Origin of the sequence: Shewanella nanhaiensis, assembly GCF_019457885.1 — a bacterium.
Classification (GTDB): domain Bacteria; phylum Pseudomonadota; class Gammaproteobacteria; order Enterobacterales; family Shewanellaceae; genus Shewanella; species Shewanella nanhaiensis.
The window spans coordinates 115,344-230,686 of record NZ_JAHZST010000006.1; the positions used below are offsets into that span (position 1 = coordinate 115,344).

Annotated in this window: 95 protein-coding genes and 2 riboswitches (1 of these 97 only partly in view); of the genes, 57 read left to right on the top strand and 38 right to left on the bottom strand. The window is 44.3% G+C overall.

Annotated features, from left to right (window positions below; all coding sequences use genetic code 11):
• Nucleotides 1–981 precede the first annotated feature (981 nt).
• Nucleotides 982–1,359, bottom strand: a complete 378-nt coding sequence (locus K0625_RS10385; RefSeq protein WP_232847027.1) for a TraR/DksA family transcriptional regulator — start codon at nt 1,357–1,359, stop codon at nt 982–984.
• Between the two features lie 147 nt (nt 1,360–1,506).
• On the opposite strand from K0625_RS10385, the gene phnN reads away from it, so the two are divergent.
• The gene (phnN, locus tag K0625_RS10390) at nt 1,507–2,073 is read left to right on the top strand and encodes a ribose 1,5-bisphosphokinase (protein WP_220109628.1); all 567 of its coding nucleotides are present in this window, start codon (nt 1,507–1,509) and stop codon (nt 2,071–2,073) included.
• 69 nt (nt 2,074–2,142) lie between these two features.
• Here the strand turns inward: phnN and K0625_RS10395 are convergent, their stop codons facing one another.
• The 3 genes from K0625_RS10395 to serA form a co-directional block, all read right to left on the bottom strand.
• Entirely contained in the window at nt 2,143–5,382 is a 3,240-nt protein-coding gene (locus tag K0625_RS10395; RefSeq protein WP_220109629.1) for a S41 family peptidase, read from the bottom strand.
• A 204-nt stretch (nt 5,383–5,586) separates the two neighbouring features.
• The gene (gene ygfZ, locus K0625_RS10400; RefSeq protein ID WP_220109630.1) at nt 5,587–6,549 is read right to left on the bottom strand and encodes a tRNA-modifying protein YgfZ; all 963 of its coding nucleotides are present in this window, start codon (nt 6,547–6,549) and stop codon (nt 5,587–5,589) included.
• A gap of 133 nt (nt 6,550–6,682) precedes the next feature.
• Nucleotides 6,683–7,912, bottom strand: coding sequence for a phosphoglycerate dehydrogenase (gene serA, locus K0625_RS10405; RefSeq protein ID WP_012326477.1), 1,230 nt, complete (start codon nt 7,910–7,912; stop codon nt 6,683–6,685).
• A gap of 174 nt (nt 7,913–8,086) precedes the next feature.
• Here serA and K0625_RS10410 point away from each other — a divergent pair, with 174 nt between their 5' ends.
• From K0625_RS10410 to K0625_RS10445, 8 genes are all read left to right on the top strand, one after another.
• Nucleotides 8,087–8,689 (top strand): DUF2238 domain-containing protein, encoded by a 603-nt coding sequence (locus tag K0625_RS10410; RefSeq protein WP_220109631.1) that lies wholly within the window; start codon nt 8,087–8,089, stop codon nt 8,687–8,689.
• Between the two features lie 275 nt (nt 8,690–8,964).
• Nucleotides 8,965–9,630: a helix-turn-helix transcriptional regulator gene (locus tag K0625_RS10415; RefSeq protein WP_012326475.1), complete on the top strand. Its 666-nt coding sequence runs from the start codon at nt 8,965–8,967 to the stop codon at nt 9,628–9,630.
• A 693-nt stretch (nt 9,631–10,323) separates the two neighbouring features.
• Nucleotides 10,324–12,993 (top strand): extracellular exonuclease ExeM, encoded by a 2,670-nt coding sequence (gene exeM, locus K0625_RS10420; RefSeq protein WP_220109632.1) that lies wholly within the window; start codon nt 10,324–10,326, stop codon nt 12,991–12,993.
• A gap of 460 nt (nt 12,994–13,453) precedes the next feature.
• The gene (locus K0625_RS10425) at nt 13,454–14,680 is read left to right on the top strand and encodes a NupC/NupG family nucleoside CNT transporter (protein ID WP_220109633.1); all 1,227 of its coding nucleotides are present in this window, start codon (nt 13,454–13,456) and stop codon (nt 14,678–14,680) included.
• Between the two features lie 61 nt (nt 14,681–14,741).
• Complete coding sequence (deoD, locus tag K0625_RS10430; protein WP_012326472.1) at nt 14,742–15,452, top strand: purine-nucleoside phosphorylase; 711 nt, start codon at nt 14,742–14,744, stop codon at nt 15,450–15,452.
• Nucleotides 15,453–15,836: 384 nt separating this feature from the next.
• Complete coding sequence (locus K0625_RS10435) at nt 15,837–16,274, top strand: PaaI family thioesterase (RefSeq protein ID WP_012326471.1); 438 nt, start codon at nt 15,837–15,839, stop codon at nt 16,272–16,274.
• Nucleotides 16,275–16,445: 171 nt separating this feature from the next.
• Nucleotides 16,446–16,694, top strand: coding sequence for a YgjV family protein (locus tag K0625_RS10440; protein WP_220109634.1), 249 nt, complete (start codon nt 16,446–16,448; stop codon nt 16,692–16,694).
• Nucleotides 16,695–17,217: 523 nt separating this feature from the next.
• Nucleotides 17,218–18,660 (top strand): catalase, encoded by a 1,443-nt coding sequence (locus K0625_RS10445; RefSeq protein ID WP_220109635.1) that lies wholly within the window; start codon nt 17,218–17,220, stop codon nt 18,658–18,660.
• Between the two features lie 153 nt (nt 18,661–18,813).
• On the opposite strand, the gene K0625_RS10450 is transcribed toward K0625_RS10445, so the two are convergent.
• The gene (locus tag K0625_RS10450) at nt 18,814–19,380 is read right to left on the bottom strand and encodes a TMEM165/GDT1 family protein (RefSeq protein WP_220109636.1); all 567 of its coding nucleotides are present in this window, start codon (nt 19,378–19,380) and stop codon (nt 18,814–18,816) included.
• 105 nt (nt 19,381–19,485) lie between these two features.
• Nucleotides 19,486–19,603, bottom strand: a riboswitch (yybP-ykoY riboswitch).
• 230 nt (nt 19,604–19,833) lie between these two features.
• Nucleotides 19,834–19,932: riboswitch (cyclic di-GMP riboswitch) on the top strand.
• A gap of 125 nt (nt 19,933–20,057) precedes the next feature.
• On the opposite strand from K0625_RS10450, the gene gbpA reads away from it, so the two are divergent.
• From gbpA to K0625_RS10465, 3 genes are all read left to right on the top strand, one after another.
• Complete coding sequence (gbpA, locus tag K0625_RS10455) at nt 20,058–21,491, top strand: N-acetylglucosamine-binding protein GbpA (RefSeq protein WP_220109637.1); 1,434 nt, start codon at nt 20,058–20,060, stop codon at nt 21,489–21,491.
• A 458-nt stretch (nt 21,492–21,949) separates the two neighbouring features.
• Nucleotides 21,950–23,125, top strand: a complete 1,176-nt coding sequence (locus tag K0625_RS10460) for an aromatic amino acid transport family protein (protein WP_220109766.1) — start codon at nt 21,950–21,952, stop codon at nt 23,123–23,125.
• A gap of 216 nt (nt 23,126–23,341) precedes the next feature.
• Entirely contained in the window at nt 23,342–25,498 is a 2,157-nt protein-coding gene (locus K0625_RS10465) for a S46 family peptidase (RefSeq protein ID WP_065187890.1), read from the top strand.
• Between the two features lie 154 nt (nt 25,499–25,652).
• Here the strand turns inward: K0625_RS10465 and K0625_RS10470 are convergent, their stop codons facing one another.
• The 6 genes from K0625_RS10470 to K0625_RS10495 form a co-directional block, all read right to left on the bottom strand.
• Entirely contained in the window at nt 25,653–27,101 is a 1,449-nt protein-coding gene (locus K0625_RS10470; protein WP_220109638.1) for a tetratricopeptide repeat protein, read from the bottom strand.
• A gap of 409 nt (nt 27,102–27,510) precedes the next feature.
• A complete protein-coding gene (locus K0625_RS10475) occupies nt 27,511–29,037 on the bottom strand; it encodes an amidohydrolase family protein (RefSeq protein WP_220109639.1) in 1,527 nt (508 codons plus the stop codon).
• Nucleotides 29,038–29,172: 135 nt separating this feature from the next.
• Entirely contained in the window at nt 29,173–30,279 is a 1,107-nt protein-coding gene (locus K0625_RS10480; RefSeq protein WP_220109640.1) for an AraC family transcriptional regulator, read from the bottom strand.
• Between the two features lie 449 nt (nt 30,280–30,728).
• Nucleotides 30,729–31,445: a pseudouridine synthase gene (locus K0625_RS10485; protein WP_220109767.1), complete on the bottom strand. Its 717-nt coding sequence runs from the start codon at nt 31,443–31,445 to the stop codon at nt 30,729–30,731.
• Between the two features lie 108 nt (nt 31,446–31,553).
• Complete coding sequence (locus tag K0625_RS10490; RefSeq protein WP_220109641.1) at nt 31,554–32,240, bottom strand: DUF998 domain-containing protein; 687 nt, start codon at nt 32,238–32,240, stop codon at nt 31,554–31,556.
• Nucleotides 32,241–32,524: 284 nt separating this feature from the next.
• Nucleotides 32,525–33,889, bottom strand: coding sequence for a Na+/H+ antiporter NhaC family protein (locus tag K0625_RS10495; RefSeq protein ID WP_438944497.1), 1,365 nt, complete (start codon nt 33,887–33,889; stop codon nt 32,525–32,527).
• Nucleotides 33,890–34,163: 274 nt separating this feature from the next.
• On the opposite strand from K0625_RS10495, the gene K0625_RS10500 reads away from it, so the two are divergent.
• The 3 genes from K0625_RS10500 to K0625_RS24675 are packed head-to-tail and all read left to right on the top strand — an operon-like array spanning nt 34,164 to nt 35,004.
• Nucleotides 34,164–34,700 carry a DUF3087 domain-containing protein gene (locus tag K0625_RS10500; protein WP_220109642.1) on the top strand — a complete coding sequence of 179 codons (537 nt, stop codon included), beginning with the start codon at nt 34,164–34,166 and terminating at the stop codon, nt 34,698–34,700.
• A 29-nt stretch (nt 34,701–34,729) separates the two neighbouring features.
• Nucleotides 34,730–34,852, top strand: a complete 123-nt coding sequence (locus tag K0625_RS24670) for a hypothetical protein (protein WP_269902799.1) — start codon at nt 34,730–34,732, stop codon at nt 34,850–34,852.
• Between the two features lie 29 nt (nt 34,853–34,881).
• The gene (locus K0625_RS24675) at nt 34,882–35,004 is read left to right on the top strand and encodes a hypothetical protein (protein WP_269902800.1); all 123 of its coding nucleotides are present in this window, start codon (nt 34,882–34,884) and stop codon (nt 35,002–35,004) included.
• A gap of 50 nt (nt 35,005–35,054) precedes the next feature.
• Here K0625_RS24675 and K0625_RS10505 read toward each other — a convergent pair whose 3' ends face one another.
• The 3 genes from K0625_RS10505 to K0625_RS10515 form a co-directional block, all read right to left on the bottom strand.
• Nucleotides 35,055–35,330 carry a ribbon-helix-helix domain-containing protein gene (locus tag K0625_RS10505; protein ID WP_220109643.1) on the bottom strand — a complete coding sequence of 92 codons (276 nt, stop codon included), beginning with the start codon at nt 35,328–35,330 and terminating at the stop codon, nt 35,055–35,057.
• A 146-nt stretch (nt 35,331–35,476) separates the two neighbouring features.
• Nucleotides 35,477–35,779: a putative quinol monooxygenase gene (locus tag K0625_RS10510; protein ID WP_232847028.1), complete on the bottom strand. Its 303-nt coding sequence runs from the start codon at nt 35,777–35,779 to the stop codon at nt 35,477–35,479.
• Between the two features lie 487 nt (nt 35,780–36,266).
• Nucleotides 36,267–39,308, bottom strand: coding sequence for a DUF2339 domain-containing protein (locus tag K0625_RS10515; protein ID WP_220109644.1), 3,042 nt, complete (start codon nt 39,306–39,308; stop codon nt 36,267–36,269).
• A 149-nt stretch (nt 39,309–39,457) separates the two neighbouring features.
• Between K0625_RS10515 and K0625_RS10520 the strand changes: the two genes are divergently transcribed.
• Entirely contained in the window at nt 39,458–40,093 is a 636-nt protein-coding gene (locus K0625_RS10520; RefSeq protein ID WP_220109645.1) for a LysE family translocator, read from the top strand.
• Nucleotides 40,094–40,116: 23 nt separating this feature from the next.
• On the opposite strand, the gene K0625_RS10525 is transcribed toward K0625_RS10520, so the two are convergent.
• Nucleotides 40,117–41,037 carry a LysR family transcriptional regulator gene (locus K0625_RS10525; protein WP_220109646.1) on the bottom strand — a complete coding sequence of 307 codons (921 nt, stop codon included), beginning with the start codon at nt 41,035–41,037 and terminating at the stop codon, nt 40,117–40,119.
• Nucleotides 41,038–41,182: 145 nt separating this feature from the next.
• Here K0625_RS10525 and K0625_RS10530 point away from each other — a divergent pair, with 145 nt between their 5' ends.
• From K0625_RS10530 to K0625_RS10580, 11 genes are all read left to right on the top strand, one after another.
• Nucleotides 41,183–42,640 (top strand): NAD-dependent succinate-semialdehyde dehydrogenase, encoded by a 1,458-nt coding sequence (locus tag K0625_RS10530; RefSeq protein ID WP_220109647.1) that lies wholly within the window; start codon nt 41,183–41,185, stop codon nt 42,638–42,640.
• Nucleotides 42,641–42,686: 46 nt separating this feature from the next.
• The gene (gene gabT / locus K0625_RS10535; protein ID WP_220109648.1) at nt 42,687–43,970 is read left to right on the top strand and encodes a 4-aminobutyrate--2-oxoglutarate transaminase; all 1,284 of its coding nucleotides are present in this window, start codon (nt 42,687–42,689) and stop codon (nt 43,968–43,970) included.
• 139 nt (nt 43,971–44,109) lie between these two features.
• Nucleotides 44,110–44,631 carry a GNAT family N-acetyltransferase gene (locus K0625_RS10540; RefSeq protein WP_220109649.1) on the top strand — a complete coding sequence of 174 codons (522 nt, stop codon included), beginning with the start codon at nt 44,110–44,112 and terminating at the stop codon, nt 44,629–44,631.
• Nucleotides 44,632–44,645: 14 nt separating this feature from the next.
• Entirely contained in the window at nt 44,646–45,134 is a 489-nt protein-coding gene (locus tag K0625_RS10545; RefSeq protein WP_220109650.1) for a GNAT family N-acetyltransferase, read from the top strand.
• Nucleotides 45,135–45,343: 209 nt separating this feature from the next.
• Nucleotides 45,344–46,135, top strand: a complete 792-nt coding sequence (gene lgt, locus K0625_RS10550) for a prolipoprotein diacylglyceryl transferase (RefSeq protein ID WP_220109651.1) — start codon at nt 45,344–45,346, stop codon at nt 46,133–46,135.
• Nucleotides 46,136–46,440: 305 nt separating this feature from the next.
• Nucleotides 46,441–47,466, top strand: a complete 1,026-nt coding sequence (locus K0625_RS10555; RefSeq protein ID WP_220109652.1) for a hypothetical protein — start codon at nt 46,441–46,443, stop codon at nt 47,464–47,466.
• Nucleotides 47,467–47,624: 158 nt separating this feature from the next.
• A complete protein-coding gene (locus tag K0625_RS10560; RefSeq protein ID WP_220109653.1) occupies nt 47,625–48,476 on the top strand; it encodes an isocitrate lyase/PEP mutase family protein in 852 nt (283 codons plus the stop codon).
• A 599-nt stretch (nt 48,477–49,075) separates the two neighbouring features.
• Complete coding sequence (locus K0625_RS10565) at nt 49,076–50,449, top strand: COG3014 family protein (protein WP_012326440.1); 1,374 nt, start codon at nt 49,076–49,078, stop codon at nt 50,447–50,449.
• A 10-nt stretch (nt 50,450–50,459) separates the two neighbouring features.
• Entirely contained in the window at nt 50,460–51,059 is a 600-nt protein-coding gene (lpoB, locus tag K0625_RS10570) for a penicillin-binding protein activator LpoB (RefSeq protein WP_012326439.1), read from the top strand.
• A gap of 82 nt (nt 51,060–51,141) precedes the next feature.
• Entirely contained in the window at nt 51,142–52,554 is a 1,413-nt protein-coding gene (locus K0625_RS10575) for a DUF6844 domain-containing protein (protein WP_220109654.1), read from the top strand.
• A gap of 1 nt (nt 52,555) precedes the next feature.
• Entirely contained in the window at nt 52,556–53,683 is a 1,128-nt protein-coding gene (locus K0625_RS10580; RefSeq protein WP_220109655.1) for a hypothetical protein, read from the top strand.
• A gap of 414 nt (nt 53,684–54,097) precedes the next feature.
• On the opposite strand, the gene nrfD is transcribed toward K0625_RS10580, so the two are convergent.
• From nrfD to K0625_RS10600, 4 genes are all read right to left on the bottom strand, one after another.
• The gene (nrfD, locus tag K0625_RS10585; protein WP_220109656.1) at nt 54,098–55,045 is read right to left on the bottom strand and encodes an NrfD/PsrC family molybdoenzyme membrane anchor subunit; all 948 of its coding nucleotides are present in this window, start codon (nt 55,043–55,045) and stop codon (nt 54,098–54,100) included.
• Nucleotides 55,042–55,614 (bottom strand): 4Fe-4S dicluster domain-containing protein, encoded by a 573-nt coding sequence (locus K0625_RS10590; RefSeq protein WP_065204360.1) that lies wholly within the window; start codon nt 55,612–55,614, stop codon nt 55,042–55,044. The genes nrfD and K0625_RS10590 overlap by 4 nt, the downstream gene beginning before the upstream one ends.
• A gap of 12 nt (nt 55,615–55,626) precedes the next feature.
• A complete protein-coding gene (gene phsA, locus K0625_RS10595; RefSeq protein WP_220109657.1) occupies nt 55,627–57,903 on the bottom strand; it encodes a thiosulfate reductase PhsA in 2,277 nt (758 codons plus the stop codon).
• Nucleotides 57,904–58,215: 312 nt separating this feature from the next.
• A complete protein-coding gene (locus K0625_RS10600) occupies nt 58,216–60,000 on the bottom strand; it encodes a sensor histidine kinase (RefSeq protein ID WP_220109658.1) in 1,785 nt (594 codons plus the stop codon).
• Between the two features lie 197 nt (nt 60,001–60,197).
• On the opposite strand from K0625_RS10600, the gene K0625_RS10605 reads away from it, so the two are divergent.
• On the top strand, nt 60,198–60,827 hold the full coding sequence (locus K0625_RS10605; protein ID WP_220109659.1) for a response regulator transcription factor: 630 nt from the start codon (nt 60,198–60,200) through the stop codon (nt 60,825–60,827).
• A 1,604-nt stretch (nt 60,828–62,431) separates the two neighbouring features.
• On the opposite strand, the gene K0625_RS10610 is transcribed toward K0625_RS10605, so the two are convergent.
• The 6 genes from K0625_RS10610 to K0625_RS10635 form a co-directional block, all read right to left on the bottom strand.
• Nucleotides 62,432–62,926 carry a hypothetical protein gene (locus tag K0625_RS10610; protein ID WP_220109660.1) on the bottom strand — a complete coding sequence of 165 codons (495 nt, stop codon included), beginning with the start codon at nt 62,924–62,926 and terminating at the stop codon, nt 62,432–62,434.
• Between the two features lie 438 nt (nt 62,927–63,364).
• The gene (locus K0625_RS10615) at nt 63,365–64,936 is read right to left on the bottom strand and encodes a sodium/sugar symporter (protein WP_220109661.1); all 1,572 of its coding nucleotides are present in this window, start codon (nt 64,934–64,936) and stop codon (nt 63,365–63,367) included.
• Between the two features lie 38 nt (nt 64,937–64,974).
• Nucleotides 64,975–65,706: a DUF6445 family protein gene (locus K0625_RS10620; protein ID WP_220109662.1), complete on the bottom strand. Its 732-nt coding sequence runs from the start codon at nt 65,704–65,706 to the stop codon at nt 64,975–64,977.
• A gap of 13 nt (nt 65,707–65,719) precedes the next feature.
• The gene (locus K0625_RS10625; RefSeq protein ID WP_220109663.1) at nt 65,720–66,448 is read right to left on the bottom strand and encodes a SapC family protein; all 729 of its coding nucleotides are present in this window, start codon (nt 66,446–66,448) and stop codon (nt 65,720–65,722) included.
• Between the two features lie 36 nt (nt 66,449–66,484).
• Nucleotides 66,485–68,059 carry a tryptophan halogenase family protein gene (locus K0625_RS10630; RefSeq protein WP_220109664.1) on the bottom strand — a complete coding sequence of 525 codons (1,575 nt, stop codon included), beginning with the start codon at nt 68,057–68,059 and terminating at the stop codon, nt 66,485–66,487.
• 76 nt (nt 68,060–68,135) lie between these two features.
• Nucleotides 68,136–70,997, bottom strand: coding sequence for a TonB-dependent receptor (locus K0625_RS10635; RefSeq protein ID WP_220109769.1), 2,862 nt, complete (start codon nt 70,995–70,997; stop codon nt 68,136–68,138).
• Nucleotides 70,998–71,754: 757 nt separating this feature from the next.
• Between K0625_RS10635 and K0625_RS10640 the strand changes: the two genes are divergently transcribed.
• From K0625_RS10640 to K0625_RS10665, 6 genes are all read left to right on the top strand, one after another.
• A complete protein-coding gene (locus K0625_RS10640) occupies nt 71,755–72,321 on the top strand; it encodes an RNA polymerase sigma factor (protein WP_012326424.1) in 567 nt (188 codons plus the stop codon).
• The gene (locus K0625_RS10645; RefSeq protein WP_220109665.1) at nt 72,314–73,378 is read left to right on the top strand and encodes a FecR family protein; all 1,065 of its coding nucleotides are present in this window, start codon (nt 72,314–72,316) and stop codon (nt 73,376–73,378) included. The genes K0625_RS10640 and K0625_RS10645 overlap by 8 nt, the downstream gene beginning before the upstream one ends.
• 190 nt (nt 73,379–73,568) lie before the next feature.
• The gene (gene mak, locus K0625_RS10650; RefSeq protein WP_220109666.1) at nt 73,569–74,468 is read left to right on the top strand and encodes a fructokinase; all 900 of its coding nucleotides are present in this window, start codon (nt 73,569–73,571) and stop codon (nt 74,466–74,468) included.
• 133 nt (nt 74,469–74,601) lie between these two features.
• Nucleotides 74,602–74,811: a hypothetical protein gene (locus K0625_RS10655; protein WP_220109770.1), complete on the top strand. Its 210-nt coding sequence runs from the start codon at nt 74,602–74,604 to the stop codon at nt 74,809–74,811.
• 91 nt (nt 74,812–74,902) lie between these two features.
• On the top strand, nt 74,903–76,921 hold the full coding sequence (locus K0625_RS10660) for a DUF3857 domain-containing transglutaminase family protein (protein WP_220109667.1): 2,019 nt from the start codon (nt 74,903–74,905) through the stop codon (nt 76,919–76,921).
• A gap of 2 nt (nt 76,922–76,923) precedes the next feature.
• Nucleotides 76,924–78,072 carry a hypothetical protein gene (locus tag K0625_RS10665; protein ID WP_220109668.1) on the top strand — a complete coding sequence of 383 codons (1,149 nt, stop codon included), beginning with the start codon at nt 76,924–76,926 and terminating at the stop codon, nt 78,070–78,072.
• Between the two features lie 73 nt (nt 78,073–78,145).
• On the opposite strand, the gene K0625_RS10670 is transcribed toward K0625_RS10665, so the two are convergent.
• Nucleotides 78,146–80,968 (bottom strand): HD domain-containing phosphohydrolase, encoded by a 2,823-nt coding sequence (locus K0625_RS10670; protein WP_220109669.1) that lies wholly within the window; start codon nt 80,966–80,968, stop codon nt 78,146–78,148.
• A 609-nt stretch (nt 80,969–81,577) separates the two neighbouring features.
• Here K0625_RS10670 and K0625_RS10675 point away from each other — a divergent pair.
• Nucleotides 81,578–81,745, top strand: a complete 168-nt coding sequence (locus K0625_RS10675) for a hypothetical protein (protein WP_181950469.1) — start codon at nt 81,578–81,580, stop codon at nt 81,743–81,745.
• 10 nt (nt 81,746–81,755) lie between these two features.
• Nucleotides 81,756–83,198, top strand: coding sequence for a disulfide bond formation protein B (locus tag K0625_RS10680; protein WP_232847029.1), 1,443 nt, complete (start codon nt 81,756–81,758; stop codon nt 83,196–83,198).
• Nucleotides 83,199–83,322: 124 nt separating this feature from the next.
• Here K0625_RS10680 and K0625_RS10685 read toward each other — a convergent pair whose 3' ends face one another.
• Nucleotides 83,323–84,039 (bottom strand): oxidative stress defense protein, encoded by a 717-nt coding sequence (locus K0625_RS10685; protein WP_220109671.1) that lies wholly within the window; start codon nt 84,037–84,039, stop codon nt 83,323–83,325.
• Nucleotides 84,040–84,268: 229 nt separating this feature from the next.
• On the opposite strand from K0625_RS10685, the gene K0625_RS10690 reads away from it, so the two are divergent.
• Complete coding sequence (locus K0625_RS10690) at nt 84,269–86,308, top strand: cation:proton antiporter (protein ID WP_220109672.1); 2,040 nt, start codon at nt 84,269–84,271, stop codon at nt 86,306–86,308.
• Between the two features lie 8 nt (nt 86,309–86,316).
• On the opposite strand, the gene K0625_RS10695 is transcribed toward K0625_RS10690, so the two are convergent.
• Nucleotides 86,317–88,296: a GGDEF domain-containing protein gene (locus K0625_RS10695; protein ID WP_220109673.1), complete on the bottom strand. Its 1,980-nt coding sequence runs from the start codon at nt 88,294–88,296 to the stop codon at nt 86,317–86,319.
• Nucleotides 88,297–88,701: 405 nt separating this feature from the next.
• Between K0625_RS10695 and K0625_RS10700 the strand changes: the two genes are divergently transcribed.
• From K0625_RS10700 to K0625_RS10760, 16 genes are all read left to right on the top strand, one after another.
• Complete coding sequence (locus K0625_RS10700; protein ID WP_220109674.1) at nt 88,702–89,766, top strand: HD-GYP domain-containing protein; 1,065 nt, start codon at nt 88,702–88,704, stop codon at nt 89,764–89,766.
• A gap of 62 nt (nt 89,767–89,828) precedes the next feature.
• On the top strand, nt 89,829–90,320 hold the full coding sequence (locus K0625_RS24680; protein WP_220109675.1) for a type II secretion system protein: 492 nt from the start codon (nt 89,829–89,831) through the stop codon (nt 90,318–90,320).
• 209 nt (nt 90,321–90,529) lie between these two features.
• Nucleotides 90,530–91,051, top strand: a complete 522-nt coding sequence (locus K0625_RS10710; RefSeq protein ID WP_220109676.1) for a prepilin-type N-terminal cleavage/methylation domain-containing protein — start codon at nt 90,530–90,532, stop codon at nt 91,049–91,051.
• A gap of 188 nt (nt 91,052–91,239) precedes the next feature.
• Nucleotides 91,240–92,625 carry a UDP-N-acetylmuramate:L-alanyl-gamma-D-glutamyl-meso-diaminopimelate ligase gene (mpl, locus tag K0625_RS10715; protein WP_220109677.1) on the top strand — a complete coding sequence of 462 codons (1,386 nt, stop codon included), beginning with the start codon at nt 91,240–91,242 and terminating at the stop codon, nt 92,623–92,625.
• Nucleotides 92,626–92,644: 19 nt separating this feature from the next.
• Nucleotides 92,645–93,304 (top strand): flavin prenyltransferase UbiX, encoded by a 660-nt coding sequence (locus K0625_RS10720; RefSeq protein WP_220109678.1) that lies wholly within the window; start codon nt 92,645–92,647, stop codon nt 93,302–93,304.
• A gap of 30 nt (nt 93,305–93,334) precedes the next feature.
• On the top strand, nt 93,335–93,865 hold the full coding sequence (gene hpt, locus K0625_RS10725) for a hypoxanthine phosphoribosyltransferase (RefSeq protein ID WP_012326408.1): 531 nt from the start codon (nt 93,335–93,337) through the stop codon (nt 93,863–93,865).
• Between the two features lie 156 nt (nt 93,866–94,021).
• Nucleotides 94,022–95,002, top strand: a complete 981-nt coding sequence (locus tag K0625_RS10730) for an ABC transporter ATP-binding protein (protein ID WP_220109679.1) — start codon at nt 94,022–94,024, stop codon at nt 95,000–95,002.
• A gap of 2 nt (nt 95,003–95,004) precedes the next feature.
• Nucleotides 95,005–95,775 (top strand): ABC transporter permease, encoded by a 771-nt coding sequence (locus tag K0625_RS10735; protein WP_220109771.1) that lies wholly within the window; start codon nt 95,005–95,007, stop codon nt 95,773–95,775.
• Between the two features lie 514 nt (nt 95,776–96,289).
• Nucleotides 96,290–96,418: a hypothetical protein gene (locus K0625_RS24685; protein WP_012326404.1), complete on the top strand. Its 129-nt coding sequence runs from the start codon at nt 96,290–96,292 to the stop codon at nt 96,416–96,418.
• Between the two features lie 61 nt (nt 96,419–96,479).
• On the top strand, nt 96,480–96,608 hold the full coding sequence (locus K0625_RS24690) for a hypothetical protein (protein ID WP_012326403.1): 129 nt from the start codon (nt 96,480–96,482) through the stop codon (nt 96,606–96,608).
• A 60-nt stretch (nt 96,609–96,668) separates the two neighbouring features.
• Nucleotides 96,669–96,797 (top strand): hypothetical protein, encoded by a 129-nt coding sequence (locus K0625_RS24695; protein WP_012326403.1) that lies wholly within the window; start codon nt 96,669–96,671, stop codon nt 96,795–96,797.
• A 68-nt stretch (nt 96,798–96,865) separates the two neighbouring features.
• Nucleotides 96,866–97,429, top strand: coding sequence for a UCP032817 domain-containing protein (locus K0625_RS10740; protein ID WP_220109680.1), 564 nt, complete (start codon nt 96,866–96,868; stop codon nt 97,427–97,429).
• 42 nt (nt 97,430–97,471) lie between these two features.
• Nucleotides 97,472–97,639, top strand: coding sequence for a hypothetical protein (locus K0625_RS10745; protein WP_220109681.1), 168 nt, complete (start codon nt 97,472–97,474; stop codon nt 97,637–97,639).
• 30 nt (nt 97,640–97,669) lie between these two features.
• A complete protein-coding gene (locus K0625_RS10750; RefSeq protein WP_220109682.1) occupies nt 97,670–98,233 on the top strand; it encodes a UCP032817 domain-containing protein in 564 nt (187 codons plus the stop codon).
• Nucleotides 98,234–98,262: 29 nt separating this feature from the next.
• A complete protein-coding gene (locus tag K0625_RS10755; protein WP_220109683.1) occupies nt 98,263–99,522 on the top strand; it encodes an HlyD family secretion protein in 1,260 nt (419 codons plus the stop codon).
• Complete coding sequence (locus K0625_RS10760) at nt 99,523–101,703, top strand: peptidase domain-containing ABC transporter (RefSeq protein WP_220109684.1); 2,181 nt, start codon at nt 99,523–99,525, stop codon at nt 101,701–101,703.
• A gap of 48 nt (nt 101,704–101,751) precedes the next feature.
• Here the strand turns inward: K0625_RS10760 and K0625_RS10765 are convergent, their stop codons facing one another.
• Nucleotides 101,752–103,554, bottom strand: a complete 1,803-nt coding sequence (locus tag K0625_RS10765; protein ID WP_220109685.1) for a tetratricopeptide repeat protein — start codon at nt 103,552–103,554, stop codon at nt 101,752–101,754.
• 369 nt (nt 103,555–103,923) lie between these two features.
• Between K0625_RS10765 and K0625_RS10770 the strand changes: the two genes are divergently transcribed.
• Nucleotides 103,924–104,115, top strand: a complete 192-nt coding sequence (locus K0625_RS10770) for a hypothetical protein (RefSeq protein WP_220109686.1) — start codon at nt 103,924–103,926, stop codon at nt 104,113–104,115.
• Nucleotides 104,116–104,169: 54 nt separating this feature from the next.
• Here K0625_RS10770 and K0625_RS10775 read toward each other — a convergent pair whose 3' ends face one another.
• The 8 genes from K0625_RS10775 to sfsA form a co-directional block, all read right to left on the bottom strand.
• Nucleotides 104,170–104,688 carry a DUF4124 domain-containing protein gene (locus tag K0625_RS10775; protein WP_220109687.1) on the bottom strand — a complete coding sequence of 173 codons (519 nt, stop codon included), beginning with the start codon at nt 104,686–104,688 and terminating at the stop codon, nt 104,170–104,172.
• 266 nt (nt 104,689–104,954) lie between these two features.
• Nucleotides 104,955–105,800 (bottom strand): pantoate--beta-alanine ligase, encoded by an 846-nt coding sequence (gene panC / locus K0625_RS10780; protein ID WP_220109688.1) that lies wholly within the window; start codon nt 105,798–105,800, stop codon nt 104,955–104,957.
• A 101-nt stretch (nt 105,801–105,901) separates the two neighbouring features.
• Nucleotides 105,902–106,696 (bottom strand): 3-methyl-2-oxobutanoate hydroxymethyltransferase, encoded by a 795-nt coding sequence (gene panB / locus K0625_RS10785; RefSeq protein WP_220109689.1) that lies wholly within the window; start codon nt 106,694–106,696, stop codon nt 105,902–105,904.
• Nucleotides 106,697–106,842: 146 nt separating this feature from the next.
• On the bottom strand, nt 106,843–107,343 hold the full coding sequence (gene folK, locus K0625_RS10790) for a 2-amino-4-hydroxy-6-hydroxymethyldihydropteridine diphosphokinase (protein ID WP_220109690.1): 501 nt from the start codon (nt 107,341–107,343) through the stop codon (nt 106,843–106,845).
• Nucleotides 107,343–108,737 (bottom strand): polynucleotide adenylyltransferase PcnB, encoded by a 1,395-nt coding sequence (gene pcnB, locus K0625_RS10795; RefSeq protein ID WP_220109772.1) that lies wholly within the window; start codon nt 108,735–108,737, stop codon nt 107,343–107,345. Before pcnB ends, folK begins: the two co-directional genes overlap by 1 nt.
• A gap of 146 nt (nt 108,738–108,883) precedes the next feature.
• Nucleotides 108,884–109,783, bottom strand: a complete 900-nt coding sequence (gluQRS, locus tag K0625_RS10800) for a tRNA glutamyl-Q(34) synthetase GluQRS (protein WP_220109691.1) — start codon at nt 109,781–109,783, stop codon at nt 108,884–108,886.
• Nucleotides 109,784–109,979: 196 nt separating this feature from the next.
• On the bottom strand, nt 109,980–110,423 hold the full coding sequence (gene dksA, locus K0625_RS10805) for an RNA polymerase-binding protein DksA (RefSeq protein WP_012326388.1): 444 nt from the start codon (nt 110,421–110,423) through the stop codon (nt 109,980–109,982).
• Nucleotides 110,424–110,582: 159 nt separating this feature from the next.
• Nucleotides 110,583–111,302, bottom strand: coding sequence for a DNA/RNA nuclease SfsA (sfsA, locus tag K0625_RS10810; protein ID WP_220109692.1), 720 nt, complete (start codon nt 111,300–111,302; stop codon nt 110,583–110,585).
• A 210-nt stretch (nt 111,303–111,512) separates the two neighbouring features.
• Here sfsA and pepB point away from each other — a divergent pair, with 210 nt between their 5' ends.
• Both pepB and K0625_RS10820 read left to right on the top strand, forming a co-directional pair.
• The gene (pepB, locus tag K0625_RS10815) at nt 111,513–112,790 is read left to right on the top strand and encodes an aminopeptidase PepB (protein WP_220109693.1); all 1,278 of its coding nucleotides are present in this window, start codon (nt 111,513–111,515) and stop codon (nt 112,788–112,790) included.
• A gap of 314 nt (nt 112,791–113,104) precedes the next feature.
• Complete coding sequence (locus K0625_RS10820) at nt 113,105–114,079, top strand: winged helix-turn-helix domain-containing protein (protein WP_220109694.1); 975 nt, start codon at nt 113,105–113,107, stop codon at nt 114,077–114,079.
• A 212-nt stretch (nt 114,080–114,291) separates the two neighbouring features.
• Here the strand turns inward: K0625_RS10820 and K0625_RS10825 are convergent, their stop codons facing one another.
• Complete coding sequence (locus K0625_RS10825) at nt 114,292–114,891, bottom strand: 2'-5' RNA ligase family protein (protein ID WP_232847031.1); 600 nt, start codon at nt 114,889–114,891, stop codon at nt 114,292–114,294.
• Between the two features lie 135 nt (nt 114,892–115,026).
• Here K0625_RS10825 and hrpB point away from each other — a divergent pair, with 135 nt between their 5' ends.
• Nucleotides 115,027–115,343 carry the 5' portion of an ATP-dependent helicase HrpB gene (hrpB, locus tag K0625_RS10830; RefSeq protein WP_220109695.1) on the top strand. 2,212 nt of this gene lie beyond the right edge of the window, so 317 of the gene's 2,529 nt are visible here — the first part of the coding sequence; its start codon is at nt 115,027–115,029; its stop codon lies beyond the right edge, outside the window.

Consider the following 115,343-nt stretch of genomic DNA (forward strand, 5'->3'; position numbering starts at 1 on the left):
ATAGAGTATATTTTTTGATGTAAATGATTAATTTTAATCTTTGTTTATATCTTATTATTTACTTTATTTTCCTTTCTTGGTATGTGGATTGCCTTTTTTGTTGTTTCCATGTGATTTTTACTGAATTCAAGATCTAAGAGGACCATTTCAAATCACCTAAATACCTCTGCTAGTTAGTTGGTCATTTAGTATCCTTAAGGGGCTATTATTTATAAAGTTTACAATGAGCTCAAACTGCTAGTTAGGCTTTCTTAGTTAAGAGCTTTAGGGAGATTGCAAAACAAGGCCGGAAATGTTCCCTCCATTTCTAGGGGCTTACCACACTGACCCATAGGGATATGGGGAATGTCTTTAAAGTGTCTGGAACGCTTAAGACCTTGTGGGTCAGATGTTTTGGTAGAGCCTCCATGGATGGATTGACGGCGTTTCGCAGAAGTGCCTACACATTCCTCGCCGGATAGGCGTTAAATATGATTGAACTTGTGGTCTAGAGTGAATCATTCAATATCCATTAGGTTAAAGTTGATGGTTTCTCTTAGTTTTAACGATAAGTTGGTGAGGTTCGACTTTAATTCAAACGATGTTTGGGCAATTGAAAAGTTACTAATTGGCCATTCAACAATTGGAAAACACAAACCAAAAAGGAGATATCAGAGAAGTATCTTTATACTAATCAGTATAAAGATGTGATCGCTCAGCGAGAGTTTAGCGCTTCCTGAGGTAAGGTCATTAAATGCTCCTGCATTAATGACATTCACCACATCCGTGTGGTTTGCAACAAGTGAAGAACATAGTTGTTCTACGTTTAAGCTCGTTAACGCAACATCGGGTGTGCTAAAACTCGCCTTTCAGGAGTGTTTTTGGCTGCCTACTTCAGCGTTGAATAAACTCACAAGGGAATAACCATTCCATCATCCATTCGCCTTGAATTAGTTTGCCAAAAAACACTCTGAGTAGATCACTTATCTATACTGATTAGTATTAGCTCTCAGCCTCACTTTGACACCCAATACACATCTCAGCTGTAGGGTGTATCGTCAATCTACCCAAACCAATCGGTTCGCCACATTCAAGGCAAAAGCCATACTCCTCTGTATCGAGGAAGATCTGCTTAATCCGCACTATATGTTGCTGCATCAAGACTTCACTGGCTTGAGCCATCTCCTGCTGCTGAATGGCATCAATCCTACTGACTCTACCAACAGCTTGTTGATCTAATATCACAGGTGCACCACGTGAATGAGCGAGCTCGAGTTGCTGCTCTAGTTCGATAAGCTCCTGTTTCAGCCCAGTTAATAGCTGCTGTTTTTCATTGGGGCTAAGTTCAAGCTGTTTCAAAGTATGCCTTAGTGAATGCATTAATAACTCTCAAGCTAGCGTGATAAGCTGATACTGTAAAGTTCTGAGTAGTTCGCAGTTTTAGTTTTACTGATATGCTATTTTTTGAGCGGTTACTATGGTTTTCAAATTTAATAGCCCGAAGATGATTGGGATATTAGGAGAGATATGGGCAGGTTATTCTATGTGATTGGGCCATCAGGTTCTGGAAAGGACACTTTTATTCAGGCCGTTAGAGAGACGTGGCCTGACTCTATTTTGTATGCTCATCGCTATATTACTCGCTGCGCGACTGCGGGCGGAGAGAACCATATTGAGCTGTCTCAGCGGGAGTTTCTCTACCGTAAGCAGAAGGGGCTTTTTTCGATTGATTGGCAGGCACATCAACATCACTATGCCTTGGGAGCCGAGATCGATACCTGGCTCAATTTAGGTTTAGATGTGGTGCTTAATGGCTCAAGAGAGTACTTAGGTAAGATGCAGGAGAAGTTTGGGGAGAGGCTTTTTCCTGTGCTGATGCAGGTTGATGATGTTACCTTAGCCGAGCGTTTACGTATGCGGGGCAGGGAGAGTGAAGCGCAGATCATCAAGCGGTTGGCTAGAGCACAAGCTCACCCTTTGTCGTTACCCGAGCAGTCTATCACCATAGATAACAGCGGCAGTCTTGAGGCATCGTTAACTCAATTTTCCAACTATTATCAGAAGTTAATAAGAGACTCTATCCCAGCTGAGTAATACTTTTACAAGCATAAAAAAGGCGCTCTCGGCGCCTTTTTTAATCCCTCAATTATCGATAGTCAGCCATTAGCGTCCTAACTCAGTTGGGAATGCCGGTGGCGTATCGTGGCGCACAGGTTTAAAGCTTTTCAGCTGTTGCTGAACCTCTTTAATGGCGCGATCTAGTTGTGGATCTTGCCCCTTATTGACGGCGACAGGATCTAGTTCCACTTCGATATCGGGTGCGACACCTTCGTTTTCAACACGCCACTCATGATCTGGGGTGAAGAAGCGGAAGTTTGGCACTGTTACGCGGCCGCCATCGATAAAGTCACGGTTAGCCGAGATCCCAATTAGACCGCCCCAAGTGGTTTTACCCACTAAGGTGCCTAGCTCTAATCGTTTAAATGCATAAGGTAAAAAGTCTCCTCCAGATCCCGCATCTTGGTCAATCAACATCACTTTAGGACCATAAATAGCGCCTGCTGGCGTGTCATAAACCATATCACCTGAGCGGTACTTCCAACCTGATAGGTACTGACGATTTAATACGTCGATAATATAGTTAGCCGCTTGACCGCCACCGTTACTGCGCTCGTCTAGAATGACCCCTTTGCGGTCAACTTGCGCGAAGAACATGCGGTTAAATGAGGTGTAACCAGCCGTGGTGGTATTGGGCAGGTAGACATAGCCCACCTTGCCATCGGTGGCTTCGGTGACATAGTTGCGATTGTCTTCAACCCAGTGCCAGTGGCGCAGGTCAAACTCTGATTTAATCGGCTCTACCACAAGAGTATGGGCTTTTTTGGCCTTGCCATTTGGGCTCACGGTTAGGCGCACCTGTTTATCGACCTTGCCTACAAACAGTGAGTAGAGGTTGACTGAAGCATCGACGGCTTGCCCATCAACCTCGAGAATGTAGTCGCCAACGCTGACCTTATTACCAGGCACTGCTAATGGTGCTTTAAGGTGTGGGTTCCAGGCTTCTCCTGTGTAGATGTTTTTGATGCGGTACAGGCCGTTTTTGACCTCAAAATCAGCGCCCAACAGCCCGACTTTCATAGTCTCTTCACGGTGAACATCACCGCCGATGATATAGTTATGGCCAACCTGCATCTCAGAGATCATTTCACGCATTAAGTTGTTGAGATCTTCACGGCGACCAACATGTTTAAGCAGTGGTTGGTATTTGTCGTACACTCCCTGCCAATCAAGTCCGTGCATCTTAGGGTCATAGAAGTAATCACGCTCATTGCGCCATGCTTCATCAAAGATCTGTGCCCACTCTTGGGTTGGATTAATGCGTGCTTTAACATCTGCGGTATTGAGTGGAGTGACTTCTACCTTCTCTGCAACTGTGGCGGTAGAGAGTGCATTCCCTTTACCGACCAGCAGTAGCTGTTTACCATCTGCTGAGACTGTGACTGACTCAATCTTGTCGGCGACCTTGTCGACTTTGCGCTCCTCAAAATTGAAACGCTTTAGCTGTGAGCTGCGTAGTGGCTTGCCATCAAGTTCGATACTTGAGCCTATCTGTACCCCCTCAATGAAGTAGAGGTTGTTGTCGTCAGCAGCCGTTAACCCCCAATAGTTACGCTGAGGGACTGGCAGAGCGACAATTCGTTTCGATAGGCCTTTGATATCTATGCTTGGTAATGAGTCATCCGCTTTTTCCTCATCTTTATCTTGGCTGCCACTAACGCTGCGATGGGCCTCATCGGCAAGCTTAGGCATAAGGGGAGACTGACCATCTTGCTGCAATACTGCGGCATATAACCCATAGCGCTGTGGGCGCTCTTGGCTTGATAGGTCTAATCCAAATGCCGTTAAGCCCTTGTTGGTTGAGGAGGCAAAGTAGAGGTATTGGCCATCTGGGCTAAATACTGGCTCTGCGTTGTCACTCATGCCATCGGTGATTTTATGGTGAGACTTATCGTTAATATTGTAGAGATACAGATCGCGTAGATAGTTAGTGTTATTACGGGTATAAGCTAACCATTGGCTGTCTGGGGAGCTCACGACATCATAAGAGGTCATAGCGATGTTCTTCATGACCTTAGTTTTCTTACCTGACTTGAGCTCGATTAACCATAGGGCCATATTGGAGTCACCGAAGACGATATGTTTACCGTCTGGCATCCAGCTAAAAAGGGAGAAATCGGCGGTATGCTTACCTAAATCTAAGGTTTTCTGTATCTCTCCAAATTGATCCGCCAACACCAAGCGGTAATCGCCACCTTTATCTGTGATATAGGCGATCTGCTCACCCAGTGGAGACCACAAGGCATCGCGCTCATTTTGACCCGAGGTGTTGGTGAGGTTGTAGGTACTACCATCTTTCACCGGAACGCTAAAGACTTCGCCACGTGCACTTAACAGCACCTGTTTGCCCGTTGATGAGATCTGACTACTGGAGAGCGAGGGCATCGCATCTTTGAACTGGGTGCGGCGCTGAGGCAAGTCCACTTGTATATCGATACTAAGTTGCTTGCTGTTGCCTGTTAATGTATCGAGTAGAAATATCGCCCCACCTTTTTCAAAAACAATGTCGCTGCCAAATGCGTTGGCATTGGCAACATCCCATTGGTTGAAATGGGTTACTTGCTCGACCTGACCCTGTTTAAAGCTGTAGATATTTTTATGTTTGCTGCGATCTGAGATGAAGTAGATATCTTCGCCCACCCACATAGGTGAACTATCAGAGAAGTTGCCATGGGGAACCTCTACATAGCTGTTTTTATTAAGATCATAGATCCACACTGGTGGTGTCGTGCCACCTCGGTGATTGCGCCAACCATTTTTACCACCATGGGCTAAACGCTCTGGATTGTAGGCGAGTTTTGCTCCGTCGGCATTTATTTTGCCATCAGAGACCACTGCTTCCATCACTTTTGTAGGGAAGCCGCCCTGTATTGCCACACTAAATAGCTGTCCGGTACGGTTGTGTGCAATATCTCGGCGTGAGGTAAACAGCACGCTCTTGCCATCAGCTGACCAGCCTCTGACTTCATCAGTACCTGGGTGCCACGTGAGCCGCTTAGGCTGACCGCCTGTCGCTGGCACTATGTAGACGTCATTATTGCCTTCGTAATCGGCTGTAAAGGCTATCCATTGGCCATCTGGTGACAGGTGAGGGGCGTATTCGTTGGCGGCATGGGAGGTGATGCGTGTGACCTGCTGTCCCTGCTTGTTTGACACATAGATGTCGCCTGCATAAACAAAGGCAATCTTATCTTGGGCGATACTGGGTTCTTGTAGGAGTAAGGTTTCTGCTTGAACGCTGCTAGCCAGAATACACAATGCAGCTAAGGTGAGTTTTGTTTTCATTATTTTTATTCCTGGGTGATGTCGCTCTATCTTTTTAAACGCAATCGCTAACTTTTTTAAAGTGGTCTTTTGATGCCATCAAACCATATGAATGTCAATGAAACTAAAGTGAATAGATGTTTCTGCTGAACTGTTTTAAGCCAATAAAAAAGGCGCTCTAGGCGCCTTTTTTATTGGAATGATGATTAACTCGCAGCTTATAGCTTAAGCTTCATCTTCTAGTGAGTAGGGCAGAGGTTGAATTGTTAAGCTTGAGGCCTCATCGTCGGCAACTCTTAACTTGGCGCTGTTTTCTGTGTCATTAGGTAGGACCGCTGTAAGCAGAACCTGATCTCCTGATTGCACTAGCTCGATAATGGTACCGACCTTTTTAAAGCCATCTTCGATGGCAAGTTCCAATCGACTGTCTAGCGCTAAAGTTTGTGAGCTGGTGCCGGAAAGAATATAGAGGGCGCGCTTATTGCCACCACGGTATTTCATGCGTGCGATGGTTTCTTGGCCCATGTAGCAGCCTTTTTGGAAGCTAATACCGTTAATCGCTTGTACATTACACATCTGCGGCACAAATTGACCTTGATGTGAGGCGCCTAGGTTAGGTAGGCCAGCTTGGATCTCTAATGCTTGCCATGCGCTACTTTCTTGGATTGGCGTATTGATTGAGCTTAATAGTGGCTCAGAAGGGGCTTTCTCTATAACGATAATAAAGCGTTCGCCATCTTTAAGTAGTACGCCGCCAGGGATCTCAGTTAACTCTTGGGTGATCTCGCCAAAGTAGTTATTTACCCACTCCTGTGCTTGCTCGCCAGCTACGCCTAAGATGGTCCAGTCTGCAGATACATCAACAAGGTCAGCCTTGCTGAACACGGCGTATTTAGCCAGTTGTGGTAGATCTGCCGCCAAGGTATCTTTTGGCATCATCATAAAGAGGGCATCTGCAACCGAGAAGGTTCTGAAACTGGCCAGCATCTTCCCTTTAGGATCGCAGTGAGCGCCCCATCTCCATTGGTTGCTCTCAAGTGAGCTGATATCTGTGGTGACCTGCCCGTGAATGAAGCTACGGCCTTGCTCGCCAGTTACACTCATCAATCCCATATGAGATAGGTTAGCAAAGATAAGTGGAGCGGGTTCACTCGGATTCCAAGCGGGCTGAGAAACAGACTGGGTCATATTGTTATCCAAAAAGGGGCTTAAGTGAGTAGGATTGTAACGCCAAATAGGGGCGACGGATATAAATCGGGCGCACAATTTTTACATTGTACGCCCGATATTTTTAGTTTACCGCTGTGTTGTTTGTATAAGCTTAGTGAAGTAGACGAGTACGAATTGTGCCTTCAATGGCCTTCATCTGCTCGAGTGCTTCATCGGCTTGGTCTGAATCGACTTCCATCACAACGTAACCAATTTCAGCCGTTGTTTGCAGATACTGGGCCGCGATATTGATCCCTTTCTCGGCAAACGCTTGGTTAATCTTGATCAACACGCCAGGGCGGTTGTGGTGAATATGCAGCAGACGTGAAGCATCTTTATGCTGGGCCAACGATACCTCAGGGAAGTTCACTGCGGTCATGGTTGAGCCGTTATCAGAGTACTTGGCCAGCTTGCCAGCAACCTCGATACCTATGTTCTCCTGTGCTTCCTGAGTGCTGCCGCCCACATGTGGGGTTAAAATGACGTTGTCCAGACCACGTAGCGGGCTGATAAACTCATCATCGTTAGACTTAGGCTCTACAGGGAATACGTCGATGGCTGCACCAGCTATCTTTTCGGCTTTAAGCGTCGATGCTAAAGCGTCGATGTCGACCACAGTACCGCGAGAGGCGTTAATTAAGATGCTGCCTTTTTTCATGCAAGCCAGCTCAGCTTCACCGATCATCTCTTTGGTTTGTGGCGTCTCAGGAACATGCAGACTGACCACATCGGCAAGAGACATCAGCTCCTGCATCGAGTGGATCTGCTGGGCGTTACCCAGTGGTAGCTTATCTTCGATATCGAAGAAGACGACGCGCATACCTAAGGTCTCGGCTAGGATCCCTAACTGAGTACCAATATGGCCATAACCTATCACACCGAGTGTCTTGCCGCGGGCTTCATAGCTGCCAGTTGCACTCTTAAGCCATCCACCACGATGGGCCATGGCATTACGCTGAGGAATACCACGAAATAGCATGATGATCTCGCCAAGTACCAGCTCTGCCACACTGCGTGTGTTAGAGAAGGGCGCGTTGAATACAGGCACACCGAGTTTCTCAGCATAGTTGAGATCGACCTGATTAGTACCGATACAGAAACAACCAATTCCGACCAGTTTCTCCGCCTGACTTAATACCGCTTCAGTCAATTGAGTCCGTGATCTTAGGCCAACAAAATGCGCATCCTTAATCGATGCTTTGAGTGCCTCTTCTCCAAGAGATGCCTTGTGGTATTCGATGTTGCTGTAACCGGCACGCTTGAATACATCTACCGCTGATTGGTGGACGCCTTCCAAAAGCAGGATCTTGATCTTATCCTTGTCCAGCGAATGTTTCGCCATGATTTAGGTACCCTCTTCAATTATTGGTATTATGTTTTTTAGGTTATTTTTATAGACTGTCTGTTGTCCGGCACCAAATTAGCACTTTTTTTGTTCAGTGTGGAGGGCTAGATGGCTAAAGTTATTATTCTTTCCCTAGAACAATAGAGATAATACATATAAGAGGTTCCAATTTTGAATAAACAGCATATTTGGCTGACTATTTTCCTAATAGTCCTGATTTGGTCAGGTATAAACCCTAAAGATCAATTTACTTGGTTTTTGGAAGTGGCCCCAGCTTTGATCGCCTTGCCTCTGATATTCTTTACCCGAAAACGCTTCCCTCTGACACCTATGCTCTATGCGTTGATCCTGATTCACTGCGTTATCTTAATGGTGGGCGGGCATTACACCTATGCAGAGGTGCCACTATTTGATTGGATAGCCGATGCCTTAGGCAGTGATAGAAATAATTACGATAAGGTGGGGCATTTTGCCCAAGGCTTTATCCCTGCTTTGATCGCCAGAGAGGTATTTATACGCAATCAGGTGGTGAAGCCTGGTGTCTGGTGCAGCTTTATCTGCGTCTGTTTTGCGCTAGCTCTGTCGGCATTTTATGAGCTGATTGAGTGGTGGGTCGCCCTGTTAACCGGTGAAGATGCCGAGGCGTTTTTAGGCACCCAAGGTTATATATGGGATACTCAATCGGATATGGGCATGGCGTTATTGGGCGCGATAGTGGCGCTGTTGGTACTGGTTAAGACTCATGATAAACAGCTTGCAGCGCTGAAGAGTTAGTTGCTTAGCTTGCTTAGGTTTATATCGTATATAAAATAGACTTCTTATAGCTAACTTTATGATTTATATGCTTTGTAAGTGTTTATGGCGTGAGTTGGCGGTTTTTACGCTCTATTTAACCTTGATTTAATAAGTTTTTCACTTGAGGTTACAAGTAATACTATTCAAATCGCTTAAAACGAGCCATCATGTGTAGGAGTCTGTTAGTTGTAGGTTCAGTGAATGAGACGGTTTATGCGTTATATAGGGATTAGCTTTTCAGGGAGGAAAGTTGGATGAGTAAAGTAGATGAGTTGGTCTTTCTTCATCAAGTATCGACACCATGTAACTTGGCTATTTTAGCTGAGTCTATCGGATTGAAGACACGGATTGTTAAGCAGGTCTCTGAGCTTGAACCACTCAGCGATCGTAATAGTTTCTACCTCGTGGGTCAGGAGGGCGCAGCCCTAGACAATAGAGGGATCCCTCTGTTGGCGATTCGACTCGTTTCCCACGTGCCCGTTGCCCTCTACCAAGTTGATAGAAAAAAACTCGACCCAGCCTCTGCACTGCTGCTGGGGATCCGTGGGTTGCTCTACTCAGATCAGCGTATGGATCTGATGCTGACCGGCTTAAGGAAGATGGTGGCGGATGAGCTTTGGTACGATCGTACTTTGATTAGTAAGATGTTCCGTCAACTGGTTGATCGTTTAGAGACCAGTGATGATTACTCCCAAGATGCCGAAGAGATACTGCAGGTATTGACTAAGCGGGAGCGAACCATTATTCAATTGGTTTCCAGTGGTGCTAGAAATAGGGAGATTGCTGATAATTTATGTATCAGCGAACATACCGTTAAAGCGCATATCTCCTCGATTTTCAGAAAGACACACTCTCGTAATCGTGTTGAGTTGCTTAGGTGGGCACAGACTTACGGCGATCATCTGGCACTGTGCTCTTAAAGTTTTAAAATAATAAACGGCGATAACGCCGTTTTTTATTATCTAGTTTCGCTCCAATATCTTATCTCCAATACTTCCTCTATATAAAACAATCAAATTCAGTTTTTTATAAATTAAGCTATCCCTTATTTGGTGGTTTATTCTCCAGCCTCTCAAGTTGGTGTTCTGACTTAAGTTGATGATTCTTTAAGGCTTAAGTTATTTCTGGTTTGACCTGTTCTTATAGCTGATTAATGCTGCTTTTTTTCTTTTTATAACAAATGCTTACTGCTCAAAATGTGACTGATTCATCTTTTTTTTGTCACAAAACTCTGTGACAATTGTCTCGCACGTTAATAAAAATTAGCGGACTTATACCAACCAGGATAAGAAAGTGATCTACTCAGAGTATTTTTTGGCAAACTAATTCAAGGCGAATGGACGATGGAATGGTTATTCCCTTGTGAGTTCATTAAACGTAGAAGTAGGCAGTCAAAAATACTCCTAACAGGCGAGTCTTAGCGCATCCGATGCTGCGTTAACGAGCTTAAACGTAGAACAACTATGTTCTTCACGCGTTTGCAAACCACACGGATGTGGTGAATGTCATTAATGCAGGAGCAATTAAGGACCTTGCCTCAAAAGCGCTAAACATTCGCTGAGCGATCACCTCTTTATTCTGATTGGTATCAAAATAATAATGGGGTTGAAAAAATGGATAATGTTAAAAAATTGTCAGTGCTTGCACTGTCAATAGCCGCTGCTTTGCCTGCTGTAGCCAATGCAGATGTACTTATCAGCGAATATGTTGAAGGTTCCGGTTATAGCAAAGCGGTTGAAATATACAACTCAGGATCGACGGCCGTCGATCTGACTGGTTACTCCCTCGTCTACTACTCAAAGGGCGAAACAGCCCCTAAAAAGATCTTAGATCTCAGCGGTTCTCTTGGGGCTAATGCCATCAAGGTGATCACCAATAATCATAAAGATAACGCTATCGTATTAGACGCTGCTGTAGACTCACAGAGTGCTGCTATCTACTTTAACGGCGATGACAAAGTCGGGATCTTAAAAGGCGACACTTTAGTCGACCTGTTTGGCGAAGTTGGCACAACAGGTGATTGGGCCAAAGATATCACTGCTGAGCGAAATGCCAATGTCACGGCTGCAAGCTCAACTTATGTTGAGAGTGAGTGGACCACAAAGGCCAAGAATACTTTTAGTGGCTTAGGTGCCCGCAGTGGTGACTTTGGTGGCGGAACTGGTCCAGAGCCGGAAGTGCCAGCCTTTACTTGTGTTGGTGAAACTATTACACCTATCTATGAAGTACAGGGCGTAGGCCGTGTGAGTCCACTGATTGAAGAGGGCAAGTTTGAGTCTGCAGAAGAGGTCACGATCAGTGGTGTGGTTACCGCCCGTGGTGAGAGTTTGTTTAAAGGCTTCTACCTGCAGGAGATCAAAGGGGATAACTCGCCTTACACATCAGACGGTGTATTTGTTTACTTAGGCGAAGCAGCGCCTGACGAGATCCAGCCCGGTGTTGAGGTGTGTGTTCAAGGTAAAGTGAAGGACTTTTACGGTCTGACTCAGGTCGATATCAAGGCCGACAAGAAGATGGTTGTGGGTGAGATGGGTGAAGTCCCAGCACCAGAAGCTTTCTATGTTGCCGATGGCGAGTCCTTGGGGGATGCCCTTAATCGCTATGAGGGGATGAACATTGTTTTGGATGCTGGCAGTAACATGAAGGTCACTCGTAGCTTTAGCTATGACTATGCGGGTAGAAGAAACAACATGGTGTTGTCTCATAAAGCACCACTAATGAAGCCAACTCAGGTATTTGCCCCACTCTCTGAAGAGGCCATTGCGCTTCAAGAAGCCAATCGTGGTAATGAGCTGTATGTTGAGTCCGACTATAAAGCGAAGAATGGTGAAGTGCCTTACTTCCCGACGTTTAACGCTGAGACTGGCTACATACGTATTGGTGATCAGCTCACTAATATGACGGGTATGGTTAGCTATAGCTACGGTGCGCCGCGTCTTGTGGTCACTAATGAGATCACAGCCGGTGATTTTATCCGTATTAATGACCGTACTCAGTCACCTGAAGTTGCCACTCAAGGTGATATCCGCGTTGCCAGCTTTAACGTGTTGAACCTGTTTACCAGTGACAGCGATATCGGTGGCCCGCTAAACCCTATGTGTAAAGATCAAGCCGATGCGGATGCCAGCAGAGGCTGTGGCCGTGGTGCTCACTCTCTAGAAGATTACCTGCTTCAGCGGACTAAAATCGTTAATGCGATTAAAGAGATGAACGCAGATGTGATTGGTTTGATGGAGATCGAGAACAATGGCTTTAGTGAGCATAGCTCGATCCAGTACTTGCTCAATGCGATCAATGCTGAGTTGCCAGCAGCCGATGCTTACGCCTTTATTGAGGTGAATGACGCCGATAAGTACAAGGGTGAGTTTATCGGCAGTGATGCGATAACGGTCGGTCTGCTGTACCGCCCAAGTACCGTAAAACCTGCTGGTGATGCGTTTGTCATTGCGACGCCTGAGCAGCACTCTGTTGCGGGCGTTGCCACTCGTGATAACAATGGCACGGTGGAGGAGAGCCCAAGCTATGATAAGTATCAACGTCACAGCTTAGCGCAAACTTTCCAGATCCATGATGAGAAGCTAACTGTGGTAGTGAACCACCTTAAGTCGAAAGGCTCTGGCTGTTTAGAAGATTGGTTAGAGTTCTCTGAGAGTAAAGATCCAGCCGATCTTCAAGGTAAGTGTAATGAGTTCCGCGTTTCTGCAGCCAAGGTTCTGGGTGAGTCACTCAAAGATGTCGAAGGCGGCCTGTTGGTTATCGGTGATATGAATGCCTATGGCATGGAAGATCCGGTTGCCGTACTAACCGACTATGATGCTTCGACAGCTAAGCGTGAGATAGTGACAGCTTCATGGACCACACTCAATGGTGAAGTCTATGAGCGCGAAGGCAGTAAGATTGAGAAGGGGTATGGACTGGTTAATCTGAACACGCAAGCCCATGGACCAGCGACCTTTGGTTACAGCTATAGTGGTGAGCTAGGTAACTTAGATCACGCGTTAGCAAATACACAAGTTGCTGACAAGTTGGTTGGGATAGAGGATTGGAATATCAACTCGGTTGAGTCGGACCTGTTTGAGTATCCGAGTAAGTATTCAGGCGACTTAGCTAAGTCTGAAAATGCCTTTAGCTCCTCTGATCACGATCCTGTGATCATCGCACTTGAATACCCTGCGCCGATTCCACCTAAGCCTGAGCCAACACCTAAAGATGATGGCGGCTCTTTGGGTTATTTAGGACTGGCTCTGTTATCACTGCTGGGATTACGTCGTAGAACACGTTAATTCAGGCAAGGTAGTTACACGCTAACCGTCTTAGGCTGAGCTTAAGGCGGTTTTTTTATGGCTAGCATTCACGTGCAGGGGATAATTAAAAGCGATAAATAGAGGTTTACTCCTCATTTCATGATTAACAGCGACTTTATTGGTGTTGTTTAATTACATTTTTGTGCTTTTTAGATCTATTTGTAGGTCCGTTCAGCAAAATTAATGACAGAATAAATGAGCGCCAAATTGGCGCTAATGTTTGTTTTTATGCCTACTCTTATGGCTTGTGTGTCTTTCTTTTTATTGAAGTGTTGCTCCTGTTTTGAGTTATATGGTGAGTTTTAGCCGCTTAAGGCTATTCGTCGGTTTAATCGCCTAAAAACGATATTTATCTCTCACAAAGTGACTCAGATCCCTTGCAGCTAATTTTTGCCTGTATAAACTGCCGACATCTAAACGTTACCTCGGTAAAAAATGTATGGAAGTTTTCATCAGTTTGTTGGGAATGATCAGCCTGATCGGTTTGGCTGTGCTGATTTCAGAGAAGCGAACCGCCATTAATCTGCGCACGGTACTGGGAGCCCTAGTGTTTCAGATCGCTTTCGGTGCATTTGTGATGTATGTGCCTATGGGGCAATCCATGTTGGATAGCGCCTCTGGCGGTGTGATGCATGTCATAGGTTACGCTAACGAAGGTTTATCATTCCTGTTTGGCGATCTGGCTAAATTTGGTGTTGGCTTCATCTTTGTGATTAACGTGCTATTTGTGGTGGTGTTTGTCAGTGCCCTGATTGCCGTTTTATATTACTTAGGGATCATGCAGTTAATCATCGGCTTGATTGGTGGTGGCCTATCAAAGCTGCTTGGTACCAGCCGCGCCGAGTCTCTGTCTGCGACGGCCAACATCTTTGTTGGTCCTATTGAAGCGCCCTCTATGGTGCGTCCATTTGTAAAGCACATGACCCGCTCTGAGCTCTTTGCTGTGATGACAGGTGGTTTAGCGTCTGTTGCTGGTGGCACCATGATTGGTTATATCCAGATGGGCGTCGACGTTAAATATGTACTGACCGCTGCCTTTATGACTGCTCCTGCGGGTTTACTGTTTGCCAAACTTATCTGGCCTGAGACTGAGCAGCCACAAAACGATATTAAGAAGGTGATGGATGAGCAGGATGACAGACCTGCTAATGTCCTTGACGCTGCAGCGGGTGGAGCGGCGATGGGAATGCAACAGGTTATCTCGGTGTCGGCACTACTGTTAGCTTTCGTTGCCCTGATCGCTATGGTTAACGGCATTATTGGTGGGGTCGGTGGCTGGTTTGGTTATGGCGAGCTAACCATGCAGATGATTTTAGGTTATCTGCTTGCACCATTAGCTTGGATCATGGGTGTGCCTTGGAGTGAAGCGATTCAAGCGGCATCATTTATTGGCCAGAAGATGGTGATTAATGAGTTTGTTGCCTATATCGACTTCCTTAAAGTTGCCGATCAACTCTCTGAAAAGACGCAGATCATTATCAGTTTTACCCTGTGTGGTTTTGCCAATATAGGCTCTCTGGCCATGGTGATTGGCGGCTTAGCGGCGCTTTGTCCTGAGCGCCGTCATGACCTGAGTGCCATCGGTATGAAGGCGCTTATTGCTGCGGCGCTAGCCAACTTAATGAGCGGTACTATCGCTGGCTTACTCTTTAGCCTAGCGGGTTAATCCATCACGTATTTATTGAAAGCGCCGTACTTGATGCGGCGCCTAACTTTTAGGAAAAAAGATGACTCCACATATCAATGCCGAAGCTGGCGCATTTGCAACGACTGTTTTAATGCCAGGCGACCCGCTAAGAGCTAAATATATTGCTGAGAACTTCCTTGAAAATGCCGTCTTGGTGACTGATGTGCGCAATATGTTGGGCTACACAGGCGAATATCAGGGCAAGAAGATCTCTGTGATGGGCTCAGGTATGGGCATTCCCTCTATCTCTATCTACGCGAAAGAGTTGATCACTGAATATGGGGTGAAGAACATCATACGTATCGGCTCTTGTGGTGCGGTGAGTGATAAGATTAAGTTGATGGATGTAGTGATGGCTATGGGTGCTAGCACTGACTCAGCGATTAATCGTACTCGCTTTGAACACACAGATTTCGCCATGATTGCAGACTTTAACCTACTAAGAAAAGCGGCCGATGCGGCGGACAAACTTAAGGTTAACTACCATGTGGGCAACCTCTACTCCTCTGATCTATTCTACAGCTCAGATGAAGCGCGTTACGATCTGATGGAGAAGTACGGCATCTTAGGTGTCGAGATGGAAGCAGCAGGTCTTTATGGCGTGGCTGCTGAGTATGGAGCTAATGCACTGGCGATGATGACAGTGACCGATCATATCAGGCAGGGACTACATTTAACGGCTGAAGAGCGCCAACAAACCCTTAATGAGATGATCAAGTTAACACTTGAAGCTGTAAGCCAAGATCTTTAATTTTCGCTTAATCTAGTCTGGCTAAGCTGCCGCGCAAAAGGCAGCTTATACCGGTTACCCTACGGCTCCTGAGTATTCACCTAACGCCGATCACTTTCAGATGAATCAGCATCAAAAATAAGAGTGCTCGGGAGCCACCCATGATCGCCATATTAATGGCGACACTCAGTTGCTACAGTGAGCGCAAATAGAGTAGACCCTGAAACCAGTTCAGGATGGGGGATACATCGAGTTGTTAGGCTCGTCATGCTGAATTTATTTCAGTATCCAGCTCTTGATTCATGTCTCAATTTTTCTTCCCCTTCAAATGAAACTTAAACACTTGTTTAAACTTTAACCCTGAAGCAGTAGACTGTTGGCATTATTGATCAATAGGGTTGAGTAATGAGTATTTGGTTTAGACCGGTAAGCTTAGAAGATTGCGCCAAGATGGATTCGGGAATGCATGGCAAGGGAACTTTGATGCAGACCATGGGAATTAAGATCTCTGAGATTGGTGATGACTATATGAAAGCCACCATGCCAGCGACCCCAGCAATACATAACCCGCTTGGGATAGTGCACGGTGGCGCGAATGTGGCGTTGGCCGAAACCGTTGCCAGCTACGCAGCTAACTTTGCTGTCGACTTTGAGCAGTATTACTGTGTGGGTCAGGAGATTAATGCCAACCACCTGAAGGCGTCGCGTAATGGGACATTAACGGCGACAGCAAAAGCGGTTCATTTAGGCAAACGCAGTTCGGTATGGGAGGTGCTTATCCATAACAGCGCTGGCGAGCTATGTTGTATCTCGAGAATGACTGCTGCGGTAGTTAAACGTTAGTTTTTTTTGGCTGTGTCAGCTTCATTCGAGGTTAGAGGTTTAGCTGAATACTTGTATTGATAATTAAGTTTTAATTATCAATAGATTGTTGTTAGCAAGTTGATTTCTCTGTTCCGTCGCTGGTTTTTTGGTCATAATGGCTGTTGCTAGCTTAGGTATATTGGAGGGGTTATGGATAGCGCAACCATTTGGGAATGGGTCGGATATCTGGCGTCGGTTGTCGTCGCAATATCTTTGATGATGTCTAATATCAAGAAGTTACGCTGGTGGAACCTGATCGGTGCCGCTCTATTTGTGGCTTATGGTTTAGCGATTGGAGCAATTCCTGTTGCACTTGTGAATTTTTTTATTGTGTTAATCGATGCCTATTATCTGGTTAAGCTCTATAGAGAGGAGGGGACCGTTTTAGATCAAGCGTGATCTGTTATTACGGTTTTAACGAGTTCAGGATGGTTGTTTTCACCTATCCTGAATTCTGCTTTTAGCATCCTTTCATGTACAAAAATTAATTTTAAGTCGTTGATGGTAAAGTTCTTTATTGATTTAGATCAATATGATTAACGACTAGAAGTCATACTCTCCAAGGTCTTGGAGAATTTAATCTCCTTTTTTATCTATGTTTAATCGCAAAATTCTTTTAGTTTAATCTGTTTTAATCGTTTTATTGTTTCAGGTTTTTTTACTACTCTTACTCCATCGACATAGTTACTTATATAACTTGCTAATTGAAACTTTAGGAGTAGTGACCATGACAACTATTTATGACCTGATCGAAACTTGGATTAATGATAAGCGTGAAGGTTCGCTTTCTTGATGTACTGAGTGAAACCGTTTGTTTTCATGCTGATGTATTAATCTAATTGAATTTTAAGTAATTTCAAAAGATTTTTAAGCTGATAACTGACTTAATTATAATGATTGATGTGAGTTCTAGGAGTTTATTATGGATAAGAAATTGACCACTGCGTTTGGCGCACCGGTACCCGACAATCAAAATGTAAAAACTGCGGGTAAGCGCGGTCCTATGCTACTTGAAAACGCTTGGTTTATTGAAAAGCTAGCCCATTTTGACCGCGAAGTGATCCCTGAGCGTCGTATGCATGCTAAAGGTTCTGGTGCATTCGGTCGTTTTACGGTAACTCATGATATTAGTGAATTTACTAAGGCCAAGTTATTTGAATCTGTTGGTAAAGAGACTGAGGTTTTTGTTCGCTTCTCGACGGTAGCTGGTGAGCGTGGTGCTGCCGATGCAGAGCGTGATATCCGCGGTTTTGCGATCAAGTTCTACACCGAGCAAGGTAACTGGGATCTCGTGGGCAATAACACCCCTGTTTTCTTCCTTAAAGATCCACTTAAGTTCCCAGATCTTAACCATGCGGTGAAGCGCGATCCATATACTAATATGCGTAGTGCTAACAACAACTGGGATTTCTGGACTCTGTCGCCTGAGGCGCTGCATCAGATCACTATGACGATGGGCGATCGCGGGATCCCTAAGACTTACCGTCATATGGATGGTTTTGGATCTCATACATACAGCTTTATCAGCAAAGATGATAAGCGCTACTGGGTGAAGTTCCACTTTAAGACGCAGCAAGGTATCCAGAATCTGTCAGATAAAGAAGCGGCTGAGATTATCGCTAATGACCGTGAGAGTCACCAAGCGGATCTATTGAACTCGATCGATAAGGGTGATTTCCCTAAATGGACCCTCTATGTCCAGTTGATGGAGGAGACTGCGGCTGGTGATTGTCCGTTTAATCCGTTCGATCTGACTAAGGTTTGGCCACATAAAGATTATCCACTAATTCAGGTGGGTGAGCTTGAGCTTAACCGTAACCCAGATAACTATTTTGCCGAAGTTGAGCAGGCGGCATTTGCCCCAACAACTATCGTACCTGGTATCGGTTTCTCACCGGATAAGATGTTGCAGGGACGTTTGTTCTCTTACGGTGATACCCAGCGCTATCGTTTAGGGGTTAACCACAGTCATATTCCGGTTAATGCACCTAAATGTCCATTCCACTCCTACCACAGAGATGGACAGATGCGTACCGATGGCAATGCTGGCCGTACCATAGGCTATGAGCCAAACACTCAGGGCCAATGGCAGGAGCAACCAGACTTTAGCGAGCCACCACTACAGATAGATGGTGATGCGGATGCCTATAGCCATAAAGATGATGATCACTACAGTCAAGCTGGTGACCTATTCAGATTGATGGGTAGCGATGAGCAGCAGAGATTGTTTGCTAATACGGCAGCTTCAGTAGGCGGCGCTGATAGACATATTCAGATAAGACACATACAGAACTGTATGAAAGCTGATGTGGCATACGGTGAAGGTCTAGCTAAGGTATTAGGAATTAGCGCTGACGAGTTATAAGTCATTAGTTAACAACTGCTGCGAGTGTCGAGTTAGGAGCTAATAGCTAAAGAGTTACTTATATTAAGGTTACGGGTAAGCATTGAGATTGTATCTCAGCGTTAACTCGTAACCTTTTTTCTTTTCCCTTAGCTCACGCTTTTCTTTGTTTAATTAAAACAGCAGAGTTACTACGCCTAGTAGGGCAAACAGCACGGCACACCCTCTGTGTATCAAGGTCATCGGCAATCTCTCAGCGCTAAAATGACCAGCTATCACTACAGGCACATTGGCGATCATCATGCCTAATGTTGTCCCCATCACGACCATGGCCAGTGCGTCATATTTGGCTGAAAGCACCACGGTCGCTACTTGAGTTTTGTCGCCCATCTCGGCGATAAAAAACAGAATAAAGGTGGCAAGAAAGGGCCCCATCTTATAAAAACGGCTCTGCTCCTCATCCATCTTGTCTGGAACTAATACCCAAAGTGCGATGGCAAAGAATGACCCTGCGACTAAATAACGTCCAAGCTCTGGGCTGATAAAGCTAATTGCCCATTGTCCTACCCAGGCCGCGGCAAAATGGTTGGCTAAGGTTGAGAGAAAAATGCCGAGAATAATGGCGGTTTTTGCGCCGCTTAAATGACTGAATCTGGCCGCTAGAATAAGTGCTAGAAGTTGAGTTTTATCGCCGATTTCGGCAATAGCAACGGTGAGGGTTGATGCGAGTAGAGCTTCCACTTTAATGAATTCCTATTTAGGGGGCAAAAAATCCGAGTACAGCTAACCGGCCCCCTTAAAAATATTGATAACAATATCGGCGGTAACTGCACTCAGGTCTTGCCTAACAATCTCAGCTTAAGTGTGATTGTCGTGAACACCATGGCGATGTGGCCAAGTATGTTGATGTTCACCCAACTAGTTTCTAATGGTAGAAAATCTTTGGTGGCTACTCCCCTGAAGTAGTGGCCTCATTATACTGACTGGAAACCAGAGTGCAATCAGCTTTATTAGGGGGGATAGAAGAGTTTAATTTCTTGGATACACTTGTTAAATATATGGTTTTTATGGGTTTGATTAAGTGTTTGATTTTTAATGGTGATTAAAATTGACAGCGTTATCATTGTTACGTATTTTATGCCTGTTGGTGACGATAAGCAGAAGGTAAATTAGTCTGCCCTTATCTGCCGGCATCCATGTATTTGGCAAACTAGCTGAAAAGTTAGGACGCAAAGCTTCCGGTCTAAGGTGTAGGACTCACTGAGTGCTCATTAAGATAGCGGGGTTGCCACGATAGATATGTCAGGCTGAGATCCTATCTTAGCTATACCTATTGTGATCCGTTCAGTCCAAATACCACGTTTGTTTTTTACCTTGCCTTTTTTATGGGGGACAAGGTATTGAGTGGAGTGTGTTCAATGAGACATCAAAAATCGATTAATCAATCTATTAGCCTCTCTCTTGTTGCGAGTGCAGGTCTGTTAATGAGTTCTGCAGCCTTGGCTCATGGCTATGTAAAGAGCCCTGAGTCTAGAGCTTACGCTTGTAACCAAGGGGGAAATGTTAACTGTGGCGCGGTGCAGTGGGAGCCACAAAGTGTTGAGGGGCCGTCGGGGTTTCCTGAGCTTGGGCCCGTTGATGGCAAGTTGGCCAGTGCTGGACAGGGGGCGTTTGCTCCACTGGATGAGCAGAGTTCGACCCGATGGAGTCGATCGGACATTAGCGCTGGCTGGAATGAGTTTAGCTGGCAGTTTACCGCTAACCATGTGACCCGTAACTGGCGTTATTACCTGACAGAGCAAAACTGGGATCCTAATAAACCACTGAGTCGTAGCAGTTTCGACCTGACCCCTTTTTGTGTGATTGAGGGAGATATGGTCCAGCCGCCTAAATTTGTCACCCATGAGTGTAACGTGCCGGCCAGAGCCAGTGGCTATCAGGTTATTCTGGCGCTGTGGGAGGTAGGCGATACCGCTAACAGCTTCTATAACGTTATCGATGTGAACTTTAATGATGGCAGCACCACGCCAGATACATGGAGTGATGTGGGCAATATTAATCCTGCACTGGATCTAAAAGTGGGTGACAGCGCTATGACTCGGGTATTCACCGCTGAGGGGGAGCAGGCTTCAATGCAAACCAGCATCACCATAGAGAATACCCAGCAAGGGCTGAAAAATAACTGGCCCCATCTGTTAGCAACCGCGGTGAACCGCGAGCAAACTAAGATGAAGGCAGGTCAGAAAAGTGCTACCGGTGAGATAGTCCCTGTCTATGGTAAGAATGAGATTTTTGCTAAAGATGGCAGTGGCATCAACCGAGTTGAAGTGGGCTTTGATATTGCGCCTGAACCAGGAAACAGCGTGGAGGTGAGCTCATTAGCAGATAGCTATGAGATAAATGAGGGGAAAGCCTTGGTGAGTTTCGATATCACCACCAATACCGATATGCAGGTTAGCGTGCAGCTTAGTAGCCATAATGGTCAGGCATCTGGTTTTCAGAGTCAGCAGGTAAACTCCACCACAGCGTCATTTGAGATAGATGTGATTGAGCCTGTGGTGGGTCATTACCATATGTTGGTCAAGGCTGAGCCCACTCAAGGGGAGGTGATAGTGCAGAACCATGATCTTTTCCTGACTGAAGCGGCAGCTCCTGGTGATGCCGATTATGTGTTTCCTCAAGGCATTGTGGATTATCAGGCGGGCACCACAGTGTTTCAACCTAAAAATGGCAAGACCTACCAATGTAAGCCTTTCCCATACAGTGGCTACTGTATTCAATGGTCAGAAACTGCTACGGGTTTTGAGCCAGGTGTCGGCTCAGATTGGGGGCTAGCTTGGATTGAGCTTTAATTCCGAGCTCGTTATCAGTTAGATACGTGATCGCAGGTTATCTCGTATAATCTGCGATTTATGTTTAATTCAAGAGGTGATATTTAACTTTCTGTTTATAAATCGTTGTAATTTTGAGCGTCAACCCTGTTTGTTCATAAGTGGCTTGCCGACTGGGTTTGGCTCTGTTACTGTCCCTCTCAGTCATTTTTAGAGAGTTGAGATGTAATGCAATCTGTATATCTGTTTTTCCCTCGATTTATTCAGCCTCAATGGCGTTGTCGATAGGGTAAAACAACTATTAACTAGTCATTGAGGCCAATTGCGATCACTAAGGTCAGTAGACCTGATTCGATTGGGGGCTGTTAATAATGATGAAATATCTTGCTAATACCACTCCTTCCAAGTCGTTCTAAATCAGACCTACCAAAAATCTAGAATAAAAATATATCTAACAGGACAAATTTGTGAATTTAAAAATGCTTGGCTCAATTGCCATTGTCGCCGGAACTGCGATTGGCGCAGGAATGTTAGCACTGCCTCTGGCGACCGCAGCACTGGGGATCATCCCAGCTATTCTGCTACTGGTCGTTATATGGGGAGTTTCAGCTTACACCTCTTTGTTGATGCTTGAGGTGAATCTACGCACTGGCGTAGGCGATAATCTACATGCCATTACAGGTAAGATTTTAGGCAAGCGAGGTCAGCTTATACAGGGAGCGTCCTTCTTAAGTTTGCTGTTTGCCCTTACGGCAGCCTACCTGACAGGTGGCTCCTCCTTGCTGGTATTAAAAGCTGAGGCGATGTTTGGCATAGCTCTGGATAATCAGCTTGCGGTGGTGATATTTACCCTGACCTTAGGCCTGCTAGCCGCATTCGGTGTGGCTTGGGTCGACAAGGTTTCTCGTATTCTGTTTTCATTGATGATCGCCTTGCTGGTTATTACCGTTGGCTTCTTACTGCCTGAAGTTAGCCCATCACAGATGGCGATTGCGGCCATTGAAGAGGGTAAGGTTGATCTCTGGATGGCGGCTATCCCTGTCGTTTTCACCTCTTTTGGTTTCCATGTGTGTATCGCAACTTTAGTACGTTACTTAGAGGGTGATGCATTAACGCTGCGCAAAGTACTTTTGATTGGCTCAACGTTACCGCTGCTGTGCTATGTGCTCTGGTTGTTAGTGACGTTAGGCACTGTGGGAGGAGAGCAGATCCATAGCTTTGGTGGCTCACTGCCAGCACTTATCACATCGCTGCAGGATATCGCCTCTCAACCTTGGGTAAGTAAGTGTATTTCGCTGTTTGCTGACTTTGCTTTAGTGACCTCCTTTATCGGTGTGACCTTAAGTCTGTATGATTTTATCAGTGAGCTGACACGAGCTAAGAGTACCATTATGGGCCGAGTTCAAACTTGGTTAATCACCTTCGTTCCACCTGTGTTATGTGCGCTTTATATTCCTGAAGGCTTTGTTGCGGTACTCGGTTTCGCGGCCGTACCTCTGGTATTTATCATCATCTTCTTGCCGATTGTGATGGTTCTAAAACAGCGCAAAGAGGTGACTGAAGGTTATCAAGTCTGCGGTGGTAAGCCAGCGCTGACGCTAGTGGGCTTGCTGGGGGCGGTGATTATTGCAGCTCAACTGATGGTGGCGCTCTAAGAGATTGTACAAACTCCTTTACTCTGGTTTTTATTTCGCTTTGTAAGGGATTTAGTCAAAGGGGTTGTAACCCACTTTGCCTATGATAAAGTCGAGCTCGAATATGCAAATATTGAGCTCGACTTTTTTATGCCTTAGCAGTGCTTGAAAGTAGTGATTTTAAAAAGACTTAAATAAGTTTTACCCCACAAATAATTAAAAAATGGATTTAACAAAATGAAGAAATGGCTTCTCACCGTCGCTGTTGCAGCCTCATTTGGCGCACAGGCTGATGAAGGTATGTGGCAACCCTACCAGCTGCCAGCAATGGCTGACGAACTTAAAGCGAAAGGGTTGGAGATAGATGCAAAATCTATCTCTAAGTTAACTGAGTTCCCGATGAATGCAGTGATCAGCCTAGGGGGCTGTACAGCATCATTTGTCTCTCCTAAAGGCCTTGCAGTGACTAACCATCACTGTGCTTATGGCTCAATTCAATACAATTCAACGCCAGAGAAAAACCTGCTTAAGGATGGCTTCTTAGCTAAGTCCTATGGTGAAGAGTTACAGGCGACACCGGGTTCACGTATCTATGTGACCGAAGCGGTAACCAATGTGACTGACAAGGTTAAAAAGGGCTTAGATAGCAAGGTAGGTAATGATTACTACCTAGGTATCGAGCAGAAAGAAAAAGCGTTAGTGGCCGAGTGTGAAGCCGAAGATGGCTATCGCTGTAAGGTCTATAGCTTCCATGGTGGCCTTGAGTATTACCTAGTGAAGCAGCTAGAGATCCGCGACGTGCGCCTTGTGTATAACCCAGCGGCAAGCGTAGGTAAGTATGGCGGTGATATCGATAACTGGATGTGGCCCCGTCATACGGGGGATTTCTCCTTCTACCGTGGTTACGTCTCTAAAGATGGCAAGCCTGCCGACTTTAGCAAAGACAATGTGCCCTATGAGCCTAAGAGTTTCCTTAAGGTTTCAGCAAAAGGTGTGAGCGACGGTGATTTTGTGATGGTGGCAGGTTACCCTGGCCGCACTAACCGTTACCGCACAGCCAATGAGGTGGAGAACACATTTGAGTGGGCCTACCCTGAAGGTAAAATGCTCCGTGAGCGCTTTATTGAGATCATCAAAGAGACAGCGCCTGAGGGTAGCGACGAGCGCATTAAGTATGAGAGCTTAATTGCTGGCTTAGCTAACTATGCTAAGAACTTCACCTCTATGATTGAGTTCTACGGTAAGTCGACCATGCTCGATGACCGTAAAGGCCGTGAGACAGATCTAGCCACTTGGATCAAGCAAGATAAGAAGCGCCAACAGCAGTATGGTAAAACCTTAGCTGAGCTAGATAAGCTGATTGCCGAAGGTCAGGAGAATCAAGCTCGTGACACTATCTTAGGCTATATCCGTTACACCACTATGGTGCCAACAGCGCGTAAACTCTACCGTTTAGCCAATGAGAAGCAACTTGATGATATGGCTCGTGAGCCAGGTTATCAGGAGCGTGACATGATAAGCTTCAAATCGCGTATGGAGCGTATCGATCGTCGCTATGCCGCCAGTGTCGATAAAGCTGTCTTGTTAGATATGTTAAAGCGTTATGCGGTACTGCCAGCAAGCGAGCGTATTCCTGCACTTGATAAGGTGTTTGGCATCGGCAAGATGTTAGATGCTAAGCAGCTCTCTAAAACGTTAGATACCATGTACGCTAACACTCAGTTGGGTGACATGGAGACTCGTCTGGCATGGATGGACAAGTCAGTTGCTGACTTTAAAGCATCAAATGATCCTTTCATTCAGTTTGCGGTTGCCATGTATGACACCGACATGAAAGCAGAGAAGAAGGATAAAGAGTTAGCGGGTAAGTTGATGAAGGTGCGTCCTCAATATATGGATGCGATTATCGCCTTTAATACTGAGCAAGGTAAGCCTGTTTATGCCGATGCTAACTCAAGCCTTCGTGTCACTGTGGGTCATGTGAAAGGTTACTCACCTGAAGATGGTCTGCGCGCGCTACCTTTCACCCGTCTTGAAGGTATCTTAGCTAAAGACACAGGTGTTTCTCCATTTGATGCACCTGCTAAGCAGCTTGAGTTGATTAAGCAGAAGCAGTATGGCGATTTCTACATGAAGTCTATCGATTCTGTGCCAGTTAACTTCCTGTCGACCTTAGATACCACAGGTGGTAACTCAGGCTCTCCGACCCTAAACGGCCGCGCTGAACTGGTTGGCCTACTGTTCGACGGCGTCTATGAGAGCATTATCGGAGATTGGGGTTACGATCCTGAGACTAACCGCTCTATCCAAGTCGATAGCCGCTACATGCTTTGGGTAATGAAGTATTTGGACAATGCAGATAACTTGTTAGCCGAAATGGAGATCGTTCACTAGCTTTAGGTTAGGTAGTCGAGCTAGGAGTTGTTAGTTTCGAGCTAGGAGCTGCTAGCGACGAGATACAGGTCTAGAAGGGCGCTTAAGTGAAAACTTAGCGCCTTTTTTACTTTGCTTAAACCAATTTATTGTATTTGTAGAAGAGTGGTTTTGCTTAATGTAGTTGATTGAGATTTTCATGAATTGCTTTGTGTAAATTTTCAGAAACTAAAATTGTATTAGGATGCTTTTCCCCCAACTTATTTAAGAATATTTGGTAGGACTGAGTTAAGTGTTCAATAACTTTGTCAAATTTTTTAACCTTATTGTAAACATTGGCTATATTATTGTGTTTTTGGGCTATTGAAATATGCTCTTCTCCATAGCTAGCAATATTAGAATTCAAAGCCTTTTTATAGTAATTGATAGAATCTTCATACATTTCAAGTGAACAATATATATCAGCTAAAGTTGCCCAGTCTCTAGCAATAGCAGGGTGTTTTTCATCAAAATTTTTCATGTCTGAAGTTAATGCTAGCTTAGTGAGTTTTAGTGCAGGCTCAAATTGTGAGCAGGAGTTAAGGATTACGGCAATATTATTTCTTGTTGATGCGACATCTGGGTGGCTTTCTCCTAAGATATTTATATCTGACTCAAGTGCTAACTGGTAAAACTGTAAAGCATTTATGTCGTCACTGATCTCTGTGTAAGTAGCACCTAAATTATGATAGCTGTTAGATATTTCAGGATGTTGCTCACCAAGGAGTTTTAAGCGAGTTTTCAATGATGTCTTTAGCTGCTCTATAGCATGTTCATAATGACCTAAATGACAATTGACTAACCCTATATTGTTTCTTGTTGCTGCAGTATCTAGACTAAATTCGCCTAATATTTCAAGTTGGATTGATAATGCTATGTTAAGTTGTTCTATTGCATCGCAAAACCTATTAGTTTGCCTGTAAATTTCACCTAAAATATTGTGAGTTGCAGCTATTAGTAGATCTGTTTTATCATCTTTACTATCGATAATATCTAACGCTATTAAACAGTGTTTTTCCGCTTCTTCAAATTGAGCTAATGCTAGGTATGATGCACTTAAATTTATTTGGTTTTGAGCTTTATCTTGTTTCTTTGTAAGGGGAAAGTCTTTTTCTAGTTTTAGGTAAAATTTGATTGATTCATTGAAGTTACCTTTTGCATACTCTGTCATACCTAAGGCGTTTAGGGACTTTATGTATTCAGCCTTATCTTCAAAAGATACAGATTCTTCATTCGACTTATTGAAGTATTCAATAGCAGCGTCATATTCAGCAACTGAGTAGAAAGACCAACCCAATTTATATAGTTCTATCGTAGATAACTTTCCTTTCCCATCAAGTTGAAAAATTGTTTCCCAGTAATAGATGACTGATTCATACTCTTCACACTCAAAGTTGATCTTAGATAGCTCTTTCAATATGAATATTTCTGTAACCTTATGTTTATCAAAATAAATGGCTGATAGGGACAGCTGATATAACTTGTGAGCAGGTTGGAGGTAGTTAACTTTAAAACAGAGTTTACCTAAAATTGTCAGTGGGAAAATCAACGCTCTGTTGAAAAAATACAACAGGGAATAAAACATAAATATCCTTATTTTTCATTGTTATACGTTGTTCTTTTAAAACTTTTCTAGCTATTTGACATTTTTGAGTTACTTTTCATACTTCTCTTTGTCAATAATCGTTATTTATTATTAGCATGATATTGTATTGGATTATATATATTTTTGTAATATAAAAGTGTTGCATAAAAATAGGGCGATTAACATAGCCAGCTTTCTGCTGACCAGTATGAAGTCGATAAGGAGGTTAGTAAGAAATAACTAAGACACCCACAATTAATATACAATTCTTGTAAAGAGGTGTTATGTCATCAAAAGACAGGACAAGCATAACTTATAGACGACAATTAACTATGCCTGCCCCCATTTATTCCCCCCACAAAAATTCTTTAGAGAAGGGGCTAATAGCTAGCGCTACATATATCTGCACCTACAGATACTTGTCAATATTGACCTTTCGACTATTATTGTTGGCTTGCTTAACGGCTTCTAGCATCGCATCTAGTTTAGCACGACCAAACACTCGACCGTTAAGTATTACAGTATCGATAGAACGGGTATTCTCAATATTTACTAATGGATTCTTATTGAGTAGAACTAGATCAGCACGCTTACCAGCTTCAACAATTCCAGCATTACTGTTCATTAGCTCGGCTGGATTTCTTGTAGCTGTAGCGAGTGTTTGAGCAGGGCTCATACCACCTAAGTTAAGTGAGCGTATTTCTTTGTGTAAGGCAAAACCTGGCACAACTAAGAACCCGCCAGAATCAGAACCCGCGACTATCTTAACCTCACGTTCGATCATAGATTTTAATAGAATATGATGAGCTTTCTCTCTTGCTGTCCAGTAAATATCATATTCTTTGTAATCCTTCGTTGAAGGAGCACTAACTGCTTCAAATTGATTGGATCCCGGCAACCATCCCACCTTATAACCTGGAATCAATTTGGTACCCTCTACAAGAGCTGGGTTTACGTATTCAACGGGAACGCTTTTTAATTTTGATTCTAGATCACTGAATTGGTCGTGTATATTTTCCATGTACAACAATACAGAGTTCACAGTTATGTCTTTTGCAAGTATGTCATCGATAATTTCATCACTGCGAGCTTCAACGTGGGCATAGAAAGCATCGCTACCGTTTTTGTTAATTGAACCAAACTCACGGATCAATACTGTGACAATTTCCTCGATGTGAGCCAGTTCACGTTGCTGAGTTATTTTAAGCTCTGATAATTCGAAGGTCAGCGGAAAATGCCCAACGGTTGGGGTTCCTTGCTCTGCAGCTAGTTTATTGACTGCTCGGTAGCTAGGCATATCAAGATGATAGGTTTTAATTGCATCATAGCCTTGCTCAATAAACTCTTTGACCATCTCCTCTGCTTGCTCAACATTTCGAGCGGTTTTATGAAAGGTAAAAAATTCAAATAAAGTACCTTCGATGAAATCTTTGGTATTAAGTGGTGGCGAGGAAACAAACATTCTTGGCCCAACACGACCTTGTTCGATTTCATCGCGTAATTGTAGGTTCTCTTCAAATCCGCCTAAATCTCGGATATGAGTAACGCCGTTAGCAACGTATAACAGCAGGTCATTGGGGCTCTTGTGAATGTGAATATGTGAATCTACTAAACCGGGGATAACATACTTGCCATTGCCATCTATAACCTCCGCGTTAGTGGGTACAGTACCATTAGCAATCACTGAGAGGATCTTGCCATCATCCACTATAACTGTACGATTAGGTAGCATGGTTTGGCCGTCAGGCGAGAGTACATTGGTATTGGTGATTGCTGTCAGCTTCAATGGCGTGGCAAAAGCTGTGTGGTCAACTAATTCAGTGTCAAAGCCATAAGTTGAATTAATTGCACTTTTATACCATATAAGAAAAGTGATTGTGACTAAGATTAGAAAAGCAAAAATTACTAGAAACCATTTAGATATTGTTTTTAACATTGAGTAACTCCATCAGTTTTTGATGGTGCAATTTCAACAGGCTAGCAGGTTTTAAGCGTCCAATTTTATATAATTATACGTCCAAGATTATAGTTCTGGGGCTTTTCAGGCCTAATATGCTTATTTATTGGTTTCTTAAGTTATCTGTTGCCGGTAAACACTTGGCGTTTTGCCCGTAAGCTTTTTAAAGGTGGCATTAAAGCTACTTTTTGATGAAAAACCTGCTTCCAGTGCTAGATCAATCAAGTTGCGATCGCTTTTTTGTTCGAGTTGCTGACAAACATCCGCGACTCGATACTCATTGATAAACAGGTTAAAGTTTTTACCACCTTGCTGATTTAATGTCTCTGATAAATGATGCACACTAACCCCCACCTGATTAGCAAGATTTGAAAGAGTGAGCTCGCTATTACGGTACAGAGCCTGTTCTTTTACTTGTTTTTGTATCAAAGAAAGTAGATTTGATCGCATTTCTTGATCTAACAATCCGTCGGACGATTGATTTATATCAGTCGAACTTGACTGAGCCAGTTCCTGTTTTAGCTGCTTAACGTGAAATAAGCTGGGATTACGCAGTTGCACAAAGGCAATAAAGTAGACCATAAGAACTAACAAAATATACGAAAGCGTATTGATACTATGAATGCGGCTAATAAAGTTGAAAAATATACTCAAAGCCCAAAATGAAACGATAAATATAATTAGGCACCATAACCACTTAAAAATATCAGGATTATAGGAAGATAAGGTTTGTTTAGCTTTAATTTGATAGAAGTGAACCATTTTAATCGATAATGCGGTATAGATTATTATTTGACCAAAGATAATCATCTTGGTGATCATCTTTATAAGAAGCGCATTATCTGGCAGCCTAACAAATTCAAGCGCTTTTTCGGCCGGAAACAGAATGTCATAATTAATCAGATAGCAAATTGCTAATGGTAAAAAATGGAGTATATCTATGCGCTTTAGCGGTAAGCCAGTTATTGCTGTTCGACAATATAGATAAGTCAGGCCTCCATAACAAGCGGGTAAAAAGACTAAGAAACCAATCAACCAAGTGAATAAACTATTTTCAGCTTCAACGATGAGTGGAAGTACGAAGGTTGTTGCTATAAACAGACATTGTATACCTAACAGCTTACTGGCGTAATTGACCCGCTTATCACTAAAAAGTAGCGTGAATAGCAAAAAGCCCTGAATCCCACCAATAGCCAGTATGACAATTTGAATCTGAGACATATTTATTTTTGTTATAAGCTAAAATTTCGTAGAGTGTAAGTCTACCGATTAAGTAGGATGATGTCGATTTGTAAGACTTTTAGACACTCACCTTAGCGGTTTGAAGTGAATACGACAAACGCTGAGTGACAATTCAGATAAAAGTTAGCACAAAGAAAATGTATTCAGCCTTCATTCCAAGGCTAGCAAGTTTTGGGGCAAAAATAAGTTACGAAACCCAACCAAGTAAAGCTAAATCGAAGAGACAAATGAACAGGTGTAGATGCAGCTGCGAGTTTCGGTTTCAAGGATGAAACCGTAAAGCGGCCATGGATGGCTTCATCGCGTCTCGCAGAAGTAACTACACATTCCCCGCTGGGAAACGATAGATAACCATGAAGGTACAACCTTCAACAACTCAGCCAATATACATTTAGCCAGAAGTTAACACTAATAAATGTATTCAGCCTTCATTCCAAGGCTGATTTAAGATTGATGAGTTCTGAAGATGTCAGTTGTCTCATCTCTCCCTCTTCGAGATCGCCAAGGGCTAAACTTTGGATCTTAACCCGCTTAAGGTCAATCACCTTAAACCCTAACGCCTGTGACATACGGCGGATCTGCCGGTTTAGCCCTTGTGTCAGGGTTATCTCAAATTGGTCTTTAGCTAACCGTGTCAGCGTGCAGGGTAGGGTGGTGACATCTCGGTAGCTGACTCCTTGGGCCATTGCTTGCAGGAAGTTATCGTCAAAATCTCTGTCGACCCTGACATGGTAAATTTTGCTGTGGCCAAAATCTGGGTGCATCAGTGTTTGAGTTAGTTCGCCATCATTGGTCAGCAGCAGAAGACCGCGAGAATCTTTGTCTAAGCGACCTACGGGGTAGAGCCTTGGTGTTGAAGGCAGCAGATGCAATAGACTGCTAGGATCGTCGATTAACAGGCGTGAGTCGGTGCCTACCGCCTTGTGAAATACCCAATACTCTTTCTCTTCTACAGCTGAGATAGGTGCGCCATCGAAGGTTAACCGTTCACTACTCTGCATCCCTTGGGGCGTTTCAATGAGCGTCACCGTGTCGATATGATTTGCTATGCGCCCCTCTATGGTGATTAAGCCGTCGCGTATATAGCGAGTTGCGGCTCTGCGGGAGCACAGTCCGGTTTGAGCTAAGTATTTTGCTAGACGCATTTGAGTGGGGTTGTGTTCCATCTATGCCGATGTGGTTGGAAAGCTTGCCACTAGTTTACCACTTTTTTCAATGAGCCTTACGTGCTTACAGCTATAAGTGTAGCAAGGCTACATGTCAGGAGTGTAGTTCTCATTAGAGAGCTTTCGGACCGTAAATGCTAAGACAACGCACCAGATCATGGTGATACTGGTCTGAAACCACATGTTTAGTGAGACCCAGCAAAACTCGCCTTGGTCGTGTAGGCAGGGGGTAAAGTCTAAGGTCTGCCAATCTAATTGATAGATAAGTCCAGTTGTACTAATAAACCCAGATACGCTGATGACAAACAGAGACGTTGAGCATAGCCCCTTGTGATTGAAACGCAGGCTGATGGTGAGCAGGTACAGGACAAAGGTGCCCATAAGAAAGCTGGTAGAGACGATGCGGTGTTCATCGAGGTAGTTAATCGGAAACACGCCGATAAGGATTATCGACATCCCAACCCAGAAGCCTGCGATGGCGATATAGTGGCTGTAGTAGCCAAGTTTGAGCCGAAATAAGCCATACATTGAGAGTAAGATACAGGAACCTGCGATGACCAATGAGAGGTTGTAAATATAGGCGAGAGGGGAGTGGATATAGTCGCCTAAAAAATCGGCTCGTCTGAAAAATACTTTAGTGCCGATATGTTGATATTCGGCCCATACCGAGATTGAGATCCCGATGGCGGAGGTGAAAGCACCAGCCAAAATCATCAAGACGACGAGTCGGTGAAGATCATAACGGGGCGAATGAGTATCGAGTTCTTGGGCCATCGAGTTCACTTTGTTAGGGATTAAAAAGCGTGCAGTAACTGCTGCTTTATCTGTACCTACTGATATAGGTTGAGGCTATTGCCTCCAATGAGATATCCCTATCACTGTAATACACAAGATGCCCTAAATACTTTAGTACTACAATAGGACGATAGTGGTATCGAATACAGAGTAATAGTAGTCGCTGATGAAAAAATCGTCAGAAATAAAAAAGGAGGGCCATTATTTGCCCTCCTTTATAATACTTATGACTTACTGTTTTGTGTGAGCTATTTCGATAACGGTTAAGCGACTCGTTTACGGAAAATCACAATAGAAACAGCGACAACGGCTAAGATCATACAGTACCAGGCGTGGGTGACCGCTTCTATCGGTGAGATACTAAAAACTGAAGCGATAAGTAGAGCCTGAGCGCCGTAGGGGATAAGCCCCTGTATGATACAGGAGAAAATATCTAAGATACTGGCAGCACGTTTAGGTGTCACTTCATGCTTCTGAGCCAGCTCTTTTGCGATATCACCGGTAACGACAATAGAGACAGTGTTGTTAGCCACGCAGGTGTTTGTTAGTGCCACTATGCCCGCCATGCCGAGTTCTGATGCGCGAGTCGATGCGCCGCCTTTAGCCTTAGAGAACTTAGCGATAAGCTTCTCTATCTGCTTGCTGACGAAGGCCAGTCCGCCTTGCTGTTGCATCAGCGCTGCCAGTCCTCCCACTAACATAGAGAGGATGAAGATCTCCTGCATATTACCAAAGCCTGCATAGATATCTTGGCCAAACTGGATCACGTCGTAATCCATGGTCAAAAGCCCTGTGATACCCGCCAGTAAGATCCCGATAGTCAGTACGACAAATACGTTTAAACCTGAAACCGCGAGCAGCAAAATGGTTAGGTAAGGGAGCACTTTGATGAAATCGATCTCTTGAGCGGCAACGTCAGCTTGACCCTGTCCCGCTAAGGTAAAGAGAACGAGTGTGATGATAGAGGCGGGAATTGCGAAGATAAGGTTCTCTTTGAACTTATCTTTCATCTCACACCCTTGAGTACGCGTTGCAGCAATTGTGGTGTCTGAGATGATAGAGAGGTTATCACCAAATAGCGCACCGGATATAACAGCGCCAGCCATCAGAGCGAGCTCTATCTGGGCTTCATTAGCGATACCCAGCGCTATTGGAGCGACCGCGGCTATGGTGCCCATTGAGGTTCCCATGGCGGTGGCAATAAACGCAGCGATGACAAAGAAGCCTGGAAGTAGCAGGCTAGATGGGACTAATGAGAGGCCCAGTGCCACTGTGGCATCAACACCACCCGTCGCCTTAGCGACAGCTGCAAAAGCGCCTGCCAATAGGTAGATAAGACACATGGCGATGATGTTCGCATGGCCTATTCCGGCGATAAAGGTCTCTATGCTTTGATTTAACTTCTGCTTAGAGATGATAAGCGCAAAGATGATCGCAGGTAAGATAGCGACCACACTTGGCAGTTGGTAGAAGGCAAAGTCTACCCCTTGATTCTGAAAGTAGAGGCCAGCACCGATAAACAGGGCTAAAAATAGAAATAGTGGTACTAAAGCCAAAAAGGAGGCTGTGGGAGCCGTATCTGCTGGGCTCACGTCATGGCTTGCTGGAGTTTGTTTTGAAGTCGTCAATGTGTTTTCTCTTTCTCAGTTGCTTTATCGAACCATAGGTTTCCATTGCCTCCTAGCTGGAACACGCTGCGCTTTTCTCTAAAACAAGCAGTATGGTACATCTCAATATCTGAGAGGATATGAGATTTGTTATGCCCTGTCAATTTAGACGTCTAGATGTTTTTACTTCTATTTATTTTTTCTCTCAATTTGTTAATCCCTTCGAGATTGAGGCAAGTTGTTAGGTTATGATACGGCTCACTATTAATGAGCAGATTTAAAGAGATGTTATACAGTGAAGCTAATTGATATCGATAAGAGCAGATACAGGAAGAACCTCAACCTAGTGAGTATCGCTTTAGTGGCCGGGTTAACGATTTTATCTCTGGTGTTTGGTGCGCTCTTGATCGCCGCATTTGGTACTCACGCCAGTGAGAATATCGCCGCAGGAGAGTCAACGGGGAACTTTCACCTTAATCTTTTGGGGGTGATCTTTGCTGTTGTGACCTGTTTGAGTGTGATGATCCGGGTAAAAGATAGTGCTTTTATGCATGAGGTCTATTATGTATGGCGTCTCAAAGCTCTGCATAATCGCATCTATCGTCGACTGAAATCGATTAAAGCGGCGGCTAACAACCAAGAGTTAAATGCCCTAATTATCTTGAGTTTCTACTATGCAGGTTTAAAACAGGTCTATTTTTTGGACAACAATACCTTAACCATAAGCAAGGTTGAGAAGGATATTGCTGAACTTGAGCGGCGTATCTGTGAGTCTAAGCAGACGGTGTCCTTAGATCAGTTTGATGAGAAGATGCTCGAGGCCTTTAACTAAAAGTAGGTCTATTTCTTGGATATCAATCAATGACCTTAACCATGAGCAAAGTGGAGAAGGATATTGCTGAACTTGAGCGGCGTATCTGTGAGTCTAAGCAGACGGTGTCCTTAGATCAGTTTGATGAGAAGATGCTCGAGGCCTTTAACTAAAAGTAGGTCTATTTCTTGGATATCAATCAATGACCTTAACCATGAGCAAAGTGGAGAAGGATATCTCTGAGTTAGAGGAGATGATCACAGCGCATAAACTGACGATATCGCCAGATGCGTTTAAGCCGGAAACGCTTGAGGGATTTAATTAAAGATACTGTTAAGCATTGAGGATAAAGTAGGTAACAGGTTAGCTCAGTCGTCATTTATCCTCGGCCTTATCGGAGAGGATATGTTGAACACAGGCAGAGCGAAGCAGTGAAGTGAAATTCTTCACGTCGCCATGGTGGTCAAGCGCTTCAATATAGAGGCTGGCAATGAACTGATTCCGCTTCATTCCTTGGCTTTCAGCTATCTGATCTAAAAGATCCCAGAAGAGCTTTTCCAGAGAGATGCTGGTCACGTGACCCTGAATTCGAATAGATTTCTGAATGGGCAAATAGTGACTCGTCGGGTTGTCGAAAAACAGATTTCTCATAACTTTGATTTTTATACCTGAATAGGTTTAACGGTTATAATTCCAAGATGTTATCTTTTAGTTGTATCTAATCTTTTTGGAATTAGCGTAATGTAACTAGCCTATTAGTACTTCATCAGAACAAGTCTTTACTTTTATGCAAAGAGTTATAGGTGCTTAGACAGCATGATTATTTCGGGTTTTTGGGTGATGAGCCCAGGAACCTCCTTCATCATAATTTTATAGTGTCTGGTGTTCTTATGTTTTTCGTATGCTGAAATATCGACAAATGCCTTTATAAAAACGAAATGTCCCTTTTCTTTGCTCTCTTCGTGGAGTTCATATCTAACACAACCTAGCTCGCTTCTTGTCGGTAGAACAACGCTTTTTAAAAGTTCTAAAAGCGCCTCTTCTTTACCGCTCTGGGCTTTAAAGCGAGCCAATAAATAGATCATATGTTCGCCCATCATTACAACTTACTTTCTATGTCAAAAAGGGATAATGTAAGGCACTTAATGATTAACATGGTAGCAAGGGGGTACTACATTTGAATTTATTAGCATAAAATACTCCTTGCTTTACAGTTCCTTGGGCGAACTTATGCTCAGCTTTGATCATTAATCAGCTTGTATTGTACATATAGATTATCGCCCTTTATCGTCTCGTGATATTCACTCCTCTTCGAAAAAATTATCCTCTTTCTACTTTTTTACTAATGGCTTTTTTTGAGCTTATTTATCTTATCGGTCAAAGTTGAATTAGCTTTACTTCTTATTTTAATGACAGGTTTTAACTGGCAAAAGTTTCAAGCTAAATTAGGGAAACTGAAATGAGTTAAATATGAAGAACTATACGCTATAAATTTGTTGAGGAGTCTGTGTCGGCATCAAAGGATTAATCAAGCCGATAAGCTATCGGATAAAATGGAAGCCAAGGTTTACCTTAGCTCCCTTAAGTTTAATTTTGTTGGTTTCTGGCCCTCTGGTAGAAATAGGAAACAGAAAGCAATATGGCTCCGATAACCATAAAGGCGACCACTTTCTGCATTATTTCAAAGTTGGCCATGTCGATAAAGATGACTTTAAAACATGCCAAAGCAAATAGAAGCCCAGCTAGTTTTATTATCTTCTCCTGTTTGGGGTTAAGACTAATAAACATCAATGCACAGCCATGTATCACGAGTAAAATAGCACTGATAGGGGCTGCAAACTCATGGGGAAGCTGGTAGCTCCACATCATGTAATTTATCGCTAATAGCAGGTGCCACCCCCAGTGTAAAATGACTAAAGGAAGCTGTGCTTTATGAGCTCTTATGACTGCACCATTGTTTAAAACAAGCCAAGCTAATATCCCCAGAGTTGCTGCTTCAGAGAGGCAAAATAGCAAGTTTTCAACACCTGAAGCGATGTAGGCTTCTTTATGGATAAGGAGAGGAGCAATGGCGAAAACCAAGGTTAAACCATACGCTACACTCACGCCGGGCTTCAATACGGCTGGTATCGGTTTTAAGCTGATAAGCCAAGCAAAGTACCCAGATAATACCGCTGCCACGACTCCCCAATGGCTTAACCAGATACCGACAAGGCTCTGAACTAATACAGCTGTCACCAACCCAAAATAGAAGGGACTTAACTGCCATTGAAAAATGAGTATACGCTGTGAAAGTCTGTCTAACTGCTGGTAGCGAACAAGCAGTAAGCTCATCATTATAGCGCCAATAGTTAACGCAATTAGCCCTTGCCATTGATGTTCGAGGCAGCTTAATGCAGTGCTTGAAATGGCGATAAGTGTAAGGATTTTAACTTCAAATATTAAGACTCTGTGCCTTATAACACGTGCAAGGATAAGACTGATAAAGCAGCTTAACCAGAGTGCTAAACTGATGTACTCTCCATATTCCCTGATAACTTTAGGTATAAAGAGTAAGGGTAAACAGATATAACAAACAAGCTGAACCACTCCAGCAAATTGAACCAACTTGGAATCACTAAAGTGACGCTTGTACCAGTAGTAAGCCAAGATTAAGCTTGCAAACAGCTCAACTCTGGCAATCTGTGCATAGAGCGCTTGATGGCGAAAGCTGAAGCTGCCCGACTCAAGGATGGCGAAGCCAATTTGAAGAAGTAGAGGCAGTAGAAGTAGCCAAGCGAATAACTCCGTGAATTTAAGCTTATCTCTTGCAGCTAAGTAAAGGAGAAGCAAGCTGATCAAGGGGATAAAATTGAGTGAAAAATCATAGCTGATTAATGCTGAAATAAAGAGCAGAGAAGCTGTATAACTAACACTGACAAGCTCTTTCGCTAGTAATAAAACTAGTCTTTCATAGGGGAGTAAGTAAGTTTTCTTCTCGTTACCTTGGTACTTTTGTAAAAGTTGACCGATTGAGTAGATTGTGGCCGTTGTCAGCAGTAGCAAGATAAGTGTAAAGCCATAGATGTCGAAATTAGAAAAGCCAAATGGGCTTAGAACTATCGAGTTGAGTATGCCTGAAATATTAAGAAGTAGACCTAAGGCAAGTAACACATAGGCTTCAGCACGCACTGAAGTTAATCTCTCTTTTGCGCCGAGCCAGAGTAGCAGTAGGCCCTCCAATAGAAGAACCAGCCCCAAGTATTCATGACTAACAAGGTTTAGTGCTGCAAAACCTGCAAAACTGCCAGCGAATACTAATGATATGTTTTTTAGCTGTAAGCTGTTACGAAATATAAAAAACAAACCTATACATATTCCACTGTTTATTAGAAAAACCTCTCCATTAAACAGGGTCAGTTGACTACTCGCGACTAACACCAATGCGATTAGCGCAAATGGTAATGCTAGGATGCGTGAAGTTAATGGCGAGATGTCAGGGTTATCATCTGAGCGAGACTTAAGGAGCCAGTAGATCCCTGTAAAGCCATAAAGATAGAAAATGCCTGAGATAGAGAGTATCCCTAGCGCGATCTCCCAGTCCAAATAGGGGAAGGCTTGTCCTAGATAGAGCATAAATACTTCGATACAGGCGATATGTAATAAGCTGGTGATCTCCATTAAGGGAGGCCAGTTTAACTTGCGACTTTGTATAAGTGAGCAGCTACCAATAATAAGCAGATAAGGGAGATAAAGCAGGGGAGATTGACTCGCTGTTATCAGCATCATGGGAGCGATTGACCCCCCGACCAAACTGATAACAGACACCACTTTAGTTTCCAGTCTCATCGAGATCCCAAAGCCAGCTAATGTGATTAAAAATAATAGGATAAAGCTGATACTTGTGGGAATAAGGCCAAAGTAAGGCCCAATAAAGTAGGCGCTTAAGAAGTTGAGAATGAGCCCTAAGCCAACCAGACTCGAGGCGAAGTCCTGCATACCGTGGCGTTTTTTATGGATAAATGCACCAATAGCGATAAAAGCATTTGCCGAAGTAAAGCCAAATAGTGCTTTACCAAGTTCAGAAAACCAGTTGTTGATTGAGTATTGCAATAGGTAGCCAAAACCTAAGGTTAAGGTGATGATCCCTGCAACTGTCATCAGGAATACTGGTCCTTGCCCTCTCCCCTGATAGTGTTGATAGAAAGATTTTATCTGGTTAAAAATTCCGGATAATGGGCCAAGTAGGCTGATTAAACTGTCACTAAGTTGGGCTGCCGACTGACTTAGCTGAGCGGCTAGTTCAGTGCTTGCACCTGATTTAGCTTTGCGGGTTTGATGTTGAGAGGGCGGTGTTAACTCTGTCTCAGTCCAAGGGTCAATAGTCACCTGTTCGTAAGCGCCAGCTTGTTTTGTTGGCGTTACTGTTTGAATAGCCCTTGTTGTCTGACTCAACTGTTCCTCCATGTTAACAGCTAAGTCGTTATCACTGGCCTCGTGGACTTGAGTATTGATCTTAAGGTGAAGGTTATCGAGTTTACTGCTCAATCGATCTAACTGGCTGGTTAGGCCTTGTTGCTGCTCTGTTTGCTCGCATCGTAGCTTATCTAACTCTGCCCTTAGCTGTAGTAGCTCATCCTTTAACTGCATTACCTAATTCCAAATCAATAACTTGAATCCCTAAACCTAGTCTACTAGGCAAGTTTCTAAACTACTAGAGGGTATTTTCTTGCGTTTTTGATGGCTAATATGGGTCAAAGTACAGATAATGGTTCTTTATATTTACAGGGAGAGTTGTCATGTTTGGAATTACAGACCTTTGGTTGTTTGTGATCTCAGGGATTGCGTTGAATATTATGCCAGGGCCTGATTCGCTCTATGTTATAGGCCGAAGTGGTGCTCAAGGATTTAGAGCTGGTTCAACAGCTTCATTTGGTATTGCTAGCGGGACGTTAGTGCATATTTTTGCTGCGGCATTTGGCTTGTCAGCCATATTAGCGACATCGGCAACTGCGTTTACTGTGATTAAGATTTTGGGTTGCTGTTATTTGGTCTATATGGGGCTTTCAATGATATTGAGTCGTAAAGATTCTGCTGAAGGGTCGATGATACAACCTAGGCCCACATCACAGAGGAAAATATTCTCTCAGGGTTTTCTGACCAATGTCCTCAACCCTAAAGTAGCCCTGTTTTTTCTCGCATTTGTACCTCAGTTTATCGCTTATGATGCGCCCAATAAGGTGTTGTCTTTTCTTATCTTAGGATTGATCTTCAACATTAATGGCATGATCTGGTGCCACCTACTTGCTTGGTCATCGGCATCGGTAGGACGCAGAGTGAAACAGAGTCGCAGAGTCAATCAGTTAATGAATCAATGTGCAGGCGCCCTGTTTATCTGTTTTGGTATCAAGCTGGCGTTGAGTGAACAAAACTAATGGTAATCTTCAGTTTATAGGGCCTAATCGAAGACCTTATGGAAAGCGGTTTTTAACAGCTCCACTTTATGGGTCTCCCTTGGGTTTTTCTTAAATACCATGGAGAGGTTAAATTGGTAGCGTGCACTATCACTGTGGATTATCCGCATCTGTTTAGTTGTTAGCTCGTTTTGGATGTAACTCTCAGGCAGATAACCTATGTAGCAGCCCGATAGAATTAAGGTTTTTCTGGTATCAAACTGGTATGCCTTGGCAGATAGGTTTAGTTTTTTAAGCTGTTCACGACCGTCGCTATCTATGTCGATACCGGGATGAATAGAGGGGGATTGAGCTAACATCTCTGGGGTGATCTCACTATCCTTCAACTCAAAGTAGGGGTGGTGCTCACTGCAACATAGGTAAATGGGCTCGCTATAGATGGTGTGGTAATTGAGCCCCTCAATTTGGTGATAACTGGGGAGGAGCCCAAGGTGTGCCTTGTCCTGCAGCAGTGCACGTTCAATATTATGAATGGAGTCTCCATCTAATATCAGATGCAGTTGAGGCTCTTTTTGATGCAGGTAGCGGATCACTTCGGCCAGCTTTTTTTGCATGGTATTATCGAGTTGATCGGCGCAAAGTAGCGTTAGCTCGCCACTTAGCTCCTCGCCTAAATTACTCACCAACATGGAAAAGTCGTTAAGTGAGTCAAACAGCTCAATACAGGCGTGATAAACCGCCTGACCATCTTCGGTTAATGCAAAGCCTCCACGCCCCCGGCTACAAAGTTTGAGCTTCATCCGGCTCTCAAGGTTGGACATATGCACGCTGATAGTGGAGCGAGTGACGCCAAGCTCTGTTTCTGATGCAGCGAAGCCACCGTTCTCAACCACAGTACGAAAGATACGTAGCAGGCGTAGATCGTACTCAGTGATCGCTTTAGGGATGATGGAGTGTTTTTTCAAAGTTTTACCTCAATAAAACTTAAGGTTTAATGTTTTGTATTTAACCTGAGATAGTTTTGCTATTCAATAGTGTTATCAATAGATTTTTTGTCTAGCCGTGACTCAGTCATTTAAGGTTTTAGGAACACAGCGATTAGGAGTGAAGATGCAAGCAGTTAACGACACAGGATTAGTGAAGCTCAGTTCCTATATCGATGGGAGCTGGAGTGATGGTGAGCAGAAGTTTGATGTGACAAACCCTGCCAATGGCAAGGTGATTGCTCAGGTGCACAATGCTGGCGTAGATGAAACTGAGTTAGCGGTACTCGCGGCTAAACGAGCACTGCTTACTTGGTCGAAAAAGTCAGCTAATGAGCGGGCTGCTATTTTGAGAACCTGGTTTAATCTGATGATGGCCGCGCAAGATGATCTTGGTCGTATCTTAACGTTAGAGCAGGGCAAACCGCTTGCCGAAGCGAAAGGTGAGATAGCCTATGGCGCTGCATTTATCGAATGGTTTGCCGAAGAGGGCAAGCGAGTATATGGCGATACGATTCCTGCACCGTCAGGTGATAAGCGCATTGTTGTTATCAAGCAACCTGTAGGTGTGGTCGCCTCTATTACGCCTTGGAACTTCCCCAATGCGATGATCGCCCGTAAAGCTGCGGCTGCGCTGGCAGCTGGCTGTACTTTTGTGGCTCGTCCCTCTCCTTTAACGCCGCTATCGGCATTGGCAATGGCTGAGCTTGCTGAGCGTGCGGGTGTGCCTGCCGGCGTATTTAATGTGGTTGTGGGTGAAGACTCTGTTGGTATGGGTAAGGTGTTAACTCAACATCCTGATGTGGCTAAGTTTACCTTCACGGGTTCAACAGCTGTGGGCAAGATTTTGATGACGCAAACGGCGACAACGGTGAAGAAAGTCTCCATGGAGCTGGGTGGCAATGCGCCGTTTGTCGTATTCGACGATGCCGATCTAGATGCCGCCGTTCAGGGAGCCTTGATCTCTAAGTACCGTAATGCGGGTCAAACCTGTGTTTGTACAAACCGAATTTTAGTGCAAAAAGGGGTAGCTAAAGCCTTTACCGACAAGTTTGTTACAGCGGTCGAAGCTCTTAAGATGGGAGACGGCTTGGAAGTTGGCGTAAATGTGGGCCCGATGATCTCATCTGAGGCGGTAGCGGGAGTGCAGGCATTGGTTGATAAAACGGTTGAGCAGGGGGGCGTCGTCATTAAAGGTGGCAAACAAAGCAGTGATGCTGGCAGCTTTTATGAGCCAACTGTCGTGGCTAATGTGACCAATGATATGGCGCTGGCAAGCAATGAGATTTTTGGTCCTGTGACGCCGATTATTACCTTCGATACCGAAGCTGAGGCGATTGAGATAGCCAATGACACTGAATATGGCTTAGCGGCTTATTTTTATTCGCGAGATATTGGCCGAGTGTGGCGTGTGGGCGAAGGGCTCGAATATGGCATGGTGGGAGTGAATGAAGGAATCATCTCCAATGCTGCCGCGCCTTTTGGCGGTGTTAAACAGTCAGGTAATGGCCGTGAAGGCTCTAAATATGGCTTAGATGATTACCTAGAGATTAAGTATTTGTGCATGGGCGGCATCGACCGTTAATTCAGTCTGCTAACACCTAGCACCGTTATTTTATAGGACCAGAATCATGACAAACAGCAGCTTACAAGAGAGAAAAGTTAAGGCCATAGCTCGAGGCCAAGGTAATGCGTATCCGGTTTATGTTGAGCGGGCTAAGAATGCCGAGCTCTGGGATGTTGAGGGGAACCGTTACATCGACTTTGGGACAGGTATTGCCGTGTGTAATACAGGGCACAGCCATCCTAAAATTGTTGCTGCGGTTAAAGCGCAGCTAGATAACTTCAGCCATACCTGTGTCATGGTTAACCCCTATGAATCGGCTGTCGAGCTTGCGGAAAAGCTAACGGAAATAGCACCAGGTGAGAGTGATAAAAAGGCGATATTTGTCACGACTGGCGCCGAAGCGGTGGAGAACTGCGTCAAAATTGCTCGGGCTCATACTGGGCGCCGCGGGGTTATCGCCTTTAATGGTGGCTTCCATGGCCGCACTAACTTGACCATGGCGTTAACGGGGAAGATCACGCCCTATAAACATCAGTTTGGTCCCTTTGCTGGCGATGTTTTTCATGCTCCTTTTCCAATTGATTATCACAATATTTCGGTTAAACACTCCCTTGATGCATTAAACAACCTCTTTAAGGTGGATATTGCCCCCTGTGATGTGGCGGCCATTATCGTTGAGCCAGTACAAGGTGAAGGTGGTTTTTATGCCGCGCCGGCTGAGTTTTTACGTCAGCTTCGCAGACTATGTGATGACCATGGCATCGTCTTGATTGCCGATGAGATCCAAACTGGCTTTGGCCGAACCGGTAAGATGTTTAGCTTTGAACATGCGGGTGTTGAACCTGATCTTATCACTATGGCTAAGGGGATAGCGGGTGGATTTCCTATTGCAGCGGTTGTTGGTAAGAGCGAGATCATGGATGCACCGCTACCCGGCGGATTAGGTGGGACTTATGGTGGCTCACCTGTGGCTTGTGTTGCGGCCCTGACTGTACTTGATGTGATCAAAGAGGAGGGCTTAGTTGAACGCGCAGTTCAGATTGGCGCGATCTTCAATGAGCGCTTAACGGCTTTGCAAGCTGAGTATCCGCAACTGATCGGTGAGGTACGTAATCAAGGTGCCATGATCGCCATGGAGTTAGTCAACAATGGTGACTGTGAGCAAGCCAATATCGCGTTAACTCAAGCCATTATTGCAAAGGCGGCTAAATATGGACTGATACTGCTGGCCTGTGGTTTCTATGGCAATGTGATCCGCTTTCTTCCTGCTCTCACCATCAGTGATGAGCTTATCAATGAAGGTTTAGATCAGTTCGTGCGCCTGTTTGATGAGGCTGCAAACTGCTGAGCGACGAGTTATAAGCGATGAGCTACGAGCAGCTAATGGTGAGTTCATCGCTTGCACACTCTCTTCCTTAAGATTGATAAAACTAGGAACATTATCTGCATAGTTGGCTTCGGAATTAGTTTTCATTACCGGAACAGCAATGCAGATAATTGAACTAACAGGTTTACCCTCCTCAGAACCCTTGTTGAAAAATAGCTTGGCTTTACTGCTAAAGCGCTGCGTAGACTTGGGGGCATCTATCGGTTTTGTCACCCCCTTCTCTGAGCTAGAGTCTAGCCATTACTGGGATAGCGTCGAAAATGAGCTCAATCAAGGTGGCCGAATCCTCCTGCTTGCGACTGAAAATCAGCAGGTGATGGGGACGGTTCAGCTATCACTTTGTAATAAGAAAAATGGGCAACATAGGGCGGAAGTTGAGAAGTTAATGGTCCACCCTGATGCACGGGGATTGGGCATCGCTGGCAAGCTCATGCACCAAGTTGAGGCATTGGCGAAAAGCAGGGGGCGCACACTATTGATTTTGGACACGCTCACAGACTCATTGGCTGCTAACCTGTATCTCAAGCTGGGTTTTCTGAGAGTAGGGGAGATCCCCGACTTTGCACTCAGCACTGAGGGTGAGCTTGAAGCCACTTGTGTCTTCTATAAGCAGTTAGTTTGATGAGGTTTGGGTATATGAAGATAAGAGAGTTTGAGTTTGCTGATTTCAAAGCGGTCACCGATATCTACCAAGAGGGGATAGATGGTGGAAATGCCACATTTGAGAAGCACCCGAAAACCTGGCCGGAGTGGGACAGTGCCATGTTGACACCATGTCGGTTGGTGATTGAAATCGATAGCCAGCTTGTCGGTTGGGCAGGTTTATTACCGACCTCTACCCGTGAGGCATACATAGGTGTGGTGGAGGTGAGTATTTACATTAGTGATAAAGCGAAAGGAAACGGTGCTGGTTACGCCTTACTGACTGAGCTTATTAAACAGTCGGAAGAGGCGGGCTGTTGGACGCTTCAGTCGGCTATTTTTCCTGAAAACCAAGCGAGTATCAATCTACACCAAAAGTGTGGTTTTAAGACTTTAGGTGTTAGAGAAAGGCTAGGTCAGATGAATGGGGTATGGCGTGATGTCGTTTTGATGGAGCGTCGAAGTGACAAGGTTGGCGTATAGGGAGAAGATAGAGTGACAATCTAAGCGGGAGGCACTGGACTAGGTTCGCAGAGAGCTGTGTTAGGTGCTAGATGTGACAGCTGTTAGATGAATTCTTACATAAGAATCGGGTAATCCCTTGCCTATTCATCCACATCAGGGTAAAACTCCGAGTTAATTGAAAAATTAATTCGATAATTTTTGTCCCATCAGATTTTGGAAGGCTTATTTTGGACCACTTTATTTGGAATATCGACCCTGTATTATTCTCGTTTATGGGGCTGACAGTACACTGGTATGGTGCCCTTTTTGCCACTGCAATTGCATGTGGTTTTCAGGTGATGAAACGCATCTACATCAAAGAGGGTCATGATGTCGCGTCATTGGATAACTTACTTATCTACTGTGTGGTGGGAATTATCGTCGGTGCTCGCCTCGCCCACTGTCTGTTTTACGATCCCGCTTACTACTTTAGCCATCCCCTCAAGATTTTTGCCATCTGGGAGGGGGGACTTGCCAGCCATGGTGGTGGTCTCGGTGCGATTTTAGCCCTGTTCTACTACCACAAGAAAACCAAGATGCCGTTCCTATTTCTACTGGATAGATTGGCGATCGCCACGGCGATATTTGGATTCTTCGTGCGTATGGCTAACTTTATGAATTCGGAGATCTTAGGTGTGCCGAGCAGTGTGCCTTGGGCAATCGTATTTGAGCGCATAGATATGCTGCCGCGTCATCCAGCCCAGCTCTATGAAGCCTTTGCTTACCTGACCATCTTTATCACCTTGTGTCTTGTCTATAAGTACACCCAGATGAAGCAGAAAGAGGGCGCGATATTTGGTCTGTTCCTCTGCCTAGTATTCAGTGCAAGGTTCGCAATTGAGTTTATTAAGGTGACTCAAGCAGCTTACGCCGATGGATTTGTGTTGAACGCAGGCCAGATGCTCAGCATTCCATTCCTTCTCGTTGGTATATTCCTGCTGGCTCGTCCCTATCTGCTGGGGCAGAAAGCAAAAGCTTAATTTAAAGTTACTTAGTGCAAAGCTCCTTAGCTTAAAGAGCCCTAGTTTCAAACGTTATATTTTGAGTTGTCTGTTGTCGACGATACCCATTAATCGGGTATCGCTCGGCAGCGAAAAAACATCTGTAAGAGTTACCTCTCTACCTCTCCTGTCTCTTCTCTTTTTATCGTTCTCCTGACCATTGTAATTGAGTGTAATATTTTCCTGTTAATTAATCTGTTAGCTTCATTTTATCGACTAAGGCCAAAGTGTCTCTTGGTTGTTAAAGCTAACGCTGAGTTAACTGAAAAGGAGGAGATTGATTTATGGACATTAAAAAATACACAGGTGTTGTACCTGGTTGGCAGGGAGGCTTTGAGCAGTCAAACCCTGATTTTGCTTATCCGAATCCAAACCTGACTTCATTACCTATGTTGGACAACATGGCTAATATTGATCTGCTCCAGCGTCAGCAAGCGGTGAAGTGGCCAGAGTTCAGTTGGGAGACAGAGAAAGGCAATTCAAACCCTAAACGCTGTTATCAGATGTTTGCGCCCGATATCTCCAGACTTGGATATACAGATACTGGTAGAGTTTATTCCATTATCTGTCCACAGCAGGGGATTAGTTCGCCATCATTGGGCACTCTAAATGTTGAGGTGACAGTGACTGGCCAACGAGGCTGGGTTGATGAAACAGATCGTGAGATCGCAGCAGATATGAGTGTGGTCGGTAAAATTTGGTTCAGCCCAAGTGCAGTACAAAAGCCCATTGTTAAGCTGTTATGGTCTCATTTTGAACAGAGCAAACAACCTTTCCCTTCTGAAAAGTCTAAGGCGATTGTTGTATATACCCATAAGGTTGGCCAAGCTGAGCAACCTATATTTCCTCTGTTAAGCGGTGAAAGTACCGGATTCGATATTCCTGAGTTTGCTAAACATCCACAAGCGTGGAGCGTGGGACATTTAGGTGTTGAAATTGGCTCGCCTCTAAAGACAGGGTACCCAGTGGTTGATGCGTTTAATAAGCTGATTATGGATGTGTTTAACTTAGGTTCAGGCAATATGTTGCAAGTGGGCAATGTGCTGACTTGGAATGTCTGGTTTACTGAGCCTGAACTTGTAGACACAGAAGAGTGGCGCACTCACGCTCAAAGGTGGCGTGAATCTATCGACGCAGATCATGGCTCTCCTGATGGGCCTGGAACCCAAGCTAGGTATTTTGATGGTACTCCGTTCAAACCCGATTTTGATCTTATTAAAGAGCTAGAGAAGAGCAAAATAGGTGACTTCCTCGGTAATTTAGAGGGGGATATAAAAGAGGGTATAAGCGAGTGCCTAAAAGAGATTTAATCTATTTTGTTGGCATCGTATTTAAGCAAGTTAGGGCCTAAATAGGTTTTTAACATTGAGTTCCGTTTAGCGCGAGGTTAAATGGAACTCGATTGCTACAGTGGGGAATACCAATCGCATGCATAGAGCATGAGTATTGAATTCACTATGGAGCAATTATGTTTGAATCCCGTTTACAAGCCTTCACAGAACTACATACAAAAATAGCCGAGTCTAATATCGCTACCCAAGTTTCAGCGCCGTTAGTCTTTATTAATATTTGGGACGCGGCCAGTGCTGCAGTTGTGCAAGCATCGGGGGCTAAAGCATTAGTAACAAGTAGTGCATCATTGGCTTGGTCTTTGGGTTATCCCGATGGCGAAGCGCTCCCTCTGCAGGAGTTACTCGATGCTGTCGCTCGAATTATGCGTGTTAGTGAGCTTCCGCTCAGCGTAGATATTGAAGCGGGCTACAGTGACAACCCCTCTGAGGTCGCCTCTCTGGTGGCTAAGCTTGTTAACTTAGGTGTGGTTGGTATCAATTTAGAGGATGGAGCACAAGAGCCTGAGCTTTTAGTTGCTAAAATTGAAGCTATTCGCGCCACTGAGAGCTGTCGTGCACTGTTTATTAATGCACGAACCGATGTGTATTTAAGAGCGCTTGCATCAGATAGAGCAGCCGTTGAGATGACTAAGAGGCGCTTACTTAGTTATCAAAATGCGGGGGCTAATTGCGGCTTTATTCCTGGGCTTAGTTGTGAGCAAGTGGCTAGCGAACTTGCCAACGAAATCCAGATGCCACTGAATTTGATGGTTGATGCCAGCCTTTCCACTGTTGATACACTTTTTAAATCTGGGATAACTCGCTTCAGCGTTGGCCCAGCAAGTTTTCTTAATGCCTATTCTGCGCTATTGAACTCCCAAACATCTAGCATGGCAGAGTCAGAGTTTAATTCAGGACTTAATTCAAAGGCTGACATAGAGCTTAGCCCATTGGATTACAATAGAGTGAATGAGCTTCTAGTCTTATAGGATGAGCAGAAATAGTTACCTGTTTCTGTTCCTTGTCATTTAAGTTCTACTTATAAGTAAAATTACATTTTTACAATTAAGTATTCACTTGTGTAGTCTTGATTGTAATTGCTTTGTTTGTTGTTTTGTATTAATTAAATGTCTTTTGTGTAAACAAGTATAAATATATAGTAGTCACGACTTATAAATATGTGTCTACTATAATATTACATCTTGTATCAATTTGTAATATTGATGTTTATGTGACAAACAACCTTTATGTACTCCTGTATAATCCCCTTGTTATTGTGTGTTCTGACGGTTCTACTTTCTGCTAGCTCCTTCATTGGTTATTGATGGTTTTTATTTAACTGTCTGTTTTCTGGTGTTTTAAATGTTTTGATTGCTAATTCAGAATAGTGGCGGAGCTTTGTTTAAATCTTGAGGTTAATTAATCATTAGTCGATAAAAGTCAGCTTTATAGCTGGTTAATACTATTTTTATCTAACTTTTGGTGTTTTGTCGGAATATACATCCTATTTTTGTCAGGTGTTCTTAAGTTTAACTTTTATACTTTTTAATTTAGTAGAAGTTAAAATTATCGTTTAAGGGGTTAATAAGTGAAATTACGTTCTCTTTCTATTGTTATTGCTGTAACTATGCTATCAGGCTGTGCTGGTTTAATGCATGGTCAAGATACTGAAAAATTTAATACCTATATGTCAGCTGGTGACTTTGCTGGTGCCTCTCAATTTGCTTTAGAAAAGTCGGGTTATAACCCGGAAGAGAAGACAGTAGATGATCTGCTGTGGGCTATCGAAGCTGGTGCAACCTTGAGTTATGCGGGTCAGTTTGAAAAATCTATTAGCTTACTAGATGCATCAGAAAGCATGATGAAGAAAGAAGATCAGGAAAGCTTAGTTAATGATGCCTCAGAAGTTGGCCTATCCATGTTAGGTAACGATGCCATGATGGCTTATGAGCAAACCCAGTATGATGGCGTGATGGCCAATAGCATTAAGGCTTGGAGCTTTGCATTTAATAATGAGCATGGTGATGCCAGAGTTGAGTGGAACCGAGCCGAAGAGCGCCAAAGACGTGCTGCTGAGTACTTCGCTAAGCAGATTAAAGAGCAAAAAGATGCAGAGGAAGGTGAAGAGACCTCTGAGTATGTTGCTAAGTCAGTACAGAGTGAAGAGACCAAAAAGCTTCTGGCCAAAAATGGTGTGACCTTGGAACAGTGGCAGCCCTATAAAGGTTATGTAAATCCTTATACTACTTATAGTTACGGTTTAAACCTATTGGTTAACGGTAAGTCTAAGTCTGATTTCCAGAAAGCTGAAGACGCATTTAAACGTGTTTATGGTTTGAGTCAGTCTAAGTCGGTCGCTGAAGATATTAAACTTGCTACCTCACTTCGCCAAGGTAAGAAAAATGCGGCTGATGGCATGGTTTGGGTGATTTTCGAAAACGGCCAGTCAGTTGTCAAAGAGGAGTTTCGCATAGACCTGCCTGTGTTCCTGTTAAGTGACGATGTCTCTTATACAGGTATCGCTTTGCCAAGACTGAAAGAGCGTGAGTTAGCACACAAGCACATTCAGATTGATGGTGTGAAGACTGAAACTATCGCAGATATGGATAAAATTATTGGGGCTGAATTTGAAAAGCAGTATCCGATGATCCTGACTCGTGAAATTACCCGTACTGTGTTGAAAACGGTCGCTCAGAAGCAGGCTATGGATTCCAACGAGATCCTTGGCAACCTGTTAGCCGTTGCTCAAGTGGCTACGACCAATGCCGACACCCGTAGTTTTAGCTCTCTGCCTAAAGAGTTCCAAACTACCAGACTTAAAAAAAGCGGTAACAGTGTGAAGTTGAAGGCGGGAACACATGAGATTTTGGTTGAGCTAGATACTAATGCAAAGCGTCATATTGTTTACGTTAAAGCTATCTCTCCACTAGTCGCTCCTACTGTTCGCGTGATCAATATTTAAGGATTACACCATGTTTAAAAAGTCACTTGTCGTTGCCTTGGCATTATTGCCGCTTACAGCTTGTCAAACTACAACCAGCTATATCGATGCACAGGATAAAGCAACGAATGTTGTTGCGGCATTATCTTATGCCGACTTTAAAGAAGCTGCGGATTCTATGGCCACTGAGTTAATAGCCAGTCCTTTGATGGTGCACCCTGAACCTAGGGGAAGATACATCATCCATATCAGTGATGTGACTAACGACACCATGCAGCGAATTGACACCGATCAGCTGGTGAAGTCTATGCGTGTGAAAATGCTTAATTCGGGCAAGTTTCTGGTCACTACAGCATTTAATGGAGAGGACTCCTCTACCCGTGAAATGCGTAAGTTGAAAGACTCTAAAATGGTCAATCAAGCAAGCGTTAAGGGGGATGGTCAGGTTTATGCCCCTGATTTCAGTCTTTCTGGAAAGATCATGCAACGAAATGCATCGCTAGACAGTGGCGATACCAGAATTGAGTACTATTTCCAACTCTCAATGACCAATATCGAAAATGGTTTAGCCTATTGGGAAGGTGAACGTGTGGTCGGTAAAGTTGCCGACGGTGACAGCGTTTCTTGGTAATAGCTCGATCTTAAAATGGTGCTAGTTATTCAGCTAGCACCCTCTTCCCCCACTTTTTGAGTTCAAAGAACAGAGAAGCGATATGAAATATCATATGTTGGCGTTGGCAATTGTCTTCAGTTTTAACTCCTATGCGGATCAAGCTGTACCAGTAGCAAATGCTGCTGAGGCTGAGGTGGTACTTCCCTCTCAATCTGCTGATAATGTCCAGCAGGCACAAAGCGATCCGGCAGATCTCACTGAAAATGCGATTAATGACTACATGTCAGATGTGCAGGCTCGAGTGGCTAAAGCAGGAAAATCACATTCAATACAGTTTTTTAGTGGTCAAGCTAGCTTAAATATCAATAGAAATGATCCCGATTGGGCGATCTTCCGGGAGCAAGCGATTGAAGAGGCCGTGATTAAGGCGAGAGAGAGCTACCTGACAACGCTAAATCGTGATGTCGTGCAGGAACAGTTCCGGGAGTTTTTCTCCAGTAAAGGTAAGCCAGAGCCAACTGCGGCAGATTTTCAGAGTGAAGCTGGGGTAACCTCTCTACTGGATAAAGCCATTTTACTGGCTGAAACCATGCTGGATAAAGAGTTGGTAGAGCAGGGGATCGAACCTGCGACATTTAAGAAAGCGACACCTCAGATCAAGCGAGATCTGTTTAGGGATGCCATAGGAACTAAGACGTTAAGCAAAGCTTATGGCGATCTATCGGGTATGACAGTGCAGCAGGTTTACGAGTTTATTCGTGAAGATGGTACAGGTCATATTGGTGTTGTGATGGCGCTATCCGCTAAAAAGCGTGAGCATATTCGCGCCTTAGTTGAGTCTGATGGCAGAGTTGAGCCAATCCCAGCTAGAGCTAACCCTGAGTTTGCTAATGTGAGTGCTGGACTGGCAGCCATTCCTGAGATCTACCTCGAGTTTGGTACTAAAGTCTTTTATGACGACAAAGGCTATCCGATGCTCGTCTCATTTGGTCAGTCGGGAGTGCGTTATACCAGAGATCCAGATGAGCGAGATCTTGAGCGTGAAGATGCCCACCAATTTGCAATCGATAATGCCTATGGTGCACTGGCTGCGACCTATAACATGAATGGTGATCATGTTCGTGAATCCATTCAAAAGTCGAGCAAAACTAAGCGCGAGACCTTTGAGCTGATTAAAGATGGCTCTGTGCGCAAAAATAGTGGTGCGGTAAGAAAAGCGATTATGCGTGAGTCAGAAGCCCTGTCATCGATGACGGCATCGATTCAGGGGTTAACCGGTGTTAGCGTACACCACAAGTGGCGTAAGAAGCACCCTATTACGGGCAAGGAGATGTCAGGTGTTGTGGTGGTATGGCACCCAGTTACGGTACAAAACGCAGAGCTGATGCAAAGTGGTAAAAGCGCAGCTGAGATAGAAGCTATCATGGCGCCCAACGAGCCAAATGCCCCGCAAAACGGTGGTAAGGTTCAGGGACGAAAGTCAGTAGATAGATTCGATCCCGAGGACTTCTGATATGGGGAAATTTTCAGTTTTGCTGGTCGCCTTGTTTGCATCATCCTCCGCTTTAGCTGGGATCGAATCTATTGAAGTGACAGGTACAGGTAAAACATTGCCTTTAGCTATCGATGCTGCACTTGTCAGCGCTGTTGAGCAGGTTTCAGGGGTGACAGTAAGCAGTCAACGTCAGTCGTTGGATAGCTCCTTGAGAAAGTCGGGTGAAGGAACGAGCTTTTTACGCCAACGTACAGGTGAGATGAACTTTGGTACCGCAGGTCGTGCGACTTACCGTATCTTGTCTGAAAACTGTGGGGGTGAAGAGTGTAAAGTGCGTCTGTTGGCCAATATCGAAACCAACGATGACCTAGAGCGCCAAAAGAAGCTCAAAGGGATGAACAAAAATCGTCGAACTATAGCGGTTGAGCCGTTTGTTGGCGCGCACTCGAAAGAGTTTTCCCGTGCCATTGAGGCGCGTTTGGTTCAGGACAGGAAGTTCAGGGTTATCTCAGATCGCAAGCAACCTGGTGTCGACTACGTACTCAAAGGACGAGTGGTAGAGGCTAGGACAACAAAAAGAGTCGTAGACAACTCCCGCACTGTCGAGCTTACTGGCGAACATATTGACGATGTTCAGGTGTTTTATGACAGCAAAGTTGTGGTCGAGTATCAGTTGATTGATCTGGTTAATAACCAGATCAAATGGAGTGCTAAGGTACCCACGACCTCGGGACGGAATAATCTATCCTATCTGTTAGATCTCTCCTCTCGTAAGGTGTTTGAGCAACTGAAGGAGAATATCTACCCTATGCTGTTGATTGCTGCCGAGGATGGTTCTTTAGTGCTTAATTCAGGTGGTAGCACTGTCGAGCTTGGAGAGCGTTTTGAGGTGTTTGCCGCTGGTGAGAAGATTATCGACCCCATCACCAAAGAGAGCCTAGGTTTTACCGAAAGTAAGATAGGCGTCATCAAGGTCATTAAGGTATTACCTAAAATGGCTTATGTTGAATTGGTTGAGGGGAGCCGAGATGCACTCTATGAACTGCCAATTGTGCGTAAAATGGCTAAGAGTAAGGCTAGCGTCAAAGCTAAGCCAAAAGCGGTCGAGGCGCCTGTTGTGAAAAAAAGCAGCGGCATTATCCTATAACTTCAGCCTTTAGTTACCAACCGCCCACCTACAGGGCGGTTTTTTTATTGGTGTAATTTACTCATAAAGTAAATGATTTTTACTTTATGAGTCTTGAATGACAAAAAAAGCCGCTAAGTAGGTTGGCTACCTAGCGGCAAAAATACCACGATTAACTTGGAGTAAAGCAAGCATAAGAAGATGTTTGCTTCCCAGCTAGAATGCGAAATTAGCTCAGTTTCAACAACTGGTCTAAGGAGCAGTTGCCAATGAGGAGATAAGCGTTTAACTCTCTGAGTTATATGCAGATAAACATCATTTAAAAAGGGCCTAAGCAGTAACTTAGGCCCTTTTGAGATGTTTTATTGTGTGTTGCTATCTATTTCCCATCAGACTATTTATTGCTCAACAAACTATCTAAGTGTTATCGGCCTTTTAGCTGATGTAGCTTTGACCTGCATACACCACAAAGTGTCGCAGCGCTAATACCCCAAGGATGGTGCTGCATGATACGGTGATCAAGAAGCTCTTGCTGTGACGCCAAGCCTTAGGGGCCAAGGTACTGGCTAATACCGGCACCACTAAGCCAAGCCCCACGACCCCAAGCCAGAAAACGCTTGCCCAGGTACCTGTGGTAATTGCAGCCGTTGCCGCTTGCGCCGCTGGCCCTGAGAAGTTTAAGCCAACAAACAGTAGCACTAGACAGAGGGCTTCATTAAAGGCAACAGGGTACTCGATACGGTGCACCTGCTCGATACAGTCAGACTCCTTCTTGCTGAAGAAGAGGGTCGCGACCAAGATATTACCCGCTGAGCCCACTGACATAGCCGATGCCAAAAACAGTGCAGGCAATACCGCAGTGTTTAAAATAGGGTAACTGATAAGCGCCGATAGTAGGAAACCGGTATAGACGCCCACCCCAAGTGCCAGAGCAAAAATCAACTTATTGAGGCTATTTTCAAGCTGACGACACACCTTGAGCACACCCGCTAACCAAGGCGCGTATTGCAATACCAGCTTCTCAAATACCAAAGCACTAAACACGAACACCAGTGGAATATAGAGTAGAAGCGCTATCACCCCCCAGGCCATCACAGAGGTCAAATTGTAGTTAAGCAAGATATGATAAAACTCAAAAGGTTTGGTCAAATCAAGCACTAACAGCGCCATGCCTAAACAGATCGCAACAGGGCCTATCACAGCCGCCGCCTTGATCACAGGTAGTCCCTCGGTGGGCTGGTGGCGACTTTGCTTATACCACTTGAGTCCAATGGCAACCAACATAGAACCTGCCGAGAGGCCAGCCATAAAGAGATATACCGCGATTATCCAGTTCCACACGACTGGATCGTACTGTTCCATCGAACCCCAGATATTGTTCATGCTTTGATCCCTCCTTTACGGCTAGGAATACGATAGACCCTTGGCTCTGTGCCTAGGTTTACCTTCTGTTGGTAGTTAGGTTTAGTGTCGAGCACCTTGCGCACCTTTGATGTCAGATCGTTAGCATCACCAAAGACCAGTGCTTGAGTTGGGCAGACGCTGACGCAAGCGGGCTCTTCACCACGGGCTAGTCGAGTGTCTTTACAGAAGTCACACTTGTCTGGCACCCGAGTTTCAGGGTTAATAAAGCGCACCTTGTAGGGGCATGCCGCGACGCAATAGAGGCAGCCAACGCACTTCTTCTCGTTAATTGACACTATGCCGTCGTCGTTGACATAAGCCGCCCCTGTTGGGCAAACCTTGACACAAGGGGCGTTTTCACACTGCTCACATGAGACGCGATTGTACTTAAAATGCAGGTGGGGGAAGTTGCCGTATGGCCCCTCAATACGTACCTGAATGCGAGTGACCGAGTCAGGCACACTGTTTTCACTGCGGCAAGCCACGTTGCAGGCTTGGCAGCCGATGCACTTGTTTTCATCGTGCACAAGAACATAACGTTTAGTCATCATCAACTCCGATTAAATCTTGGCTATCTTGACCCCGGTAGTATGTAAATTCATACCTGTAACCGGAGACGTAACATGGGGTAGTAGATTGCCGCAATGCACACCTTTACCTGTGGCGCGAGCAAGTTCTTTGTTTTTAGAGCCAAAGCCCATATAGGCGAATACTGTATCGGGACGAATACCTGGGGTGATCAGAGCGTGGCCCTCCTCACTGCCAGTCTCGTTGTAAATTCGAATGGCATCACCGCTGGAGATATTGAGTAATCCCGCTGTGACAGGATGGATCCATAGGGCGTTATCTGACATTAGGTTGGCCAGCATAGGGACATTTTGAGTGCCAGAGTTGGTATGTACCGCCACCTTTCCCTGAATAAAAAACAGCTCGTCGGCTTTCTTCATGGTGACTTCACGGTAGCGAATCACGCCCCGTCCCGGCGCCATCTTCTCCACTTTGTCGGAGCTCAGTTCAATCTTGCCCGATGGGGTTTTGAATTTGAGTTGGCTGGCATAGGTGCCATCCTCATCAAGGGCTTTAGCGTTCGGGTAGGTCTCGACAAATGTTTTAACCATTTCCCGCTCACGCAACATGAGTGGTTTGCCATAACTGACCCAGCCATCTTGCTTAATCTTTTTTAGCAGTGGCATATCTCGGTTAACTTGGAAAAGCTGTAGGCTCTCCATATTTTGCCAAGGGAAGAACTCTCCTTGCCCCAGTTTATCCGCAAGCTCTTTCCAGATAAGCCAGCTAGGCTTAGTGTCGCCTATGGTCTCAACGACTCGTTGGCGTACATAATAGGCCGGGCTCTTACCTGATTTATCGGCTATCTCTTCATCACGCTCAAGGTAGGTCGATTCAGGCAGGAAGATATCGGCATAGGCGGCACTCTCACTGATATAGATGTCGCAAGCGACAACGAAATCGAGCTTTTGCAGGGTTTTAGCTATTCGGGCTCTGTCTGTCATGGTCTGCATTGGATTGGTACGGCTCATCACCCAAGCGTGTAACTGATAGGGCACAGCGTCGAGTGTGGCATCGAGGATCGTTTGGTAGATCCCCCCAGATGACCAGAGTAGTGAATACTGCTCATCGACCATATCGATGCGCTTAGCCTCAATTTTTGGCATCCCTTCAACGCCGGGTTTGGCCAGTGTTGGTGCAACTTTTTCACCGGCAAACTTATTGTAGTTCGCGGCTTTTTTCCCAAAGTACAACCCCCCTTTACGCTCAATATTACCGATAAGGATGTTGGCAGCGTACAGGGCGCGGCGCATCTCAAACTCTTCGGTGGTGAAGGAAGATCTGTGGCCAAAGTCCACCATGGCATGGGGAGCGGCGGCTGCATATTCGTGGGTAATTCGGCGAATATCTTCAGCGGGCACATCGCTGACAGATTCGGCCCACTCAGGCGTGTACGCCTTAACCTCTTTAGCAAAGGCTTCAAAGCCAGAAACATATTGAGCGACAAAGGCTTTATCGTATAGGTCATCTTCAATCAGAACATGACATATGGCCAGTGCAACCGCGACATCGGTACCTGGCTTGATGGCATACCACTCATCGGCTTTATCGGCCACGATGGAGAATCTTGGCTCAAATACTACCAGCTTAGCCCCTTGCTCCATCTGAGCATTCATCATGCCTCTAGTTTCAGACATATTGATGCCTTCATAGAGGTTATGACCAAAGTTTATGATGTACTTAGAGTGACTTAAGTCGCGCTTGATCTTACTGCCAAAGATGGCTTTTGCAGCGACCACATAACCCGCCGGACAGGTGGATGCGTGGGTAAAGGTATTTGGGCTGCCAAAGGCTTTAGCCAGATGAAATAGGTGACCTGAGAGTGAGCCTGACTTTGAGGAAAATGCAACGCTTTGAGCACCATGTTGAGCTTTTATACGGTTAAGGTTCTTGGCTATGGTGGCGTAAGCTTCATCCCACTCAATCTCTTCCCATTTGCCCTCACCACGTTCGCCGACTCGCTTTAATGGCTTAACGATTCTTTGCTTATCATAAAGTTGGCTGTGACCTGCGCCACCGCGAGCACATACCGCACCGCCGAATGACTTTGCCTTGCTATTGCCGAGGATCGACAGATTCTTGCCATTAACAACCCGTGCAGAGATGGGGCAGCGAGTGGAGCACATCTCACAGATACTTGCGATAGATTCTGCGCTGCCTTGGAGCTCAGTCTGTCCGAGTGCAGCTAAAGAACCCGGTAAGGTCGCAAATACACAACCTGCTGTACCTGCTCCGGCTCCTTTGATGAAAGTTCGCCGATCTAGTTTCATGGTAATTCTCCCAGTGACATTGATTCCTCAGGTGTATCTGGCGCCGTTGCCAGCTCTCGATTGCAGCGCGACCGAGTTATTCCTAAGGTTTTCATCATTGTCAGTGAGGAGGTGAGGGATGGATATTGTGGTAAACCACATACCGTTAGGCCGTTAATGGAGTTTGTGAACGGCTTCACAGTTCAAAATTAGACCATCATAATCAAGCTGCGCTGTATATTGTGGTAAACCACATGGGGGATTTTTTATTCAATAAATGAGCGATAGCTTCCAATACTGAGCGCAGTTATGCGCCAGTACAGGATTTAAATATTAGATCTCTAGCGGGTACTCGCTGCCTCTTTTTTTCAAGCTGAGTAGGGCAACACAGCCAGATTCAGTACCATTTCGGTTACTCAGGGAGAAGTGCCCACCATGCTCCTTTATCACCTGATCGCAGATAGCTAGTCCCAGTCCTAACCCATCGGCTTTTGTGGTGTAGAAGGTGGCCTTTAAGGTGTCTGAGTCAACCTTAAGGCCGGGGCCATTATCCTTGATATAGATGTTGACCTGATACTCTTTGAAATCCAGCTCTAGGGTTATTTTTCCTTGATGCTTACTAGGAGGCTCAGTCATGGCATCGACACTGTTTTTAATCAGATTGATTAACACCTGCAGTAGGCCGACTTTATCTGCGGTGATAAAAAACGGCTCACCGTTAATTTTTGTCGTTACCTCAATATCACGTCTTGTCAGCTCTAACCTCAGCAGGGCGATACTCTCCTCTACCAAGGTTAAAATATTCACATCCTGCATCACAGCTTCCCGCCGCTTTAACAGGCCTCTAATTCTGTGTACTACTTCACCCGCTCGGGTGGATTGCTTATGTATCTTCTCCAAGAGTTCGATAGTGGCTTGAACATCGCTTTGCTGATTTTGCTGCAGCCGTATAATTCCACCTTCGCTATAACTGGTGATGGCGGCGATGGGTTGATTTATCTCGTGGGCAAGGCCTGCACCAATCTCACCGATAATGGAGGCACTCTGTAACCGCTCCAGTGCAACGGCTTGCTGCTTTAACTGCCTTTCTGTCGCGATAAGTGACTCGCTTTTTTGATGGAAGCGATATTCAATCCACAGGTGATAGATGGTGGCGACTAGAAAGATAAAAATCGCGAAAATTCCCCAGTGACGATTGTCCTTTAGCCAGTTTTGCACCGTCTCCCAGCGGCTAGCGCTGCTCTCCTTTAGATGCAGATCGCTAAAGAGTTGGATCACGGCCAATTGACTGATCGGCGAGGTCCAGCCCATTAGCTGGGCTTTTACCGCCGCCGGATGTTCGCTGGGAAGCTTCATTAAAGCCTGAGTGATCTTCTTGCTCAAACCAATATCAACACTCTCACTGGCAGCAAAAGACCAGTTGGGATAGAGGTGGGTACTGCACTGACAGTCAAACCCCTCCGGCCGACTGGGATTGATGATGCGGTAATCGGCCGCCTTGATAAGCCCGCGTGCAATCATATCCTCAAGGGTACAAAGTGGCGTGATAGCCGCATCGACATTGCCGTCGCGAACTTGATAGAGCAGAGGGTCGAGGGGAAAACCTAGAAACTTCACCTCACCAAAATAGTTATCAGGCTCCATGCCGAGTCGATGCATCAAGCCAACCGTTGCTTGGTATCCGCCTAAAGCATGGGGATCACTGGCTGCAACTACTTTGCCTTTAAGATCATACAGGGTGCGATAATCGCTATCGGCTTTGACGATAATGGCGGAGCCGATGGCTGAGGTGGTGCCATTGTGACGACGTGTACGCATGGTCGCCAACCATGACAGGGGGTATTGATTCGAAAGATACAGATATTGGCCAGGGTTTGTGATGATAAATTGGATCTGGCCAAGCTCCATGGCTAAATTTAGCGCCTCGAAGTTCCCAGGGTAGACATTAAAATGGGTATTAGGAACCTGCTGATTTAGGTATTCCATCATAGGCGTCCAGCGCTCTATGGCCTGTTGATGTCCCCAGTTAGCCAATACCCCAACATAAAGTTGCTGGGGTTTAGCCCATGCAGAACAAGTGCAAAGCAGAGCTAAAATGCATAATAGGATCCGGTACACCTTGAGTTCCTTAGTGAGTTTTACCTTATCGACTTATTACAAGTACAAGCGTGTGAGAGTCGATAAGGTAGCGAATGTTGATATAGCGCCAGCTTACGTTAGGCCGTTGAGATCCCTGCGTGATGTAATTCATGCTTTATAGAAAATAGTTCGCGTAAAGGCCGAAACTGAGATATTTATCATCTAAACACAGCGAGATGAAGAGAACCTCAGTGGATCAACTCAATCAAGGGCCTGTCTACCTTGTCGATGATGATGAAGCCATTATCGATGCCATCAGCTTCCTGATGGACAGCTACGGCTACCCGATAATCACTTTTAACTCTGGGGAACAGTTCCTAGAAAAAGTTGACCTGTCTCAGCCAGGTTGCGTGATCTTAGATGCTCGAATGCCGGGACTGGCGGGGCCACAAGTACAGCAGTTACTTTGCCAAGCCAAAAGCCCACTGGCGATCATCTTTTTAACGGGTCACGGCGATGTGCCTATGGCGGTTGATGCTTTTAAAAATGGCGCCTTTGATTTTTTTCAAAAGCCGGTTCAGGGCAGTGTGTTATCTCAATCTATCGCCAAAGGCCTAGCTTATAGTGAACGACAACATTGGAAGCTGAAGCATCAGGCGTTAATCAACACCTTATCTGAGCGTGAAGCCCAAATATTCCAACTCATCATTGCCGGTAACACCAATAAGCAGATGGCAAATGAGCTCTGTGTCGCTATTCGTACTATCGAGGTACACAGGGCGAAACTCATGACAAAATTGGGTGTTAGTAACTTAGCTGAACTCGTCAAGCTAGCGCCACTATTGGCCGATAAGAGTGAGAGCTGAGAAGGGCGGGCTTCGCCCTGCTAGGACGCTGTGCTTCGAGGGCGTTCGCAAGCTCACTGCTAGGACGCTTCGCTTCGAGGTCGTTCGCAAGCTCACTGCTAGAACGCTTCGCTTACAATGAAAAACCAAGCTGAATATTTGTCATTGCCGTCATCCCGGGCTTGTTCCGGGATCCATTGTCTTAAGGCGGGGTTTTCCTGTAAGGGCTGCCAGCGTCCCACTAGAACACTTTGTTGAGAGTGAATATCTTCTTAAAGAAAAAGCCGCTAAGTTGGGATAGTAAACTTAGCGGCAAGGACCAGCTTTAACGCATAACAGTAGCCATAACTGTAAAGTAAGGTTAAGGGATACTTACTTCCCCTTTAGAATGCTAAATCAGCGGTTGCTGAACAACTGTCCTAAAGGATAGTGGGGGGAAATCGACTCACTTCTGAGTCGTTTCTATTGTGATTTCTAAACTGGAGTGGAGGGCTTTACTTTGTCAGTGACGAAAAGGCCATAATATAAATATGGATAATCTATAACGCTGTTTTGTTTGGTAATATTGGTCAATTCCTTTATAAAATCCTGTTTTAAGGTATGAATCTCTATTTACCTATGACTATTTGAAAGAATTGCTAGTTTAGCTATTGCTTAAGTTATTGTAATCTATGTACTAATGATATTTGAGGTTTTTAACTAATCAGTAAAATTACTGATAGACATATTGTATACATGTCGTTATATTCATGACCAACAAGGATGAGTCCCAATACCTTCATGGTCTTCGGCGGACACTTGCATCTGGGACGATGTATCAATCTGTATTCATTTGATATTTATCACTACGCACCCCATATGCAGGTGTTCCTCTCCTTGTTGTCCAAATTCTTTTAAAGCTGAAAGGGCGGTTAGTAAAGCTGAGAAGGGCGGGCTTCGCCCTACTAGGACGGCACTGCGTGCCTACGAGGTCGTTCGCAAGCTCACTGCTAGGACGCTGCGCTGCGAGAAAATGCTGAGATAAAATCTTACTTGAGTACGGAACGCGTTGCTTACGGAATAGCCTTTGGCTACAGGAACGCTTCGCTTACAGTAAAAGCAAAACTGAGCATTTGCCACTGCCGTCATCCCGGGCTTGTTACGGGATCCATTGTTTTGAAGTTGAGAGGGCGTGCTTCGCTTTGCTAGAACGTTGTGCTGCGAGTGAAATATTTATTTTTAGTTTGTTGCTTCTCTCCGCGTTCTTCGTGTCCTCTGTGGTGAGTCGCTTTCATCTTGCGATCTTCTAGCACAGAGGCGAGCTACGAGTGAAATCCTTAGGCAAAAGAGCTATCTCACCACAGAGCGCTTCGCTGCACAGAGTTAACGGAGAAGAGCTGGAGAAAATCAAAGGAATTTGATGGTGTAAAAATGTGGCTATTTTGTTTTTTAAGCTATCCCTTACTAGAGGTTAAGTTATCTGACTTGGCTATTTCATGATGAGAATAATATGGGATAGCTTTTATGACTTTAGCTCATCGAATATAGACTTTAGTGGGGAAAAGTTAGAGCTACTCCTTCTAGATTAAAGATAAAAAGAGGGCGTAAATGTGCTCTTTTTATCTTCTTGGAAGGAACGTATCCGTTTATTCAGATATTACGATGGTACAAGCCGCAGGGCTTGTGCCTGTAATACTAATTTCCATATGATGGTCATTGTAATCATCTTCATAATAACCGTCACCTGAGTAATGTTTGTCATTCTTATTAGCACCATTCCATGCCACTTTCGCAGATTTATAACCATTTTTGTTATGGGATATTTTGAAATAATTTTGTTTATTAGAAGGTGTCGCAGCCATAATCGCAAATGCTGCACCATTAGACATGGTTAAACTAAAGCCAATGTTAGAACCAGCGCCTTTCGCATTAACACCGCACTCCCATAACTCTTCAGGTAAAATCTTGCTGCTTGAAGAGACCTCTTTTATACTCCCGTGTTCGACGTAATAATTAACATGAAGTTCTTTACCCGTATCATTCCTAATTCCAACTGCAAGATCATTCCTTTCTTTATTTGAACCGAAAACACTTTTAATCAATTGGACAACATCTATGTTTAGGTTTGTGTCAGTGCTCATTCATTTTATCCTTAAAAAATTTAGTAACCGTAACGGTGTAAGAAATCGATAATATTACTAGAACGTAATTAATTACGAATTTAGATATTTGATTTCATACATTATTTATAACATGGCTGTTAAAAATACATATTACTCCTTATTACATGGATGCTGGCTGGAACTGATTTTTAGGAAATGAAAAGGCCATAATTCTGAGCTACTAGAAGCGCCGTTTAAAGTTACAATAATTCCACGACGTTAGTTGTTAGACTAAGTCTAACTATAAGTATTAATCCAAACGAAGTTTGGAAAGCTAACCCTATAAAACAAAGAGTGGATCCCGGCTAAAAGCATCGCCGGGATGACGGATAAACCCAAATTAATCTAAAAGTTTGGGATGACGAATAAACTAACCTAAAAATGACTCAGCCTATGTTCATACACATAGGCCCACATCTACCACCAACACACATAAAACGCGCCGACAATCAAAATAACTGCCATGGCTGAGATGTTATAGGAGCGGCTTGTGGCAAACTCTACGCTGTCGATATCCACTGATTGATCCTGCTCTTTCGTAGCGCCTTTATCAAAATGAGACACCATAGCAGCTAGTAGCAAACAAGCCACGAAGACTAGGCCGACTCTGTCCATGAAAGGCAGGTCTGGTAACGCGAGTTTGAAGGTGAGTGAGAGCACGGCTGAGCCTAAGGCGGCGGTGAGTGCTCCTTTAGATGTGGTGCGCTTCCAGAACATGCCCATCACGAAGATCACCACGATCCCCGGTGTGAAGAAGCCAGTAAACTCTTGAATATATTGGAAGGCTTGATCTAACTCGCCTAATAGAGGGCGGGTGGTCAACAGGGCGATGACCATGGCGCCTAAGCTGACGAAGCGGCCCACTTTCACGTAGTGCTGCTGGGATCTCTCTTTGCGATAGTGGCTGTAGATATCCATGGTGAAGATGGTGGAGATACTGTTGGTCATCGAACCCAGTGAGGAGACGATGGCGGCCACGAGTGCTGCAAAGACCAGACCTTTAATGCCCGATGGCATCAAGCTCATTAACATAGGGTAGGCTTTATCGGCTGGCTCTAAATCTGGCATCAACAGATAAGCGGCTATGCCTGGCAGCACCACAATAACTGGCATTAAGACCTTTAAAAATGCAGCAAATACGATCCCTTTTTGCGCCTCTCCTAAGCTTTTTGCGGCCAGTGCACGCTGAATAATGTATTGGTTAAAGCCCCAGTAGGAGATATTCATGATCCACATGCCGCCAAGGAGAACTGAGAGTCCTGGTAGGCTCATATAGTGTTCATGCTCAGGGCTTAAGATCATGTCGAACTTCTGTGGCGCCTGTTCAAGAAGAAGTGCAAAACCTTGGAACACTCCGTTGTCATTGCTGATCATATTGAGGGTGGTGTAGCTGAGGAAGAGTCCACCGAAGACCAGTAGTACCACCTGAATAATGTCGGTGTAGGCTACCGCTTTTAAGCCGCCGTAAAGAGAGTAGGCGAGGGAGAAGAGACCAAGAAATGCCATGGCGACTGTGATATCTACCCCTGTGACTGTGTTGATGGCCAGTGCGCCCAACCAAAGGATGGCGGTGAGGTTAACTAAGATGTAGACTCCAAGCCAGAAAAACGCCATGACCATACGAACATTGTGATTGAACCTCTGCTCTAGGAACTGAGGCATAGTGAATATCTTGTTTTTTAAGAAGATAGGTAGGAAGTATTTACCGACTATGATCAAGGTGATTGCCGCCATCCACTCATAGGAGGCGATCGCTAATCCCATGGCATAACCTGAGCCAGACATCCCGATTATCTGTTCGGCTGAGATATTTGCTGCGATAAGCGAGGCGCCGATAGCCCACCAAGGTAGGCTATTGCCTGCAAGGAAGTAATCACTGGCATCTTTTTTATGGCCCACTTTCTCCCGTGACACAAAGTAGGCGATGGCAATGAGCCCAAGTACGTAGACGATAAAAATACCGACATCCAATGTTGAAAGTTGCTGCATAGTGTTCTCTTTATTATGTAGTTATAAGGTCTTATCTATTACTTAAACAGGATGAAACTGTTGAGGGTGAGCCGTCCTGTTGCTGGGTTATCTGTGAGCTTGCTATCGGCACTGATATCCGCTGAATGCAAGCAGTTACTGGGGTAGATAATGGCTCTATTGAACTTTGGTTCTACCGAGTGTATCTGCTCAAATAGCGGGCTACTGCCGTTGGTGTAAGCGGGGTTTTGATGAAGCTGCATGCCGTAAGCTTGCTGTTTCAATCTTTTTCCATATAGAGGGAGCCGCTCATGGGTGATGGACTCGAATCGACTCTCTCTGTGGCGATACAGAGAGGTGCCGCCTAGAGGAGCGTTAAACAGGTAATGCACCACGGCAAACTGATCACTTGAGGGACTGTCAAAATGGGGCAACATCTGAATAGGCCGCAGCGCTTCAGCTTTTGTCATGGTCAGCGAGAAGGCTGACAGTAAGGTATTAGGCTGCTTGCTTTGGTTAATGCCATAACTTGAGCTGATAAGCGCGCTATATCTCTGTATAAGTTGTTCGTCATAGTCTAGGGGTGCTGCTTTGCGCTTACCTGGATAGAAATCTTGATTGTTGGCGCTAAATTCAGGTGGTTGACAGGCTTGTCTTACCATGGCATCTGGATTTAACAGCAGGTCGTCGATGACCAACAATGGGGTTCTCTCCTCTCCCACCGTATGCAAGACTGGTTTAGCGTCAGGATTGAATATCACCGAGCGATCGCTGAGTAGATCTGCTGTCATGCTCATCTCCATATTAGCGATTATGTACAGGGCTATCGCGCCTGTTCTTCATCTCTATCAGACTGTAGATCTGACCCAATGAGGCGATCATCATGTAGATAGGTTCGAAAAACTGGGTACGATGTAGCCTTAACAGTTGTGCATCGCTGAGGTTGTTAAACTGTTTCTCATCTATGGTGTAGAGTCCATTGAGGCGAGTGGGGTTGGCATGTTCAAACGCGATCTCAACTGACAGGGGTTGCAGCAGCTTTAGCTCTTGCAGTAGCTGTAGGAAAGCTTGGTTATCCGCCTCTCCTCGCAGTAGTTGAGCTAAGTGTTGTTTGGCCTCCTGTAGATGCTCAGACTCCTCTCCCTGCTCTCCGTAAAGCGGGCTTCCTTTTGGCTCTTTGCTTAATGTTGGGCTATTGATATCGATACACAGTGGATGCTCACCTGTTTCACTATCTTTGGGGCCGACGAAAAATGGCTGCCTACGGATCTGCAGTGGCAGATAGATGCTGCGCCACTCATCATCGTGCCAGAAAAGGTTCTCCCCCTCGGCAAAACCCAGTAGGGCGACAAAGGTAAATGCGCCAGTATCGCCATTTTTAGTCAGCACAATAGGATATTGGGTGATCAGTTGGCGAAACTCAGACAGTACAACAGGGATCATATTAAGATGAGATCCATGTTGGCCGCACTTGTTTGGATCTAGATACAAAGATTGATGCTCGCAGGCAGTTAACTGGACTAAATTGCTCATGTTAAGGCTCTCTTCTTATTCGTTAACGCGGCAGCGTTAAATCTGGCTAAAGCCATACTGTTTTATCTTATTGATAAGCTCTCTGTTGCTCGGCAATTGCGCGGTAGCCCGTTCAATCAAATGCTGATTTTTAGCGAACTGTCGATGGGCATATTGCCAGTCATTGAGTAGATGAGACGTGACTGAATAATCGGTATCAAAACCCATTCCATAGAGTACATATTGGTAGCTTGCAGCCGGGAAAACTTCATTATTACTGGTGAAATCCATGTCTGCCGGCGCCCTGTGTTGCCAAACTTTCATCAGATCTTGTAGGCTCTCAGGAATCGTTTTAGGGTCGCGGTTATCTTTCCAAAAGTCGCTGTCACAGCGTCGACTTAAAATGTAGTGCAGCTTGAGAAAGTCGATGATGCGCTCCCATCGGTAGTTGAAGGTTTGATTAAAACGTTTAGCGACGATATCCATCACCTCACGGTTGGCGGGTAGCTGTTCGCTAATCATCTGCGCTGAAAGCTCAACAAGGACAATCGCCGAGGCTTCTAGTGGCTCAAGAAATCCCGCCGATAGGCCAACGGCGACACAGTTTTTGTGCCAGAAAGTCTCACGGTGGCCACTTTTAATGGGAATTTTACGCACTGTGAGTGAGTCAAACTTGGGGCCAATATAATCCGCCAGAGCTTGCATCGCTGTGGCCTCATCTGTGTATCTGCTTGAGTAAACATGGCCGACGCCTCGTCGATGCTGCAAGCCGATATCCCAGATCCAACCCGCCTCTTGTGCAGTGGAGATGGTATGGGAGGCGATGGGGCTATCCTCTTCGTCATAGGGCACGTGTACCGCTAAGGCGGTGTCGATAAAGAGTACGTCGCTACAATCGATAAAGGGCACTTGGTAGTGTTGACCTAAGAGTAGGGATTTGAAACCTGAGCAATCGATAAACAGATCGCCCTCTATCTCTTTTTCAAGTTTGTCTGTTGTTTGCGTGGTTAATGAGGCGATGTCACCGTTACAGTGTTCATTAATGCCAGTAACATGAGCGCTGAGGTAGGTGACGCCCAACTTTTCGGTGCAGTGACGCTGGAGAAATTGAGAGAACTTACCTGCATCGAGATGATAAGCGTAGTTGGCTACATCTGAGTATTCAGCGGTGCGTATGGTTTTAGGGGCTAAGCCCTGCTCACAGACGCTCTCTTGAAAGCAGACGGCGTTGGAGAAAGAGTGTTTATTCTTCTCATTTGATTCAGCGTTTAGCGATGCCCAGTAGGGGGCGAGATCGTGCTGAGTAAAGCCTTGGGGGAGTACGAGAGGGTGGTAGTAAAAATCATCATCTGAGCCATCGACCCATTTGGAAAACTTGGCTCCCTGCTTGAAGGTGGCGTCGCACTCGCGAATAAAATCTGTTTCGCTAATGCCCATTTTTATCAAGCTATTGCGCATGGTGGGCCAAGTACCTTCCCCTACACCAATGGAGGGAGTATCAGGTGATTCAACCAAGATCACCTCAACGGGGCTGCCTGAGGTGACTTTGTGATGGGCCGCTAGCCAACCTGCAGTGATCCAGCCTGCGGTTCCACCGCCGACAATTACGATTTTTTGTGTTGGTTTATCCATAATGCTACTCACAATTAAAGACAGAAATTAGCCTACATCTAAGACGATGTAGGCTAAACAACCGGATGTCAGTGGCTTAGAATGAGCCGCGTATGCCTAACGCGAATCGACGGCCACTGTCTTCAACTGAGAGTAGTTGGTTTTCGAAGCGTCCGCGTTTATGGACGTACTCTTCAGTTAAGTTCACTCCTTCAAAGAAGACAGCTAGGTTCTCGGTGAGATCATAGCTACCGCTTAAATCGAGTTGTGCGTAACTCTCAACGATTGTGGGGCCATCACCATTGGTTTGTGTCAGAGACTGCACAAATGAGTCACGCCAGTTCCAGGCAAGACGTGTCTGGATTGGACCACTTTCATAGAAGGCAACTAGGTTGACTGAGTCACTTAAGCCTGTAAGTGCAAACACTTGAGTGATATCAGCGGCGTCGAGTTCGGCGTTGCTGCTGACAAGCGTGGCATTGGCCATAACGCCAAAGCCTGACTCACCAAAGCTGTGTTGCACGGCAAGCTCCCAACCGTCGACAATGGCCGACTCTCCGTTATTGGGGCGAGTATTGGTGAAGTGTGCGACGCCGTCATTGCTGTCGGGGTTATCTGTGTCATCACCGGTTGAGGGATCGGTCAGCAGGCTGCCATCACTTAGGGTGAAAGTGAGATCCTCTTGGGTATTAACGATGAAGTTTTCGACGTTCTTTCTAAAGTAGCCAGCTGAGACATAGCTGACCTCATCGTAATACCACTCAAGGGAGAGATCTAAGTTTTCAGAGCTAAATGGCTTGAGCTTAGGGTTACCTTGGCTGGAGGTGAGATCGCCACCGGGACGGGTGGTGTTGATAACCGTGATCGGCGACATGCTGTTGAGCGTTGGACGGGTCATGGTTTTAGAGGCTGCCAGTCGTGCAACCAAGTCGTCGGTTATCTCTAATTTAACGCTAAAGCTTGGCAAGATAGCGTCATAGCTATTGGCTTGGCTGATCGCTTCAACACTGCCGTAGGCGGGTAACATCTCTGTTTTATCTAAGATGTTGAGCTGAGCTATTGGCTTATCACGACCTTTGACATCTGTGTCTGTGGTTTCATATCTCACACCTGCGGTGCTTGAGATGAGCATGCCTGCGATCTCGCCGACAAAGTCGACCTCGAAGTAGGCGGCAAAGATATCCTCTTGCACACTGTATGATTTATCTCTGAGCACCGCATCGAAACTGATTGTGTCACTGTTTGTACTGGCGTAATACTGCTCAAGAAAAGCAAAGTTGGCTTCACCGTCATGGGCGAGCCAAGAGGTGGGCATCTGGCCGCTACCGCTGACACCACTGAGGAAGTCACTACCAGCATCGAAGATATACTGTGCATCAGGACTGATTGTGGGACTGTCGGGATAGCCACAGTATGCACAGTGAAGCCCCTCTCCCTCGTTATCCCAACGGTTGAGGCTTTTAGTCTCGGTTGAGTACATCATACCAAATCGAGCCGCGCTAAAGCCTGTGTCGCCGTCGGCAAGCCAAGTGTTGTCCCATCTAAATTGGTCTAGCTCATCTTGTACTTCCCAGCCGCGGCGTAGCATCACATGGGCTCGGCTATTATCTGTGCTTAGATAGTCTTGCACACCTGCGGGTGTCACAGAGGGATCGTAAGCTGTGCCGTCAAGCTCCTGTTGACCGCTATAGATGTTTGGATTGGCTGATTCAAACATTGAGGCGTTGGGTAGGATATCGTCATTGACTTGAAAGCGTACGCGATTGGCGTAACCAATAAGTGATAACTGATTACCACGACCATTATTAGCCTCACGACTGGCCTCTGAGTGGCTGTAGTCAAAGCTCATATTGAGGTTGTCATTCACATCCCAATCGGCATTCAGGCCGAAGGATTTTGAGTCTGTTATGCGGTCAAATTTCTTGGCGTGAAAATCCGTTGCTAAACCAACCTCTTGATACATGTCGACGACAGTACCATTCGCGTCGACAATGGGGCTACCGCCATCGACACCTGTGACGTTAGGCGCTGTGAACCAGTGGCCGTATGAGGTGGCGTTGGTTTCCACATCGAAATCTGAGTAGAGTGCATCGGCGGTGAGCACTAAGTTATCGGTTGGTGCGTATTGCAGCACTAAGTTGGCATTGGTTCTGGTGCGATCTTCAAAGGTGACCTTGTGATCATAGTTACGAGCGGAGAAGATATTGCCTGTGTAGGCTTCTCCTGAGGCTGTTTTAGGATCTGGGATCCCGACATTTTCTAACCAGCCATCAATTTGAGCCTGATTTAGGCGTGTTTTACGCTCTTGATGTGAGACTCCGAGTAGCACACCAAAGCTGTCATCTAAAAAGGTGTTACTGATCAAGCCTGAGATCTGAGGCGTGGTCTCTTCGCTATTCTCATCGTAGATCCCCTTGATACTACCAGCGGCTTTAAAGCCATTGATGGCAAAAGGCTTTGCTGTATTGATGTTCACGGTCGAGCCGATCCCACCCGATTGCATGGTGGCCGATGAGGTTTTATGGACATCTAAGCTGCTGACTAGCTCTGCAGCAATGGTGTCGAAGCTAAAGCCGCGGGTATCACTTTCACTGGCTATCTGACGGCCATTGACTAGTACGGTATTGAACTGAGGACCAAATCCTCTGACAGTGATCGACTGCCCCTCTCCCCCCGAACGGTCGATGGAAACACCGGTAATTCGTTGTAGAGACTCGGCGAGGTTGGTGTCGGGAAACTTACCTATATCTTCAGAGGAGATTGAGTCAACAACCCCTTCAGCACTGCGTTTTACATCCATGGAGCGGCTTAGAGAGCCTCTGATCCCACTGACCTCAATCACTTCCATTTTGGTATCGGCACTGGTATCTGCCTCTGCGGCCAATAGCTGTGGTGAGGCTAAAGTTCCCATTGCAGCTAACACTGCACTTGCTACTTGATTCTTGTTGTAGGTGGTCATATCGTCTTGTCTCTTATGATTTTTATTATATAAGATTGAGATCTGCCCACTGTCGTTCATCTGTGCAACAAGCCCGGTATTTTCGAGCATTAACTTCAGCGCTTCCATGGTGCTGTATTCGCCATGTACCGCATTTACGTCTATCCCCTCCACCTTTTCGAATGAAAAGAGCAGGGTGATATCCGCCTGCTCAGCCAGATAGATGAGTGACAAATAGGCCCTTTGTTGAGGGATATTGAAAGCAACACTGTCGACGGCCTCTTTAGCGATTAGTCCAGGTGTAAAACTTGAGACTAAACATAAGAAAAAGAGCTGACGGATCAGTTTTCGATCCCGCAAGTGCATGGTTTTTTGCCACGCACCAAAGGAAGACGATTGATAGAAATTTTTCCTCCATAAAAAATTTATTATTTTTATTTTTTTGTGAAACATTTATCTAGCCACCCACTCACTTTTAGCTGCTTGTTGTGTGCTTACACGTTAATTGCAGTCTTATTGTTTTACTCTTTTTTTCTAGAATAACTTTTATAAAACAGTGCCTTGAGCTTGTTGTTTTACTATCTTTAAATTCCACTGTTCCTGCTAGGTTATCCAGTTGTATGCTTGGTGTAAAAGCCTTATTCTAGTTTAAGCTACTGCTTGGTGGGGTTGTTCGTCGCTTTTAACTGACAATAAAATTGACCCTATGGCGGATTTTTACTGCTGATTCGTCTTAATAGGATTGATGATGTTTTTTGGCTGGTATAGATAAGACGATATGTTAAAAGAGACCTTGATATACAAGACCTACTTAGCCTCAAGAGAGGGGATTGCTCGGGTGGTTTCCCGCATTGTTCCTCCCCATGAGATTGAGGATATTGTGCAGGAGACCTATGTACGTTTATGTCAGGTAGAGAATAAAGAGAGCATTAATTCTGCCAAGTCATTTATGTATAAGATGGCGAGAAACTTGGCTCTTGATCATCAAAAGCGGGCAAATGTGAGATTAGTGGACAGCGTTGATGATTGGCATGAGTTTGAGAAGGCGCTGTGTGACCGACATGATGAAGTGTATGACAAGGCAATTACCAGCCTTGAGTTCGATAACTTCTGTGAAGCGGTGCGATTGTTACCGCTGCAGTGTCGTAAAGTATTTGTGCTAAAAAAGGTGTATGGCTACTCTCAGCGTGAGATTGCCGAGGAGCTCGAATTGAGTGAGAGTACAGTTGAGAAGCATATCTCTCAGGGGATTAAACGGTGTACAGTTTTTATGCGACAAGCACAAAAGGGCAAGACTCAGGTGAGTGCGACAACATCAGGCAAACGTGGAGGTGCTCATGAGTAATGTTCATCAACTACATCCCGGTGCCATCGATGATGAGCAGCGTTTGGATATCGCCAGTGATTGGATCGCCAAGATGGATAGGGAGCTGACCGCTGAGGAGCGTGAAGCATTAGCCCAGTGGCTGCACAGTGATGTTGAAAATCTCCATGTTCTGCTCGAAATCGCCCAGATGTGGGACAAAATGGATGAGCTGGGAAGGCTCTCTGATATCTTTCCTAAAGCTAAGCCTACTCGCAAAAAAACATCGGTATGGATGGGGGGAATTGCTGCTTCCATACTGCTTTTTTTGAGTATTGGTCTGTACCAGTTTACTCAAGATGTTGAGCCTAATCCCCAAGCCACTGGCATCATTGCGATGCAAAGCAGTTATCAAACAGCGGTTGGGGAGAGTAATACCATTAATCTACCCGATGACAGCATTTTGGTTTTGAATACCAACAGTTTTGTTCAGGTGAAGTACACGGCAAATGAACGAATTATTGAGCTGCAACGTGGTGAAATAAATATTGAAGTTGCCCACGATAAATCTCGTCCGTTAAGCGTGCTTGCGGGTGGCAAGGTTATCCGAGCGGTAGGAACTGCATTTAATGTCGATGTGCGTCCAAGCGGTGTTGAGCTGATTGTGACTGACGGTAAGGTGCTGGTGGTTAAAAAGAGTGCCGAGGCATTTTTAAAAGAGAGTCATGCCGATCAACCTAAGTTGATGGGCACAGCACTGGCGGTGGCGAAAGATGAGCGGGTGATGCTCAATAATAGGGAGCCTCTGCCAAGCGTTGCTTCTAAAGTGGCCCCAGGTGAGATAGCCACTAAGCTCTCATGGCGCACTGGAAATCTGATCTTCAGAGGTGAGTCCCTCGAAGAGGCCATGGCTGAAATTAGTCGCTATACCGACATTCATTTTGAACTTGCCGATGATGAAAATCTTAAAAAGATTAAAGTGGCCGGTATGTTTAAGACGGGTGACGTAAATGGACTGCTTAATATCCTAGATCAAAATTTTAATGTTAGCCATGAAAAGCTAAGTCGCAATAATATCAAGCTTAACTATGGTGGTTAACCTACTACAGATGGGCTTTACAGCCACTCAATGAGAGGAGGTTTGCGTGATAGAAACCTCCTCTTCCATAAAATAATCGAACGTACTCTAGTCGCACTTTAATCTTGCTACTCCTATGGGGTTTATGCCTATTAGGTGCCTAGAGGGCGCTCTTTAGATCCATGTTTGATTGATTAACGGGACTAGATAGATGTTACGGATTGGCGTTGATTTGGGCGGCACTAAGATTGAAGCTGTTTGTTTAGATGAGTTGGGTAAGGAGTTATTTAAAAAGCGGATCGCGACTCCCAGAGAGTACGAGTTAACGCTAGATGCCATCGTCAGTTTAGTGGAGGAGGTGGAGACGCAGTTAGGCAAGCGAGCCACTGTAGGCGTTGGGATCCCAGGAATTATCTCACCTAAAACCGGGCTAGTTAAAAATGCCAATGCCACTTGGATTAATGGCCATCGGTTAGATAAGGATCTGGGAGCACGATTAGAACGTGAAGTTAAGGTGGCCAATGATGCAAACTGTTTTGCAGTATCAGAAGCTGTAGACGGTGCAGGAGAGGGCAAGGCCTTAGTGTTTGGCGTGATTATCGGAACTGGCTGTGGTGGCGGTTTAGCTGTGGCAGGCCGAGTCCATGAAGGTGGCAATGGGCTAAGTGGTGAGTGGGGCCATAATCCACTTCCTTGGATGATGGCTGAAGAGCATAAGAGTACCGAGTGCTTTTGTGGCCAACATGATTGTATCGAGACCTTTATCTCTGGCACAGGTTTTATACGAGACTATCAACAAGGAGGCGGTGAAGCTGTTAGCTCTGGTTGCCAGATTATGGCTTTGGTGAAAGCGGGAGATAGTTTTGCTACACAGGCTTTTGAGCGCTATATGGATAGGTTAGCGCGCGCGTTAGCTCACATCATCAATGCAGTCGACCCCGATATCATCGTATTGGGTGGCGGCATGTCGAATGTCGATGCCATCTACCCTAAGTTACCTAATCTGTTATCTCAATATGTGCTTGGCGGTGAGTGTATGACCCCTGTGGTGAAGAACCGCTTTGGTGGCTCATCGGGTGTCCGAGGCGCCGCATGGCTTTGGCCTGCTTAAATGGTGGGAGTTCTTGCCGCCATGGTGTGCAGCAAGCTGAGAGGTTGGTCGTTAATTAACCATGGTGACACCACCGTTTTTTGTTTAGGATGAACAGGTATTAGCCAAGGTGATGATGAAAGGAGAGGCCGTGATGAGAACATTATTAGGGATGGCACTGGCATTAACAGTAGCGATAACAGGTTGCACTAACAAAGAGCTATATCAATTTGGTCAAGAGCAGCAAGAGAGTCAATGTATAAGTGAGGCTGTGTCGGAGTCTCAGATCAATGACTGTAAGTCTGCAAATAAACCAAGTTATGAAGAGTATAAAAAGGAAAGAGAAGCGGTGGTTAGCTCTTGATCAGGTTTAGAAATTACAGTGCGGATATTATTTGCTACCTATGTTAATAGGTTGTGATACTCTGAACTTGTCTAAGGGAGGAGCACTATCTGTGAAAACTATAATAAGATTAAGCGTTATATTTTTTGTACTATTCTCGTCTGTGATTCAAGCAAAGCAGATTAAGTCTGGGGAGTATGAAATCACCCTAGGAGAGCCCAGTGATTGGATTGTCACTCAAACTTTATCACCGCAAAAAATCAATAAAGAGAAAGCTCCTGTTCATTACAGACTTGTAGGTCGACAAGACAGGTTTACTGATAAGAGTAATGAGTATTATCAAGATTTTGCTGCCACAGCACTGAATCAGGAAGGGGTAAAAGAGCTCTCTAAAATTGAGCTAACCTTTAATCCTGAATTTGAAAAGCTTACTTTGCACACTGTAGAGATCGAGCGCAGGGATATTTGGTCCGACAGGTTAAAAACCGCCAGAATTAATGTTATTAATCAAGAGCAAGAGCTAAGTAATGACCTATTTAATGGCCTAGCAACCGCTGTTATTGTTTTAAAAGATGTCAGGGTAGGGGACACGGTCCGCTATCAGTACAGTATTAAGGGCCGCAATCCCGTTTATGGTAAAGAGTTCGGTAGTAGCTATGCAATGGGCTGGGAAGTTGCGATAGATAAAGTTCATGTCAGGTTTATTAACGCAAGCGGTCAGCCACTCAATATTCAAAGTAATGACAATCCTCCTGCGACAATTACGCAGAGTCGATTTGGCAAAGAGTATGAATGGCAACTTGCTAATGTGGCTAAATATAACTTCGAAGAGGGGGGTCCTGCTGGCTATTTATGGTCTCCGACCGTTTTTGTTAGTAGCACTCCTTCATGGTCAGAAGTCAGCAATTGGGCCATTTCTCACTATCAATTTGATGAGTCTCCCTCTCGGGCATTGAATGAGTATATTAAAGAGGTCACCACAAACTACTTGAGCAAAGAGGAGCAAGTGGCTGAGATGATCCGCTTTGTCCAACAAGATATACGTTATTTTGGTATTGAGATTGGTCAGAATAGTCATATCCCCCACAGCCCCAATACTGTTTTTGAACGTCGTTATGGTGACTGTAAAGATAAAGCCAGTCTGCTTATTGCCCTGTTAGGTGCAATCGATGTACCTAGCTCGCCAGTTTTAGTGAACACTGGGATTGGGTTAACTCTCAATGACCGTGCTCCCTCTGCCATCTTATTTGATCATGTGATTAATGAGGTTAACTTTGATGGGAAGCAATACTTTATTGATGCGACCAATAATTATCAGGCTAAAGGCCTTGATTTCATTACTCAGCCAGACTTTGGTTATGGGTTGGTACTAGATAAAGGAACAAATTCATTGGTTGCCATGCCTTCAGGGAATACAGAGCTAGACAGAGTTTCAGTAGAGCAACTTTATGTTTCATCCAGTTATACAGAGCCTGTCGATCTTTATATTACGACTCGTTATTTAGGTCATGAAGCTGATTATATGCGTTACCGGTTATCCAGTGTTTCGCTGTCTGAAATTGAGCAGCACTATTTAAACTATTACGCTAAGTTTTATCGAGATATTAAGCTTGAGTCACCCGCTTTATTGATCGACACAACTGAGGGCGGTAATGAGATATTGATAACGGAGCATTATCGTATTGGTGATTTTTGGCTAAACAATAGCAATGCTATGGATTTTGGGCTATTCGCCAGTTATATCAAAAACTATGTCGAGTTGCCTAAAGTGATTAATCGGACCCAACCGTTATCACTGCCGAGTATTGTGTCAATTAATCAGACGCTGAAGCTTATTATGCCCGATGGCGTTGATTATCAAGTCAGAGAAACGGATAAAAATATCACTAGTGATGGCCTTAAATACCATGTTTCTGAAGCTTACTATAATGGGCAGTTTGTTCAGCGTCACCATTTTGAGATCGATAAGAGAGTGTTGAATACAGATGAGAGTCTCGATTATATCAACGCCTTAAGAGAGGTTGATAAACAGCTTTATTATACAGGTTCTATTAACGGCGACTTTTCAGCTCCGGTTAACCCTGGAGTCGAGTTTATTCTACAGCAGTCCATTTCTGGGAAGGAGAAGTAGCCATGAATTACACTATCACAGCATTGTTTTTGATGGTTTTTGCACTTAGTGGATGTCAGTCTACTCAGAACTCAAATGTTTCTAATAATCTGTATCAAGCTGACAATAGAGCTGACAGTGGCCGACTCTCTTCGCTCTCATTTATCCATCGGCAAGGTGCCTTGATGGCAGAAACCTTTAATCAGGATAAAGATAATGCTTTTTATGACTGGTGGGATCGCGAACATTTATTGAGTTATGCCCATGATAGATATCCTGAGCTCACGCTTTCCGAAGAGGAGTCTTTTTACCGGACTGTTCGTATTAAATTTAGCAATCAGATTAATGGTACCGAGATGTGGCGCTTTGAGGGGGTACAGGGAGATAACTTAGTGTTTAGTGCCTACCTCACTGAGCTGCCTATCACTGTGCTCATTGAGTATAAATATCTTCAAAATATTGGCCAGAGGGAGTTAGTCGTCGTAAATTGGAGAATGCTGCATCACCTAACTTCGGGATTAGATGCTTACTCTTCATACCTGCATAACTCAGAGGTATTGAACCGGAGTGGGTATTTTGATCTGATTCAGTTTGCTGTGAATGGGACTAAAAAAACGGAGAGAGAGGTGAGCGAGCTGTTTGATAGCTTGCCAGAAGCACTTAAGAAGGATCCCACCTTGTTAAATGATTTTCTCTGGGCGAGCCTTGAAGTTGTCCCTAACCCATCTGCTGAGTTCTTTAGACAAACTTATCCATATGTACCTAGTTTGACCCCTGAAAATAGTGCGTTTTGGGGATACCTCTATATGCTACAAGATGATTTAGAACAGTTTAAATATGTGCGTAGTATGGCGATGGCAAACTTAGGTTATATACAGACTAACTATGCGTTAGTTGGCGTTTTGTACTCATTGCAGCAACAGGATTATGATTATGCTTTTGAGCAGTTTAGCCACTATATCAAGGCTCAACCTAATGATGCGATAGCCTACGCTATCTACTTAAATAATCTGATTGATCTCGGGCTACATGAAAGAGCGAGTCAGGTTTATCAGGCATTAAGGCTTCAGTTTAACTTAGAGTTGGTACCTGAGGACTTTGTTGATGTAGATCCAGATAAGCTTTCGGCATTTTTCTATAGCGATGCTATGCAAAAAGTATCTAGATTATAAGGGGTTTATCTGCCGTTATCTTAGTGTTAACGGCAGCTGCAAGCTTGCCTGCTTACTTTAATGGAGGAGTAAGTTAGAGGTATATACTGCGTATTTTGTCGATATCTATGGTATCAGCCTGTTGCTCGGTCAGATATCGGCTCGCGTACTTGCTGTAAACATCGGTTTGGATAAAGAGATCAAATAGTTCCCTATCTAAATGTTGGTCTTTGACCATATTAGCCATGATGGTTAAGGCTTGGCTTATCGGTTTAGCAATTTTGTAGGGCCTGTCAGATGCTGTTAATGCTTCAAATACATCGGCAATGGCTAAGATGCGCCCCTGCAAGGGGATCTCCTCGCCTGTTAGCTGTAGAGGGTAGCCTTTACCGTCGATACGCTCATGGTGGCTGCCGGCAATAAGCGGTACATTCTTTAGGTGCTCAGGGTAGGGCAGCTGATCTAACATTAGATAGGTCTGCACAATATGCTCATTGATATTGTAGCGATCTTCCACGGTTAACGTGCCAGCTTTTACGCCTAAATTGTACAGCTCTCCTCGGTTATATTGATATTCAGGTTGCTTCATCTTGAAGTCGCGTAGCCCGTTAGTAGGCAGTATTTTTTTATCGTCCCAGCCGTAGAGGTGCTCAGCTTTATCCGCCAATACAGGTTCGCTAATCGGCAGTGTTTGTGCGATTTTTCTTGCCTGCTCTTGGTGAGAGATGCCGATATTATCTGGCAAGGTTCTGAGCCAGTGTCTCTTTGCTATTTTCTCTAGGCGTTTAAGCTTATCCTCCTCCATAAACTCAGTTCCTAAATTACATTCGGCAATAAAGGCAAACTCCTCTTCCAGAGTCTGTTTTTGTTGCTCACAATGGCTCTTAGCCTGCTGTTTATCTTGGCCTGCGAGGAGGGCTTGCAGGTAGGCGATATCAGCATCACGTTTTAGTACTTCATAACGCATTCTTATTTCATGGATTCGATCATAGACTGTCTCTAGTTTGGTGGATTTATCCATGATGAAATCTGGGGTGGAGACTTTTCCGCAGTCATGTAACCAAGCGGCGAGCCATAACTCCTCCCACTGTTTATTGTCCATGTGAAAATTGACGAAATGCTCGCTATCGAGCACGACTTTTTCGACTAACATCTTGGTCAATTCGGGAACGCGCTTGCAGTGTTCGCCTGTGTAAGCCGACTTCACATCGACGGCACTGGCGGTCATCATCACAAAAGCATGGAATAGGTTTGTCTGCTCCTCCATCGCTTCTAGGTGCTCTAGCACTAGCTCATTAAAGCCAATAAACTCCTGAATGAATTCGAGTCTGCTGCGAACATCGGCCGTTATTTTATATTCGAAGCAGATAAGTAGTGCGCCGGTATTTTGGTTATTTCGATTCATTAAGGACATCAAGAAACAGGTGTGATGTTTCTCTGCGACGAGCTCAGCTTCCTCTTTGGTTAACTCATAAATTGGCTGCTTGAAAGCGGTTGGGTTGATATCAAATAGTGCTTGCAGTTCAATGTTTTGTTTATTACCTATTCCTGCCGATAGCGAAAATTCAGCACGGGACTGACGTGAATTGATAAAGAGTAAGCAAGTGTCGGAATTTAAAATCTCCTGCACTTGAGATACCAGAGAGCGGGAGACCTCTTTAGGCTCCGTAGAGCGCGCCACACTCTTTAAATTACGGATAAAGTCGCGTAGTACCTTCTCCATTATCAACATGTTCTCATTCACTTTATCTATCTCTGCAATGCCTGAACTACGATAGGGGCGATGGGTAAAGACAAAGCGTTGAATATTATCCAGTGACTCCACGAGGAAGGTGAGCGGTTTGACAACACGGCTGGTGGCTGCAAACACGATGAGCAGTGACAAGGTCACGATCACTATAGATAACACGATTAGCTCGATGCGAAACTCATTAGAGTTGGCAAGGAGATCGTTTAACGAGATAAGGTTCACAAGGTAGAGGGTCTCGTTTTTTCCAACCATCATAGGGGTTATAATCAGCTGCCAAGATTGATCTTTCCACTCAATACTGTGGCTCTCCCCTTTAATATTTATGCTCTTTAGCGCAGGGACAAACTGGCCGATCTCCAGATCTTTTAGGGTAACCTTTTTGGTTGGATCATCGACTTTAATCGTTTGATTGCTGGCGAGCAGCCCCTCCTTCTCGGTAAAGAGAAATGTTTGAGAGTTGGTTGAGTAGGTGAGCTCTCGTAGGGCTTCATTGAGTGAGTCTAAGGTGAAGTCTGCGGCGATCACACTGCTGTTATCTAAGGTGCGTCGTGAAAACGTGATGCCAAAATGTTTGAAAAAATAGAAATAGTAGGGTTCAGTGACATTAATTTCACCGCCATTTTGGGTTTCGATAAACCAAGGTCTGACTCGGGGATCATAATTTTGGTTGTCATAGGGAAATGCGCTGATAACTTGCATCTCTTTATTGAAGAATATGCGTTTTTGCAGACCATTGAACTGATTAAAGTCCACCATGATAGCTGTGTTCTCTGGTGCATTGAGTTTAATGCTGTCACTGCGGTCATAGATAGGCCTAACCACAAACGAGTTACCATTTTTATGACCAAAATAGAGGGTTGATAGATGTGGACTATTGGCCAGAATTTTTGCCAAGGTACCTAACCACTCTGGGTTGTTAATCTCCAGCTTGGCATTGACGAAATCTGTGAACGCTAATGTATCGAGAATGGTGGTTAGCGGTGTTTCTAATAGCTCTATTTTAGCCTTAAGCACCTCTGCATGACTATCTATGATATCCCTCGAAAGGCTAGTGGTGACCTCACGTGAATGCTCGATACTCACCTTAATCAGAACAAGACTCAATAGTAGGATTATTGAAGTCGATATCCCTGTGATAAAGGTTCTGAAAGAGACGGATTTTTTCATGCTGAATTCTCAATAAACTTAGTAAGCCTTGCTCACCTAAATAAGTTTTTAATGCTGGTTAAATAATGGCAGCCAGCTTATATAGTAAATTTTCATCTCTGTCGCCATATTTTTGAGTTAGCGATCTACTTATTTGATCTATCTCAAGTTGGACTGAATTGACTTTAAAATCATCAATTGCGGGGAACGAAAAGCGTGTTTTGTCACTTTTTTGTCGCTCAACTCTGCTGTCTGTTGCTCTGTTGTTGAGAATGAAATGACCTGTTAGCAATCAAATTCAGTTCACACTGAGTAGATACTCAAAAATAGGTATGATCACAAAATACTATACAGTGAAACCTCACGCCCAAAATCAAGATTAGTATTGATTTTACTGGATTTCCTATGAGGTACCTCTCATCAATTTCCTGTCTGAATTGTTACTTTATCCAGTGAAAACTATTGGTGAACTTGAGTCATCGAGCAGATTTTCACTGTGAGTCCGTTTGATCTGAGACTGTTAACGATCTTAGTTGGGGAACAGGGTGAGTGGAGGCTTTTTGAGCGAGACTTGCTTTAGATTGGGTGTTTGATTTGGACGGCCGTTTATTATTATAACTGGATTTAACTATGGAATTTTTACTCTTCTGTCTCATCTTCTTTACCGCTTATTTAGTGGCTTTTAAGCCACATAAGCAGCGCATGGCAGATATCTGTCTGTGTGCCAGCATTGGCATGAGCATTCTTATCTGGGTGATTGCTACCTGGGGCATGTTAGTACCGGCAGGGAACCTATAAGAATATGAAAATGAAAGAATCAACTGTAAACCAAATCGTCTCCCTTGCAGCCATGGCACTGATTGCGCTGCCAGTGGGTATCGCCTGCATCATTTTAGGTTATGGATTAGGTGATACTCCCTGTATTTTATGTTGGCAAGAGCGTACTGCCATGGTGTTGGTTGCCCTGATTGCTATCTTCATTACTCGTTATGGATTAAAGCCAAAATACCTTGGTGCGCTGATTTTTGCCTCTGTTTATGGTCTGTGGGCAGGTTATCGTCATAGTTCGAACCACATCTTGAAAGACATTGGCCAAGGCTTTGGCCCAGCTATCTTTGGCGTGCACACCTATGTGTGGGTGATGGTGGTGTTCCTCGTTATCTTACTGTTTGCTGCGGTATTGCTGATGTTACAGGGCGATAAGTTAAGTGAGAAAGAGGATAAGAACAGCTGGACCTTGTTAAACCGGTCGACTGTAATGGTGTTTCTCGTGGTGATTGGTTTCAATATTGTGCAGGCGTTTAGCCAAACGGGACCTTTTCCATTTATCGGTCAGAGCGATCCCTACCGTATGACTTTCGACAGCGACAAGATTGTCTGGTCTACCGCTAACTGGCCTAAACTCTCCTCCCTATCTGCTCGTGGTAGTTACGCTATTGAGCGTCCAGACTTTGCCAATATGGCAAAGGTTGAGGGAAGTGAGGTGAGTAATCAGCGGAGCTTGAACGCTTTGAGGACACAAAACCTACCAAGTGAGATCACTGGCGTGGCGACTGGGATAAGTTATAGCCCCAACAGTGATATCTATGCCGTGGTGACCAGCGATAACTGGGTACACTTTCTCAACGGTAAATTGGATAAAGTGTTAGCCTCTGTGATGATTGATGGTGCTTTCTCGGTCGAGATATCTAACCTCACAGGTGTTGCCTTTGATGGTGATAACAGCGTTGTTGTTACCGCAGATCATAAGAGCTATGTGCGTCTTGAATACGATCCATTAGCAAAAATTGCCGACAGTTACTGGTTGTTTATGGATGGCACAGATGGCGTGAAGGAGTTGAAACGTAGTCGCTTCTCAACTGTCCGTGCTAAGTATAACTATATCGGCAGTTTAGGCTGGGATGCTGCGACTCAAGAGTATGTCACTGTGACACTGCCGGCTAAAGTGCGTAATAACTTTGTGATCTCTCGTTTCAGCAATCAAGATTTTGAGCTCAACAGTGAAGCTAAAATTATCAACTCTGCAGAAACCTTTCCTATGGTGACAGGTTTAGCCATCGAGCAAGATAAGGCTTACCTGTTAAACCACAGTGCTAAGCAAGTTTTAGAGATGACGATGGCAACCAATAGTATTGATGCTGCGTATAGCTTTGAGGGGGTGAGTAATCCTCAAGGTTTGACCTTAGTGAACGGTGAGTTTACCGTGCTTAATGGGGCGCAAGGTCAAAACTCAGTGAGCTTTTTTAAATAGTGTAATCGATTAAGCTTTTATAGATTGGAGAGCTAGCTGTACAGATTGTGTTAGTACTTGTGTGACTCTCGAAAGAGCCCTTGGTTGTGACTACCAAGGGCTTTTTATTGGATAAGGTATAGGGCTACTTTAGCTTAAATACCACCTCAACTCTGTCTGTGATGGTGACTTGCCCTTGCTGATAACTCTCTGCGGCATCGAACTTAGGACTCGCTGCATTCATTCTTAGCATGACAGGTTGAACCGGATGTTGCTCGAAATAACGGATCTCCCATACACCATCTAGCTTTTCACCAAAGCCTTTAGCTAGGGAGCTCGCCTTGTTTTTGGCATCAAGAATCGCAGCTTGACGAGCCTTTTCGACATAATCAGCCTCTTTACTGGTTTTAAGGGCGATATTGTTAATGCGATTTATTCCCTCTTCAAGGGCTGAGTCTAAGATATTGTTCAGGCGAGCTAGCTCTTTGACCTTGACTGTTATCTGCCTGCTTGCGTTGTAGCCAACCAGTTCGGCAGGCTTATCTTTTTGGTAGTGATATTGAGGCTGAAGATTCAGGTTTGCACTCTGGATATCTGCTCGTTCGACTCCTGCCGCTTTTAAACGCTCGATAAATTTAGCGACCGCGGTATCTGAAAGCATCTTAGCTCCCTTGGCTGTTTTATCTTTAATGGCAACCTGAACATTAATTTCGGCCATATCAGCTTCGACAGCCAGCTGGCTGACTCCGACGGTTTCAAGATGAGGAAAGCTAACTTCACTGGCCTGTAGCAGTGGAGCGGCCAAGATGCTTGCGCTGAGAAATGTACTTGTCAGTAGATTTGATAAAAGTGAACGCTTCATAGGAACTCCAAAATAATCATATTTAATCATGTGTTTAACGGCTTGCGCTTGCATCAGCTTCAGTTGTAGAGCTTATTCTGGCCGTTTGTTGAAGGTATAAACGGTGAAAGATAGAGAAAGGGTTAATCTTTTATTTAGGTCGAGTGGACGGTTTTCGATTTCGGTGTCATTGGATAAACGTGGGCTAAGGACTATTTTTAATAGAGTGACTGAACCTTAAGGAGCAGATATGCAGACAACTTTACTGTTATTGGTATTTTTTGTTGTTGCGATATTGCTTGGGATTATGCTGCGCAAGCTTTTAAAAAATACGGCCATTCCCTATTCGGTTGCGCTGCTAACTTTGGGGATGTTGATAGGAGGGAGCTTAAGTTTTGAAACCCAGCTGCCTGTGGTTAATGAGCTAAAAGCATCATTTGTGCTTGCTAGTCAGTTAGATGCTAACCTTATTATGTTTATCTTCTTACCAGCTTTAGTGTTTGAGTCTGCCTTCTCTCTTGAGGTCCACCTCTTTAAACGTATGTTCTCACAAATTGCTGTATTGGCTATCCCTGGCATGGTGATCTGCACCTTAATTACCGCTCTTTTGTGCTTAACGGTATTGCCTTGGAACTGGTCTATTGGTGCGGCCTTGATGTTTGGTGCGATAGTGAGCGCGACCGATCCTGTGGCTGTGGTCTCTTTGCTTAAAGAGATGTGTTCACGAGCTCGCTTGCAAACCCTTATCGAAGGGGAGTCCCTGCTTAATGATGGTACCGCTATTGTACTTTTTACGCTGTTTCTCTCCCTTGCAACCCAAGTACAGCCCGAATTTGAAACCAGTGAGGTGATCATTGAGTTTGTTCGTGTCGTCTCGATTGGGGTGATAATCGGGACTGTGGTTGCGGTGATAAGCTTGATGTTTATCGGTTCTCTATTTAACGATAGTTTAATTGAGATAGCGCTGACGCTGGTTTTACCCTATCTGGTTTTTTACGTTTCTGAACACATTTTTCATGCATCGGGCGTGGTGAGTGTGGTGACCTTGGCATTGATCTACGCAGGCCCCGGAAGGACACGATTTTCTCCTGAGGTGATGGAGCATCTACACCATTTCTGGCATACCCTCTCTTTTCTATTTAATACCCTGATATTCATCTTAGTTGGCTTAGTGGTGTCGACGCGGTTAGGTTTAGCGGATTTAGCGAACTGGGAGTATCTGGCAGTTATCTTCTTAGGCATATTGATTATTAGAGGCGGCGTTATTTTAGGGCTAATGCCTATCTTAGCGCGCATAGGGATAGGGCTTACTAAGGAGAAATCAGTTGTATTGATTTGGGGTGGCTTAAGGGGGGCTGTGTCGCTAGCTCTTGCCTTAATTGTGGCAACTAATGAATCTTTAGATATTCAACTTAGGGATCAGGTACTTTTTTTAACGGCTGGCATAGTGGTACTAACCATAGTGGTGAACGGCTCAAGTATGCGGTTTGTGATGGGGAAACTGGGCTTGGATAAACTGCCGAAAGCCAAGCAGCAAACCTTTGCCAAGGTACAGCATAAGATCTCCAATGAGATGGTATCGATGAGGAGCAAGCTTCAGAGTGATGAGTATCTTAAGTCTGTTAACTGGCCCCTTGTAGACAGAAATATTGTGTCTGTGGGGGAGGAATATGAGGAGGAGATAGACACTCAAGTTGAGTATTTACGAAAGCTTCTGGAGTCTGAGCGGCAGTTTTATTGGAACCAATTTGCTAAAGGGTTATTGAGTAAAGATGCGACGCATATTTTGGTCGATGCCATAGAGAAAGCGTTGGATGGAACGCCTCAGGTGTGGCCAAGAACCTCAATCGTGAAGCATTGGAAGATCCCACAGTGGTCAATTCGATGCCGTACTATCCCTGTTATTGGGACTTATGCCCGCGCGGCTAACTATAAGCAACACATGATTATATTTGAGAGTGCACGGGGACTGTTTGAGGCCAGTGAATATATTAAAGAATTGGCTCCTAGTTTGTCGTTAGCGCCAGAGCAACTTAAGCTTGCACTGGAACAGGTTGAGCAGGTCAATCATTTCGCTAAAACCACCTTAGCTGATTTTCGGGAACAATCTCCCCATTTAGTGGAGCGTGTCGAGTCCTATCTTGCATTAAGGATACTGCTCAACACTGAGCGTAAAATGATCCAAACCTTGACCCATGACGGTATGATCTCAGAAACCGATGCTGAGAAACTGATTGAAACCGTAGAGCTTAAGATGCATCAAAGTAAGAAGCAGAGTCAGCTGATTTAAGCTAAATATTACTTAATAAGTTGAGTTAGCATAAAGAGGAGTCGTTGAGTTTTACGTTTTAAGTTAGCAAGCTGCTGCGCCATTTTACTATGAACCTGTTCCACCTGCTGGGAGTTTGTAAATTTAGGCGTTCCTGTTTCGACACGGTTACGCCCATTCTGTTTGGCGGTATAAAGTAACAGATCCACCGCGTTGGATAGTTCAGAAAAGCTCTGCTCTTTACTTGCCTCAACCACCCCAAAGCTGGATGTGATAGTGAAAGGCTCACCTTTGAGGGAGACAAAGCGTAAACTTTCTATCTTTAACCTAAGGTCTTCAGCGATATCAGATGCTTGTTGTAAATTAGTATTGGGGAGTAAGATCATAAACTCTTCGCCGCCAATTCGGGCGCAGATATCTTTCTCTCTAACATTATTGATAAATAGTGTAGCGACCTTAACCAGCACCTCATCACCGACTATGTGGCCATATGAATCATTAACCACTTTAAAAAGATCAATATCTAGCAATATGCATGACAGAGGAGTGGTGTTATCTGGCTTATTAAGACTCAGTAACTTATGGGATAGATAGCGCCGATTATAGAGGTTAGTAAGGCTGTCAGTATTGGCTATTCTCCCCCATCGGATCCGGCGACGGTTGATCCAGAGTGCGGCTAATGAGGCAAGAGTTGCGGAAACAATAGCAAAGAAAATTAATACATTCAGATATTCAATCTCATCTTCACTGTTTTCCAGCTCTAAAGTGTGCAGCACATTGTTCCAGCTCAGTTGCTGATTTTCAGCTTTCAACCTCTCCAATTTATAGAGGAGTTTCTGTCTCTCTAGGTTATCAAGCTGCTCATCGGCACTAAATTGGCTAAAACTCTCTTGATAATTGAGTAGGGTAAGGTAAGCATTTTTAAAGTCACCTAATCCATAATAAGCTTTGGAAGCCGCCAAATGAAGTTGCAATTCTGAACGATTGAGTGAGCGATATTTATTGAGCTTTGGAAGTAGTGTTGAGAGGAGAACTAAAGCTCCTTGGAAGTTTTTGTTGATAAGTTTTTTGTTAACTTTAAGTAGGTTGAGTTTACTAATGAAATATCGGGTGTGTTCACGTTCACTCAAGCCTTCACTTGCTCGTAAATATTGTTTCATTCGCTCGGTTTCTCCCCTGTTTAACAGGAGCTCTGCTATCTGTAGGTTGATGCGGAAACGATGAAATCCATCACCTAAAACTTGAGCTAAAGTAAGTGCTTGAAGGTATTCTTGTATCGCTTTTTCATCTTGCCCCTGTTTCTTAGCTAGCTCAGCTATATCCATCTTTACCAATAACTGGTTAAAGGCCATTTTTCGTTTTTTGAAAAAGAGATAAGACTGTTCTAGCAATAACTCAGCTTTATCGAAGCCATTAAGATTCAGTAGTACCCCACCTAAATTTGATGATATGCGCTTAAGTAGCACCTGATCATCGGTCTGCTTGGCAGTCTCCAATGAACTCATTAGGGCTGCCATTGAGATGTCATACTCCTCATTATCTCGGTATGCCTGACCCTTTACCAATAGGAATTCGGCTGTGGTCGCGGGATCATTAAAAGACTCTGCAGCCTCAAGTAGGCTGTTTAGTTGTGATAGAACCAGTTGATTCTTTCCTTGCATCAACAGAGCTTGAATTAACCTGAGTTTGAGCTGAAATTGCTCCGCTTTAAATTCCGGCTTACCTTCCACATAAATCATCCCCTTTTCTGAGGCATTGATAGCCTGCTCTGCCTCATTTAGGAGAAGTGCTGCACTGGCTCTGAGAATAAAATATCTCACTAACAAGGGAGGAGGCTGCTTCTTTTTTAACTCAACTGCTTCCATATCGATAAGGCGAGCTTGGGCCTTGATAGGTAGTGAATAGAGTTGATCTTCTATGCTATTTAGATTTCGTGAAAAACTGGAATTAGAGGGTGTGGCTAAGCTGGGTAGGCTGTAGAGGAAAAAGATTAGAAGTAGGAGACGCATTGTTTTACCTTGAGAAGCTGGTGGGAAAGTAAAAATGTATGCCTCTCTAATAGACTGCATTTTCATATGTATCGAGCTATTTTCCGTTCTGTTAACCGCAATCTATTAAGTCGTTATAACCGCTAAAATAAAGCCTAGTAAGCTCACGGTATAAAGTCTAAATCTTAGGGTAATAAGCCACATAAATAATGGGAGTTAGATGTTTTGTTTGCTCGTTGAGTTTTGACTAGCTTGAACAACAACTCATCTTGCTGCGCATATTGTATGCTTTTTAAGAGAGTATACAAATATTGATACACAAAAAATTGCTGGATAAATTTGAAGCCTTTAACAGAAGAAACTACGTTTAACTAAGGTATTGAGCATTTTAAATGTGAAAGTTCGTGAGCAAACAGGGATATCTCAATGGGGTTTAGTGGCGGGACGTTAAGTAAGGCTAATGTAGTTATCTGTGATGATTCGATAACTAATGTGCTTGTGATGAATGAGATGCTTAAGTCCATCGATATGGATCTGAGTATCACAAGTATTACCGATCCTCGTAAGGTGATGGGTGAACTCGAGTTTGATGTGATGTTAGTGATCCTCGATTTGGAGATGCCTTACCTTAATGGCTATCAGGTATTGGAGCAGATCAGAGCTATCTACAGCTCTGAGCAGTTACCCGTTATTGTTGTCAGTGGATTAAGTGATCAAAAATCCCATATAAAAGCATTAAAAGGCGGGGCAAATGACTTTGTTTGCAAACCCTTTAATGAGTATGAGCTTAAGCTAAGGGTGATGAATCAACTTAATATTATACAAGCTTTACGATTACAATCCCATTTGAATCAAGAGCTTGAAAAACGAGTGCAGCAACGGACTTTTGAACTTGATCAGGCCACAGAGTTTCTTATCAACAAATTGGCTATCGTTGCTGAGCTGCATGATGAAACCACAGGTAAACATATTATTAGGGTAGGTAAGTATTCAGGCTTGCTAGCACGCAAGTTAGGCTTAAATGAACAGATAGCTTATATGATAGAGAAAGCTGCACCTATGCATGATATAGGTAAGATAATGATCTCTCATGATATTTTGGTTAAACCTGACAAGCTTAGCGACAGTGAGTTTCAACATATGCAGCAACATGTAGATAAGGTCAATATATTATTTGATGACCACCCCTCAATGATGATCCAGATGGCTCAATCTATTGCCATACATCACCACGAAAAATGGGATGGTTCTGGATACAGCAAAGGCCTTAAAGGACAGTCTATCCCCATTGAAGGGCGAATCGTGTGTATTGCAGATGTTTTTGACGCGTTAACGACTAAGCGTCCCTATAAACCTGCTTGGACGTTTGATGATTCGATCGATTACATCAAAGAGAATGCTGGGAGAGATTTTGATCCACAATTGGTGGACCTTTTTGTCGAAAGTATTCCTGAAATTAAGGCGATTCAGGAAGAGTATAAAGATGATTGATATTTGATTGATATTTGCTCAGGAGTTATTGTTATAAACAAAACTGATAGGGGAGTTACAGTTTGTTACGGCATTACAATGGGTTTACCTTAATCGAACTTGTGGTAGTTATCATCATATTGGGAGTGTTAAGTGTCATTGCTGCACCTAAATTTATCTCTTTAAATAAAGATGCAAAAGTGGCTGTTCTTGAGGGGGCTAGAGGCGCACTTTCTACAGCCAATAGTTTCAGTTACTCTAAGGCTGCACTGCAGGGTCAGGAGTTGGTGGATGCTTCGGTACTGAATATTGATATGGACAGCGATGGTACCGCAGATTTAATTGGCTATTATGGTTTAATTAAGTTTGTCGTCTCGGCTAAAGAGTACGCGGGGTTAGATGATGATTTAACCATTAGTAAGCATTATGGCGGTACTGGTCCAACTCTCCCTCATTTTCTTATCTCCTTTACCGACAATCCAGCTTCTGCTGTGACTCAATGTTTTTTATCAGTCTATTACCCAGATACTGCTGGCGGTAGTGTCACCTATGAGTTAGTCACAGAAGATTGTTAGTGCTGTGGTTGACTCCCTTTCTCTCTTTTTGCATAGCGCTGTTTCATTTTAGTTTAATAACTCTAAATTAAATAATGCTTATATAATCTAAATCCTCTTTATTATTATATGGTTACATTTGTCTTCTGCTGTTTGGTAACATTGACTTTAAGCTGTAATATCGTTTTAATAGTATAAAATAACAGTGAACGATAAATAGAGCTCTTGATATGTCTGGTTTTTTGCGTAAACACAGTGGATTTACTCTGATTGAGTTGGTGGTTGTCATCATCATCTTAGGGATTTTAGCGGTTGTGGCTGCACCCAAGTTTATGAATTTGAGCCGAGATGCAAAAGTGAGTAGCGTTGAGAGCTTTTTAGGCGACATGAAGTCAATGACTAATTTATTACATGCTAAAGCTCAGATACAAGGCAAGCTTGGAGATCAAGATAGAGTCGATACCGATTATGGCGTTTACGAGTTTTGGCGTGGGTACCCAGAAAATAAGAGTGAAGCCACTAACCCTAATCTCTATTTTCTCGAAGCCTTCTTTGGTCTGACAGGGGCCATTTCAGAAGATAAAACTAATTCCCGCCGTATTGTTTCCTATGGTGATTTGAGCGTTTATGAAGATAATGGTAATTCACGTATAGGTTACGGAACCGGCACTCTCATCGCTGATAAATGCTATGCCAGTTATAATCACACAGGTACTACTCAAAGTTTTACTATAGACACAGATGGCTGCTAAACAGTAGCGAACTTACCGCAGGTAATAGATAACACTGATACATCAACATTGACTTAGGTTTCAATGATATTCCTCCAGATAATGCTGTATGGCCCACAGTAAAGTTATTTAAACCATAGTTAACTGACAATGGTGCTCCTTCCCGTTAGAATACCAATCAAATTATTTCTCATCAGAGCACTTACCCGATGCATGTACATATTCTTGGTATCTGTGGCACCTTTATGGGCGGACTTGCGCTATTAGCACGAGCTGAAGGGCACAAGGTTACCGGTAGCGATACCAATGTTTATCCACCGATGAGCACCCAACTCGAGGAGCAAGGTATCGAGTTGATTCAGGGATTCGATCCAGTCCAACTTGGGGAGAGTGAAGATGATGCCCCAGACTTAGTGGTGATAGGCAATGCCATGAGTCGGGGTAATACCTGTGTAGAAGCAGTACTGAACCGTGGTATTCGTTACACCTCTGGGCCGCAGTTTTTAGCTGAGCATATTTTGAAAGATCGTTGGGTGTTAGCCGTATCGGGTACACATGGGAAGACGTCGACGTCAAGCATGTTGGCTTGGATATTGGAGGATTGCGGCTATGAGCCTGGGTTTTTAATTGGCGGTGTGCCACAAAACTTTGGCGTATCTGCACGTACGGGAAATTCGCCCTTTTTTGTGGTGGAAGCCGATGAATATGACAGTGCCTTTTTTGATAAGCGATCTAAGTTTGTCCATTATCAGCCGCGTACTTTAGTGATCAATAATCTCGAGTTTGATCATGCAGATATTTTCGATGATCTCAAAGCAATTCAACGCCAGTTTAATCATGTCATACGTACGGTTCCCGGTGAAGGAAAGATCATTTGGCCGAAGGAGAGCCAAGCGGTTACTGAGGTGATTAAGATGGGCTGCTGGAGTGAACAGGAGCTCTATTCAAGCTCTGCTGATACTAGCCAGGCGGGTTGGTCGACAAAGTTGATTGCCGATGATGGTCATCAGTTTGAGTTATTCTTTGACGGAGTGTCTCAAGGAATCTTAGATTGGCAGCTTATTGGTCAACACAATGTTGAAAATGCCACTATGGCGATAGCCGCTGCACGCCATGTTGGGGTAAAACCTCAAGCCGCTATCGAAGCACTCGTTAAGTTTCAACCACCAAAGCGCCGAATGGAGCTGATTGGTTCTGTCAATGGCATAGAGGTTTATGATGATTTTGCTCATCACCCTACTGCGATTGCGACAACCCTACAGGGCACCCGTGCTAAAGTGGGCGAAGGTAAGATCACCATTATTTTAGAGCCTAGATCAAACACCATGAAGAGCGGTGTTCACAAGGATACCTTAGCGGGTTCAATGGCACTGGCGAATGAAGCATATCTTTACCAAGCTGATAATATCGACTGGGATTTAGCTTCGGCGATGAAAAAAGCTGAGCTACCGGTAAGAGTGCTATATGAGATAGATGAGATAGTTGAAACTGTAGCTGAGAAAGCAGAGCCGGGGGATACCATTGTTGTGATGAGTAATGGTGGTTTTGGTGGTCTGCACCAGAAATTATTGAAGAAGCTAAATGCTAAGCGTTAAAACTATTTATTGAGACTTTATGAACTACCCAAGAAAAACCAAATCTATTAGTTTGGCATGGACTGGTGCTTCCGGTGCCCCTTATGGGCTCAAGCTACTGGAATGTTTGTTAGTGGCCGATTATCAGGTGTTCTTGATGATCTCTAGCGCGGCGCGTGTGGTACTCGCTACTGAGCAGGGAGTAAAGCTCAGTGCAAATAGTGACAAAGCGAAAGGGCAGCTTCTAGCTTATTTTGCCAATCTCGGTGTGGAGTTTACTGGTGAACTTCACCTCTTGGGTAAAGATGAGTGGTTTTCGCCTCCGGCTTCTGGCTCTGCAGCCCCTAAGCAGATGGTGATCTGTCCTTGTAGTACGGGAACATTAGCTTCAGTTGCTACGGGAATGAGCAATAGTTTGCTCGAACGTGCGGCTGATGTCGTGATAAAAGAGCGGGGACAACTACTGCTTGTTCCAAGAGAAACTCCCTTTAGTTCTATACATTTAGAGCATATGTTGTCACTGTCTCGCTTGGGCGTCACTATTATGCCTGCCTCTCCTGGCTTTTATCATGATCCCAAATCGATTCAAGATCTGGTAAACTTCATGGTCGCTCGGATCCTTGACCATCTGGGCGTGGAACACGAATTAACAAATCGCTGGGGTTATGAGCAAAACACCTCAAGTGATCGCACCAAGTAAGATATCTTATAAGGCTATGCTGAGAGCACTATGAAACACACGATTGAAGAGATGATCTCTGTTGAAGAGATTGACCAGAAACTGGATCTGCTGGCTGAGCAGATCAATGCACATTACGCCGATAGCGAACGCCTTCTTATGGTGGGTCTGCTTAAGGGGTCTGTGGTATTTATGGCGGATCTTTGTCGTCGTATTAAAGGCCATGTAGAGATCGACTTTATGTCTGTTTCTAGTTATGGCAACGCTATGACGAGTACTCGTGAAGTAAAAATTCTCAAAGACGTGCAATCTGATATCAAGGGGCGCGACGTTTTAATCGTTGAAGATCTTATCGATTCAGGTAACACATTGAATAAGATCCGTGAAATGTTGACTCTGCGTGAGCCTAAGAGTCTGGCATTGTGTACTCTGCTTGATAAGCCTGAGCGTCGTGAAATCGATGTGCCAGTCGATTTTATCGGTTTTACTATTCCTGATGAGTTTATCGTTGGATATGGTATCGATTACGCTGAGCAGTACCGCAACTTACCCTATATCGCTAAAGTGATCCCATTAGAGTAAGTCACTTATTATTTATTAAAAATCCCGCTTAATGCGGGTTTTTTTTACTCGAATGCCCCAATGTATACCCAAACAACTTCAAGGTGCAGGACTCAGCATGTCGAGGTCGCTTGGGTATATTAGAAAAATCAGTTAAAGCTGGAATTAGGATAGACAATGTCGAACAGAGAGTATGCCTTAGTTATCGACTCCCTTAAGAAAACCTATAAGGGTGGAGTTGAGGCTGTCAAAGGGGTGAGTTTAAAGGTCAACAGGGGAGATTTTTTTGCCCTTTTAGGCCCAAATGGAGCTGGGAAATCCACAACAATTGGTGTCATTAGTTCCTTAGTGCAGAAAACATCGGGCAAGGTTTGTGTGTTTGAGCATGATATCGATAGTGAGCTAGAGTTGGCTAAGCTCTGCATTGGGTTAGTGCCTCAGGAGTTTAACTTTAATCAGTTTGAGAAAGTGCTTCAGATAGTAGTTAACCAAGCGGGTTATTACGGCGTATCACGCACTGTTGCGATGGAGCGTGCTGAGAAATATCTGACACAGTTAGATCTGTGGGAAAAGCGTAATACTCCTGCCCGTGAGCTGTCCGGTGGTATGAAAAGGCGACTTATGATTGCTCGAGCTCTGATGCATGAGCCTAAGCTACTCATCTTGGATGAGCCAACCGCTGGTGTCGATATTGAGCTGAGACGTTCAATGTGGACATTTTTGACCGAGCTTAATAAGCAAGGCGTGACAATTATTTTGACGACTCACTATCTTGAGGAAGCTGAGATGCTGTGTCGCAATATCGGTATCATAGATAAGGGAGTATTGGTTGAGTGTACCAGTATGAAATCTCTATTAAGCCGCTTAAACTTGGAGACCTTTATTTTAGATTTAGGCACAGATCTGACTCAAGAACCTAAATTTGAAGGCTTTAGTAGTCGCCTAACCGATGAACATACTTTAGAGGTTGATGTGGCTAAAGAGCAGAGCATTAATAGTGTATTTTCCCAGCTAAGTGAGCAGGGGATTGAGGTGTTGTCTATGCGAAATAAAGCAAACCGCTTAGAGGAGCTGTTTGTGGAGTTGGTGGAACGAGGCTCGCTTGGAGCTGAGAGCACAAAGGATAAACCCGTCTCGACCCAGGGGGCTAGCGCATGAATATGAAAACCCTCTATGCCACGGCATTTAAGAGTATATTAACGAAAGAGATAAACCGATTTACCCGGATTTGGGTGCAGACGCTAGTGCCGCCAGCGATCAGTATGACTCTCTATTTTCTTATCTTCGGTAACTTAGTGGGTAAGCGGATTGGTGAGATGGGCGGAGTATCCTATATGGAGTTTATCGCGCCGGGTCTTATTATGATGTCGGTGATCACAGCATCTTACTCTAATGTGGCCTCCTCATTTTTTAGTGCTAAGTTCCAGCGTAATCTAGAGGAGCTTATCGTGGCTCCTGTGCCCCATTATGTGATTATTGCCGGTTACGTTGGTGGTGGCGTGGCTCGCGGATTATGTGTGGGTACCATAGTGACTTTAGTGGCGCTCTGTTTTGTGGATATCAGTATACAGCATGTAGGGTTGGTGGCGATCACTGTGCTGCTAACAGCCATTTTGTTTGCGTTGGGCGGCTTGATTAATGCGATTTTTGCCAAGAGTTATGATGATATCAGTATCGTGCCCACCTTTGTGTTGACCCCTTTAACCTACTTGGGCGGCGTATTCTATTCTCTCTCCCTGCTACCTGATTTCTGGCAAGGGGTGTCGCAACTCAATCCCGTAGTTTATATGATCAATGTATTTCGTTATGGCTTCTTAGGGTACGCAGATATGAGCATACCTCTCTCTATCGCCGTGATGGTGGTTTTTTGCGTTAGTTTGTGGGCCGTGGCCTACTACTTAATCAGCCGTGGGATTGGGTTGAGGAGTTAAAGGAGGAAAGCTGCGAGTGTCGAGTTTCTGCTTAAGAAATGTAACTCGGCACTCGCGATGTTTTAATGCTCATTATTTTAAATAACGAATTATTTCAGCCCTATTTTCTCTTTTCTTCATTAAATTTTACTCACCGAATTGGTTAGTCTTGCTCTGTATCGCCAAGAAAACTATCTGTTGATGACCAATATTTTCCTTTTTCAAGTTAATTAAGCAATAAAAAACCTCTGTAGAGCGCGAGTAACGGCCTAAAAATAGATATTTTTTAATGGGACGTTATGGGAATGATTTATATAAATATACTTATATATCAATATTTTTTATGTTTAACCTCCCCGGTGTTACATCCCTGTTCATTCCTCTTAATAGCCCCTAACGCTCCTATCCATCATGGCTTCAATGTCGCTTAATGAAGTCAGCCCCGAAGTTGTTCAATCTATAAATACAAAGTGAGAATGACTTTACGGCATAACTAAAAAACTAAGCATATATAAATTGAAATGAGGATCTAACCATGAACACAAATAACAAGATTGAACTAATTGAAGAAGCACTATTAGAGAATGTTTCTGGCGGCCGTGAAGAAGCATTTTGTATCGAACTTTGCCTTGAGTTTTGCTTATCTATCTGTTTTGACGATTAAATAAAACTTAGCTTTTAATCCAGAGAAAATTTCATTTAACAAATAACAAAAGGATTTACCCATGAATACAAATAACAAGATTGAACTAATTGAAGAAGCACTGTTAGAGAATGTTTCTGGTGGTCGTGAAGAAGCATTCTGTTTCGAACTTTGTTTTGAGTTTTGTCTATCTATCTGTTTTGACGACTAAATAAAACTTAGATTTTAGTTGAGTTACACATTTAATCAATAATTTAAAAAGGATTTACCCATGAACACAAATAACAAGATTGAGCTAATTGAAGAAGCACTGTTAGAGAACGTATCTGGTGGTCGTGAAGAAGCATTCTGTTTCGAGCTTTGTTTCGAGTTTTGTCTATCAATTTGTTTCGATGACTAAATAAAGTCCAAGGCTAATGTCCGGAATGTTTATTGTTCCGGGCATCCAGTCTGAAAAGGAGATATATCATGGATAAAACAACACTAAATGAGGTACTTGCCTACAGTAATCCTGCAGTTGAAAAACGTTTTATGGATATTTATGGCACAGATGAAGCAGCCACAAGTGTGATTTTTAATAGTGCCAAGAAATGGCTTTGGCTCTGCTATCAAAGACGCCAATTGGGGTTAGATGCCAAGCTGTCTATCGACACTCCTCTTTTAGTGATCGATGAGATGTGGCACAACTTTATTCTCTTCTCTAATGATTACCTAAGTTTCTGTAAACGTTTTTTTGGTCACTACATTCACCATATGCCTACCACAAAGGCGATGGAGAAGGAGCTAAGAGACTCTATGAAAGGAAAAGAGCCTCAAGTTTTTGCTCAGGAGATGTTAGCTAAGAAGCGTTGGCAATATGAGTTTGTGTATGACCAGTTAGGAAAAGAGGAGTTTCTGCTTTGGTATAAGGAGTATCCCAAGAAATATACCCCAAATGCTTTATTAAACTCAGCTTTGAAACACCAGAGTGTGGCGGATAAAGAATCGGTACTTATCCCTGAACTGAGTCAACTTACTCAGAAAGCGAGTTAGGTTTAAGGCCCTTTAGTCATTGTTCCTATTAAGGAGATTATCATGGAAAAAATTAAGACAGATCACCAGCAAACACAAGATGAAAAGTTTGAATTAATTGAAGAGCAGCTGCTGATAAATATTGCTGGTGGTCGCTCCGCCTCTTTTTGTTCTGAACCCTGTTTACCAGGTTTTTGTTTACCCGGAGAAGATCTCTGTATTTCGGAGTAATTCACCCTATTTTACTCATTTGGAGGCAATATGAATAACTCAAATTTAGAAGCGGTACTCGCATATCAGAATAGCGATGTGACCGATAGGTTTATCAAATTATACGGCGTTAAAGAGTCAGAAGCAGTTGAGATATTTGAAGATGTGAAGCGTTGGCTTTGGATGGCATCAGAAACACAAAAGTCAGTGAATAAGCCCGTTGTGATAGACAGTGCACTCGTGGTACTCGATGAGATGTGGCATAACTTTATGCTGTTTACCCGTGACTATGGTCAGTTCTGTAAAGAGTATTTTGGTGGGTATATCCATCACTCGCCAATGACCGCTGATGGAATGTCCATGGCAGAGAGTGAATTAAAAGGCTTATCTATCGCTGAGCGCAAAGCGGCATTGATGGAGAAGAAGCGTTGGCAATATGAGTTTATCTATGACCAGTTAGGTGAGCAGGTATTTATGCGTTGGTATAAGCAGTACCCACAGCGTTATACCTCTAAGAGCTTATGTGAGATGGCATTAAACACTGAGCTCAAACGAAGTGAGTCATTGCAGCTGGAGTTGGCTCGCCGCAGTGCTGAGCTTTCTGATGCGGCTTAATTTATACATAGGATTAAAGGAGGCCTGTCATGGAAGAGCTAAGTCCATCTAAACAGCTATTTAGAAAAGAGGTTTTAGAGAGAGGTGATAGCAACTCTCTAGGGACCGTTTTTCTAAGACAGCCTAAAGAGTATCAATGGATAGCCATTTTAATGTTTTTGGTTGTCTCTGGTTTGCTGGTTTTTCTCTTTGTCGGCACTTACACCAAGTACGCGGATGTATTTGGCGTGATCACCGTCGACAAAGGGCTAGTTAAGGTGAGTGCAAGACGGGAGGGGCAGATTATTGAGCAGCTGGTAGAGCAGGGGGATTCAGTCACTAAAGGCGATCTTCTTTATGTTATCTCCACCGATAGACACAGCTCATTCGATCAGAACTTAGATCAAACTATCTTGACTCAGCAGATGGAACTTCAGTCCTCTTTAGAGCGAGATCTTAAGATTGCTGAGGAGGCGTCAGGTCTAGAGTTGGCGCTTATTAAAAGCAAAATTTTGTCGAAAACCACAGAGATTGAGCAGATCAATGCGCAGTTAGCGATATACGATCAAAGGGTTGAACTCTCAGGGGCGGGGTTGGCCCGTAATGAAAAGCTGTTAAAGGCGGGCCATACAAATCAGGCTCAGCTAGATAAGGTGATTGAGGAGCATCTAGCGCTGAAGTCTAAGCGTAATGATCTGTTGATGAAGCTTAACTCTACTCAGTCTCTGTTAGCTGAGTTAACTAATGAACTTGAACTAAAGCCAGGGATCTTCAAAGAGAAGCATAATCGTCTCAAACGTAATTTGATTGAAAATAAACAGAGGATCACAGAGGTCTCATCCAATATCGATTACCGGATCTATGCACCGCTAACTGGGGTGATAGGCAGTCAATTGACCCATGTCGGTGAGTTTGTACGTCCTGGAAATACTATGGTGAGCCTGATCCCACAAGGCTCTAAGCTACAAGCTGAGCTTTATGTTCCTGCAACCTCAATAGGTTTTATTAAGCCTGCTCAAGAGGTTTCAATGCGCTATAGCGCTTTCCCCTACCAACATTTTGGCCTACATAGTGGCAGGGTGCTGAGTGTCTCTAAGGTGATCTCCCTTCCAGAGGAGTTAGAGACCAGTGTTGAGCTAACTGGAGCGGTTTATAAGGTGATCGTAGGGTTAGATTCGCAATCGGTGAGCGCACAAGGTGAGGAGCTTAGTTTAGGGGTTGGGATGGAGCTGGAAGCCAGTGTAAAACTGGAAAATCGTAGCTTAGTTCAATGGATTTTAGAACCAATTTATAGCTTGAGGAACAGATAGATGCCATCTCTTATCGATAGAATAAATTTTTCAGGCGGCAATCAATTACCGGTCATTCAGCAGACTGAATCAGCAGAGTGTGGCTTGGCCTGTATGGCGATGATTGCCAGTTATTATGGCCACAATACCGACATGTTTCAGTTGCGCCAGCTTCATAGGGTGTCGATGAAGGGCTCGACACTAAAAGGGATGACAGAGATTGCATCCAAAGTTGGCTTAACCCACAGGGCGCTTAAGTGTGAACTTGATGCCGTTCACCAGCTTAAAACACCCTGTATTTTGCATTGGAACATGGATCATTTCGTTGTGTTGAAGAAGGTATCGGGTAACCGTTATCATCTGCATGACCCTGCTTTGGGAGAGCGAGTTTGCACTAAAGAGGAGCTCTCATCGAGCTTTACCGGTGTTGCGATGGAGTTTACCCCTTCAGGAAGCTTTACGGCTCAGGAGGAACCACCTAAGGCCACTCTCTCCTCTTTCTGGTCTAATCTTGTGGGTTGGAAGCGCTCTCTACTAACTGTTTTTCTATTTTCTATGTTGTTGCAGGCGTTTATCTTAGTTACGCCCATCTATATGCAGCTAACTGTGGATGATGTGCTTATCTCCAACGATTACAGTTTGATGAATATTTTAGCTTTCGGTTTTGGTGGTGTGCTGCTGTTACAAGCCCTCTCTACTGCATTGCGGTCTTTGGTGATCATGCTTTTAGGTAATCAACTCTCCCTGCAGATGAACTCTAATTTAGTGCGGCACCTGTTTAAGCTGCCAATGGACTTTTTTGAGAAGCGTCATATAGGGGATGTTGTCTCACGTTTTAGATCTTTGGATTCTTTAAAAAATCTGTTAACTACCACATTAATTGAGAGCTTGGTTGATGGGCTTATCGTTATCGGCCTTTTGGTGATGATGTATATCTACAGTGTCGATCTGATGTTGTTGGTGCTATCGGCTTCTGCTCTATATCTGATTGTCCGCTCTATCTCCTATCAAAAGCTTAGAAGCGTTAGCCGAGAGAATATTGTTTGTACTGCAAAGAAAGACAGTAACTTTATGGAGTCGGTTAGAGGGATCCAGAGCATTAAGCTGTTTACCAAGGAGAGCGATAGACTGAATCTGTTTGATAACTATAACGTGGACACCGCCAATACCTCGATAAAGGTGGAGCGTCTGCGAGTACTCTTTAGTTGGACAAGTATGCTTATCTTCGGTTTGGAAAATATTCTGGTTATCTACTTTGGTGCATCCATGGTGATGGAAAACCTGCTTACGGTAGGTATGTTACTAGCCTTTGTTTCCTACAAGACTCAGTTTGAACAGAAGATAAGTAACCTTATCGATAAGTATATTGAATTTAAGATGTGCTCTCTTCACCTTGAGCGTCTTGGTGATATTACCTTGACCAAAGAGGAGGCGGATCTCGGTGAGTTGGATGAGGAGTTTGAAGTCACAGGGTCTTTGAAGATGAATAAGATCTGCTTTAGCTACTCAGATGAAGATCCCGATGTGCTGAGTGAGATTAACCTCACTGTTAGCCCTGGAGAGTCTGTGGCGATTGTCGGGCCATCAGGTTGTGGCAAGAGTACCTTGATGAAGGTGATGCTAGGGTTGCTGAAACCTACATCGGGTGCCGTGATGGTTGATGGCCAAGATATCAGAAAGACAGGTTTGCTAAACTTCAGAAATCAAATTGCCAGCGTGCTACAAAATGACCAGCTCCTATCGGGAACTATCATGGAGAATATTAGTTTCTTCAGTCAAGATCCTGATAAAAGTTGGGCGGAGGAGTGTGCACAGTTAGCCGGGATCCATAAAGATATTTTGATGCTACCTATGGGTTATCGCTCACTCATTGGCGATATGGGGTCATCACTTTCTGGAGGACAAATTCAGCGGTTACTCTTGGCAAGAGCGCTTTATAAACGCCCTAAGATCCTCTTTTTAGATGAAGCCACATCGAGCTTGGATCTTCATGCTGAGCAACACGTGAATAACTCGATACGTAAGCTGAATATTACTCGGGTGATGATTGCCCACAGGCCGCAAACAATCATGTCAGCTGATCGCATCATTAAGTTTGTTAAAGGTGAATGCATTGAGGTGAACAAAGAGGATTATGGCAAAGCTAGGAGAGTCGATAATCTTCCCACCCATACGATGCCAGTCGCCTCTGGTGCAAGGTAAACTTTAGGTTGATACTCTGTACGGCATTAACAGATAGCTGGTTGCCTGTTAATGCTCAGTACAACTATCTTCATCACTGCTCGGGTTTTTACTGTCAATGATCGCCTTTCTTTTAATATTATTTTGAAAGGTTTTTAAATTAGTCTCTAACTCCTCTCGGTAGAGACTTTTCCCTTCGCATTTCTGCAATACGTAGTTACAGGTGCGCACCACAGAGCGCCATCTGGGTTTCTGTGGCAGGGTATTGAGGCCAAAATAGCGCTCCATGGCTCTGGCCCTTATACGGCCATCATCGATGCCGACACTCCAAATTTTACTCTGTTGGGCGAGTTCTAGCTTACCTGTTTGAGTCGACTCCTCCCACATCTGTAGGGCTAAGTGCATCAACTCTACCAGTTGAAGTCTGATCTGTTCCGCCTGTTCACTCTCACTTAAGTTAGACGTTGATGAAGGAGAGCTTGGTGAGCCTTGCTTTGTTACTGGCTCAGTGGCTGGAGTCTCTAGCTCTGCGACTGTGTGGGTTATCTCTGATGGCTCAATGTTCTCTTTGCTTGCTCTGTGAATGCCCCTATTTCGTCTGATAATGAAGATATAACTAGAGAGAAAAATAATCAGTGTGGCCAAGATAAGGATAGAGATTTTGCCTACTTCTAAGTTCGATGAGTCAGCGGCTTCAAAGGTAAAAGTGCTGCGGATATTCTTCGAATGTATGGTGTTCTTCAGTGTCAGTTGTGAGTTGAGGGTATCGGCATAGATACGCCAGTATTTACTCGATGCTTCATAATCTTCAACTTGCTCACTAAGCTCGGCCATCGCCGTATAAAGCTGCTTCTGAAATGGATACTCCTTGTGTTGATTGACCTGTTCGAAAGCCTTTTCATAGTTTTCGGCTGCTTTGTCGAGTTGATCTCTCTTCTCCCATATTAGACCTTGAACAAACCAGTATTTAGGATTCTTTTCTGAGGATTGGATCAAGTTGGTTGTGAGTCTGGATTGGTTTAACCAATATTGTGCTTGCTCAGTTGACACACTGTTGACTGATATCTCTGCCAGTAAAATATAGATCTCAGCTAAAAACCTAAAAGAGTTGAGCTGTTTCAGGCTCTCAACGGATTGAGTTAACAGTTCGATAGCTTTGTCTGGATCACCGTTTAATTGAAAGGTCTCGCCTAAATTGGAAAGAGTAAGGGCGGCTTGAAGCTCACGGCCTAATCGAGTGTAGATGGTATAAGCATTTCGGTATGAGACGATAGCTTCATTGTAATCGCCTTTATCTTTATAGACAGAGCCTAAATTGTTAAGGACACTGGCTTGTCCTAGTTCATTACTTTCAGCGGTATGAATGTCGTAACTTTTTAAGAGTAAGCTGGTGCTGGTCTCAAGATCGCCATAGATATGGTAAATATTAGCCAGATCATTATAACCAAGTGCAATAAAGGAGCTGTTCTTTAATTTTATCGATAAACTGAGCGCTTGCTCAAAAGCATTAAAAGCCTGTTCATATTCCCTTTGATGAAAATAGATAACTCCCAACTGCCTATTTACTTTGATCTGTTCGATTTCGCTAATCTTACTATATTCATTGAGGAGTTGGCTGAGGATATTTTTAGCTGAGTTGAGATCCCCTGTCTGTTGATATAGCTTTGAAAGGGAAAGTGAGAGGGTGTAATACTCAGCAGAATCATGGGCAGTGTCATTGAGTTGCCGTTGGCAAATTAAGATCTTTTGACTGGTATCTTTTATCTCATTATTACTGATTAAACAGGACTCAGCATAGACCTCCGAGTTAAAGAGAAGACCAAGCGTAAACACTAGATAGCTGACCAAGCTATAGTGAAGATGTTTGAACATACCGACTTATCCTTGTTAATTTTTCATCTGTCATCAGGGCTCATGTTGAACTTTTGTTCAATCTTAGGCTTTATTTGGGGCAATTCTGCTTGTTTTTTCTCCACTGTTTATTGGGTGGGTTTTGAATTTTTAGTCTTATATTTTAATAGTTTATTTTACTAACAACCCCCAAAGTTTTTAGATAATCAACCTTACAAAACCCTCAAATCGTCCTTACTTATAACGTTAAAATGTATCAGATTGGTGACTCGAACGGTATGCGATTAACCTATTGTTAACACATCGGGTGTGGGATGGGTAGCAGTCAACCGGGTGTTATAGGGAAAATATACTGCTAATGGGCAGTGATATCATTTAAGGATTAGAGAAATGAAAACATTAATGAACAGTGAGAGCACAACAAGCCAAACTTCTGCAAAGCCTGACAAAGCTCAAGATAATAGAATCACTATTATTGAAGATGCACTATTAGAGTCGGTATCAGGCGGTAATGTCGCTGATGATGGGATCTGTATTGGTCACCAGTTTTGTGAAATACCACCACATAATGACCGTGGTTAATATAGAGTGAATAATCGTTAGAGTGAAGAGTGGCGTAATTAATACTGCTTGGTATTATTGCGCTTCTTTGTTTTCTTGCTCCATGACTATCTGCTCCTTACGGGTATTAAGCAGAGAGATAATTTTATTATTACCCGCTATCATCTCATTATAATAGCTGTTTACTTCAGCGGTCTCTGCAAGATATTCGGGATCTTTAGTATCTTTCTTTTGCCAATAGTTTTTACGCTTTATTTTCTGCAATGCGTTTGTTCTTAAAATCTCAAAATAACTATTTTCTTGATTCAAGCGATAGACTTCAGCCTTGAGCTGCTTAAGTTGTTGCTCCTTAGGCATAGTGTCTTCGGTGAGAAGTTGATGTATCGGATCGATTATTTTTTCACGTTTATCTGAATCGGTTTCGGTTGTTATCCCTAATTGAAATTCAATTTTTCGTTGGCTAAACTCTTTTGGGCAGACAGTTTGACTGAATACAATTTTTTCGCCTTTAATGCATTTATAGATCACATTCGCTTGTGCTGAGTGCACTATAAAAAGGCTGATGATGGTGACTATCACGCTCGCATTTGCCATTCGGCTGCACATCCTATCTATTGCCCTTTAAATCGTTATTTAAGTACGTAAGAGGTACCTAAGTGAGACATTATTGTCAGTATCTAAGGAGTATTAAACTGGTTAATTCTAAATACTATGGCGTAACTTAGGCGATAAAACCAGTTTTTTGAAACCTTACGCTAACAAAAGTCTCATTGAAAAGTAACAATAAATTGTAGTGGTCAGCTAAGAGTAACAAGAGAGAGGGCGTTTAGGCCCCCTATCTGTTATAGGTAAAGAAAAGGCTATCGGGTAAAGCAGAGGTTGTCGATAAGGCGGGTATTACCCATATAGGCTGCAGCGAGTATCACTAGCTCACCTTGTTCGTCGGTGACAAAGGAGAGATCTTTTGCGTTACGCAGCTCTAAGTAGTCAGGTGTAAAACCTGAATCGATTAGAGCTTGCTTACCATTTTCGATGGCAAGGTCTAGTGAAGCTCCCTGTTTAACAGCGTTTGAGATCTGATCCATGGTCTGTTTTAACACTGCAGCTTGGCTCTTTTGCGTTTCGCTGAGGTAACCGTTACGTGAGCTCATCGCAAGTCCAGATGCTTCACGTATGGTGTCAATACCGACTATCTCAATGGGGAGTGAAAGGTCCTCAACCATGGTCTTGATGATCATCAGCTGCTGAAAATCTTTACGACCAAATAGCGCGATATCGGGTTGAACAATGTTAAACAGCTTACATACTACCGTTGCAACACCACGAAAATGACCGGGGCGACTCGCACCACAGAGCTGATCGCCTATTTTAGGAACTTCCACATAGGTTTGCTGCTCCATGCCTTTAGGGTAGATAATTTCAGGTGTAGGTGTGAACAGTAACTCGGCACCTGCATCACTTAAGGCGAGTTTGTCCGCCTCTAGTGTTCTAGGGTAGGCATCAAGATCTTCATTGGCACCAAACTGCATGGGGTTGACAAAAATTGAGGCAACAACGTGATCGGCACGCTTTACCGCCTCTTTAATCAAGGTGATATGACCTAAATGTAGGTTACCCATAGTGGGCACAAAGGCGATGGTTTCACCTTTTGTACGCCAAGTGCGGATCTGTTCGCGTATCTGTTGGATCTCTTGTGTGGTGATCATTTTACTACTGCAATACCTTAATCCTTGCTCACTATTTTTTGTAAAATCGTGAGCAAAACTGATTTAACAGCCCTTTTAATTGATGGCTCAGGGCTTAATTTTTAGCTAAATGTATGGTCGCTACCAGGGAAGACTCCCTTCTCTACTTCATCGATATAAGCACGGATAGCTTCACGGATCTCGCCAGTTTGCTTAAGGTAATTTTTTGAGAAGCGTGGAATATAACCACTAGAGATCCCAAGAACATCATGCATCACTAAGATCTGCCCGTCGGTACCTGCGCCAGCGCCTATGCCGATAACGGGAATCGTTAATGCTTCACTAATGGTTTGAGCTAAAGTGGCTGGGATACACTCGACAACCAGCAGTTGAGCACCAGCGGCCTCGAGCGCTTTAGCTTCATCGAGAATACGCTGAGCGTTATCTGCATCACGACCTTGGACCTTAAAGCCACCAAATACATGAACTGATTGAGGGGTGAGTCCCAAGTGAGCACAGACTGGAATACCACGCTCGGTCAACATAGTCACGGTATCGAGTAGCCAGTGTCCTCCCTCTACCTTAACCATATTGGCACCAGCTTGCATCAGGGCGGTGGCATTGGTCATGGCTTGCTCTGGAGTGGCATAACTCATAAATGGCATATCAGAGATCAGCAATGAGCGTTTGATACCACGGCGAACGCAGCGGGTGTGGTAGGCAATATCCTCCACAGAAACTGGCAGAGTATCATCATGTCCTTGAAGCACCATTCCCATAGAGTCACCGACGAGTAGTACATCGACTCCTTCACTGTCGAAGGCACTGGCAAAGCTGGCGTCATAGGCGGTGAGTGCGGTGAACTTTTTACCTTCCTGCTTAAATTTGAGCAGGGTAGAGCTAGTTATCTTAGACATAGTGACTTTCTTAAATCGAGTTTATTAACGTAAAAATTATACCGAAACACGGTCACAATACTGAATCCTGCATGGTGAGCCTGTTTGGGTATCGTCTTTACTCTTAGTAGTGTGCTTTATATGCTAACTTAGGGTTGAGTTCAATCTTATCTGACTATTTGTTCTAATTGTGCGCGTAATTTAGCATCTATAAGCCCACTAAGCTCTGCTCCACAGGGAAGTATTATGTTCGGAGCTATATCGGCTAAGGGGACTAAAACAAAGCTACGCTGTTTCATACCATAGTGGGGGATCGTCAACCTAGGGGAGTCTATGCTCTGTTCGCCGTAGAGTAAGATATCGAGATCTAAGGTGCGTGGTCCCCAACGCTCTAACCTTACCCGTCCCTGTTCATTCTCTATCTTTTGCAGTGCATCGAGCAGGTTGATAGGGGAGAGGCTTGTGTTGAAACCTGCAACGGCATTCACATAGTCGGGTTGTTCAACTTCCCCCATAGGTGCTGAGCGGTAATAAGGGGAGAGTGTGAGTGAAGTTAACCCGTTAGTTGGGTTAACTTCAGCTAACTCAGCCAGTGCCATAGAGGCGTTATCTAGCTGAGCGACAGGATCTGTTAGGTTGGCGCCTAGCGCCACAAAAACCTTGACCATTACTCTGCGGGTTTTGCCGTTTTGTTTGCAGGCTTACGGCGTTTACGCTGATTTGAGTTTCTGTTACGGCTACCTTTGTTGGTTGAGCGAGCAATCACACTACGCTGCTCTTCACCGGCTTCGACGAAGCTCTTCCACCAAGCGGCAGATTTAGCCACTGGACCACCCTCAGCGTCAGCGCGCAGTAGAAGTAGATCATAGGCGGCGCGGAATTTAGGATGCTCAATAAACTTAAAGGCGCGAGTGCCTTGATTACGATCGAAGCGTAGTTGCAACTGCCAGATATCTTTTGCTGGCGTACTGAAGCGGCGTGGAATGCTGATAGTACGGCACTGCTGCTCCATAATATCACCCATGGCAGCATAGTAAGCATCATAGAGACTCAGGCCACTTTCCAGTGCAATATCATCGGCTTTTTGAGCCAGAGGATACCAAAGGATAGCGGCATAGAAGAAGGCCGGCGTGACTGTTTTCTCAGCTTGAACCCGTGCATCAGTGTTCTTCATGATCACCTGCAGCATCTTAGTTGCAGGGCCTTTTGGGTCTTCAATCAGCAGAGTCTCTACTAGCGGGAAAAGTGGCGCAAACAAGCCAAATTCACGCATCATGGCAAAGTTGTTTTCCGCCTGTCCATTGAAGAAAAGCTTAAGTACCTCTTCATACATGCGAGCTGCAGGAATATCTTTTAGCAGGGGAGCTAACTCATAGATAGGCGCTGCGGTCTCTTCATCGACTGTCATACCAAGCTTAGTTGCAAAGCGAACAGCCCTTAACATACGGACTGGGTCTTCACGGTAGCGGGTATTAGGATCGCCAATCATTCTAATGGTACGAGAGTGCAGATCCTCTAAACCACCTCCATAGCTGTGGATAGAGAAATCACTGATGTCGTAATAGAGGGCGTTAACGGTAAAGTCACGGCGCTCTGCATCTTCATCTATGGTGCCGTAGACGTTATCACGCAGCAATCTGCCCTCGGCATTGGTCTTTGATATCTTCTCTTCGTTATCGACATGGTGACCACGTAGAGTGGCTACTTCGATGACATCACGGCCAAAAACAATATGAGCTAATCGAAAGCGTCTACCGACTAAGCGACAGTTACGGAACAGACGCTTAATCTCTTCGGGTGTGGCATTGGTGACCACATCGAAATCTTTAGGTTGCAAGCCAAGTAAGATGTCGCGCACACCGCCACCCACAAGGTAAGCTTTAAAGCCTGACTTATGCAGTCGGTAGAGTACCTTTATGGCATTTTCGCTCATCTGACTACGAGATATAGAGTGATCTTGTCTCGGGACAACCGACAGGCTTAGGCCTGTTTGTGTGGTCTCTTCAGTTGCTTGGTTATTATCAAATAACTGCTTACAGAATTTGGTTATACGGCGAAAAATGGGACACCTCGAACATAAAACTTAGTTATGGGTTGCAATAAGGCGGCTATGATAACTCAAATACGACGTAATGAGTATATAGATGCACCTGCTCAGTTGCAGATATTGGACTTGTGAGTGCTTTTTTATACCGATTATTATACTCGTTAAAGGACAATCTCAGCCTGTTTGGGTATAGCACTGAGATCAAATTGAGCTACCGCTTCTGCAAGCATTTCACGAATATCACTTTGTGGTGTTACAGCTTGCTGTCCTAGGAAAGTGAGTGCTGCATTCAAGCTCGTTTGAGGCTTATCTGTGTCGATCGCTTGAGCGTGGTTTTGCTTAGAGAGTTTCATTCCCGGAGCATCACAAACCAGAGGCAGGTGAAGCCAGAGTGGGCTTTGATAACTAAACTGCTGATTTAGACTTATCTGTCTGCAGGTGGGGGTAAGCAGATCGCAACCACGAACGACCTCAGTGATCCCTTGAAAAGCATCATCCATCACGACAGCGAGTTGATAGGCGTAAAGGCCATCGCTTCGCTTAATGATAAAGTCCTCGGTAGCAAAATCGGTATCTAAACATACATCACCCATATGTAGATCCTGAAAACGTTCCACCCCTGCAGTATTTCGGATCCTAATTGCGCCGTGGGTATGGGGGGAGTCGAGTCTTCCGCAGCGTCCGTCATAACTTCCGCCCATTGCTTGGATCTGTTTGCGGGTACATTGGCAGTAGTAAGCCTGATCTTGGGATAGCAGCTTATCTATTTTTGCTTGATAGGCATCGAGGCGTTGACTCTGATACAAGATATCACCATCCCAATTTAATCCATAGGCGGATAATGTTTGCAATATCATGTCAGCGGCGCCAGTTACTTCTCGTGGTGGGTCGATATCTTCGATACGAACCAGCCATTTTCCTCCCAATGAACGTGCCCTTAGATAACTTCCTAGTGCCGCAACGAGAGAGCCAAAGTGTAAAGGTCCTGATGGAGAGGGGGCGAAGCGGCCAATATAGTCAGATTGAGTTCTCGTTGGCGTAACGGTTGAGTCTTGGTTCAAAATGGCTGTGCCTGTGACAGAAGTTAGCGGGAATGATAGTACTTTCTATAAAGTGAGAGCAAGTTAGGTTGATGTTGATGAAGACGTTATTGAAAATGGAGAAAGAGAGTAAAAATAGAGGGAAAGTGTAAACGTCAGAGTCAGTAAAGCGGAGCTGAGTAGCCCCGCTTACCTGTTGCATCACACAAAAGTCAGATTAGCCAGCCATCTGCTTTTCTTTGATCTCTGCAAGTGTCTTACAATCGATACATTGATCGGCTGTTGGACGAGCTTCGAGACGACGAATACCAATTTCGATGCCGCATGAATCACAGAAGCCAAAATCATCCTCTTCAATTTTCTGAAGTGTTTTTTCGATCTTCTTAATTAGCTTACGCTCTCTATCACGAGCACGAAGTTCTAAACTGAACTCCTCCTCTTGAGCGGCGCGGTCCACAGGGTCTGGAAAGTTTGCTGCTTCATCTTGCATATGATTAAGAGTACGGTCGACCTCTTCACGCAACTGATTACGCCAAGCATCCAGAATCGTTCTGAAATGGCCCAGCTGATCTGCGTTCATATACTCCTCACCAGGTTTTTCCTGATAAGGTTCTACACCTGCGATAGCGAGCACGCCAAGTTTTTTAGTGCCTTCTGGCATAACCCATCTCCTGTTAATCGTTTGCTTTTTTGGGCGCTTGTATTTTAAGGCCGATATCTATATCAGAAAGAGATAAACCAAGCAAACTTTTTGTTTCCGTTTAACCATATTCCTTGACTATGTTCCCTATTCTCAATTAATTCAACTTTTAGGGGGTAATTATAGTTTGACAGGGCAGGATTTAAGCAAGGAAGCCTGATTTGGTGACATTTCGGTATTATAGGCCAATATTTCGACACCAGCTTGATGGGCTTGGGTGAGCAGTTCGGCGTAGTCAGGATCGATATGTTTAGCCGCCATCACTGATTTTATGCCCGTATGTTGAACGACAAAAAGAAGCACTGCTCGATGACCCATGGAAACCATCTCCATCAGCTCTCGCAGATGTTTTTGTCCTCTAGTTGTTACGGCATCAGGAAAATAGCCTTGGCCATCTTCAAGTAAGGTGCAGCTTTTTACCTCAATATAGCAGTGAGGTTTAGGCTCGTTATGGGGGGCATTATCTGTCAGTAGTATGTCTATCCGACTGTTCTCACTGCCATACTTGACCTCGCGCTTAAGTAAATCGTAACCCTGAAGCTCTGTTATCACGCCAGACTTGATGGCATCTTCGGCTAGTTGGTTTGCGCGTCCCGTATTGATACCAATAATATCCCCGCAATCGGACTCTGCCTGCTCCCAGGTTCTTGAGTATTTACGTTTAGGATTGTCTGATATTGAAAACCATACCTTCTTGCCTTCGAAAAGACAGTTACGCATAGAGCCTGTGTTAGGACAGTGAATAGTTACTTCGCTGCCATCCTCTAAGCGGATATCCGTAAGAAAACGTTTGTAGCGTTTGATCAAGATGCCTTGTTCAAAGGGAGGAGTAAATTCCATGGTAAACCTAAGAGCCAAAATAATGGGGCTAGATTAGCAGGTAAGAAGCGAGAGATACATCTCTCTATAATGGTTTGTTTTATCCTCTTTTACTCGGTGCTTGCCTATATAAATAGCAGGGCTCTTGGGCCGCTTACCTTTAGATATTAGTCTCGTTCAAGTACACTTCTGTTTAAGTTTTAATAAAAATAATTCGAACAAGGAATCAGTATGACAGACGTAATGACAGTGACCCTAACGAAAGATGCACCTGCAGCCCACTGGGGGAATGCAGATGTGACTTTTGAAAATAATCAGTCAGTTATACATCTTCAGGGCGGTGATGAACTGCGTCAAATCCAGCAGGCAGCTCGTAAGCTAAGAAACCAAGGACTCAGCAAACTCGCATTAGAGGGGGAGCTATGGGACCTACATACTCAATGGGCCCTAGCCCAAGGTTTCGCTACCGCTAAATCTGTGCCTGAGATCAGCTGGACTGGTGATGAGGAGACTCAACAGGCACTAACAGATCGCCTAGCAAGTGCCAGCTTTGCACGTCATCTGATCAATGAGACACCAGAAAATCTTGCACCAGTAAAGCTGGCAATTTTAGCGGCTCATTGGCTATCTGAGATCGGTGGTGACAAGGTCAGTTACCGTATTATTGAAGGCGCTGAACTGTTAGAGGATAAGTGGGTAGGGATCCATGCAGTTGGCCGTGGGAGTGAGCGACCACCAGCTATGTTGGAACTCGATTATAATCCACTAGGGGAGGATGCTCCTGTGTCCGTGGCACTGGTAGGAAAAGGGATAACCTTCGATTCTGGCGGCTACAGTATCAAGGCTTCTGAAGGCATGTTAGGCATGAAGTGCGATATGGGCGGTGCTGCGACTGTGACCGCCTCTTTAGGTCTTGCCATGAAGCAAGGGCTAAATAAACGGGTTAAGTTGTTCCTCTGTTGTGCTGAAAATCTTATTAGTGGGCATGCTTATAAATTAGGTGATGTGCTCACCTATAAAAATGGAGTCTCAGTTGAGGTGGTCAATACCGATGCGGAGGGGCGCTTAGTATTAGCCGATGGACTTCAGGCTGCCTGTGAAACTGGGGCGCCTTTAGTGATTGATGCGGCGACTTTGACCGGGGCCGCAGTTATGGCCGTTGGTACTAATTACAACGCTATTTTCTCACCTAAAAGTGAAGTACTGGCTATGGCTCAGGCTAAGGCGTCAGAGGTTGGTGAGCGAGTTTGGCCACTGCCGTTAGACCCATGGCACCGTGATATGTGTCCATCTCCCTATGCAGATACAGCCAATAGTCGTCCAATGAAGGGCGGAGGAGCTGGCGGAGCCTCGAATGCTGCTGGTTTCCTATGGCGTTTTGTGTCGCCTGAGGTGAACTGGTTACATATGGATCTGGCATCGGCTTTTGCTGATTCGCCAAATTCACTTTGGGCCGCTGGTGGCACAAGCCATGGCATGTTGACCATTACGGCTTTGCTGCAAGACTAAAATTTTACTTACCTGTCATAAAGAGCGAACCTCAGGTTCGCCCTAATACCCTCAATAACGCCAAAAATAGTTCAAGTCGGTTTTATTCAAAATGTTAACCTTCACCCAAAATTAGTTCAAAGGTACTATTTTAAGGTCTATTTAGGCCTTAATTAATGCTTTGATCCCATCGTTAAGCCAGCGACTATCAGACTTATAGTTGATAGTTCGAATGCTTACTTTGTTGCATAATTGTTAACGCAGCTTGTTGGTCAGTTTTTTAATATAGCTTGTTGGCTGCGTTTCATCACAAGCTCAAAGGAATGAGACTGGTTATGTATACTTGTTTTGAAGAGTTTAGTATTAATACTGAGACATTTGAATTGGTGATCGCCAAAGAGTCTATTCAACTCGATGAACGTGTGTTTCAGTTATTCAAGTTACTCATTGAACATTACCCCGCCCACTGTAGTAAACAGAGATGTCTGGACTGTATCTGGCCTAATACCGTTGTTTCAGATATGTCACTGGCTAAACTCGTTTCAGATACACGCAAGTTGTTTAAAAAGGTTGGTTGCCAAGTACCTATTATTGAAACGGTTCATGGCCGTGGATATCGTTTATCTAAAGAGTTAGGCCTGCAGCTTTCCAGTGCCGATACTCCTTGTTCAGAGCCGCAAGTGCAACTTAGTGGTTTTGAGCAGAGTGGAGTTGAGTCGAGCGCGAAAATACCGGTTCAAGAGAGGTCACTATCTTTTACTGAGAAAACCCTCGCTCAAAAAGGCAATCTGATTATTGGTTTTTTATTGATGATTTTTATGGTTTTTACACTCAACCACTATCTAATTCCCTCTGTGTTTACATCAGCTCAAACTCCTGTGTTAAAAAACAATCCTCAAGAGGTGGTCTACAGCCAGCCTCCCGATGCCATAGGACGTATTTTATGGGTCGATGATCATCCCGATAATAATGTTGAGGAGAGAGAGGAATTTCGTCAGCAAAATATCGGCGTCTATAGTACAACAAGTACCGACGAGGCTTTACTGCTTCTCTCTATTTATGGCTATGAGATGGTGATCTCTGATATGGGAAGAGGGGAAGAGCCTCTTGCTGGGCTGAAATTGTTAAGAGTGCTGCGCGAGAGTGGTACAGATATCCCCTATATTATTTATACCCTTAATGATACACCCCAGCTGCATGACGCTGTCAGTAAAAGTGGCGGTCAGGGAGTGGCTGTCGATGCCCAGAGCCTGTTTAATTTAGTGATGCCCCACTTTAAACCCCTTGAGAGTGAAAGAAAAAATCAATAAATACTTATTTTTATGTGATTTTATGCCGAATTCAAAGCTTTTCAACATCTTTCAAGGTTTAGCTATGCCAATTTATTTAATCTCATGATATCAATAGCATATTGAAAATCACTGGGGGGGGAGATAGCGCTAGTTCCATGACTGGCTCTCTATTTTGTGCCCATGTAAGCAGAGAGTTTCAATATCAAGTAGAAATTCTTCAATTTGCTGCCCTAATCGGCAGCATTTTTTTTGCCTGTTATCTCAGTGAGTGGCCAAGATTGCAAGATCTGATATTCGACACCTGTGGGTTTACTGATGGAAATATAGAGATGGATCTTCTCTGGAGAAAGAGTGAGGGCTAAAGCTTCATGTTTAATAGGCAACTGTTTTGCTTTCCTAAATAGGCTGATATGGGGAACAAAGTTAACCTCTTGTGGCAGGATATTTTGTGCAGCTTTTCTGCTCTGATGGTTAGGGAGCTTAATACCTATCTGCTGCAGAAGGGAGTGGCACTCATCTAAGATATATTGCAGATTGGGATCGAGTACTTTTCCTGAAAGACAGAGGATCTGAGGTTTTCGCCAAAGGGTTAATGTGTCTAAGGTGACCGTGAATTTTGGCCAGCTTAAGGCTTTTGAAGCTTGGAGGATGTCGAGCTTATGCTGCAACTTGAACTGTTGATGTATATCGAGTTGCCCCAGAAAAGCTAAAGTCATATGAAAATTTGCTGGTGATACGCTTTTGCCATCAACTGATATCCCTGCCTGTAGGCTAGACAGTTGTGTGTTTTGGGTTTGAGTCGGTGCAATACCGAGAAATAATCGTTTCATGATCTAGGGCATTTATCGTTCTAATTCTCCATTTATAACATCATTTTCAGATAAGTGAACTTGTGCAGATGTTCATTCACTTATCTGGCGATCGTTAGTACACTGGGGCAAAGTGTTTTTGAGATACGACCTCCATTGGATCAGTTACCCGTTCTAAGCCTGCTTACTCCGTTAAGAGAGGCGTTTAGCCAACATCATCAAGTCATATTAGAGGCACCTACCGGTGCAGGAAAGTCCACCGCCTTACCTTTGGCCATGCTCGATTGGGATGAGCTGGAGGGGAAAATTCTTATGCTCGAACCCAGACGGGTGGCAGCAAGAAGTGTGGCTCACTTTATCGCTTCACAGCGTGGCTGTCAGGTGGGAGAAGAGGTGGGGTATCGGGTACGCGGCGAGTCTCGCAGTCAAGCATCAACTCGTTTAGAGATCGTCACTGAGGGTGTATTAACCCG

Coding starts and splice junctions, on each gene's coding strand:
- K0625_RS10385 (WP_232847027.1), bottom strand. CDS start 1,359: ATGCATTCACTAAGGCATACTTTGAAACAGCTTGAACTTAGCCCCAAT.
- phnN (WP_220109628.1), top strand. CDS start 1,507: ATGGGCAGGTTATTCTATGTGATTGGGCCATCAGGTTCTGGAAAGGAC.
- K0625_RS10395 (WP_220109629.1), bottom strand. CDS start 5,382: ATGAAAACAAAACTCACCTTAGCTGCATTGTGTATTCTGGCTAGCAGC.
- ygfZ (WP_220109630.1), bottom strand. CDS start 6,549: ATGACCCAGTCTGTTTCTCAGCCCGCTTGGAATCCGAGTGAACCCGCT.
- serA (WP_012326477.1), bottom strand. CDS start 7,912: ATGGCGAAACATTCGCTGGACAAGGATAAGATCAAGATCCTGCTTTTG.
- K0625_RS10415 (WP_012326475.1), top strand. CDS start 8,965: ATGAGTAAAGTAGATGAGTTGGTCTTTCTTCATCAAGTATCGACACCA.
- exeM (WP_220109632.1), top strand. CDS start 10,324: ATGGATAATGTTAAAAAATTGTCAGTGCTTGCACTGTCAATAGCCGCT.
- K0625_RS10425 (WP_220109633.1), top strand. CDS start 13,454: ATGGAAGTTTTCATCAGTTTGTTGGGAATGATCAGCCTGATCGGTTTG.
- deoD (WP_012326472.1), top strand. CDS start 14,742: ATGACTCCACATATCAATGCCGAAGCTGGCGCATTTGCAACGACTGTT.
- K0625_RS10435 (WP_012326471.1), top strand. CDS start 15,837: ATGAGTATTTGGTTTAGACCGGTAAGCTTAGAAGATTGCGCCAAGATG.
- K0625_RS10440 (WP_220109634.1), top strand. CDS start 16,446: ATGGATAGCGCAACCATTTGGGAATGGGTCGGATATCTGGCGTCGGTT.
- K0625_RS10445 (WP_220109635.1), top strand. CDS start 17,218: ATGGATAAGAAATTGACCACTGCGTTTGGCGCACCGGTACCCGACAAT.
- gbpA (WP_220109637.1), top strand. CDS start 20,058: ATGAGACATCAAAAATCGATTAATCAATCTATTAGCCTCTCTCTTGTT.
- K0625_RS10460 (WP_220109766.1), top strand. CDS start 21,950: ATGCTTGGCTCAATTGCCATTGTCGCCGGAACTGCGATTGGCGCAGGA.
- K0625_RS10465 (WP_065187890.1), top strand. CDS start 23,342: ATGAAGAAATGGCTTCTCACCGTCGCTGTTGCAGCCTCATTTGGCGCA.
- K0625_RS10470 (WP_220109638.1), bottom strand. CDS start 27,101: ATGTTTTATTCCCTGTTGTATTTTTTCAACAGAGCGTTGATTTTCCCA.
- K0625_RS10475 (WP_220109639.1), bottom strand. CDS start 29,037: ATGTTAAAAACAATATCTAAATGGTTTCTAGTAATTTTTGCTTTTCTA.
- K0625_RS10480 (WP_220109640.1), bottom strand. CDS start 30,279: ATGTCTCAGATTCAAATTGTCATACTGGCTATTGGTGGGATTCAGGGC.
- K0625_RS10485 (WP_220109767.1), bottom strand. CDS start 31,445: ATGCGTCTAGCAAAATACTTAGCTCAAACCGGACTGTGCTCCCGCAGA.
- K0625_RS10490 (WP_220109641.1), bottom strand. CDS start 32,240: ATGGCCCAAGAACTCGATACTCATTCGCCCCGTTATGATCTTCACCGA.
- K0625_RS24670 (WP_269902799.1), top strand. CDS start 34,730: ATGACCTTAACCATGAGCAAAGTGGAGAAGGATATTGCTGAACTTGAG.
- K0625_RS24675 (WP_269902800.1), top strand. CDS start 34,882: ATGACCTTAACCATGAGCAAAGTGGAGAAGGATATCTCTGAGTTAGAG.
- K0625_RS10505 (WP_220109643.1), bottom strand. CDS start 35,330: ATGAGAAATCTGTTTTTCGACAACCCGACGAGTCACTATTTGCCCATT.
- K0625_RS10510 (WP_232847028.1), bottom strand. CDS start 35,779: ATGATGGGCGAACATATGATCTATTTATTGGCTCGCTTTAAAGCCCAG.
- K0625_RS10515 (WP_220109644.1), bottom strand. CDS start 39,308: ATGCAGTTAAAGGATGAGCTACTACAGCTAAGGGCAGAGTTAGATAAG.
- K0625_RS10520 (WP_220109645.1), top strand. CDS start 39,458: ATGTTTGGAATTACAGACCTTTGGTTGTTTGTGATCTCAGGGATTGCG.
- K0625_RS10530 (WP_220109647.1), top strand. CDS start 41,183: ATGCAAGCAGTTAACGACACAGGATTAGTGAAGCTCAGTTCCTATATC.
- gabT (WP_220109648.1), top strand. CDS start 42,687: ATGACAAACAGCAGCTTACAAGAGAGAAAAGTTAAGGCCATAGCTCGA.
- K0625_RS10540 (WP_220109649.1), top strand. CDS start 44,110: ATGCAGATAATTGAACTAACAGGTTTACCCTCCTCAGAACCCTTGTTG.
- K0625_RS10545 (WP_220109650.1), top strand. CDS start 44,646: ATGAAGATAAGAGAGTTTGAGTTTGCTGATTTCAAAGCGGTCACCGAT.
- K0625_RS10555 (WP_220109652.1), top strand. CDS start 46,441: ATGGACATTAAAAAATACACAGGTGTTGTACCTGGTTGGCAGGGAGGC.
- K0625_RS10560 (WP_220109653.1), top strand. CDS start 47,625: ATGTTTGAATCCCGTTTACAAGCCTTCACAGAACTACATACAAAAATA.
- lpoB (WP_012326439.1), top strand. CDS start 50,460: ATGTTTAAAAAGTCACTTGTCGTTGCCTTGGCATTATTGCCGCTTACA.
- K0625_RS10575 (WP_220109654.1), top strand. CDS start 51,142: ATGAAATATCATATGTTGGCGTTGGCAATTGTCTTCAGTTTTAACTCC.
- K0625_RS10580 (WP_220109655.1), top strand. CDS start 52,556: ATGGGGAAATTTTCAGTTTTGCTGGTCGCCTTGTTTGCATCATCCTCC.
- nrfD (WP_220109656.1), bottom strand. CDS start 55,045: ATGAACAATATCTGGGGTTCGATGGAACAGTACGATCCAGTCGTGTGG.
- K0625_RS10590 (WP_065204360.1), bottom strand. CDS start 55,614: ATGACTAAACGTTATGTTCTTGTGCACGATGAAAACAAGTGCATCGGC.
- phsA (WP_220109657.1), bottom strand. CDS start 57,903: ATGAAACTAGATCGGCGAACTTTCATCAAAGGAGCCGGAGCAGGTACA.
- K0625_RS10605 (WP_220109659.1), top strand. CDS start 60,198: ATGAAGAGAACCTCAGTGGATCAACTCAATCAAGGGCCTGTCTACCTT.
- K0625_RS10610 (WP_220109660.1), bottom strand. CDS start 62,926: ATGAGCACTGACACAAACCTAAACATAGATGTTGTCCAATTGATTAAA.
- K0625_RS10615 (WP_220109661.1), bottom strand. CDS start 64,936: ATGCAGCAACTTTCAACATTGGATGTCGGTATTTTTATCGTCTACGTA.
- K0625_RS10620 (WP_220109662.1), bottom strand. CDS start 65,706: ATGACAGCAGATCTACTCAGCGATCGCTCGGTGATATTCAATCCTGAC.
- K0625_RS10625 (WP_220109663.1), bottom strand. CDS start 66,448: ATGAGCAATTTAGTCCAGTTAACTGCCTGCGAGCATCAATCTTTGTAT.
- K0625_RS10630 (WP_220109664.1), bottom strand. CDS start 68,059: ATGGATAAACCAACACAAAAAATCGTAATTGTCGGCGGTGGAACCGCA.
- K0625_RS10635 (WP_220109769.1), bottom strand. CDS start 70,997: ATGACCACCTACAACAAGAATCAAGTAGCAAGTGCAGTGTTAGCTGCA.
- K0625_RS10640 (WP_012326424.1), top strand. CDS start 71,755: ATGTTAAAAGAGACCTTGATATACAAGACCTACTTAGCCTCAAGAGAG.
- K0625_RS10645 (WP_220109665.1), top strand. CDS start 72,314: ATGAGTAATGTTCATCAACTACATCCCGGTGCCATCGATGATGAGCAG.
- mak (WP_220109666.1), top strand. CDS start 73,569: ATGTTACGGATTGGCGTTGATTTGGGCGGCACTAAGATTGAAGCTGTT.
- K0625_RS10655 (WP_220109770.1), top strand. CDS start 74,602: ATGAGAACATTATTAGGGATGGCACTGGCATTAACAGTAGCGATAACA.
- K0625_RS10665 (WP_220109668.1), top strand. CDS start 76,924: ATGAATTACACTATCACAGCATTGTTTTTGATGGTTTTTGCACTTAGT.
- K0625_RS10670 (WP_220109669.1), bottom strand. CDS start 80,968: ATGAAAAAATCCGTCTCTTTCAGAACCTTTATCACAGGGATATCGACT.
- K0625_RS10675 (WP_181950469.1), top strand. CDS start 81,578: ATGGAATTTTTACTCTTCTGTCTCATCTTCTTTACCGCTTATTTAGTG.
- K0625_RS10680 (WP_232847029.1), top strand. CDS start 81,756: ATGAAAGAATCAACTGTAAACCAAATCGTCTCCCTTGCAGCCATGGCA.
- K0625_RS10685 (WP_220109671.1), bottom strand. CDS start 84,039: ATGAAGCGTTCACTTTTATCAAATCTACTGACAAGTACATTTCTCAGC.
- K0625_RS10690 (WP_220109672.1), top strand. CDS start 84,269: ATGCAGACAACTTTACTGTTATTGGTATTTTTTGTTGTTGCGATATTG.
- K0625_RS10695 (WP_220109673.1), bottom strand. CDS start 88,296: ATGCGTCTCCTACTTCTAATCTTTTTCCTCTACAGCCTACCCAGCTTA.
- K0625_RS10700 (WP_220109674.1), top strand. CDS start 88,702: ATGGGGTTTAGTGGCGGGACGTTAAGTAAGGCTAATGTAGTTATCTGT.
- K0625_RS10710 (WP_220109676.1), top strand. CDS start 90,530: ATGTCTGGTTTTTTGCGTAAACACAGTGGATTTACTCTGATTGAGTTG.
- mpl (WP_220109677.1), top strand. CDS start 91,240: ATGCATGTACATATTCTTGGTATCTGTGGCACCTTTATGGGCGGACTT.
- K0625_RS10720 (WP_220109678.1), top strand. CDS start 92,645: ATGAACTACCCAAGAAAAACCAAATCTATTAGTTTGGCATGGACTGGT.
- hpt (WP_012326408.1), top strand. CDS start 93,335: ATGAAACACACGATTGAAGAGATGATCTCTGTTGAAGAGATTGACCAG.
- K0625_RS10730 (WP_220109679.1), top strand. CDS start 94,022: ATGTCGAACAGAGAGTATGCCTTAGTTATCGACTCCCTTAAGAAAACC.
- K0625_RS10735 (WP_220109771.1), top strand. CDS start 95,005: ATGAAAACCCTCTATGCCACGGCATTTAAGAGTATATTAACGAAAGAG.
- K0625_RS24685 (WP_012326404.1), top strand. CDS start 96,290: ATGAACACAAATAACAAGATTGAACTAATTGAAGAAGCACTATTAGAG.
- K0625_RS24690 (WP_012326403.1), top strand. CDS start 96,480: ATGAATACAAATAACAAGATTGAACTAATTGAAGAAGCACTGTTAGAG.
- K0625_RS24695 (WP_012326403.1), top strand. CDS start 96,669: ATGAACACAAATAACAAGATTGAGCTAATTGAAGAAGCACTGTTAGAG.
- K0625_RS10740 (WP_220109680.1), top strand. CDS start 96,866: ATGGATAAAACAACACTAAATGAGGTACTTGCCTACAGTAATCCTGCA.
- K0625_RS10745 (WP_220109681.1), top strand. CDS start 97,472: ATGGAAAAAATTAAGACAGATCACCAGCAAACACAAGATGAAAAGTTT.
- K0625_RS10750 (WP_220109682.1), top strand. CDS start 97,670: ATGAATAACTCAAATTTAGAAGCGGTACTCGCATATCAGAATAGCGAT.
- K0625_RS10755 (WP_220109683.1), top strand. CDS start 98,263: ATGGAAGAGCTAAGTCCATCTAAACAGCTATTTAGAAAAGAGGTTTTA.
- K0625_RS10760 (WP_220109684.1), top strand. CDS start 99,523: ATGCCATCTCTTATCGATAGAATAAATTTTTCAGGCGGCAATCAATTA.
- K0625_RS10765 (WP_220109685.1), bottom strand. CDS start 103,554: ATGTTCAAACATCTTCACTATAGCTTGGTCAGCTATCTAGTGTTTACG.
- K0625_RS10770 (WP_220109686.1), top strand. CDS start 103,924: ATGAAAACATTAATGAACAGTGAGAGCACAACAAGCCAAACTTCTGCA.
- K0625_RS10775 (WP_220109687.1), bottom strand. CDS start 104,688: ATGGCAAATGCGAGCGTGATAGTCACCATCATCAGCCTTTTTATAGTG.
- panC (WP_220109688.1), bottom strand. CDS start 105,800: ATGATCACCACACAAGAGATCCAACAGATACGCGAACAGATCCGCACT.
- panB (WP_220109689.1), bottom strand. CDS start 106,696: ATGTCTAAGATAACTAGCTCTACCCTGCTCAAATTTAAGCAGGAAGGT.
- folK (WP_220109690.1), bottom strand. CDS start 107,343: ATGGTCAAGGTTTTTGTGGCGCTAGGCGCCAACCTAACAGATCCTGTC.
- dksA (WP_012326388.1), bottom strand. CDS start 110,423: ATGCCAGAAGGCACTAAAAAACTTGGCGTGCTCGCTATCGCAGGTGTA.
- sfsA (WP_220109692.1), bottom strand. CDS start 111,302: ATGGAATTTACTCCTCCCTTTGAACAAGGCATCTTGATCAAACGCTAC.
- pepB (WP_220109693.1), top strand. CDS start 111,513: ATGACAGACGTAATGACAGTGACCCTAACGAAAGATGCACCTGCAGCC.
- K0625_RS10820 (WP_220109694.1), top strand. CDS start 113,105: ATGTATACTTGTTTTGAAGAGTTTAGTATTAATACTGAGACATTTGAA.
- K0625_RS10825 (WP_232847031.1), bottom strand. CDS start 114,891: ATGAAACGATTATTTCTCGGTATTGCACCGACTCAAACCCAAAACACA.